We start from the raw sequence: 115,343 nt of genomic DNA, 5'->3' as shown, positions 1-115,343 counted from the left end.
ACTATTGCGCTTCAGCCAGTTTACGCTCCAAGTCAACTTTGATGATGTTGATGGCTTTAAGGGCGATTTCAGGTTCAATTTCATTGCTTTCTAATAAGTAAATCAAATCTACTGCAAGCTTAATTTCATCGGGAGCATGATCTAATCCAGAGTTTTCATTCTGCTGTGTCATATTATTGGTTCTTTTCTCTGTAAGTGATTTGATTTTCAATCTTCAGTTTAGCTTCTTTACAACGTTTAAGCCTTTGCTCTGTTGTCATTAAAGCTTGCTGAGCTTCTTGCCTGTTGAAAGACGAAGCATTTTCTAACGCGTATTGTTTATCCCGAACCATTTCCATGAGCCTGCGTTCCCAATCTTGGTGTTGAGCGAGCTCCTGATAAAGCACATTAATTGGCTTTCTGTAATGAGATGAGTGTTTGGGTTCTACTTTACGTATGTTTTGTGTAGCAAGCTCTCTTTGTATCGCTCCGATTTGCGATAAGAGCCTTTCAGAGAGAAATTCGGCACGCTGAGGCGTTAATAGAGATGCTTTTTCCTCTCGAATAAGAGAATCTAATGTTGACCTTGCTTCTGTCACACATGGCACTAGAAGGCGAGACTTACAGCGGAATAACCTTTCATCAAACAGTATCTGATGATGTTCACCCCTTTGACGATCGACCAATGCAGCTTGTGTTGAAAGCTCTTCTAAAGTGTTGATGAGCGACTCTAGTTTTTTCATAAGTTAAATAAACCAAGCCTCATAGGCTAACTTTACGGCAAGAACGCTCACTACGCAGACAAATACTGGGCGAATAAAACGAGCACCAAAACGGATTGCTGAGTGCGCACCCACGTAAGCACCGGCCATTAAACACAGTCCCATCGTTAAACCGAGTACCCAATCAATATGGCCCAGTACAGCAAACGTAATTAAGGAAGTAAAGTTACTGGTAAAATTCATGGCTTTCGCCAGCCCTGATGCCAATAAGATATTCAGGCGGTATAGAGCCATTGAGCTTACGGTCCAGAAAGCACCGGTACCAGGGCCAGCCACTCCGTCGTAAAAGCCTAAAATGAGCCCCTGAGCGTATTGTTTTTTGTTCAATGTAGGGCAAGGTTTAGGCATTACGTCTTGGTTTGCATTCGGGGTCTTATGCCATATGGTGTAAATCGCCGCGGCTAAGATGACCAGAGGCAAGATCTTTTCCAGCCACTGTGTGCTAATCGCATCGACAAACAAGGTGCCCAGAGTCGCGCCAATTAACGTACAAACAAATGCTCGTCCCCAGCAACGAGGTTTGAATAACCGTTTTTTATAGTAGGTGTAAGCGGCTGTTGAAGAAGCAAAGCTTGCCGCCACTTTATTTGTTCCCAGTGCGATATGGGGTGGCAGCCCAATAGAAAGGAGAGCAGGGACGGTCAGCATCCCGCCGCCACCCGCGACCGCATCAATAAAGCCTGCGATAAACGCAACAAGCGCCAACACTAACAACATGCTTGGCTCTAAAAGTTCCATATAGTCAGTTTCTTCTTTGTTTTTATGCTATCAAATCGATAGATAACTAATATTCAATTGTGCGTTTAAAAGGGGGTAATGAGTCTAAAAGTGACTTTCCATATCGTTTCGTTACGATACGACGGTCAAGGATGTAAACTGTACCAGAATCTCGTTCCTTACGCAGTAGTCTTCCTACCGATTGGATCAGCTTTTTGCTCGCTTCTGGTACAGTGATCTGCATAAAAGGGTTTCCGCCCTTATGTTCGATGTATTCTGCATGAGCTTGTTCGACGGGTGAGGTGGGTACCGCAAATGGAATTTTAGTGATAATCAAATTTTCTAACTGTTCGCCGGGTAAGTCTAACCCCTCTGAGAAGCTACCGGTTCCAAATAGGATGCTTGTCTTACCTTTATCGATCAGCATTTTATGTTTTTTTAGTATTTCATACCGAGACTCTTTCCCTTGGATTTGCAATGCCCAGCCTTTTTTAACGAATAATGTTGAAAGCGCATCAGATACTTGGTTCATTTGCCAATAAGATGCGAACAACACTAAATTGGCCTTATTAGCTTCAATGATTTCCGGAAGCTTCTCGATAAGACATTCAGTAAATTCAGACGCTTGTGGTTCCACTGACATTTTGGGGATGATTAACTCAGCTTGTGTTTGATAATCAAAAGGTGAAGAGAGTGCAAGAAAACGAACGCCGTCTTCTTCTCTCTCACTTATCCCGGCTTGACGACAGAAAAAACTAAATGAGTTGAGAGCTCTCATTGTCGCTGAGGTCAATACTGCGCCAACGCAGCGGCTCCAGATCTGTTGGTCCAACTGCCAGCCCACTTCGAGGGGGGATACATTGACAATAAAGTCGCCTTCTCGATCTGGATGAATCGATAACCAGCGCGCCAACGGTGCGCCTTTTTCTCGCTTAGGCTCTGCCATCAATGTCCACACTTGCGCTAAATTATCTAAGCGCTGGGTATAAAACCCTAATTCAGCTAAAGCGGGCTCGGCTATTCGGTTTGAAACTTCCCCATCTTTTATCCGTTCTGAAATTAGGTCGGCAATTTTAGCGACTGCTTGAGCCGCTTTTTGCGAGGGGGATTTAAGTGATTTAGATTCTTCTTCTAGCCAAGCCGGGAGTTCACCATGCTCAAACCGATATACCCCCTCTTCAAATAATGCAGCATCAAACCGACTCGCTAATTGGCTCAAAGAAGGGATCAAAAGCTGAATTGAATCTTGAAGCTCATTTCGAAAACGCGCCACTCTTTTTTCATCTGCTAAATTTGCAAATTTAGTGACTGATTGATTTAGACGTTCTAGCCAACTTGCTGCTCCCTTAAGGCTTGCTGAAGCGGATGAATGATCCCGCGCAACATGAGGTAAGTGGTGGGCCTCATCGAAGACATAAATCGTATTTTCTGGCTCTGGCAGAATCACGCCACCGCCGAGATCGGCATCGGCCATTACGAGACTATGATTGGCGATAATGACATCGTTTTTGTCCAGTTCTGAACGTGCCTTTTGAAACGGACATCCTCTGTGTGCAGGTAAACTGTTATTACAGCTATGTTTATCACTCACAATAAGTTGCCAAATTTCATCTTTAATTGGTTTTGGCCAAGAATCTCGGTCGCCATCCCATTTACCTTGTGAAAGGCTTCGGTACATCGTTTCTAAGAGTTCGATATCCGCTTTTTTCGGTTTACTTTCAAACATAGCAAGCTGACCACCATCAACTCCGGATGCAGAAGCGAGTTTTTCTGCACAACAATAACGTTGGCGGCCTTTAGCAAGAATGAAGGAGAAATTATGTTCAGTGATGCGGCGATAGAGTGGCAGATCTTTGTTAATTAGTTGCTCTTGTAACGCGACCGTTGCCGTTGAGATAACCACCTTACGATTATTCAATACAGCAACCGGAATGGTTGCCATTAAGTAAGAAAGGGACTTACCAATTCCTGTTCCGGCTTCTGCAACAATCATACGAGTCGATTTATGGTATGAGCCACATAAGGTTTTAGCGATCTCTGCAACTAAGTAATTTTGAGCTCTACGAGGAATAAAATTTTCTAGTTGATCTTGTAAGTTTTGATAGCTTTTTCGAATGGATTCTTGAATGTTTTTCGTCAGCATACAGCGCCCTTTTCATAAGGGGGCTGATACTAGCACAGATCTCTAAACAGTACTTAGTTCACGAAATGGAATCCTTTTACGATAAATCTAGATCTCGTTCACAAAAAAAAACTGAACCATCATAAACTTACAATTAATTCTAAATGTAAAAAATATAACTCTCTAAATAAAATGTCCGACTAGTTTATTGTGCTGTGCAAGGTGTGGTGAAAGCTATTTTGTGGTTTTTTATTCTGAAATGATATTTTGTTTTATTTATGAATATTGACTGTTGTGTGCTTAGAAGTTAGTCGAATAAAATTGATTTAACAATGTAACTCATTGATTTGTAATTGCTTTATGTTTTTTTAGTTTTGTTTTTTAGAATATTTGACAGACCGAATAATCTTTTGCAATCTTAATTCCGAATTTAGCGGCGATGACATCAAGCCATTAAAGAGCAAGAGTCATCACCGAAAATACTAAAAGGGAATCGGGCAAGGATTTCCCAATTTAAGAAAAGGCAGTGGATTATTATGAAAAAGACTCTAGTAGCTTTAGCTGTACTAGCAGCAGGTTCTGCGCAAGCAGCAGAGATTTACAACAAAGATGGTTCTTCTCTAGAACTTACTGGTCGTGCTTTTGCAGTAGTTGAGCATACTAAAACGGATGCGGACAGTGATACTGATGTACATGCATATGACTCTCGTCTAGGTTTCAAGGTTCGTCACCAAGTTTCTGACGCTGTGGCTGCAGTTGGTAAATTTGAGTTCCAATTAACTGAAGATGACGATTTTGGTCTTAAGAATCGTGATGTGTATGCAGGTTTCGACTTCACAGATGTTGGTACATTAACATTTGGCCGTCAAACTACAGCATTTGATGATCTATCGTTCCGCGGTGGTTTCGATGAGTACTATGGTTTTTCTCAAGATCTAGAAGACCGTGGTCGTGAGAATGGTATCATTAAATTTTCTACTGCCAGCATGAACGGTCTTGTAGTCGCTGGTTCATACCAGTTCAAAGAAGAAGTAGATGGCGCTGATATTACAGGTGCTACCCTAGCAGCTTCTTATGATGCAGATTTCGGTTTAGGTTTATCTGCTGGTTACTTTGATTACAAACAGTCAGGTAACAATGACCATGCCTCTGGTTTTAACGTTGGTTCAAGCTACAAGTTTGGTGATGCGAAAGTCGGTTTTGATTACTCTTCTGAGGAACACTTTGACAAATCGGAAGCAGATGCTTACCGTTTAGGCGGAGAGTATAACATCAAGGAATATCGTCTATATGCTGGTTATGGTTCAGTCGAAAATAAAGCATTCGGTGGTTCAAAAACTGATTCTGATGGTTTTTATGCAGGTGTAGCATATGCATTTGGTGCTAAGACTACATTGTTTGTTGAAGCAGCGAGCTATGATAAAGAAGGCTCAGCAGAGGATACAGATCAGCTAGCTCTAGGCCTAAACGTTAATTTTTAATTAGACGTATATATTAGCTCAAAGCCGCCTCTAATGGCGGCTTTTTTATATTGTGATGTAAGATAAGTCGAGGAACATCTATGCGTAACCTAGCACTAAGTTTTATTGCTTTTTTTCCTTTATTGGTATCAGCTAATCAGATCAATGCGACTCGTGGTGTTGAAATCCTAGTTGTCAATGGTGTTGAGGTTAACGGGAAAGATACGTACAACATTAATAATGGTTTTAACCAACTCGTTGTCCAGATGTCTCAACGCCTTAGTAATGGGAGTAAAAGAGAACAGTTTACTTCGAAGCCTTATGTTATTTCTTTCTCTACAAGTGACAATATAACTATTAAAGTCCCCAATGTAGTTAGCTATATAGACGCAGAAAATAAATTTAGGCAAGGTCCAGATTGGAGGGTGTCCTCCAATGGAATTAGTATTAATTATAAAACAGCCCTGCTACCTGGAGACGAAGGTTTTATGCCTTATAGCGATTTAGAGGCTTTAGTTTCTAAATATAATAATGAGCACAATATCGTACTAGCGGCAGACAATGATACTTTGGCTGGTGAGTTAGAAAAGGCCAAATTAGAAAAGTCTCAAGAGGTAGTTAAGCAACTTAAGCTTTGGTACAAAAAAGCTTCTAAAGATGAGAAGAAACAATTTGTTGAGTGGTTAGATACACAAAATGAATAACAAGAAAAGGGTTGGCCATGGCCAACCCTTTTTCCTTATCTAAAACAGTCTGGTGTTTCTAAAGCGTGTTCTATTGCTTTTACTAGTTTTAGGACCTGCTCTTGTGAACTAATAAAGGGTGGCATCATATAAATCAGTCGGCCGAAAGGTCTTATCCAAACACCTTGTTCAACAAATAATGCTTGGATTGTCTCCATGTTTACCGATTGATGGGTCTCAACAACACCGATTGCGCCTAACCACCTGACGTCTTTTACTAAAGCGTGTTTGCGAAGAAGAGGAAGTGCCTGAGCAAAGGTGGTTTCAATCGACTTAGTTTGTTTTTTCCAGTTTCCTTCTTGAAGAAGTGCCATACTGGCACTGGCAACCGCACATGCTAATGGGTTACCCATAAAGGTAGGTCCATGCATAAAGCAGCCTGCTTCTCCTCCACAAACTGTGTCTGCAATGTGTTTACTGGTAAGAGTGGCAGATAAGGTCATGTAGCCGCCAGTTAAGGCTTTCCCCACGCATAAGATATCAGGTTGAATATCCGCATGCTCACAAGCAAACATTTTTCCAGTGCGGCCAAAGCCAGTTGCAATTTCGTCCAGAATCAAAAGTAGCCCATATTCATCACAAAGTTTTCTTACACCCTTAAGAAACTCTGGGTGATAAATACGCATCCCTCCTGCGCCTTGGACGATAGGTTCCAATATTACCGCCGCAATCTCGTGATGGTGTGCTTCGACTTTAGATTTGAAGTCATCTAAATCAGCAGCATCCCACTCATCCCAGAAGCCAGTCTCTGGCGAACGAGCAAAAATATGTTCCGGTAAGAAGCCTTTATAGAGTGAGTGCATTGAGTTATCAGGATCTGTCACGGACATCGCTGCAAAAGTGTCGCCATGGTATCCATCTCGGAGGGTTAAAAACTTAGAACGAGCTTCTCTGCGAGAGTGCCAATATTGCAGGGCCATTTTTAAGCTCACTTCGACCGCGACAGAGCCAGAATCGGCAAGAAACACGTGTTCTAGATTATTAGGAGCGAGCGAGAGCAGGCTTTTACACAGTGTTATTGCAGGCTCATGTGTAATACCGCCAAACATCACATGCGACATCTTGTCTATTTGGTTATGGGCGGCTTGGTTTAACTGTGGATGGTTGTAGCCATGGATTGCAGACCACCAAGATGACATTCCATCGATAAGTTGTTCACCACTTTCCAGCTCAAGGTAGACACCATTCGCCGCAACAATGGGGTAACAAGGGAGAGGGTTAATGGTGGATGTGTAAGGATGCCAGATATGCTTTTGATCGAATTGTAAATCCATAAATCACCAGATTAAAAAATAATCACTTGTAAACTATTGTTTTTTTGTTGTGTTGACAGTTTAACTGGAGACGATAGACTAGCCAAGCAACTAAACTAATTAATAACAAAGGAAAGCAAGTGGAAGTACGTCATAACTGGACACTAGAGGAAGTCCGCTCTTTGATGGAAAAGCCTTTTATGGATTTACTTTTTGAGGCTCAAACCATCCATCGTCAATATCAGCAAACTAACCATGTTCAAGTCAGCACGCTGTTATCTATTAAGACTGGTGCGTGTCCAGAAGATTGTAAGTACTGTCCACAAAGTGCTCGTTATACTACCGATATAGAAAAAGAACGTTTGATGGAAGTCGAGCGTGTTCTTGATGCTGCGCAAAAAGCTAAAAATGCAGGTTCAACGCGTTTTTGTATGGGGGCTGCATGGAAGAATCCAAAAGAGCGCGATATGCCCCATTTAACGGAAATGATCAAAGGTGTGAAGGGCATGGGCTTAGAAACGTGCATGACCCTTGGTATGTTAACACCCGACCAAGCGACAAAGCTTGCAGACGCTGGTCTCGATTATTACAACCATAACCTTGATACTTCACCAGAGTTTTACGGAAATATCATCACCACCAGAACTTATCAGGATCGTTTAGATACCTTATCGCATGTTCGCGATGCGGGGATGAAAATCTGTTCTGGTGGCATCATTGGTATGGGTGAGAGTGCAAATGATCGAGCAGGTCTGCTGATGGAGCTTGCTAATTTACCAACTCACCCTGAAAGCGTACCGATTAATATGTTGGTGAAAGTGAAAGGGACACCATTAGAAGAAGTTGATGACGTAGAGCCTTTTGATTTTATCCGTTTAATTGCCATTGCTCGTATTATGATGCCTCAATCAGCCGTTCGTTTATCGGCTGGCCGTGAAAACATGAATGAGCAGATGCAAGCACTGTGCTTCATGGCTGGCGCAAACTCTGTTTTCTATGGATGTAAATTGTTAACAACACCGAACCCGTCTGAAGATAAAGATATGCTGCTTTTCGCCAAGCTTGGTATTAATAGTCAGGAAATCTCTCAAAAACCTGATGAAGTTGAAGAAAATGAATTGCTGGATCGTGTTGTAGAGCGTGTTGCGGCTAGACCAAGTAAAGGCGATTTGTTCTACGATGCCAGCGTTTGAACATCGAATAGCGCAAGCGTTAACTAAGCGACGTGACGAAGGGTTAACTAGGAAAGAGTGGTTACTTGAAGAGGGAAATGGGGTTGCTCTGACTTTATCAGGGCAGCGTTACACTAATTTCTCTAGTAACGATTATTTGGGGTTAGCAACTGACAGTGAATTGGCAAAGGCTTGGCAAGAAGGCATATCCAAACATGGCTGTGGCAGTGCAGCTTCCCCTATGGTTACTGGCTACTCACGTGCTCACGCTAATCTGAATGCAGCACTGTGTGATTGGCTTGGCTTTGAACATAGTACGCTTTTTAGTTCGGGGTTTTCAGCCAATCAAGCACTGCTTTTTTCCCTATTAGAGAAAGAGGATGTGCTGATACAGGACAAACTCAACCATGCCTCTTTGATGGAGGCGGGTCTGTTGTCTCCTGCCAAAATGAAGCGTTTTCGCCATAATGATGGTGAGCATCTTTCTCAGCTTCTTACATCTGAAATCAATCAGTTAGTTGTCACTGAAGGTGTGTTTAGCATGGATGGCGATCTCTCTCCTTTACAAGAGATCCAAAGGATCACCCAAAGCAACAATGCGTGGTTGGTTGTCGATGATGCGCATGGCATTGGAGTGCTTGGTGAAGAAGGCCGTGGCACTGCAAGTCACTGTAATATCAAACCAGATATTTTGGTGGTGACCTTCGGCAAAGCGTTTGGATTATCAGGAGCTGCAATATTGACGAGTAAAACCGTAGGGGAATACATCTCTCAGTTTGCTCGTCACTATGTGTATTCTACCGCGATGCCTCCGTCACAAGCTTATGCGCTAACCCATGCTATTGGTATGATCAGGCAGCAAGAATGGCGACGAGAAAAACTTGCTGAGCTGAAAGATGTATACAGAGCTTCAGCTTCTAGTTTGGACGGCTTTATCGACACAATTACACCAATCAATCCTTTTTTGATTGGCCAGTCAGAGAAGACATTAAATGTCGCTGAAAATGTCAAAAAAGCGGGTCACTGGTTAACCGCCATTCGGCCACCTACCGTTGCTACAGGCTCTGCACGGTTGCGCATTACATTAACGGCTAATCACAGTAACGAACAAGTTGCTTCTCTTGTTCAGGCTCTCACAGAGGTATTAGAGGTGTCCGGATGACAGAATTTGCATGTTTTGATTTAACTAATGCAGGCGATCAAAAGCGCGCGATTGCAGAGGCGTTTGGTAAGGCTTCGGTAACCTATGATCAGCACGCGGCTTTTCAGAGAGAGGTAGGGCATAAGTTACTCGATAAAATGCCAAAGGATCTATTGGGTAAACGAGTTCTCGATTTAGGTTGCGGTACAGGTTACTTTTCACAGCAACTTAAGTTGCGTGGGGCTGAAGTGATTTGTATGGATTTGTCTCAAGAAATGTTGCAGCAGAGCCGGCAACGTTGTGGCGATCATGGCATCCACTATCACGTTGGCGATGCAGAATCTATCCCGTTGCCAAGCAGCTGCGTAGATTATGTCTTCTCAAGCCTTGCGTTACAGTGGTGTGAGGACCTATCAGTACCACTAAAGGAAATGAAGCGTGTTCTACGCTCTGGAGGTGAGGCTTTCTTCACCACCTTACTAGATGGCTCGCTGCATGAGCTAAAAAAGGCGTGGGGTAAAATTGACTCATATCAACACGTGAATGATTTTATCTCGATCAATCAGGTAAAAATTGCGTTAGCGCAAGCTGATTGCCATGACCATCATCTAGACTTGCCGGAAATCACCGTTTGGTATGAGTCTTCATTTTCTCTTATGCGTGATCTCAAAGGCATTGGTGCGAATCACGTAAGTGGACGCTCTCATGGTTTAACAAGCCGACGAGCACTCATTCAAGTTGAAGAAGAATATCAGGTGTTTAAAAACCATCAGGGTCTTCTACCCGCAACTTATCAGGTTTGTTTAGGGGTTATACATCTATGATTGATGCATTTTTCATTGCAGGTACGGATACCGATGTTGGAAAAACGGTCGCTTCAAAAGCGATCCTTCACGCGATGGCAGCAAAAGGGCTGAAAACAATTGGCTATAAGCCAGTGGCTGCTGGAAGTGAAAAAACTGAATCTGGCTTTCGAAATTCCGATGCCCTTCATTTACAAAAAGCGGCAACGATCGAATGTGATTACGATGACATCAATCCATATGCTTTGGAGCTCCCTGCTTCTCCCCATATTGCCGCAAAGCATGAAAATATCGAAATTTGTTACGATGTCTTAAGCCGCAAACTGCAGCAACATAAAGAAAATGCTCAAGTTGTACTTGTAGAAGGTGCTGGTGGGTGGCGTGTTCCAGTTTCTGATCAAGATTGCTTGTCTACTTGGGTTAAACAAGAACAGTTGCCGGTTGTTTTAGTGGTTGGTATCAAATTAGGTTGTTTGAGCCACGCAATGTTAACGGTTGATGCGATCAAAGCGGATGGTTTGAATCTAGTTGGATGGGTGGCGAATCGTGTTAACCCAGGAACAGAGCATTACGCTGACATTATTGAGATGTTAGAACAAAAGATTGATGCACCTAAAATTGGTGAAATCCCATATGTGCCGAGCGTAAAGCGGAAAGAACTTTCTAAGTATATCGACCTAGAGCCACTTGCTCTGTAACCAATAACAAAAAGGCTGCCATATGGCAGCCTTTTTAATTGATGACCTGTTTATTTTTCAGCAGCCATACCCGCATAAGCCTGCTGAAAATCTGAAATCTGTTGTTGAACCGGGGAGTCAGACGATAAGCCGAGTTGCTTTTTTGCTTCCTCTTCTGTTATCCCAAGGTGACAGCACAGTAAATCAATAGCCATTTGATAGTTGTTAGTTTCAACCATGGTGATTTCCTTTCTCTACATGGTGGATTATGTTCTGATAATGAATTTAGCAGGTTTTAAACAGGCTACAATACGACCAAAGTCTAAGCCGCTTTCTCACTTTGTAGAACTGAACCAGTTTTAGTATCGCATTCTGATACAGACATCAAATGTTTCAATTTCATTCTTAACCTTGTTTTCAAAAGGATTAGACTATATCTATGTATAACAAATCGCTGTTGCTACTAGGTATCTATTAGCTCAACAGCTTATAAAAGAAGCTTGCTGTTTCGGAGAAAGTTAAATGAAGCGAGTAATGTTATTTATCGCAACGAACCTTGCGGTTATGTTGGTTCTGAGCGTTGTTTTAAATATCGTTTATGCCGTAACGGGTATGCAGCCGGGTAGTTTGTCTGGCTTGTTAGTGTTTGCTGCAGTGTTTGGTTTTGGTGGAGCAATTATTTCGTTGATGATGTCGAAGAGCATGGCGCTTCGCTCCGTTGGCGGTATGGTGATTGAAAGCCCACGCAATGAGACAGAGCACTGGTTATTGGAAACAGTGCGCGAGCAATCACAAAAGGCGGGCATTGGTATGCCAACGGTTGCAATCTATGATTCCGCAGACATTAATGCATTTGCAACCGGCGCAAAGCGTGATGACTCACTCGTCGCGGTGTCGACGGGCCTTTTACATAATATGACTCGAGATGAGGCTGAAGCCGTATTAGCGCATGAAGTCAGCCATATTTCTAATGGTGATATGGTAACGATGACCCTGATGCAAGGCGTTGTGAATACCTTTGTGATCTTCCTATCTCGCTTTATTGCTAATATTGTGGCCTCGCGAGATTCTGACGATGGCGAAGGTGGCAGCAATATGCTGGTTTACTTTGGTGTTTCCATGGTTCTGGAACTTGTTTTCGGCATTTTGGCGAGCTTTATTACCAAATGGTACAGTCGCCATCGTGAGTTTCATGCGGATGCAGGCGCGGCGCAACTTGTTGGTAAACATAAGATGATCGCGGCACTAGAGCGATTGAAGATGAGTCACGAATCTCAACTTGAAGGTTCGATGATGGCTTTTGGTATTAACGGTAAAGCTTCATTGTCTGAGTTAATGATGACTCACCCACCACTTGATAAGCGAATCGAAGCATTACGTAATTCGTAATCATGGTCAATTAATTAGTATCTGTGAATAGCCGCCATTGATTGGCGGCTATTTTTTTGCTCAAATCTTTCGATGACATTTTATTACTGACAGAGTATTTGTCCCCCTGCCAGTAATAACCGATTTACTTATAACTTAAAGCGCACAACCAACTGCTCAAGCTCTTCCACTTTCTGGTACAGCTGTTTCACTGCATGGGAGCCTTCTTGTGTTGTGCGGACAGAGGCGTCTGCTATCTGGCTTATCGAGTTTATGTCACGCGACATTTCCGTTGTAGCGGTTGCTTGCTGAGAGCCAGCGGTCGCAATCATATCAATCATAGTGTTAACATCTTGAGCTCGAGCGACAATCTGAACCAGTGCGTCGCCGGCAGAATTGGACAAACTGACTCCTTCTGCGACCAAGGTAGTTCCTTCACTCATGCGTTCAACGGCCTGTCGTGTTTCTTGCTGAATGGAGGTGATGAGTCCGCCTACTTCTTCTGTCGCTTTTGATGTTCTTTCCGCCAGTCCACGAACTTCGTCGGCAACGACTGCAAAACCACGTCCTAAATCACCAGCACGAGCCGCTTCAATGGCGGCATTGAGCGCCAATAAATTCGTTTGTTCAGCAATATCGTTGATCACTTTGATCACGTTGCCGATTTCTTCTCCGCGTCGGCCTAAACTGTCAACGGTTTCCGCTGTTTCATTGACGACAGCAGAGATGCGATTCATTCCATCGACGGTTTCCTGCATCAATGTGCCACCATTGGTCGCTTCTTCTCCGGCAATACGTGCATTTTGGGCAGCTTCTGTGCTTTGCTCGGCAACTTGATTAACGGTGACCTCCATTTCTTCCACGGCACTGGCAATCATGGTGGCTTTGTCAGCTTGTTCCTGAATACCAGTGGCGACTCGCTGGCTGGTTTCATCTACCTGACCAGTATTGTTGGCCACTTCAGAGGCGACTTGCGTAATGTTAGTGATGACGTTCTTCAACGACTCTTGCATTTTGTCGATGGCTCGAGCGAGATCGCCCAATTCATCTTTGTTGGTTTCATTAATCGGAGAGGCTGACAAGTCACCGTCAGCAATTGACTGCGCGCGTTCAGCAATGGTTTCAACCCGTTTTTTGATCATGGAAGACAGTTGCCATGCGACGATGCCGCCGACAAGCAATACTAGGACCACATTAGTGCTGAGCCAAAAGATAATGTTGTCCATATTCGCATTGACAGCACGTAGTGCATTGATCGAGTCGTCACGTTCCTCTTGAGCGGATTGATCAAGAATCTTTTCTAACGGAGTGATAATGGAATGTTCCAGTTCGTCGACAAGTTTGATAGCAGCACTTTTGGTTGAAGGATCATAGCCATCAAAGACTTCTTGCGCGGTTTTAATGATTTCAAAGTAATACTGTTCAATTCTTTCTATATCTTTGATTTCAGATGGCTTTTGCTCGAGTGGCTTGATTTTTTCCAGATATTCCCCAAATGAAGCCGCGTCATTGTTAAAGCCATTGCGGGCGTTAGGATCCCCCATAATGTATGTGTTTAATGATGAAATCATATCTCCCGCTTCATCCACCATTTCTAGGTAATAGCGAACACCGGGTAAATCATCATTGAGCGACTCATTGAGATCCGTGGTTTTGTAAGCGTCAGCAAATTCACCATCTTTCAATTCGTCTAACAGTTGCTCTAATGGTTGGCCAACATTTTTAGTGACTTGAGCAATCTTATTGATGGCCATTTGTTCTTGTTTAGGGTCGTATTTGGCAAAGACTTCTCGTTCGAGTTGCTCAATATATTGATTGGCAAGTGATTGGATTTTATCCATTTTCTGAATGTCAGCGGTCTTTGCAGATTCTAAAGGGCGTAAAATGGAGTAATAGTGTTTAAATTCTTTTGTGTTTTCTTTAAAACTGCTGTATTCGTCAGCTTCACCATTTAGATACTCTAGTGCGTTGGTTTGCAAGTCTCCAATTTCATCCATAACGTTTAAATAAGCCAGTACACCGGGTACATCATCAGATTCAACTTCTTGTGAAATAGCGGCGGAGTGGTTGACTAAAGACCATGCAATTAACGCTAGTGTTAAGGTTGTGATAATGATGATGGAGAAGCCCATATAGAGCATGTGAGACAATCTGATGTTCATACTTAAGTTCCATTTGATTTACCATTCATCTTAATGATTATTGTGTTGAATCAATTGAACTGCAAAATGTTTATCTACAACATTGTTACTAACGATTTCTAGAGGTAAAAAAAATCACAGCCTAAGCTGTGATTTTATTTTCAGGTTATATTAAGTTAACGGCGTTTGGGTTTTCGATAGCCATTCGGTTTCGAAGCTTGACTGCTTCCTATCGTATTTGGCTTTTTACCTTTATTCGCTTGGTTTGAATTCTGGTTATTGCTATGTGGCTTGCCAGCAGGCTTGCGATTTCCTTGTTGGTTAGATTTACCGCGCCCTGAACCATTCATTTTTTCAAATCCTGGCTGGCTCTTAGTATGTTTTGTTGCAAAGCGGTTTGCACCATGACGCCCAGACTTTCTACGTTGTGCAGGTGTCAAGGTGGTTAAATCTTCTGCTGGGACTAAACAGCCGGGTTTGTCGCCGATAAGGTGCTTTTTACCCATGTTAATCAACGCTTCTCGAATCAGTGGCCAGTTTGCTGGATCATGGTAGCGTAGCAGTGCTTTGTGTAGACGTCTTTGACGTTCACCTTTTGCAACTGGAACGACCTCGCGTTGTTTATATTTGACTCGTTTAAGCGGGTTGGTCTCTGAGTAATACATTGAGGTGGCATTACACATTGGTGATGGGTAGAAGTTTTGTACCTGATCGCACTCAAAATTGTTCTTTTTCAACCACAGCGCCAAATTAAGCATGTCTTCATCTTCCGCACCTGGATGAGCTGAAATGAAATACGGGATAAGGTATTGTTTTTTGCCCGCTTCAGCGCTGTATTTTTCAAACATTTCTTTGAAGCGATCATACGTGCCCATACCCGGCTTCATCATGAGATCCAAAGGCGCCTTCTCAGTATGTTCTGGGGCAATTTTTAAGTAGCCGCCGACATGGTGAGTGACCAGCTCTTTCACGTATTCTGGAGACTCGATTGCCAAGTCATAACGCACACCAGAGGCAATCATGACCTTTTTCACCCCTTTTACCTGACGAGCAGCGCGATAGAGATCGATGGTGTGTTTGTGGTCAGTATTTAGCTTGTTACAAATTCCCGGGAAAACACAAGAAGGGCGACGGCAGTTAGCTTCTGCCTTTGGATCGCTGCATCCAAGTCGGTACATGTTTGCGGTTGGGCCACCAAGATCAGAAATAGTGCCTGTGAATCCAGGGACTTTGTCACGGATCTCTTCTAACTCATTCAGAATTGAGTCCTGAGATCGGTTTTGAATGATCCGGCCTTCATGTTCTGTAATTGAACAGAAAGAGCAGCCACCAAAACAACCACGCATGATATTTACCGATGTTTTGATCATGTCATAAGCAGGGATCTTTGCTTTGCCGTACATTGGGTGAGGTACACGCGCATACGGCAAGCCAAACACATAATCCATCTCTTCGGTTGTCAATGGAATTGGGGCTTGGTTCACCCATAGCTCTCGATCACCGTGTTTCTGGATCAGTGCACGGCCGGAGTATGGGTTGGTTTCCAAATGCATGATACGGCTAGCATGTGCGTAGAGAATACGATCGTTATTGAGCTTCTCAAAATGAGGTAAACGGACGGCGGTTGTCGCTGCATCGTGGCGAGAGGGGCGAATCGTGATCGCTTGTGCTTGTGGTGCTTCCGTTTTAGCTTTGGTATCGCATTGTTCCTCTACCGCATAAGGATTTGGCGGAATAAAGGCTTCTTTGCGCGGCTTCTCGATACGGGAAGAGTCTATAATGGTGTAGTTTTCCGGCTCTGCTGGAAGATTAATCGCTGTCCCACGAATGTTCGTCAAGCTGCTGATTTCTTCTCCGTCAGCTAGACGGTGAGCCACTTCAACGAGCGCGCGCTCTGCATTACCAAAAAGCAAAATATCGGCTTTCGCGTCAAAAAGGACTGAACGACGCACTTTATCGGACCAGTAATCATAATGGGCTAAACGGCGCAGGCTGGCTTCAATACCACCGAGAACAATTGGAATACCTTTATAGGCTTCACGGCAGCGTTGAGAATAAACTAGAGTGGCGCGATCAGGGCGTTTACCCCCTTCATTATTTGGGGTATAGGCATCGTCATGGCGCAATTTTTTATCGGCGGTGTAGCGGTTGATCATGGAGTCCATGTTACCCGCTGTGATGCCAAAGAATAGGTTTGGCTTGCCCAATGCCATAAAGGCATCTTTATTATTCCATTTAGGTTGAGCGATGATACCAACGCGAAACCCTTGAGCTTCGAGTAAGCGACCGATGATCGCCATACCAAAACTAGGGTGATCCACATAAGCGTCACCCGTCACAATAATTATGTCACAGCTATCCCATCCTAGGGCATCCATTTCCTTGCGGCTGGTTGGAAGAAAAGGTGCGGTGCCAAAGCACTCTGCCCAATATTTCTTATGCTCATGAATGGGCGTAATTTCACTGTACATATTTTGCTCTCAGTTCCAGGGAGCGCGAATTATAGCGACTCAATGGCTGCTTATCTAGGGATATATGACCTTCATATAAATAAGGCTTAACTAAACTTAAGTAGTAAGTCACGATATTGAATTATCTAAGAAACTATAATCATATAAAGAAGTTAGGTCACGACGAATCGTGGGCAATATGAGTACAAAGAGGTCTTATATGGATGAATATAACGAAGGGAGTCAGTATCATCCGCTGTATCCATTGGTTGAATGGCAATGGGATCTACAACAAGGTGATTTTAGTCTTGATCAAACGGCCAACCAACTCTTGCATGAGGCCGGTATTGTTGTGGATTCTATCGATGACATTTTATCGTTAATGACTCGTGAGCAACGATTGGAAATAAAAGATGCCGTGAAAAAGGTGCTACGTAGTGGCGAAGCGCAATACACGGGTTGTTGTCTCATGCCAACCAAAGGGCATTTAGTGTATGTTGAGGTGTATCTTGAGAAAGCAGACGCCAATACGTTGCAAGGTTATTTTAGGCCACTACTAAACTTACCTGTACAAGATGATTTATCTAACCTCTTTCATGCTATTTTTGAAAATCAGCACCACGGTATTTTAGTAACCGACTCCCAAACCCGGATCTTAGCGTGTAACCGTTATTTTGAACGTCAATCTGGCTTCCGACGTAGTGAACTCATTGGTTTGAAATCCAACATATTCAATGCAAATAAGCACTCTAAAGAGTACTACAAAGAGATGTGGCAAAGTATTCATACGAAAGGACATTGGTCAGGTGCAATTCTCAGCCAGTATGCAAATGGGGAAGTGATTCCTCAAGAGCTTACCATTCAAAAAATGAAGTTACGTGGAGACAGAACTTATTACGTCGGTTTGACTGTAGACCTGTCTGAACACTTCTATCGGTTGGAAGATAAAGAGGATGGGGGAGTAGAGTTACTGACGCAGTTGCCAACGAAGAGTATGTTTCTCACTTTGTTGCATGAACTCAGTTTATCTGAGTCTCGTAAGGGATTAAAAGTCGTGATTGCGTTTCGCCCTGAGTTTGATGAACAGCGAATATATGAGCGAAAGCAAGTATTATCAAATGCTTTGTCGCGAGCTCAATCATTGTCTTTTGCTGGGTACTTGGCAAATGGTGTATTTGCTGTTTGTATTGAATGTAAGCAGAACAAAAACAACGACGTAAGAAGTTTACAGCAAGGTATTCGACAGTTTTTTTGTGAGTTGAAGCAGGATGCTGGAGCCAAGGTCCACAGTGATGTTCTTAACGGTCGAATCGGTATTTCAGTATTAGGGCAGGATGCAGATAATGCGACCAAGTGTGTTACTCACGCACTGCAAGCAATGCTAGAAAACCATTCAGGGCAAGATAGTCATATCAGCTTTTATCACAGTGAAATTCACCATCGGATTGTACGGCGCAAGAGGCTTGAAGAGCACGTAAGCCATGTAATTCAAGGGCGAGCGCTGAACGTGCACTATCAACCTATCATAGATACCAGCAGTTGGAGAATTGCCAAGCTGGAAGCCTTATGTCGCTTCCCCAATATTGATGGTGAACCTGCCAGTACTCAAGAGTTAATTGAAGTGGCAGAAGATCTGGAACTTATCGCAGAACTGGATCGTGCCGTTGCAGAAATAGCGATGAAAGATCTCCCTGCACTACAGCAAGTACTTGGCGATAACGTGAGTCTAACTATCAATCGCTCTCTCAATACGCATATGGAGCCACAAAGAGTCCTCCAAGATACGGTGGAACTCATCAGTGAGCATGCGGCAGATCCGACTCAAATTACTATTGAGATCACAGAAAGTGCCTATTTTGACAGTGAATCAAGTCAAAGTAATGCGTGGCAAGCTCTTAGGGAGCTTGGTGCGACAGTGGCAATCGATGACTTTGGAACGGGATATTCTTCTTTTACGTATCTCAGTGATTGCCATTTTGATTTTTTGAAAATTGACCGAGAGTTTGTTTCTAATATCAATGCTGGTGAAACTAAATACAACATTGTAAAAATGATCACTGCGCTTTCTCATCAGCTCAATGTAAAAGTTGTCGCGGAAGGTGTTGAAACGATGGCTGAGCTTAAAATACTGAAGTCGTTGGGCATTGACTATATGCAGGGCTATCTTTTTTCCAAGCCTCTGGCTCTGGAGGATATCGCGCAGGCTCGTGAATACCAACAACGTTTGGCGGAACAACTTCACCAATCAAGCTCACAAGGGAAAGAAGAGTCGATAGTTGCTTTGATTGCAGAAAACGTAAGCCATTTAGACCCCGGTGACCCTATCTCACTTGTCAATGAACAGATGCAAAATAATCCAGTTGGTTATTTACCTGTGATCATCGATAAGCAATGTGTCGGTGTAGTATCTCAAGCTCGGCTGAACTTACATCTAACCCCTTCAATGGGAACCGATCTAGAAACCCTTAAAGAGGCAAATATTTGGCATCGTCCAATCAATACGGTTATGGACACCCATTTCTCTCAATTGAATATGGATACCCCTCTAAACGAACTAAGCTTATTGGTGGATGCACACCCTTTCCCTTGGGTAGTGAGTAACGAAAGAGATGAGTTTGTTGGTTTAATTGAGCAAGCCGAAGTGATTCGTTACTTGATGCAACTAACGACAAAAAACGAATGTGATGATTGACCTAACCAGTAGTAAAAATCTGCTAGAACTGCCGGATCTGACCTAATGTTATAGAAGATAAGTCTTCTTCATTGAATTTGGATTCGTATTATGAAGCGTTTGATGGAACAACCGTTATCTGAGCAAGAGTTTCATGCATTGCCTCATGTAGATTGGCAATGGTGCTTAGACGAACATCGGTTGGAAATTGATCGAGAGCTATGCAGCAGGGTGTTGGCCTCTCCAATGCCATCGATGACCGAGAATTTTCTTTTATCTTGCCTTAATTTTGATGATAAATCGGAATTGATCAAACAGTTTGAATCGGCTCACGTGCGCCAAGAGCCAGGCGTGTTCAGCTGCCCTTTGTATCTCGATAAAGGGAAAATCAGTTATGTGGAGTTCTCATACACGCCTAGCGTTGATAAAAGAATAACGGGTAGCTTATATCCTCTTTTATCGTTTCCTTCCAATGGTCAGGTATTTGGTAGCCTCTTTGATCAGCTTTTCGATAACCCCCATCGCGGCATTCTACTCGCAGACAGTAACAAACGTATTATGCTCTCCAATCACTACTTTCAAACACACAGTGGATACCGCAATATTGATTTGGTTGGCAATAGTTTATCGATGCTCAACTCAGGGAAACACAGTAAGGAGTTTTATCAGAAAATCTGGCTCGACATTGATGAAAGTGGATTTTGGAGTGGTGTCATACTGATTAAGGCCGCTGATGGTCGGATTATTCCTCAGGAAATGACACTGCAGCGTCTTCATTTGCGAGATCGCGTGTTCTTTATTGGCTATTTTCTCGACTTATCCAACCATTTATATCGCGTTCAAGATGTGGAACATGGTGGTGTTGAATTGCTAACTCAGCTGCCAACGGAACAGCAATTTACTCAGTCTGTTGCTACTCGATGGATGGATGGACAGGAAGAAAATGTCTGTTTAGTTGTGGCATTTATCCCTAAGTTTTCTGGTGATGATGAATTTGAGATGAAATCTCTATTGTCTGAACACTTGGCGAGAAATCGGGTTGCGACTCAGGTTGGCTACATTGGCGGGAATCACTTTGTCGCTTTCTTGGAATGTGAAAAATGTCAGGGACCGTCACAAGTTAGGATCATCCATCAGACGATTCGGCGTTTTTTTAGTGGACTTAACCAAAGCGCTGGAAAAGCCATTCATCGCGCTATTTTAAATGGGAAAGTCGGCGTTTCCGTTCTCGGACATGATACGCATAGCCCGAAACTCTTAGTTTCACATGCAGTGCAGGCGATGCTGGAGCAAACTGCAGAGTCGAAAGGTTTGATCACGTTTTATCACGGAGCCATTCATAAAGAAGTCTTACGGCGTAAGGAGTTAGAAGAGTGGACGGTGAAGTGCATAAAAAGCGGGAATGTGGAGGTGTTCTATCAACCGATTGTCGACGTGCACAATTGGGATATCGTGAAGTTTGAAGCATTGAGCCGATTTAAAACGCCCAATGGGAATATGTTAAATACACAGGAAATCATTACCATCGCTGAGGATTTAGATCTCATTGCTGATCTTGATTGGTGTGTTGGTAAGAAAGCGCTGCAAGATTTAGAGGTGATTCAACAGCGTTTTGGAGCTGGTTTAGGGCTGACAATCAATCGTTCTCTCAATACGAAACTGGAACCGGGAGAAGTATTAAAGAGTGCAGAACTGATGATCCGGGAGCACGCAAAAACGCCGCATTTGGTCACCATTGAGCTGACTGAAAGTGCTTATTTCGATAGTGAATCGCGACAATCCTCTCTTATTAGCAATTTACGTGAACAAGGGGTGAGTGTTGCGATTGATGATTTTGGTACTGGTTATAGCTCATTTACCTACTTGAGTGATTGCAATTTCGATTTATTAAAAATTGATCGTGAATTTGTCATCGATCTAAAAGTGGGGTCACATAAATACTACATTGTGAAAATGATCATCGAACTTGCCCATACGCTTGAAGTAAAAGTGGTGGCGGAGGGAGTTGAAACACGTTACGAACTCGAAGTGCTGTGCAGTTTAGGGGTGGATTATATTCAGGGTTATTTTTTCTCGAAACCTTTAGCGCTAGATGAGCTGGAACATGCGTGGGAGTATTTTGACAAGCTGGAAGATTTTCTTGAGCGTCGGTCAAGTGTCAGAGGTGTGGGGATATTGAGCATTACACATACGCATATTCCATGCTTAGAGCCGCAAGACACATTAGAGAAAGCAAAAGGACTGTTTGACTCAAATAATTTTAACATCGAGTTACTCCCCATCTTAGACGGTAATACTTGTGTTGGATTAATTGATCGTGAAAGCTTAAATTTTCACCTTTCTCCAACGTTGGGGACTAAATTAGAAACCACGAAGGATCTGACTATTTGGCAAAAACGATTAAATCAGGTGATGAGAACGGACCTATACCGGATTTCCTTCCAAACCAAGGTAACGGAAATTGCTGATTTACTGAAAAGTGGCGTCAACCCACCTTGGGTTGTGGAAGATGAAGCGGGTAACTATTTAGGAACCGTCACGAAGCGCGATGTGTTCGAGTATTTTGCTAATGGCTAATTCACTAAGTTTTGTTATTATCCGCGTCCAGACTTTATCATTGAACGCGACAACTTATGATCCCACAACTGCTTACGCTTTTGCCACCGATGTTATTAGGGGCTCAACTACTTTTGACCTTAATTTTAGTGAAAGGAGAGATTTGCCCGGGGCAGAGAGGGCGAATTCACAAGGTGCTTCCTGCATTGGCGATTTTATGGTTAGCCGTCGCTTCCGTGAAAATTCAATCTTTTCTAATTGTGTTTGCGTTAGCGTACTTCTACTCGCAAGTTCAAACCAAGAAAACCAGAGAACAAGGGCCGTTGTGGGTGATGTATCTAGCAAATGGATTAGCATTAGCGTATGTCGGCATTTTGGTTGCTGAGCAGCTAAGCCTTGCTTCTTCTATCTATTTATTCCTTCTTGTTCCGCTTCTTGGAGCCTCATTTGCCCATTTGCTGCTGATCATCGCCAAAACAAGGCTTCAAGCATTCCATCGTATTTTGCCTGTTGTTGGAGTGGTGAGTTCGATGTTGGTTTGCGTGACGATTTTACTAAAAGCTTACGGCTTTGACGCTCAGCAACTGACACAAGTCACGCCTTTGCTCCTTATTGGTTTAGCCCTAATGATTTCAGCGGTTGTTGTGTGGTGCTGGCATATATTCACGCACAAAACCGCTCATAAACTGCAGTTATTTGTCGCGATGGCTATGATGTTATCTGCCTCGGTATTCAATTTTGGCTTGTTTGCGCTCTAAGTAGCATTTCTTTAGACAGGCATCACTACTTTTTTCTGCCACTAACGCTAAGCTCTAAAGTAGGTTCGTGGGCGTGCAGAGGAGCAGTGCTATGGATTTAAGTAATGTTGGTAATTTGGACAGCATCATTTTGCTGGGTATTGTGAATGAGAAGCTCAGATTAGAGTGCGATAGCTTCGAAGAGTTGGTTTCCATGTATGAAATGGATGTCGAAACGGTTGTGGGCAAACTGGATATACTTGGCTATCAATATGACCCGCTCACGAATCAATTTAAATCATACGAAAGATAGCCAAATTCAATTTACGCCATCTTGATCCCTTCAAGGTGGCTTTTACATTGCTGGCGAGCGGTATTAAAGAAAGCTTGAAGGTAACGTTTCTCTTTCTCAGAATGACGGGTTGCCGCAAATAATCGTCGCCAAAGCCCATCACCAAGCGGAATGCTGGTAATTAAACCTTGTCTTGAAAACTCACTGATTGCCCAATTGGGTAATGCTGCCACCCCCAACCCTGCTGACACCATTTGAACCAACATCAATGTGTTATCGGCTTGTTTCCACTTTGCGGGCTCCACACTCGCTGGAGATAAAAAGTGCTTAACAACATCAAGTCGCTGCTTTTGTACTGGGTAGCACAGCATGGTTTCATTGGCTAAATCGTCTGGAACGATGCGTTCTTTGTCTGCCAATGGGTGAGTGGTCGCTGTGATTAAACGCATTTCAAAATCGAAGAGTGGTTCGTAGTGCACTTCAGAGCGTGGTTGAATGTCAGAGGTGATCACAAGATCCAGTTCACCACTCACTAAAGCAGGTAAAGGTTCAAAGCCAAAACCTGATGAAAAATCCAACGTTACACTTGGCCAAGCGACTTGATATTCTTTCAGTGCAGGCATAAGCCATTGAAAGCAAGAATGGCACTCAATCGCCATGTGAAGGCGGCCATTAACGTCCTCTTTGAGGCTTGCTATTTCATTCTCTGCTTTGGCTAATCTAGGTAAGATCTCATCTGCCAGTCTGAGTAAGATCTCGCCTTCAGAAGTGAAGCGAACAGGCCGGGTTTTTCTTAAAAATAATGGGTTACCAATTCTAGCCTCAAGATCCTTTAGCTGATGAGACAGAGCTGACTGCGTTAAGTGCAATGCTGTGGCAGTTGCCGTGAGCGATCCTGTGTCACGCAGTGAAGTCAGGGTCCTTAAGTGTTTCAGCTCAATCATGAGTTCCTCTCATTATGAATTCACCTTTATGAATTCTGTTAACAATACTCGGATTAAATAGAGCTGTAAACATCTAGATGGCCAAATCTATGGTGCTTAATATGAACAGTTTTATAACGTTACTCATTATTATGAATTTTTCTAATAAACAAGTTGAATAATTGGAGATTGTTCAAGTGCGTGATTAGCGAGATATTTTAGCCATCCAGACATCTTAATTGTCTGACCAAACATGAAAGAATTAACGAATCAGAAGGAATAGGGACATGGCTATAACAACACACATTCTTGGTTATCCACGTGTTGGTGAAAAACGTGAATTGAAGTTTGCACTAGAAAAGTACTGGCGAGGAGAAATTGATCAAGCAGAGCTAAAAGCTGTTGGTTCAACATTACGTAATAAGAACTGGCAAACTCAAACTGACGCTGGACTGAGTTTTGTGACTGCAGGTGATTTTGCTTGGTATGATCATGTACTTACGACCACGTTGTTACTGGGCCATGTGCCAAAGCGCCATCGTAACGGATTCCCTGATCTAGATACTCTATTTAAAGTGGGACGTGGGCAATCTCAAGCAAACTGCGGTTGTAATGGTAGTGCTGCATCCGATATGACCAAGTGGTTTAACACTAACTACCACTACATTGTGCCTGAGTTTAGCAAAGACGATTCGTTTGAAGTGAGCTGGCCACAGCTTTTTGAAGAAGTGAATGAAGCCACCAAAGCGGGACATAAGGTTAAGCCTGTTCTTCTGGGACCAATCAGTTACCTATATCTTGGTAAAGAAGTAGAAGAAGGATTTGATCGTCTAACGCTACTGCCACGCCTGCTATCTGCTTACCAAGCGATTTTTGCCAAACTTGCCAAACAGGGCGTGGAATGGGTGCAGATTGACGAACCTATTCTATCACTGGAGTTAGAGAAGCCTTGGCAAGATTCATTTAAACTGGCGTATCAAGTACTGCGTAGCGATATAAAAGTACTGTTGACCACTTACTTCGACTCAGTATCAGACACGTTAGACAAAATCGTCGAACTGGATGTGGATGGTCTACATATCGACTTGTCCGCAGCTCCGTCTCAACTTGATGATGTTGTAGAGAAGCTACCTCAAGGCTGGGTATTGTCTGCAGGTGTGGTAAATGGGCGAAACGTATGGCGCGCAGATTTGAGTGCTCAACTTGAGCGTCTTCAACCGCTTAAAGATAAGTTAGGGGACAATTTATGGGTAGCAAGCTCTTGCTCATTACTGCATAGCCCGGTGGATCTTGACCTAGAGCCAGCACTTTCAGAAAACGTAAGAAGTTGGTTTGCATTTGCAAAACAAAAAGTCACTGAAGTTGCGTTGTTAGGCAAAGCTTTAGAAGGCGATCAAGACGCTGTTTTGGCCTGTGATACTTACAGTGCACCGATCCAAGCGCGTAAGACGTCAACAGATGTCAATAAACCACAAGTTCAACACCGATTGAGTCAACTGACTAAAGCCCTAACAGAGCGTACAGCACCTTACGCGGAACGTGCTGCTCATCAGAGTGAAGTGTTGGGGTTACCTTTGTTTCCGACGACCACAATTGGCTCTTTTCCTCAAACCAGTGAAATACGTGTACAGCGCAGCGCATACCGCACGGGACAGCTATCTGAGGCGGAATATGAAACAGCCCTAAAAGGGCACATTGCCGATGCGGTAAAGCGACAAGAAGCACTCGATCTTGACGTACTTGTTCATGGCGAAGCTGAGCGTAACGATATGGTGGAATATTTTGCTGAAAATCTGGCAGGATTCCAAACCACCAAATTTGGTTGGGTTCAGAGCTATGGCTCACGATGCGTGAAGCCTGCAATTGTCGTGGCTGACATTGAACGTGAAAAACCAATTACAGTGGGGTGGTCTACTTATGCTCAGTCTCTTACCTCAAAGCAAATGAAAGGTATGCTTACTGGTCCTGTTACGATTTTATGCTGGACGTTCCCACGTGAAGATATTAGCCGTAAGGAGATTGCAGACCAACTAGCGCTCGCATTGAGAGACGAGGTGTCTGATTTGCAAGATGCAGGGATCAACATCATTCAGATTGATGAACCTGCCATTCGAGAAGGATTGCCATTGAAAAAGCGTGATCACAAAGCATATCTAGAGTGGGCAGTTGATGCGTTTAAAGTATCAGCAGCGAGTGCGAAACCAGAAACGCAGATCCACACTCACATGTGTTACTCCGAGTTCAATGAGATCATCGATTCTGTTGCGGCGTTGGATGCGGATGTGATTACGATTGAAACATCTCGTTCAAATATGGAACTGCTAAAAGCGTTTGAAGAGTTTAACTATCCAAATGAAATTGGCCCGGGTGTGTACGATATTCACTCTCCAAATATTCCAAGTGAAGAGTGGATTGAAGGTTTGATCAATACAGCCGCAGAAAAAATTCCAGCTCAACGCTTGTGGGTAAACCCAGATTGTGGCTTAAAAACACGTAACTGGGCCGAAACTGAAGCATCACTCGCTAACATGGTTTCTGCTGCGAAGAAGCTACGTAAGGAATTTGCAGAGCAAGCGTAAATTCATTAAAGCGAAAAAGAAAATGCCGACGTTATGTCGGCATTTTTCGTTTTGTATGTAGAACGAGACCAAACGCTATTGCGATTTTAGCTGGCTACAAGTCTCTTCTGAGATAAATTCATCTGCCATCAACTGCCCTCGGTTATTACGCATTTTAATGCGGTAGCTCAGGCCAACATCAAGGTTCGTTTTAGTATCAGGCGAAGTGCAGTAGCTGTTGATGCTGTATCTCAATACTTGCTGTGCAGGTTTTGAGTTTGGGGCGTCATCGTTGTAAACCATCATAATTTCAATCGTTGTTCCCTTGGCGTTGGCGCGCATAATCGATAACGGGCCAGATTCCAAAGGGAGTTCCGCTGCGAGCAAGTTCGCACGGTTGCTTGCCAGTAGCTCAAGGTGACGTTGTCGCTCGGCGTTCGATGAACAACCAGCGAGAAGAAGAATACTGCTAATGATGCAGCAGGTAGAGAGCAGCGCTTTTTTCATAATTAGAGTACTTTTTTAAATGGTTTTACAATAACTTTCTCATAAACGCCAGCAGCGACATATGGGTCGGCATCAGCCCAAGCTTGAGCCTCTTCTAACGATGAAAAATCTGCAATAACAGTAGAGCCGGTAAATCCAGCTTCTCCTGGGTTTTCTGAATCAATTGCTGGCATTGGGCCTGCGGTGAGCAATCGACCTTCGTTTTGTAATTGTTGTAGACGCTCAAGATGTTGAGGACGAACGCTCATGCGCTTTTCTAGAGAGTTTTCGATGTCTTGCGAAAAGATGACGTACCACATGACAATATCCTTGTTCGTAATGTGCAACCTGATTGAAGTCGTATAGGTTACAAGTTGAAATTGAAACTAACTCTACCGAATGTAACCACTTTTAAAAGTCGAACTATCATCAAAATGTGAAATTAGTCGTGAATGACCCTTTATTTCACATATTTAACTCACTGTACTATGTGGTTAATTAATAGCGCGAGGCTTGCCGTCAGAGTCAATAGCGACGTAATTAAATGTGGCATCACAGACCATAAAACGATCTTCTATTCCGTGTTCTTTCACCGGTTTTACCCATACTTCTAAATCGATGCTCATTGATGTACGACCAATTTTAGTACACTCACCGTAACAACAAACCACATCGCCAACTTTCACGGGTTTCTTGAAAGTAATACTGGAGACAGAAACCGTAACAATGCGGCCAGAGGAAATCTCTTTGGCCAATATGCCACCAGCTAAATCAAGCTGTGACATGATCCATCCACCAAATATGTCGCCATTGGCGTTGGTGTCAGCGGGCATTGCAAGGGTTCTAAGTAATAATTGGCCTTTAGGTGAATTCATTTTCGGACTCGTTTCAACATCTACAACAAACAAAACAGCGACCAAAGTGGTCGCTGAAAAAGTGTCACAATTATACCCAAGTAACCTCGAGATGCTAGGCTCAGTGAGATTGACTTAGTTTACAAATGTGGTGGTGATTTAATTATTCCTCTTGGCTGTCTTTTGGCAGATGCTTGTAGATATAGATGCCGGTCAGCAAGGTAAATCCAAATGTCGCAGCAAGTAGGCCAAATACTTTGAAGTTGACCCACACATCGAGTGGAAGTTTAAAAGCAATATAAATGTTTAATACTGCACAGAGAGAGAAAAACGTCACCCAAGCCCAAGTGATCTTTGCCCACACAGTATCGGGAAGTGAGATCTCTTTGCCTAACATGCTTTTGATTGCTGATTTGCCAATGATATGACTTGTTGCCAGACCTATCGCAAACACAAGGTATACGATGGTGACTTTCCACTTAATGAAGTTGTCATCATGTAAGAAAATGGTCATTCCACCAAAGATTGCAACCAACACAAACGTGATTAATTGCATTTTTTCTACCTTTTTGTATAGCGCGTATGTAATGACCAGTTGTATCGCTGTTGCGGCGATTAGAGCGCCAGTAGCAACATAGATGTCATACAATTTAAAGAGTGCGAAAAATATAATTAGTGGAATAAAATCAATAAGCAGCTTCATTTTTAACATCATTAAGCATAAATGGAATGCCCGACAGTGTATCTAAATAACTGCCAGGACAAAACCATCAGGGATAAATAGGTTGGATTTAGCGTCTCAGCATATCCGCTTCGAGACGGGGGATAAGGCGCTTAATGTCTTCGAGATAACCTTCTTCTCTCAAGCTCTCTACAGTTATTTGCAGCTCGGTATCGCTCATAGAAAAGCAGCAAGATTTTCCGGTCATGAGATTAAGGTATTGGTGATATTCCGTTTCGGTAAAGTGGCCGATTCGATCAACAAGTAAGCTCTTAATACCATGATGAATGAGATGGTAGTAGGTGTGTCTGTGCAGCTCCATAACCAGTACTCCTATGGAGAAAGAAAGCGACAAGGTCAAGATTTTGCCGCCTCAAATTATCGTTGTACTGGTGAAGCATATTCAATGCCATTAGTGAGCGACGGCGATCTCATTGTTTGATATCGAGTTGGCTTCCTCAGGAAAGTATCGCTTCAATAACTCGCTTAATGCTTGTTTTGTCGTTGGTTTTGTCAACCTGTCGTCCATTAACAGATCGATAAGTTCTAATTCCCTTTCCCCAGACTCCCCAGATAGCGCAACAATTGGCAAATCAGGACGGAACTGCTTAATCGCACGACTGGCATCAAAGCCATTCAAAACAGGCATTTGGATATCCATTAAAACCAAATCAACGGAATTGGCTTTGACTTGTTCAATCGCTTTCAGACCGTTATTCGCTTGTATAACGTTCACGTTTAACTGATCAAGGTAGAAGATGACTAACGATCTTTGAACTTCTTTATCGTCAACGACGAGTACAGTAATGTCAGACGTAGATTCCTTGAGAGCGACAGGGTCATCCAAAAGTTGCTCGGAAAGTATCGGCTCTGGTGTGAAGAAAAATGATGAGGAGACTAACTCTTTGTTTAGAGGTAAATCTTGAGCGGGAAATATTAACTTAAACGTTGTTTTCTCTCCTTCAACAGATTCACACTCAATTTTCCCGCCAAAGGATTGCATAACACGGCGGCAATAGCCCAAACCTAAGCCACTGCCACCGCTTTTATTGTGAGAAAAGAAGTCGTCAAAGATACGATGTTGGAATTCACTTGGGATACCTGGTCCTGTGTCAGTAAACAAGACGTAGTTCTCAAACTTGCTTTTATGAGTACTGATTTCAATTTGACTGTCAGGATAGGAGTCAAAATAGTAGAGCGCATTGCGAAGTAAATTGAAAATGACAAAATTAAACAAAGTATCGTTTACTCTAGCAACGAAGTCTTGTTGAGTATTGAGGTGGACCCTTGCCCGAGAAGAGGAGTTCTCGAAGGCATAACGCTCAACGGCTTGCTCAATTGCTCGTTTCATCGACATTGGCGTTGATGGCTCACTTTCCAATGATGAGTCACTCACTTCACGCAAAATAATGTCGATTAACTGGCGTCCTCTGGAAATAGCAGCGTTGCCTTTTCTCACTTCACTCAGCAGCAACTCTGGAGAATCGCCTCGTTCAATACGATGGCTTAACATCTCAAATTGTAATTGAACTTGCGCTAAAGGATTGCGCATCTCGTGTGCAATAGAATTAGCTAAAGCTTGGGATTGCCTGACTTTACGATCGGCGTTGATATAGCCTTGAGCTTTCACAAACACACTTTGAAGCGCTTGAATTTCTTCACTAAAGAAAAGTTTTCCATCCCGTTTACGATTTGCTAGCAATAGGTGTGACAAGCGATCTGCGTGGTCAAAAATGGGCAAAACCAAAGCAACATTATTGTGGTGCATTTTCTTTAGATGTTCCGGCATTAACCCTTCACTACCAGTTTCTGAGCCAAGTAGGAGCTCTTCAAAAACTAAAATATTGCCTTTCTTTCTAAACTGGGACCGATAAAGCTGCTCTTCCTGATCGCTGGAAATCGTTTGAAGATCATAGTCACTAATATTGAGTATTGTTGCTAGCTTATGCATTGCCTGAGTTGTGGACTTCTGAAATGTATCAGTGAGCGCATAAATTTGCTCTTGTGGTGTTGATGTTGTGCCATACACAACTCTGCTTGCCATCGGCTTGACGCGTGAATACACCCATTTCCAAGTGATGGCAGTTGCAATACAGCTTATTGCAATTGTGCCAATCTGATCAGACTTCGAGAACAACTGGATGAGAGCAAACAATGGAATGATGATTAATCCGCACGTTATTACTGTTTTCAACGCAGTATAAAGAATATGCCTACTGCTATAAAAACGAGCCGTTATTAGAGCATATCCCATTAGCAACATTTCCGTTATCGATAGAGCGGGGGGTAACCAGGCTAATGAAAAGTCATTCCATAAAAAAGGAACGATGACATGTATTAGAAGTGTTGAAAACATAAACACACTAATACCAACTATCATATAGATAGAGCGAACCTGATGAATTGATATTGAACTCTTAGAATAAATAATAAGATTTCTGAATGTTAATATAATCAGGATTAATACGGTTAAGAAGAAACTAGAAGTGGCAGGGCCAAAGTCAAGTATGAAACTACCTTTGTCTATTATGGTGATACCGGAAATAGTAAGTCCCGGCATTAAATTGGAGTAAAGAACATAGCCAGTAAAGAGGATTAAAGTTACGTGGCTAAAAAGTTCATAAATACTTGAGTTTAAGTGCCGTGTTAGTTTTAGTGATACAAGAAAAGCAAACGCAAATGCTGAATATGAGCTTATATTAGCAATAATAGCTAGTGTTATTGCCATTTCCTCTCCAAAGTTAGTTAGTAAAGGAGAGTGAAAATAAGCATTGCTTGCAATCCATGTCATGATCGAAATGGAGTAAAGAATATACGGGATTGCAATACCTTGGTTAAATCTATTATTTTCTTTACGAATAGATTTAGCAAAATGACCAATCCAAAGTGCGACTACGAATACTGCAGCAAGCAATAAAGATAGTACAGGATTAGATATTACCTCTTGAGATAGGCTATTCATACGCTAGATTAGCCTCTTGTTTTTGCTGAATCACAAGTTTGCTGTAGCTTTTAAAATTGTGTTGTTCAAAACTTTTTGCAAGATTCTCTATCAACCACATTCCTCGATAAGTAAATAACTTATTTTCGTTAATAGAGTAGCGTGCGAGATCAACATAATTCCCTGGCGCGAGTGCACGATAAAAGCGTAATAACCATGAGTTATCTATGATTGTGTAAGCGATTTCAAACCCATTAAGGGATAATGATTTTGCCATTTCTTTTTGCGCCAGATACAGAATAAACAGTCGTTGTTTGGTTGAGCCAGAAGTTGATAGCCTGAGTATTTCACAAGCTTTATCGCCATTACAAATGAGACTGGAGCATTCTTTGTCAAAACTGCGAAGTGATGTGTGTTTTGGCGGCATATACTTAAAGACTTGTAGTTGACTAATGGATTCAAAATGGTTTTCCCTTGCAAGCATTTCCCATCCATCATGCTGGAAGAAAGGGGAGAAGCTTAACCATGAATGACGTTCACTCCAATCTTGAACCAGAGCACTAGAGGCTAGAATGGGATAGCTATCAGTTAAGCGTAGCAGAACAAAATGACGTCCTTCTGCTGACAGGGACAAGGTGTCTAAAAGCTCGAACCACTTTTGTTCCAGTACAAACAAATGAATGTTTGAAACTAAGATAGCGTCCTTTAGCGAGTACACGCCGGGTTCGTAAGGAGTTTTTACTTGGAGATCCGTCGTGCTGATATTTTCTACCAGCTGCCCAGTGTACTCATCTTCATTCAGGCTGATTGAACAACGCTCATCACAATGGCCTAAACATCTTGATTTGACTTTATGTAACTCATAGCTTGCCCACATCTTTAAAATTGAGTCGAAAAATTTCAAGGCAAATTTTTCTATTAAAAGATGCTCAGATTGTGGTGATAGATATGAGTCTTCAATAATTAGGCTTTGATATTCTTTGGAAGCGAATATTTTATTTAAATTGTCATTAATAAAATTTGGGTTATTTCTTAGAAGTGTTTTTTTTCTGCTTTCAACAATTATTGATAACAAAGAGTGAATAGATTCTGTTCTTTCTAGTTCAACGATAAAATTAAAAATGTCATTAATTTGCTCATTAGTTAATTGTTGATAATTTAGAAAGTAATTAGATAGAAAATTTGTGATTTTCATAGGCTAGCCAACGTTTTTATTGTGTTTTTTGTATATTCTTCCTGATAATAACAAAAACATGATTTATACGGCTAACTTTTTGAGAAATAGCGCAACCTTATGCATAAAAAAACCACCATACTTGAGAATGGTGGTTTTTAAAAATAATAAGATTATGCGTTTATTTATTAAACTTGCTGTTTTGCTAGTTCAGCTTCTTCTTTCGATTCTTCTACTAAAGCATCAACAATTACGGCACAAGCCGCATCACCAGTGATGTTCAGTGCGGTACGAATCATATCGAAGATACGATCGAGAGCAAATAGAAGTGGTAGACCTTCAATTGGGATACCCGCAGCTAGAAGTACTGCAACAACTAGGAATGATGGGCCAGGAACTCCGGCTTGACCTACTGCACCTAAAGTCGAAGTTACGATAATAGCGATATAAGCTCCAATACCTAAGTCAACGTTGAAGAGTTGTGCGAAGAAAATCGCAACCAAACCATAGTAGATGGCATTACCTGACATGTTGATTGTTGCACCAAGAGGTAGAACAAATGATGCCGTTGAGTTTTTCACTCCCAGCTCATGTTCACAGGTATCCATGGTGACTGGCAGCGTCGCCATTGATGATGCGGTAGATAAGGCAACTGCTTGAGGCTTCTTCATTGCCGTAAGAAACTTTTTAGCAGATGTCTTAGTGAATAGATGCACCATTAACGGGTAGGCGACAAAGCCAAAAATAAGGATTGCTGCGATATAAACAATGAATAGTTTAAATACGACCATGAGAGCGGCAAAACCAAAGGTACCCACAGCTTCAGCCATTAAGCCAAATACACCAATTGGTGCGATGATCATGACTTTATTGATCATCCAAACCATGGCATCAACAATGCAGTTTACGCCGTTTATGATTGGTTCACGTTTTTCTTTCGCTTGCTTTGAAATCGCAATACCGAAGAACATGCAGAATACAAGAATCTGGAGGATATTTGCTTCATTCAGTGACTGAAAAACGTTGGTTGGGATCATACCTGTAATGGTTGCCCAGAAAGAAGGTAATTCACCTTTAGAAGCGTACTCGGCAGAAAACATGCCTTCTACACCAGATAAGTCGATACCGATGCCCGGTTTAAACACTTCACCCATAAATAGAGCAAGTGCAACTGCCAGCGCGGAGGTAAGGCCAAAATACCCTAGGGTGATCACGCCCACTTTACCTGCTGATTGGCTGTTACCTAAGCCAGCAGCACCAGATATCAATGCAACGGCGACTAAAGGAATAACCAACATTTTTATTAGATTAATAAAGATTGCGCCCAAGGGAGCAAAAATGGTGGCGCTATGACCCATTAAGGCACCAACGGCAGTACCCGCGATCATTGCAATGACAACCTGTACGCCAATATTGTTTAGCAAACTCTTTTCTTTTAACACTTCCATAACCTCTGTGCTAATAAATTTTAAATTCCTGGATATTGACACCGCAAACAAAGATTAATTTGGGTGAATATCTTGCCTTGCTTTTTACATGTATCCTTTACATTTCGCAACATCATTACAATGAGGAATGCCGTTCTATTCGTATTTTTATTGATGATTGGCAAAAAAATGTACAAAAGAAAACGTTTGCTATTTGTATGTGTTATTTATCTCGTAAAAATACAGATGGTGCGAATGAAAGATGCGGGGAGAGATTAGGTGAGTTTTTGTTAAAAAAAAGATCGATTCCTTAGGTTGATTAAGAAATCGATCTCATAACATTTTATTTAACTTTTCAGTTGTTTTTGAGTGGCAGATTTCATCGAAGAAACAAAACCAGCAAGTTGCTTTAACATGACTTCAGGTTGTTCTATGTGTTTCTCGATGATTCTTACCACGGCAGAGCCTGAGATTGCACCAGCAGCTCCAGATTCCAACGCTTGTTTAACTTGAGCTGGCTCAGATATACCAAAACCTAGTAAAGATGGTGGTGCCTTGAATTTATTGAGCTTGTCCAGCATATCTCCTACAGGCATATTGGCTTTAGTTTCTGCCCCTGTCACACCTGCTCGAGAAAGTAGGTAAGTGTAGCCTCCTCCAAGCTCTGCAACCGATTTGAGTGTCTCATCGGATGCAGTTGGTGGAGCAATAAAGATAGGGTGGATGCCAAACTTTTGCGCCGCAGCAACGAATTCAGTACTTTCATTTGTCGGTACGTCAGCGATAAGCACGGAGTCGATACCTGCTTGTGCACAGCGCTCATAAAAGTGCTCAATACCGCGTGAGTAGACAAGGTTGGCATACATCAGTAAGCCGATCGGCAGGTCAGGGTACTTATGGCGGATCTTACCGATCAGCTCAAAACAAATATCAGGGGTTGTATTTGAATCGAGTGCACGAATATTTGCCCCTTGGATTGTTGGCCCATCAGCCAGCGGATCCGAGAAAGGAATGCCAAGCTCTAATGCATCGGCACCCGCTTCCACCAAAGTTTCCATAATTTGGAGAGACAGATCAGGGTTAGGATCTCCCACCGTTACGAACGGTACGAATGCACCTTGTTTTTTTTCATTTAGGCGCTCAAACATCTTTTCATAACGGCTCATTAGATCACTCCTTTTTCTTCTAAGATTGCGTGTACAGTGAAGATATCTTTATCACCGCGTCCAGAAAGGTTGACGACGAGTAGCTGTTCTTTTTCTGGGTTATTTCGTGCCATGCGCAGGGCATGTGCTAAAGCGTGGGAGGATTCAAGTGCTGGAATAATACCTTCGCTACGAGCGAGTTCTTGGAAAGCATCAAGCGCTTCATCGTCCGTGACATTGTCATACTCTGCTCGACCAATGGCATTTAAATGAGCGTGCTGTGGGCCAACCGATGGGAAATCCAAGCCCGCAGACACTGAATAAGATTCTTCAACTTGGCCGTTTTCATCTTGCATCAACGGTGCTTTCATACCAAAGAATATACCGGTTTTACCATGTTTCAGTGGCGCGCCGTGTTGGTCGGTATCAATGCCTTTACCAGCAGGCTCGACACCAATTAAGCGGACACTTTCTTCTTCTATAAAATCAGCAAACATACCGATTGCATTTGAACCACCGCCAACGCAAGCGATGATAGCATCAGGTAAACGTCCTTCGCGGGCAAGGATCTGATTTTTTGTTTCTTCACCTATCATTCGTTGGAATTCACGAACAATGGTTGGGAATGGGTGAGGACCTGCTGCTGTTCCTAGCAAATAGTGTGCATCTTCATAAGTTGCAGACCAGTCGCGTAGTGCTTCGTTACAGGCATCTTTTAAGGTCGCTGAACCTGAATGAACTGGTATAACTTCAGCTCCCATCAGCTTCATACGAAAGACATTTGGACTTTGGCGCTCGACATCTTTTGCTCCCATGTATACGCGGCATTTTAAGCCAAGTAGGGCACAAGCGAGTGCGGTTGCAACGCCATGTTGACCAGCGCCTGTCTCAGCGATGATCTCATTTTTGCCCATGCGCTTGGCAAGTAGAGCTTGACCAAGAACTTGGTTTGTTTTGTGGGCTCCACCATGAAGCAGGTCTTCACGCTTAAGGTACAGTTTGGTTTTTGTACCTTTAGTGAGGTTACGCGTTAATGTCAGTGCGGTTGGGCGGCCTGCATATTCTTGCAATAAACTCATGAATTCGCTGCGAAAATCTGGGTCTTCCTGAGCATCAATAAAGGCTTGTTCCAGTTGCTCTAGTGCTGGGACTAAAATTTGTGGTACGTATTGACCACCGTATTCGCCAAAGTAGGCATCCAATTTAGCCATTTTTAATTCCTTGTTTCAGTATGAGATGAATGTCATCTCAGAAAAATTTGTCTTAATCATTCGTAACTAGTAGTTGCGGATAGCGGCAAAAGTTTGCTCAAGCTTTTCTTTGTCTTTTTTCCCAGGCGAGTTCTCTACGCCAGAGTTTAGATCAAGTCCTAGGCAACCTTGTTGTGATGCTTTTTGTGCATTGAAAGGGTTGATGCCTCCGGCGAGCATAACTTTTGATGGGTCGGCTATCAGCGACCAATCAAATACCAAACCCGTACCGCCAGTTTGAGTGCCTACTTTGGTATCGAGTAGGTGGCGATCAATATCGACACCGATTAATTCAGGGACAGTATCCGTTACGCCGTAAGCTTTCCAAACTTCCACTCCGCTAGGCAATTGAGCGGCGAGGGTAGTTACAAAAGTTTGATCTTCCGTTCCGTGCAGTTGAACCGCTTTTAATCCCAACTCGTTCACTCTGGTTAAGATGAAATCTAAGTCGTGGTTTTGGAAAACACCAACAAAGTTCAATGGTGCTCCGCTCATCACCAAGCGGGCATGTTCAAGGTCGATGGCACGTTTTGATTGCTCGACAAAGATAAGTCCACCAAATACTGCACCAGCTTGATAAGCTTTAGCCGCATCATCAGGATGTGTCAGCCCACAGACTTTGTTTTCACCGAGTGTTACTTTCCTAACCGCGAGCTCTAAGTTGTCTTCTGCCATCAAAGAACTCCCAATCAAAAATCCATCCGCATAAGCGGCTAGATCTCGGACTTGCTGGTGTGTGTAGATACCAGACTCCGAAATGATCGTTGCGTTTGGTGCGAGTTCTCGGATGGTTGGTGCGAGCTCTTTGGTGCGATTCAGGTCGGTTGAGAGATCCCGTAAGTTACGGTTATTGATACCAATCACTTTTGCGTTCAATTTGACAGCGCGGTGCAGCTCTTCCTCATTGCTGACTTCAGTCAAAATGCCCATATTCAAGCTGTGAGCGACCTCTGCGAGTGCTTGGTACTCTTCATCATTGAGTACCGATAACATGAGTAAAATTGCATCAGCAGAGTAATGGCGCGCAAGGTAAACCTGATAGGTATCGACCATAAAGTCTTTGCATAGAACGGGCTGCTTTACTTGCTTGCGAACCTGAGGCAGAAAATCGAAACTACCTTGAAAGTACTTTTCGTCGGTTAGTACAGAAATTGCGTTCGCATGGTTATTGTAGACAGAGGCAATGTAATCCAAATCGAAGTCAGCACGAATGAGGCCTTTGGAAGGCGATGCTTTTTTACACTCAGTAATAAATGCGGTTTTTCCGGTATTGAGTGCAGCATAGAAATCGCGATCAGAAGGCTCGATGGTTTGTTGAAAACTGTCTAACGGTTGGCTTTTTTTTCGCTGCGCTACCCATTGGTATTTATCGCGAACAATTTTTGCCAATACTTCGGCCATCTGTGCTTCATTGACAGAAACATGGTCGGATAATTTATCTTGTGTCTGAGTCATTTTTCTACCTTGTTTGTAGAGCGTTGCTAACTACGCATGTTGGGCGAGTTGTTTCACCAGCTCATATGCCTTACCAGAGTTCATAGCATCAATCGCTAGCTTTGTATTGGCTTTCAAATCTTCGTGGCCAAATAGACGCATTAAAAGTGCGACATTGACTGCCACTGCGCCAAGTTGGGCTTCAGTCCCTTTACCGGTCAGGATATTCGTGATGATGGCTTTGTTTTCTTCCGGGTCGCCACCTTTAATTGCATCTAATGGATGCTCGTTAACACCAAAATCAGCAGGGGTTAGGGTATATTCGGTGATCTGGCCATCTTTTATTTCAGCGACGGTTGTTTTGCCGTGAATCGCCACTTCATCTAGCCCGCTACCATGAACAACGGCCGCTCTCTTCATGCCCATTTGAAGCATGGTTTCAGCAATTGGGCGTACCAGCTCTTCGCTGTAAACACCCATTAGCTCGATATTTGGGCGAGCAGGGTTAATCAATGGCCCCAAAATATTAAAGATGGTGCGAGTTTTCATTGTTTGACGAACTGGCATGGCATGGCGAACACCACCGTGATACTGAGGAGCAAACAGGAAAGCGACCCCAAGTTTATCTACCGCACTGCGGGTATCTTCTGCGCTCATTGCCAAGTTGATACCGAATGAGTCCAGTAAATCAGATGAGCCCGATTTACTGGATACACTACGGTTACCGTGTTTTGCGACTTTTAAGCCACAAGCGGCAGCCACGAAAGCGGCGGTTGTCGAAATGTTGATGGTGTTATGACCATCGCCTCCTGTTCCTACAATGTCAGCGAAGTCGTAGTCTGGACGAGGAAATGGATTTGCGTTAGCCAATAGTGCTTTCGCTGCACCAGCAATCTCATCTGGCGTTTCCCCTTTAATTTTTAGGGCCGTAAGTGCAGACGCCATTAAAATTGGGTCAAGCTCACCACGAATAATTACGTCAAATAGTTGTTGGCTTTCTTCTTGAGTCAGTGATTGTTGGTCATAAAGCTTATTAATAATCTGTTCCATGATATCGTTCCTTATTGTTGTCCTTTCTTGCCTAGTGCCCAATCAATCGCATTCGTGAGTAACGTCGCTCCGTATGTCGTCATGATAGATTCCGGATGGAATTGAAAACCACAGACTTTGTCTTCTTCTTGTACCACTGACATCACCAAGCCGTCTACTTCGGCAGTAATGGTCAAAGAACTCGGAACTTGAGTGGCAACAAGTGAATGGTATCTAGCGATAGCAAGAGGAGAAGGCAGCCCCTGATAAGTAGGATGGCTTTGATGCGCCATCATAGATACTTTTCCATGAATGATTTCACCTGCGCCAGCAACTTTACCTCCGTAAGCTTCCACAATGGCTTGGTGTCCAAGGCAAATACCAATCATAGGCACTTTGCCTTTTAGACGTCGGATGATTTCTGGCATAGAACCGGCGTCTGATGGAGCACCAGGTCCGGGAGAAAGGAGAACCACTGGGTTTTCAAGTTGTGAAACCGCCGTCTCAATGCTTTCTGCGGCAATACTATTGCGATAAATCGTGACATGGTGACCTAATGCACGGAACTGGTCGACCAAGTTATAGGTAAATGAGTCGAAGTTATCGATAAATACAATGTTCGCCATGTCGATTACTCCTTATGAGCGGCTTGAATAGCTGAGATAACCGCTTGTGCTTTGCCACGAGTTTCGTCTGCTTCAGCTTGCGGTTCAGAATCGAAGACAACACCTGCACCTGCTTGGACTTGAGCAATGCCATTTTCAACATAAGCAGAACGTATAACGATACACGTGTCGAGCGTCCCTTCTCCGGTTAAGTAACCGACTGCGCCACCATAGCTGCCACGACGCACACCTTCAACGTCTCGAATTAATTGCATTGCGCGAATTTTTGGTGCGCCAGTAAGCGTGCCCATATTCATGCATGCTTGGTAGGCGTGAAGCGCATCTAAATCGTCACGTAACTGACCGACAACTCGCGACACTAGGTGCATCACGTGGCTGTAGCGGTCGACTTTGAGTAGATCAGCCACATGGCGAGTACCCGCAGCTGAAATACGAGCCACATCATTACGGGCAAGATCGACCAGCATCATGTGCTCTGCATTTTCTTTTTTATCGGTTCTTAGCTCTAATTCAATGCGGCTATCGAGGTCAAAGTTAATTTCCCCATTAGGATGCTTCCCACGACGACGGGTTCCTGCAATCGGATAAATTTCAACTTGGTTCGTATCCGTTTCATATTTCAGTGCACTTTCCGGAGAGGCTCCGAACAAAGTAAATAACTCATCCTGCATATAGAACATATAAGGGCTTGGGTTACTTTGTTTAAGTGCTTTGTATGCGGACAATGGTGAAGGGCATGGCAGTGTAAAGCGTCTTGACGGTACAACCTGAAATACATCACCTTTGACAACAAACTGCTTTAAATCCTCAACGATATTGCAAAACTCAGGATCAGAGATGTTAGTTGTAAGTGGCACATCGCTCAGTTTCTTAGCGTCAGGTAGAGCTTTAGGGCTAGCGCATTGCTGAGCAATATCAGCAATGCGTGCTTCAAGCGTGCTTTTCTGAGACGTATCGGTAAATAGGGTTGCTTGAAGCTGACAAGATTGGGTTTGATGGTCGACAACCAACAAGGTTTCTGCAACGTAAAAGACGTAATCCGGACATTGGTTATCGGCTTGTGCATCACCAAGCGGTTCAAAATTTGCTACTAAATCGTATGCAAATAGACCACCTAGGAAAATCGCATGCTTGTGTAATCCAGTAAGATCAAAGCTATGTTGGATCAACCTTAACGCATCGAATGATGAAGCTTCGCGGAGGCGGGAGTCTTCGTCGAGCGTATCGCAAGGTGAAGCGAATTCTAGTGTGAGGGTGGAGCCATCAAACTGCAGTGGAATATCATCACGAATATTGTCGCTAAGATGGATGAGCAACTGCGTGCCATTTTCTGTTAGTGCCGTCATGGTAACGGTGTGACCATAACAAACAATACGCACTGCTGAATCGACGATCAGTAAGCTTTTTAAGTTTTGTTTAGAATCAATCTCCGCCGATTCAAGCAGCAAGCTGTCGGTTTTGTTTTCACATAATGAGTGAAAAAGCTGAGTAGGATCGGGGCTGTATGGCACCGACGTATTGATCAGTTCAATCTTTCCTAGCTTTTTGATTTCAATGGCCTTGTTCACAAGACCTCCTTTTAATCTTTTCAATCTTCCTACCGTACATACTCGCATAAAGAAAACGTTCACCCAATCTGGAACTGCGCTTAACTGATGATTGTTTAACCGGTTGAATGTGATATGTACGACAAAATAAAAAAGCCCGCTTTGGTAGCGGGCTTGGTGATGTCTTTTTTTGTTTAGTCAGCGATAAACTAAAAGTACACGTGAGCCCACCAGGAACTTGACCAAGTGCGCCACCAGCTCATCTCTGCACATTGTGCAGTGATTTTTGCTTTCTGCTGTTGGTTAAATTCTTGTAACATAGTGAGCCTTAACAAATTGCCTTGTAATTGCGTACTAGTTAACTAGTTCGGAGATTAAAAGTCAACTCTTTAGACTAAAAATATGAGAATAGATTTACATAGCCATACAACGGCATCCGATGGTCGTTTATCGCCTCAGGAATTAATCGAGCGCGCGATGAGCTTTAAACTGGATGTATTAGCGATCACCGATCACGATACAGTGGACGCGTTAGAGCCTGCTCGCCATTATATTTGCGAACAAGAACTGCCATTGGTTCTAATCAACGGGATCGAGATTTCAACCGTATGGCAAAATAAAGATATACACATTGTTGGGTTAAATATTGACCCGAACTCAGTAGAGCTGAATCGTCTCATTGATCAACAAAAGCAGCATCGCGAATCGCGGGCAGAGCTCATCGCACATCGATTGAGCAAAGCGACCCGTGACGGTGTCTTGGAAGAAGTGAAACTGATAGCTGGAGAAGCACCGATCACTCGTGCTCACTTTGCGAAATGGTTGGTGGATAATCAGTACGCTAAAACCATGCAACAAGTGTTCAAGAAATATTTAACTCGCAATAATCCGGGTTACGTACCACCTAACTGGTGCTCAATGTCCGATGCGGTTAGCGCCATTCACGCCGCTGGTGGTCAAGCTGTGCTGGCACATCCTGGGCGTTACGATTTAACCGCCAAATGGATAAAACGTTTAATTACGGCCTTTGTCGAGGCGGGTGGCGATGCAATGGAAGTCGCTCAACCACAACAAGGTCAACAAGAAAGACGCAACCTTGCTGATTATGCGATACAATACAAACTATTAGCTTCTCAAGGTAGCGACTTTCATTACCCATCCCCTTGGATGGAGTTGGGAAGAAACCTCTGGTTACCATCCGGTGTGGAACCAGTTTGGAAAGATTGGGGAATTGAACCTGAACCATGTTCAACGGAACCATCCCCACAAGTATAGAGTCGAGAGACTCGATAATGAGGAATTACAATGAGCCAGTTTTTTTACGTTCACCCAGAAAACCCGCAGGCTCGCTTGATCTCTCAAGCAGTAGCAATCATTCGTAACGGTGGCGTCGTCGTTTATCCAACTGATTCAGGGTATGCATTGGGCTGTCAGTTGGAGAATAAACAGGCACTTGAACGTATTTGCCAAATCCGCCGATTAGATGAGAAACACAACTTTACGCTGTTGTGTCGTGATTTATCAGAGCTGTCGCTTTATGCCCGTGTCGATAACGCCGCTTTTCGTTTGTTGAAAAACAATACGCCGGGTCCATATACCTTTATTTTTAAAGGCACTAAAGAAGTTCCACGTCGACTGATGAACTCGAAGCGAAAAACTATCGGTATTCGTGTTCCTGACAACCGTATTGCACTGGATCTACTTGAAGCCTTGGGTGAGCCAATGATGTCGACATCATTGATCCTGCCTGGTAATGACATTACTGAATCAGATCCTGAAGATATCCGCGATAAGCTAGAGCATGCGGTTGACTGTATTCTTAACGGTGGTTATCTCGGGGAGCAGCCGACAACAGTTGTCGATTTCAGTGATGGTGAGCCTGTTATTGCCCGTATTGGTGCCGGAGAGCCAGCGCCATTTGAGTAGTCAAAATTTGGTGATTTATCTAACAAGTTTTGCGATAATGTGCGACCGCGATTTTTGGGTCGCACTTTTTGTTTGTCCGCATGCCGGATAAATGCTCCATCGACGTCTGAGAAGACGACACATAGGTAATTAAATGAACGAAAAATTACAGAAAGTACTCGCTCGAGCTGGCCATGGCTCTCGTCGTGAATTGGAAGCTTTGATTAAAGCTGGCCGAGTCAGCGTCAATGGTATTGTTGCGAAGCTCGGAGAGAGACTGGAAGATGACAACGCCATCGTGCGTATTGACGGTCACACCGTCTCTGTGAAAGCACAAGAGGAAGTGATTTGTCGAGTTCTGGCTTACTACAAGCCGGAAGGTGAGCTTTGTACTCGCCATGATCCAGAAGGTCGTCGTACTGTATTTGATCGTTTGCCGAAAATCCGTGGTTCTCGTTGGATTTCTGTTGGTCGTCTGGACGCAAACACCTCGGGTTTACTTCTGTTTACCACTGACGGTGAGCTAGCTAACCGACTGATGCACCCAAGCCGCCAAGTTGAACGTGAATATCTAGTTCGCGTCTTTGGTGAAGTTAACGAACAGAAAGTGAAAAACGTGGTTCGTGGGGTTGAGCTCGAAGATGGCATGGCACGATTTGAAGATGTTGTGTATGCCGGTGGTGAGGGCATGAACCATACATTCTATGTTGTGATCAACGAAGGTCGTAACCGCGAGGTTCGTCGCCTTTGGGAATCTCAAGAATGTACGGTGAGCCGTTTGAAACGTGTTCGTTACGGTGATATTTATCTTGATAAAAAGCTACCTCGTGGCGGATGGATGGAGCTCGATCTGAAAGAAGTGAACTACCTTCGTGAGTTAGTAGAACTTCGTGCAGAGAAAGAAACCTTGGTTGATCAGAATAAGGCCAATACTTCTCGTCAGCGTGAACGTTCACGTAGTCAGAAGATTCGTCGTGCTGTTAAACGTCATGAAGAGCGTGTAAATAACCCTGGTAGAAGTAATAACCCAGCACGCCGTAAGCCGAAGAAAGGCGCTGGTGAACAAGGTCGCCGCAATAAGCAGCGATAAGATAAGCAGAATTAAAAAAAGCAGCCAATTGGCTGCTTTTTTGTTGATGATACCCCATCAATAAATGGTGGCATGAACTAAAGGGTTTGGTTTAATTGGTAGTATCGCCCTTGTTTATTCAGCAAATCTTCGTGCGAGCCATGCTCAACCACTTCACCTTGCTCCAGTAAGCAAATACTGTCCATCTTATCCAAATCAACCAATCGATGAGTAATAAAGACCACGGTTTTGTCTGTAAAATGCGCTTCAAACAATTGCATGATCTGTTGCTCAGTTTGTTTATCCAAACCTTCAGTCGGTTCATCAAGTAACAAAATCGGAGCATTATGGAGTAATGCTCGGGCAATTCCGACGCGGCGCTTTTCACCACCAGAAAGCTGTCGGCCACCATCACCCATCCAAGTGTCTAACCCCTGATCTTGAAGCAGCTTTTCAAGCCCAACTTGAACTAAAACAGCAGAGAGCTTTTCATCATCAGCATCCGGTTTAGCCATCAAAAGGTTGTCTCTTAATGTGCCATTCAAAATATCAACCCGTTGGCTGACCACACTGATGGCTTGGCGAAGCTGACTTTCACTCCATTGTTGGAGCGGTTGACCTGCTATCTCTATCGAGCCGTGCTGAACATCCCAATAACGCGTCAACAGTTGCAGTAGTGTGGATTTACCTGAGCCAGTTTGACCGACGATAGCAACTCGATGCTTCGCTGGAACTTCAAGCGAAAGGTTTTTGACCACTTGCTGTTCATTATCCGGATAATGGAAAGAAATATTGTTGTAGCGAATCGAGAAGTTCTGATCATGCGTTACATCTTGTTGAGGAAATACCACATCAGGTTCAGCGAGGATCACTTCGTTTAAGCGCCTTGCGGATGTTAGAGTTTGTCCTAAATGCTGAAATGCACCGGCAATTGGCATAAGGAGTTCGACGGTTGCCATTGTCGCGAAGGCAAATAGCGCAATAAGCGGATCAGGTTGGTTGCCACCGACACCATCAGCTGCTAGCCAAAGTATAAGGACTAAGGTCCACCCATTCGCCAACATCAATAATGCTTGTGCCAAGCCAGAAAAATGAGCGTTGATATGCTGATTTTTGAGTAGCTTGCCTTGAGCAGAAATGATTGCATTGCGATAGCGTTTTTCTGCGCCGAATAAGGTCAATTCACTATAACCTTGCAACCAATCGAGCGTACTGATGCGCATTTGTGCTTTGTGCTGTGTTAGTTCGGCTCCGTTTCGTTTGCCCAGCTTGTAAAACAGAATTGGCCACAAAATAAGCAGCACAAGCAAGATTGCACCAAGTGTTAAACCTAGCTGAGTATCAAACCAACATAAAATTGCGGTCACTATAGCAATTGTGAGTGTACCCACGACCATCGGATTAATAAGCCGCAAATAAACATGATCCATGGCATCGATATCAGCAACCAATCGATTGAGCAAGTCGGCATCACGTAAATTCGATACGCGACCCGGGATCAGTGGAGCGAGTTTAGAGAAGAAGAAAATACGTAAATCAGTCAACAACTTAAAGGTCGCATTGTGGCTGACAACACGTTCACCCCAGCGCCCGGCAGTACGGCCCATAGCGAAGCCCCGTACAAAGGCTCCGGGAAGCATATAATTAAAGGTTTCTCGCGCAATGGTGAGGCCTGCAACGGCTGCGGCAGATAAGAACCAGCCCGATAGAGTTAGCAGCCCAAAGGAAGCAAGCAATGTTAGTAGAGCTAATAGCATACCAAGCGATAAGCCAAACCAGTGTTTTTTATAAAGCTTTAGATAAGGGAGTAAATCACGCATCTAGGTTCCCCTTATTTGAATGGGTCAATGCATGGTTTGCTTTAAGCATTTGTTGGAACAATCCTTCTGTCGCTTCGAGTTGTGTGAATTGACCTGATTGCACCAGTTGCCCGTCTTGCATAACCAGTATTTGTTCAACATTTTGCAGCGGAGCGAGTTGGTGAGTCACCATTAATGCTGTTTTATTGGTTATCTGTTCATTAAGCCCTTGCATGACTAATTTTTCACTACGAGCATCAAGACTGGCCGTTGGCTCGTCCAGTAACCAGAATTGACCATTTTGTACCATGGCCCGAGCTAAGGCTAACCGCTGTGCTTGACCGACGGACAATCCGCCTGAGCGATCAGAAATCACATAATCTAAACCATGCTTTTCCACGAATTCGTTGGCGAAAGAATTGGCTAATACTTCTTGGATACGTGAATCGGAGACCTCAGTCTGACCGAGCGTAATATTGTCACGAATGGTTCCGTGCAACAGGAGTGGGTTTTGTCCAACCCAACTGATGTGCTGGCGCCAATCATCTAAATTCAAGTTGCTGCGTTCAATTCCATTGATCTTTAATGAGCCTTGATATGGTAAAAAACCAAGGATGGTATTGATTAAACTAGTCTTGCCTGCGCCACTTGGGCCGACAAGTGCTGTAGTTTGGTTTGCATGAATAGTAAAAGAAATAGGCCCAACCAACAGGGTTCCTTCTGGGCTAAACACCTCCAGATCAACAGCGGAAATTTCAATTTGAGCTGGGTTTGGAAGAGGGGTATCTCCACTGCGTACAGTACTGACGTCAGTTTCTAAAAACTCAACAATGCTTTCGGCAGCGCCAACAGCTTGCTGCTTAGCATGATAGAAAGTGCCAAGATCCCTTAGTGGTTGATAAAACTCCGGCGCTAATACCAAAATGAACAAACCGGAAAAGAGTGTTACACCGAGGCCATAATCACCAAAATTCAGTTCTCCGATGAAAGCAAAACCAAAATACACCGCCGTTAAAGCGATGGAGATGGAAGTAAAGAATTCTAATACAGCGGAGGACAGAAATGCGATTTTTAACACATCCATTGTTCGGCTTCGAAATACTTCAGAAGTGCCACGCATCACCTCAGTTTCTGCTTTTGTTCGGTCGAATAGTCGAATGGTGGTCATCGATTGTAAGCGATCGTAAAAATGACCCGATAGACGCTGTAGCGCTTTAAAGTTTTTTCGGTTGGCATCAGCGGCTTTCATTCCAACTAAAGCCATAAATAGGGGAACGAGGGGGGCTGTTAATAAGAAAATTAGGCCAGCTGCCCAGTTTATTGGAAACACGACAATCAAAATGACAAAAGGTACCAATACAGAGAGCGACATCTGAGGTAGGTAGCGTGCAAAGAAGTCATGCATGTCTTCTACTTGTTCTAAGAGCAGTGTTGCCCACGAGCCAGCTGGCTTACCTTTGATGTATGCAGGCCCTAGGTCACGCAGCTTATCTAGAATTAACTGCCGGATGTAGATCCGGATTTGCTCGCCACAACGGAACCCCGCGATCTCTCTGCCCCAAGAGCACAATGCCCGGAGGGCTATCGTGACAGCAAGGGCTGCAAAATAGGGTAGCAGTTCATACTTATCGACCTGTTCGATGATCAGTTGATGCAGAATGGTGGCGAGCAAAGCGGCTTGAGCCAGCAAGAATATGCTTGAAAGTACGCCAAGGCCAACAGCAACCATCAACCATTTTTTGGCTAACTTACTTTGCTGCTTGAGCCATTTATTCAAGCTGCGCTGTTTCTTTTTATCCATTATGAAGGCTTAAATGAGAATTATTTTTTTGATGTTGAGCGCGGCATTATACAAAAGAAAGCCCTGCGGGAATACCACAGGGCTTTAAAAGTCGACGAGTAAAATAACTTTTCTTTTTTAATCGTCTAATGCATCAAGAAAGCGCTCTGCATCTAATGCAGCCATACAACCTGTACCCGCAGAAGTGATTGCTTGGCGATAATTATGATCCATGACATCACCAGCTGCGAAAATGCCCGGAATACTGGTTTGCGTTGCATTACCTTCAAGCCCAGACTGGACTAAAATATAGCCGTTATTCATATCCAGTTGGCCTTCGAAGATCGCCGTGTTTGGCTGGTGGCCGATAGCAATAAATGCGCCCATCACATCTAGTTGTTCAATTGCGTCACTTTGAGTGTCTTTAATTCGAACTCCAGTTACGCCCATATCATCACCGACCACTTCCTCTAGGGTCCGATCCGTATGGAGAATAATGTTGCCGTTTTCCACTTTATCCATCAGGCGTTTCACCAAGATTTTTTCAGCGCGGAAAGAGTCACGACGGTGGACCAGATGAACTTCAGAAGCAATGTTTGATAAGTAAAGCGCTTCTTCTACTGCGGTATTACCACCACCCACAACTGCGACTTTTTGGTTGCGGTAGAAGAAACCATCACAGGTTGCACATGCTGACACACCACGACCCTTAAAGGCTTCTTCCGACGCTAAACCGAGGTATTTCGCCGAAGCACCCGTTGAGATGATTAAAGCATCACAAGTGTATTCACTGCTATCACCTTTAAGACGGAATGGACGTTGGCTGAAATCAACTTCGTTGATATGGTCGAAAATCATCTCGGTTTCAAAACGTTCAGCATGCTCTTTCATGCGGTCCATTAACCCCGGTCCAGTAAGTCCTTCAGGATCGCCTGGCCAGTTTTCCACTTCTGTCGTTGTTGTTAGCTGGCCACCTTGTTGCATCCCAGTAACCAAAACTGGTTGCAGGTTGGCACGTGCAGCATAGACAGCGGCGGTATAACCAGCAGGTCCAGATCCTAATATAAGTAACTTACAATGTTTAACGTCGCTCATTTGTGCTCCATTAGCGGTGACGCATTAAAAAATTCTAATTCGATTGTATGGAATATATGGGGTTAGTTAAAGAGGAGGCAAGTGGGAACAGTGTATTAATTGGTTATAGATTAGAACGTAAACGATTACGTCTTTATAGCTACTCATAATACAACTTTATGAAAAGTATCATCTTTTTTCTCTTGGTAGTGAAGTTGTCTGATTTTTAATACCATTCATTTTGCAAACTAAAATTATAAACTTGGAAAGCAACAATTCTTGGTATTACTTACTATATTTTCATTTTTGATGGATTTAAACACTAGATATCATTGTAAATGCCAAATAAATGCGCAAATAATGATTGTGAATGAATTGTTAAAAACAATCAATCGTGTGCATTTTTCAAGGAGATGGTGATGCTAAATAATCAGGAAACAACCTTGCAACTTATGAAGCTTAGTGAAAGTACGATAGCGGAACTTGCGCCTTCTTTTACCAAACTTCCCCATACCGAACATGCAGACGGAGCTTATCGTTTACGACGCTATTCGGTTGTCGCGCTTTATGAGGGGAAGGTTGTTGATTTGAATAAAAACGAGTTTATGCAGACGGGTGAGATCAATCGCTTTCAGGGAAATATAATTCGACAGTTTCAGCCTATCGAAGACTCCACATTGCTCAGTGAAGGTATGCAAGAAATTTGTACGATGTTTGCGGCGACAAACCATCTCCAAGATGGACAAGAAATTGAGATACATCAGATTCGAATTTCAGCCGTTTATGAACAGACTCAAGTCGCGCCTGAAGGGGTCCATCAAGATGGCTTTAAACACATCGCTTTGGTAGGCATGGGTCGACATAATATTGAAGGTGGCGACATCATGTTGTACAGCAGTTTCAATGAAGCGCCGTTTTTTCGCAAAGTGCTGCAAAATGGTGAAGTCGCCATGCTTGCTGATAATAAACTTTGGCACAACGCTCAACCCATTCGCTCAGTCATTCAAGGTGAAGAAGGCTATATGGACGTGTTTGTATTGACAGCAAAGGGAACCGAGAATGAACTTCACTCCTAATTCAGTTCGAGCACAATTTCCAGCGCTTAAGCAAACTCACAATCATTTACCCGTCATTTTTTTAGATGGGCCTGGTGGATCGCAGGTACCAGAGAGCGTACTGGAAGCGATGACATCGTACCTTGGTTATTACAACTCAAATTTAGGTGGTCATTTTTTTTCTAGTCGACTTACTACCGAGCTGATGCAGGATGCACGTCAATATGCGGCTACGTTTGTGAATGCAGAATCACCAGACAATATTGTTTTTGGTCCGAATATGACCTCTTTGACGTTTCAGTTAAGTCGTGCAATAAGTCGAGATTGGAACTCAGCTGATGAAATTGTTGTAACAGCATTGGATCATTACTCAAACGTTTCCAGTTGGCAGCAGGCCGCAAATGATAAATCAGCAAAGATTCGAGTTGCACAGGTCAAAGAAAGTGATTGCTCTTTGGATGTCGAACACCTGTTGAATCTTATTAATACCAACACCAAGTTAGTGGCGGTCACGTTGGCTTCGAACACCACAGGATCGATTGTAGATGTTGAGAGAATTATTGAAGCTGCACATGGTGTTGGGGCAATGGTTTATCTCGATGCAGTGCATTACGCTCCCCATCATCTGGTTGACGTGCAAAAATTAGGCTGTGACTTTCTTGTGTGTTCTGCGTACAAATTTTTTGGCCCACATGTTGGTATTGCCTATGTCGCACCAAAGTGGTTACAAACATTACGTCCTTATAAAGTTGAGCCGGCGACTGAACAAGGGCCAGGGCGGTTTGAGACAGGTACCCAGAGCTTTGAAGGGTTAGCTGGTGTGATTGCTGCGATCAAATATCTTGCCCAATGGGGAAAACAAGATGCTTCACTTCGTGAGAAGCTCGTGGCTTCTTATTTTGATTTTTCTCAACATGAAACAGCATTAACTGACTATTTTCTATCAAAGCTTAGTGAATTACAGGGAGTACATTTATGGGGGAGAGTTCAAGCGCATAGTGAGTTACGAACACCTACGTTTGCGCTGACCTTCGATGAGTATTCAACGGCAGAAATTGCTAAGAGGCTTGGAGAGCGCAATATTTGCACATGGAATGGCCACTTTTATGCGCTGGGTTTAGTGCGTCAACTTGGGTTAGAAGAAAGTGGTGGTGTGCTGCGAATTGGTTTCATGCATTATAACACGCTGGATGAAGTGGATACTTTGTTTGACGTGATGAAGGAAATTCTTAACCAAAAATAGAAGAAAAGCCCATCCGGTGACAGATGGGCTTCTGAATATTGGTTTATACCGTTACTCAGAAAATTCAACTTCATATGAGGTGAATTTTCTGACGTTAATGACACCATTATCGAAGATTAGGTATTGCCCTTTGATCCCTTGGACTATTCCCGAAACCTCGGGGTTTTTATCAAAATTGTGCGAAACGATTTTAGTTGGGTGCTGCTCTACTGGGTAGCGAATGGCAGTAATATTTTCATGTAAGACTTCAACAGCGTCATCACCAAATTGTTGTTTGATAGCCGCTACTTTGTCTTGAACTAACGGATACAGTTCGGCAAATCTTTGTTCTAATGCCATTGGCTCTCCGTCACCTTTCAATAACGTGCGCCAATTGGTTTTATCGGCAATGTGCTTCGCCAGTTCAACTTCAATAAGGCCTGATATGTAGCGGGTTTTTACTTTGAAAATTGGCAGGCCCTGCGTGGCTCCTTGATCTATCCAGCGAGTTGGGATCTGAGTGTGGCGGGTGATGCCAACCTTAAGACTGGAGGTATTAGACAGGTAGACATAGTGATCAACCATGCAGTTCTCTTCTCCCCATTGTGGCTCACGACATGTCCCTTGTTCGTAGTGGCAGGTTTCGGGTTTCATAATACACATGTCGCAGCTAGCAAGCTTTTTCATGCAAACAAAACAGTGCCCTTGCGAATAGCTTTTCTTGGTTTTTTTTCCACAAGAGCAACAAAAGATGTTGCCAGTATGAGTGAGAGTAAGGCGTTTTCCAATGTAGGGTTTAAGGTCGACAAGTTTATCGCCTACAGGAAGATGGTAGTGGACTTCGTCGTCCAATGATGCACGCATTTTACTAAGCGTGCCTTTCAAAATTAAAGACATGACAGTGCTCATTTTCGTTATTTTCAGCCATCAGGTGGCTATTTTTAGCTAGCAGTTTAGCAGACTTCAATTACTTAGAAAGCATAGCTTTGTCAGGTACTTGCTCTGCATTACATTTGTTTGGTGAATGGGTTTTGCATTGGTACTAAAGTTTATATGCAAGCTGCAAGAATCGATAATAAAAATATAGCGTTAGTACAACAACTTAACTGAGTTATCGTGTGATGAATTTATAAAACTTAGTGAGATTCTTGATAGAAAAAAGGCTGAAAGCTAGAGTTTACAAGGCTAAGAAGCGATTAGTTTTAAATTGCGCAATAAAGAGAGACGATTTTGCACGACTTTTAATCATCAGTTGATATAGGTCGAAAATTTCTATCATACAGAATGATATTTCAGTTAAAATTTGGCACTAAGGTTGTAAAATGACAATCTTAACCGTTTTCAGTAATCCGTAACTCATATGAGTTTTGAACAAGGTCTTCGCGTTTGAGAGTTATCCATAAAGCCGTATTTATTTTAGGTATATTCACCATTCTTATCGTTCAGCTCTACCGCGTTTATGGTGACCAACGTGTTTACAAAGTTATGCCTGAACATTTTGCGTTTCTACCCACCAATGATCAGGTACAGAACGGTCTGTCTACTTCATCCATAAGTATTGATGGGAAAACAGCAATATTAGAGTGCGAGCTTAAAGAGAGCGATTATCCTTGGCCATATTGTGGTGTCTCTATTGTTGTTGATCGGGAAGATCCAACCGTTGGTATTGATTTTTCAAACTACCATACAATTAAACTGGATATCGATTTTCACAACTTAGATAATGATTCTGAACCGAGAATGCGATTCTACCTTCGAAATTACAATGCCGCTTATTCGATTCCGGACAATGAATATACCCATAAATATAATGGGTTAGAATACCATCCAGGTGTTGATAAAAAAGGCACCTCAATACCCCTTAAAAACCTTCAGGTCATGACATGGTGGCTCGTGGATAACGATATTTCCATTGAGCATTCTGCACCAGAAATGGGTAACGTGAATCGTATTGAATTTGCAACAGGCTCATCTCTACCACTCGGCCACTATCGAATGACAATCAATAACATAGAGCTTGTTGGCTCATATGTAGAAGGTGAAGATCTCTTTATGGGGTTGCTTTTTGTTTGGGTTATTTTAGGTCTTTTGTACAGTGTGTTTGAGATCCGCCGTAGTCAGAAGCTCATTGTTGATGCACAGACACGCCAGTTAAAACTTAAAAAACTCAACCGAGCATTGAAAGCCCAAAATATTCAATTTGCAGAACTTGCACACCGAGATGCATTAACAGGTGCAATGAATCGTCACGCGATTGGCTAGCAAAAAATTATGAAAGTGGAGAGAATGCTCGAAAGCCGCTTTCTGTTATCTACATTGATATTGACCATTTTAAGACGATTAATGATCAGTATGGCCATAGCATGGGAGATGACATTCTGCGTGAATTTACCATGATGGTAATGAGTGTTCTGCATGAAAATCACTGGCTGGTCCGCTGGGGGGGAGAGGAGTTTATTGCTTTTTGTCCTTCGCTTGATCTATTAGATGCGGAACTACTGGCAGAAAAAATTCGTATGACGATTGAAGGGCATTTGTGGGTTCATGGTCAGCGAATGACATCGAGCCTTGGTGTCGCCCAACTAGGGAATGAACATTCTTCTGCGCTATTAGCTCGCGCAGATGAAGCGCTATACCGAGCGAAACGGAATGGTCGAAATTGCGTAGAAGTTAGTCGGTTAGATTAGCTTCTAAATCCTCAATTTCAGGGTTTTCTTCTAGCACTTTTATAATGGGTTCTTTAGGCCCAAGGAATTTGGGTTTGGCATCGAGAACATAAAGGTCTAAGAAAGCCTTAGTACGAGCAAATACTTCTCTGAGTCGGACTTTATATCCAGGATTGGTTGGGCCCGGCACAGCAAAGCAACTGGCGTTAATGTTGTGATGTTTTGCAATGAACAACGCGCGTTCGCAGTGAAACTTTTGAGAGATGATTAAAAAGTTATCAGTGTCGAAAATTTCTTTAGCTCGGACAATCGAATCTAATGTTCTAAATCCTGCATAATCTAAATAGATGCGATCTTCAGGCACTTCAGCACGGAGTAAATCACGCTTCATTGTCCATGGCTCATTGTAAGAGCGATGCGCATTGTCACCACTTAGTAAGAAGTTCGTGACTTTGTCTTGTTGAAATAACTCAATAGCTGCATCAATTCTGTGGCTATAGTACTCGTTTAGTGTACGTCCTAGATACTTACTTGTGCCTAGAACGACAGCAACATCAAACTGGTTAACCTGATCTTCACTGGTAAAGATCTCTGCATCCGTCTGATAAGAAACCCAACGGTCAATCCCTATCACAGTCAGTATGATTGTTAGAAGTGCGAGCGGCAGTGTTTTTGCTAACAATAACAATGAACGCTTTAAAGCACTTTGTCGCTGAAAAATATTTCTCACTAGATCTGCCGGTTTCTTTGTGCCCATGAGCCGATTATCACAAAACTAATCACAATCACAACCAACATCATGCCCGGCTCTAAGGTTTTTAATGTCCGAGTTACGTAAGGTGTTGCTTTTACGATGATTAATCCGTAACCAAACGCATTTATGAGAACGAAAACAATCGTTCGGATAAGAAAGTTTTGTCCTCTCAGTAAGCGCCGTAAAAGGGCATTTATTTCCCCCCCAAACATCACAAGTAAGCAGGCTATCAAGGCGATTGAGATTTCGCTGATGTATGGTGAAAGATGGCGTGCAATCGGAGTTAGGCTTTCAAACATGAGATTATTGATGTGAAGAATGACTACGATTCATTACTTTAGCATATTCGTGTAGCAATACTAAGAGCCACCAAGCTGGAAGTGTTAAATTCTGGGAAATACGTCATTTTGCCAGAATAAATAATGTTAAATTCTCCAATCATCGAATTAATAACATCACTAAGAGTAATGAGAAAAAATGGACGAAAATTCACGTTGTCTTGCTCTTAAAACAAAAGGTGAATTAGAAGATTTTTAGCTTAATTTTTATAGGTGTAAGGCAATTCCTATGTTACTTGTAGCGTGATCTTACAAGTTTGGGTGGTTTTGTTGGGGTTTCGATGGTTATCACTGGAAAAAGCACAAGAGTATTAATGTGTTTTACATTCGTGTCACTAGTTACGTATTGGGGATTGGAAGGAAGTAAAGTCGTCAGCTTATTTCCTGGTAAATTTCCAATTAAAATAGAAGATGATTCGTATTTTGGTGGAGATTCAAATTCCAGTATAGATATCAATGAAGGGATAGCTTCTGTTCATTGTAATATAGTTAAAGGGAGCTATCGTTGGCCCTATTGTGCTATCAATATTGATATTGCCACTGTGATTGAGTCGGGTATTGATATTAGCGAATTCGATGTTATTCGGTTTGATATTGACAAGCGACCAAGTCATAAGGGTAGAGCATGGGCGGCACGAATATATGTAGAAAATAAAACATCGAAATCGGAGGGACTTGATTGGCATTTTTCGCATAATAATAATGGGATAGAGTTTAACTCTCGACAACATATTATTGAAATACCCATCGATAAACTTGAAGTAATGAGCTGGTGGTTATTGAATAACAAACAGTTGATGAAGAAGAAAGATCCAGAATTTGATAATGTATCTTCTATTCAAATAGCGACTATTGCGAATATCCCACCTGGCAACTATCACTTTTACTTAAACACGATTGAATTAATAGGAAACCCAATCAGTAAGCCTATTTTTTATAGCACCATTTTCTCTATCTGGCTTGTTTATGGGATTTATTGTTTACTTCATGAGCTAACTAAAAATAAGAAGAAAGTAAGACATACTGAAACGCAATATAAATATATGGAAACGCAGAAGAATAAATATATGGATCTTGCGTTTACCGATGCGTTAACAGGAGCATTAAATCGACACGGTATTCGTCAGTGGTTAATGAAATATGAAGTGATGGCGACTCAGCCCTATATGGGAGTACTTTACTTAGACATTGACCATTTCAAAGCCATCAATGATCAATATGGGCATAAAGTTGGTGATGAAGTTTTAAAGCAATTTAGTTCGACGATCGAACAAGTGGTTAATCCGGTCTATCGGTTAACTCGGTGGGGAGGGGAAGAATTCATCGTGTTTTGTCCCGGAATTGGCTTTTCTGAACTTATCGAGCTAGCAGAATCGATTCGACAACGAGTTGAGCTAAATGCTTGGGTTCAAGATATCCCAGTTACTTGCAGTGTCGGTGTTGAGCTAGAGCGAGGTGACGGTGTATTTGCTGCTGTATCTCGCGCTGACCAAGCTTTATATCGAGCTAAACAATGTGGTCGAAATTGTGTGCAAATCTACCGAGACACGATACTCAATAACGTTTTGTGCTGTACGTCGCAAGGAAAAAGAGCCTCATGATGAGGCTCTTGAACCAAATTAGCTTAAATTTATTACGAATCGTTTGTTGTATTTCCGCTTTGTGATTCATGGGTTGGTGATATTGGAAAGAAAGCTAAAGTCTGGTCAGCTCCAAAATCGATATTTCCCCAACTGTATACATCGCCATTTAGCAATAATGCTGAAAATGCATGATCTGTTGGAGCGATAGTCACGACATTTTCAAGCATTTCAAAAGGTAAAGGGCTAGCTCCCCATGATATGACTTGTTGTGCTTCATTAATGGCAGCAAATGAGTCTTTCGTTGCATAGATACTGACAATGCCATCAAGCTTTTCTTGGATTGCGCCTAAGTTCCCTCCATAGGCTTCATTTCCCCAAGAAAAGACTTTTCCATCTTTGCGAAGAGCAGTAAATGCATGTTCCGTGGTGTAGATTTTAACAATATCGTATAGTTCAGTTTGTATTACTGATGGAATATTGCCCCCAGAACTACTTTGTCCCCAAGTTACAACGTTACCTTCGGCAGTAAGAGCCGCAAAAGCCTCTTCGTTACCAAAAACGGATTTGATGTTCACTAGTTTGCTAGCTACGAGACTACTGTCTCCACCAGAGCCACCCCAGGTGATTAAAGTACCATTACTTTTGAGTGCTGCAAAAGCTTCACCATTTGCATACACTTCAATAATATCAGTTAGTTGAGATTGAACTGAGGACGAATCTCCTCCAAAGTTTGTGTTTCCCCAAGTTACGATTGATCCGTCCTTTTTCAGGGCAGCAAAAGAGCCTTTAGATGCACTACTTCCGGTTCCAACGGCATAAATACGTTCAACGTTATTCAATTGGGTTTGTACAGAAGAAGAGTCACCTCCAGAGTATGGGTAGCCCCAAGTAACAACAGTTCCGTCGTGTTTTAATGCTGCGAATGTATTGTGTCCAGCCACGACTGTTTCGATATCAACAAGTTGATCTAGAATCGCGCTTATATCTCCGCCACCTAAAGGACTACCCCATACAATGACACTATGATCTTCTTTTAAAATGACAAAAGATTCATTGTTAGAATGGACTGACTTGATATCATCTTGAGTGATTGTTCTTAGTTTGTCTTTGACTGTGTCTGAATTCCCACCCCAAGCATCATCTCCCCAAGTGAATGCGCCATTGTTTTTAGTGATGGCTAAAAAAGATTTTTTGTTTTTATATATTGATATTACCTCCGAAAGTTGTTCAGAAATAACACTAATATCTCCACCATAGTAATCCTTTCCCCAAGTATTGATCTTACCTTCTGTATCAAGAAGAGCAAAAGCACCTCTAGTTGAGTAAATCGATTTGGTCACTATAGGAGGAGTAAAAACAGTAGATAATGTATTTACAGCTTGAGGGTGGGATACCGTAAGCATTATTTTTTTATTAAATGTGTGTTGATTTAATTCAAGATAATTTGTTTTGAAGCTCGGTTCTGATTTGGAAAATATACCGTCATTATTTACATCTACCACCCATTCAAATTCGTACTCGCCCTCGGAACATAAGCCACAACTAGCCCAAGCCGTCCCTTTTTCAAAAGAGCTACCATACCAATAGTAAGTCTTGCCAACGTCAGTAATCTCAATATTACTGACACTTTCTTTAACTGAGGTTGGCTTATATGAGAATGCACCTGAAGAGTCACATGCAGAAATAAAAAATAGTGATATGAAAAAGATTACGTTCTTATACATCATAAATCCACCATACTACAGAAAATTATATGACATGTTTATTAATAAAGAAGAGCTGTCATAAGACCCTGTCTTGGAATTGCCTATCTTATTTACATATTCGTAGCCAATTTTCATTTCGATTTGATCAATTATGTCTAATGTCAATCCAACGCTAACTATCGGAGATATACCACTTGCCGATAACTCTTCTATATTGGTGGTCTTGTCTATTTGCCAATATGACACTCCTCCCGATATATAGAAGCCTAAATCATCAGCCAATATATTTTGATAGCCAATATTTAGATTGATTAAATCTCCATCCAAGCTAATTTTGGTTAAATTTGCATAGAAGTCATTTAAATTCTGATACTCTAAAGATGAAAAAAAATTCTTGTTGTATGTATATGAAAGTATAGGGCCATAGGAAAAGGAAAGTGGATCTCTACCGTTATAAGTTTCATCATTGGCAGATTGAAAGTTAAATTTAAGTCCAAGGCTAATATAATTTGAAGGTTTCCTTTCTTGTTCTGCAGAAACACAGAGTCCAGAGAATAAAAATAATGTTATTAAAGCAATTCTTTTCATATTAAATTCCGTTTATTTTAATAGGTAACCTTTACATCGTATCGTGTATATGGAGTAATTTGAGTTTTGTTCTATTATTTTTCTTGTTTTGCATGTTAATACAGGAAGGCTATTGTTACCTATTTTGGAACCTGGCCATATGTATTCTTCAATTTCTTCTTTAGTAAGAATTTTTCTTTTGTTTTTAAAGAGTAAACAAATATACTTGACGCTATTCAAACAGCAAGCATAGTGATTAGTATTTGATTTGCTATGTAATATTACTTTTCCTGAAGGTTGAAATGTGAATCTACAATCAAGCTCGTCTTCTATCAATGAAAGCTCGTCACAGACGATACATGTGTTTTTACATTCTATATTCATATAAATACTCATATGTTTTTATTATTATAAGTAAGCAGTGGACTGCATTAGAATAATTACACTATTATCAGTATAAATAAATATCTCATTGTCACATTTAATGTGGTTTTATTTTGTTTAATGTCGATTAATGTTTCGGTAATGATATTTATCATATTAAATCATGAAAAAGAATAATAAATGAAATATTAATATTAAAATGGAATAAGAGAAGGTATAAGGAGAATAGAAAATCTTACAGGGTTAAATGATTGTAAGCATAGAATTTATAAAATTTTCTTACTTATAAATAAGGTATTGTTATGTACCAAACTGATGTGACTTTTTTTTCTCTCAAGAGAATCATTATAACTTTCATATTTCTGCTTTTCTTAGCCGCTTGTGGTGGCAGCAATGATGAGGAAAAAAATAAGAACAACCATGAACAGAATGAACAGGAGCAGAATAACCAAGAACAGATAGTTCCGAATCATTCTGAGTTAGATTTAGCGCTTAAAACAGGAGATGTCCGCTATATAACATCTGTAAAAACAATTACAGGTTCCTTGTTTGAGGATATAGAAACATTCAAGTTAGCAAATCACGCTATTCTCAATGAGCTTTTTTTAAACTCTGCTGAAAATCTCGTATGGAATCCAACACACGATGCAGCACTGTTCAGTGCTGTTGATGGGTATACAACACCAATTCTCAATGTTAACAAAACAAACACTCAAGGTTATCAAGACCAAATAAAGACAATTGGTATAGCGAGTACTTCGACTGATTCTCGTTATGTTCTGCTTGGTAGTAACCCATTTAGGAATTTTTTTCGTAATGAATCGTCTTTGAATAGCTCAATGCATCAATGGTTAGATAGAGTCCTGTCTTGGTTAGTTGGAACAGATAGCAATAATATTAATGTTGTTATTTCAAATTTAGATCAATCATCTTACTTTCCTGATAATACATCGACTAGAAAATGGTTAGATGAACGATTTTCGAAAGCTGTGAGCTATAACAAAGCGGGTGATTGCGATGGCGTTAAACTTCTTTCGTGCTTTGATGATAATGTGGATTTAATCATTACTTCATCTCACATAAGTGCTGATTCTTCTATCAATGAATCAGTTGAGGCTATCAAAGTAGCTAATGAGAAAGGTATTCCACTATTGTATTTGCATAGAGATGGTAATAATAATCCATTCTCAAAAAAGCTATTTGATTATTTTAATGTGTTGTATGCTGGCGATAATATAAATTATAGATTGTTAGTTGATGAGGTGAGCAGTGATAATATTCATAGCTTCCTTGAAGAACATTACTCAAAATACATCAATTTACTATCTCGACTGTCAAATGGTGGATTTGATATTGATCTTTCTATTTGTAAGGCAAAAGGTTGTCCTGAGTCTGTTACCTTTAATGAATTATTTATAAGCCCTGTAAGAGAAATAGCAAAATATTTGAATTTATTTGAATCTAGTAATCGTCAGCTTTTTAATAATTCTAATAATAATTATTATGAAAAATGGGTGTTTTTATCGGATTATTTTCGTCAAAGCATTAATTTTCCGATGGATATTATTAATACAGATGTAGATACATTCTTACGCTCTTATTTTTCTGATTTTATACAGTACAACCTAAGGCGTATAAACCCTAAGCAGTTAGACATGGGAGTTTTTAGTCGAAGTGATTTTTCTAATGTTGTTCCTATAAGCAAAACAATCGAAATCAAGACAGCAAAGCCATTTAAATCAGCGGGCCTTTATGCGTTACCAGGGGAAACATTTGTTGTCACGAGATTAGATGACAGTGATGTGAGTACAGAGTTGCAAATAAACAACATTAGATCAGAAGCCACGTTTGAATTTGAGCGTTATGATGATGAATCTCGTCAAGGTTATATCCGGCCTAAATTCCTATCAAGTAGAAAATACCCAATAAAATCGGGTGAGAGTTTAACGCTAACCAATCCATATGGCGGAATTCTTTATCTGTTCTTTGACAAAAGTAACCTCGATACTCGATTTAAATTCGAAAATGTGGGCCAACATCCAGTATGGAAAGGGCCGCAAGATAATGAGTCCTTTTTGGTTCAATTAAACAGTGAATTATATGACTGGGCAGAGATGATTACTCCGAATTTTGAAGTGCACTCTCAAGCTTATCGGATGAGAAAATCTTTGGAGATGAATGATTGGGCTTCGCCTGAAGAGATGGCTAATGCTACTGCGCGATATATGACGGATTTACCTCATGGTTTAGCTGGCTTCTCAGGACCTATGATCAGTGAAATTGACGATATTAAACGATTTATAGAACGAAAAGGATGGGAGCAAGAATCATATGAGGTCGTAAAGCATATGAATGCCGACCAGTCAAGTTGTGGATACGGATGTTCGGGAAATCCATACGATGCACGATGGGCCTTCGACCCAATTAGCCATGCAGATTTGCATGAATTGGGTCATGGCTTAGAGCAGATGCAATTTCGATTCGACAACATGGAATGGCATTCGGTGACTAACTTCTATTCATATTATTCTAAATCCCAATATTTTAAAGATACAGGTAAGGAATCGAAATGCCAAAACCTCAACTTTAAGCACGCATATGAATTACTTCAGCAAAGCAAAAATGAAATAAACCCAAAAGAATATATTGCCAATAACGTCGGAAAAAATGCGAGCGGCGAATTTTCTTGGGACTGGGGTGCCAGACTCTATATTCAAATTTTCATGTCGGCTCAACATCAAGGTGTTGTTGATAACGGTTGGCATATCTTAGGTAGGCTTCACGCGTATAAGCGCGTGTACGACAACGCTCGTTTGACAGATTCAAATTGGTTATCTCAACGAAGTAGCTTGGGTTTTAGTTTGTATGACAGAGATTCGTTGTCACAGAACAATTTAAGTGCAAATGATTGGTTGTTAATTGCTTTGTCAACGGTGATTGAGCGAGATATGAGTGCGTATCTTGAAACTTGGGGGATAGAGTTTTCAGATATGGCTAAGCAGCAAGTATCAACGTTTAGCCAGAAAATGCCACTACTTTTCTATGCTGTTAGAGAAAAGCAGGGATATTGTAAGTCGGAGTTCGCCAGTAACCCTATACCACTTGATGGTGTAGCGTCTTGGCCATTTTAGAAAGTAAAAGCCTGAGAGAAGAGTGTTCTCTCAGGCAAATTCTTAAAATGCAGTACGTTTATAACGACGATAAACTGGTTGCCAGAAGTGACCTTCGATGGCTTCTTCAAGCGCTTCGTCAGTGATTTCTTGCGCAACACCTTGTTCTATCGCTTTTTTAGCAACCGCAAAAGCAATCTTCTTCGATACTGAGTGGATTGCTTCTAGAGGCGGCAGTAGGGCTCCTTGGCCATTAATAGCAAGTGGTGAACATGTCGCGAGTGCTCGGCTTGACTCCATCAACATTTCATCGGTAACACGCTTAGCTGAAACGGCCAGTACACCAAGTCCAATACCCGGGAAAATGTAGCTGTTATTGCACTGAGCGATAGGGTAACTCTTACCATTTACAACGACAGGGTCAAACGGACTACCCGTTGCGACAAGTGCTTCGCCATTTGTCCAACGCAGGATGTCATTTGGCGTTGCCTCTACACGACTTGTTGGGTTGGATAGTGGGAAGACGATTGGTCGAGCACAATGCTTATGCATTTCTTTAATGACATCTTCACTAAATAGTCCCGGTGCACCAGATACACCGATCAGAACAGTCGGTTGTCCGTTACGCATGACATCGAGTAATGAATACCCCGTACCTTCAGATTCCCAATCGGCAGTGTTGCTGTGCTTCTGAACTAAACGTTGTTGGAAATCAAGCAAGTTCGGCATGCCTTCTTGCAGTAGTCCCCATCGGTCGACCATGTAAACCTGAGAACGAGCTTGCTCATCGGAAATACCTTCAGAAACCATTTGTGCAATGATGGCTTCTGCAATACCGCAACCCGCGGAGCCAGCACCTAGGAAGGTGACTCGTTGCTCAGAAAGTTTACTGCCAGCCGCTTTACAAGCAGCGAGTAAAGAGCCAACGGTTACAGCCGCAGTTCCTTGGATATCATCATTGAAGCAGCAAATACGGTCTTTATAGCGTTCAAGCAGCGGCATTGCGTTCTTTTGCGCAAAGTCTTCAAACTGAATAAGTGCTTCAGGCCAGCGGCGCTGCACTGCTTGGATAAAATCTTCTACAAAGGCATCGTATTCAGCACCAGTAATACGCGGATGACGCCAACCCATGTACATTGGGTCAGCCAAGCGTTGCGGGTTGTTGGTACCCACATCCAGAACGATTGGCAAGGTGTAAGCTGGAGAAATACCGCCACAGGCAGTGTAGAGAGAAAGCTTACCAATTGGGATGCCCATACCACCAATCCCTTGGTCGCCAAGACCAAGAATACGCTCACCGTCGGTTACCACAATAACTTTGACATTGTGGTTTGCTGCATTATTTAGCAAGTCATCGATACGATCGCGATTAGGGTAAGAGATAAATAGACCACGTCCGCGTCGGTAGATATTGGAGAAGTTCTCACAGGCTGCTCCAACCGTCGGTGTGTAGATGATAGGCATCATCTCAGAAATGTGGTTTTGTACCAGACGATAGAAGAGTGTTTCGTTGGTATCTTGGATATTGCGTAAGTAGATATGTTTGTCCATATCACTTTCGAAGTTACAGTACTGCTTGTATGCGCGATCAACTTGTTCTTGAATAGTTTCTGTAGCTTCTGGCAGTAGGCCTTCTAAATTGAAAGAAATTCGCTCCTGAGCACTAAATGCACTGCCTTTGTTTAACAGTGGTGTACTTAGAAGTGCAGGACCAGCGTAGGGGATATAGAGTGGGCGTTTATCGTTATTCATCATTTGCCTATATACAGGGTAGAGAAGTCATAAAAATGATAAGGACTGAATAGCCTATTGTAAACTGGAGTACCTCCTAAACCCAGACCCTGTAAACGATTATTTGAGATATACCCAGCATCTTATTGTCACTTAAGTATATACTACCCAGCCGCTTGAATGATGAAGTACTGCCCATGCAATCTCTGCCAATTGATATTCTGGAAAATACGTTTAAAACCGAACTCAAAAAGAACCATTTAATCGTTGAAGCTGAGACAGGCTCAGGTAAGTCAACTCGATTACCCGTATGGGCCGCAACACATGGCCGAGTGTTAGTTGTAGAACCAAGACGTATTGCTTGTACTTCGTTAGCTCAGTTTCTTGCAGCGCAATCTGGCGATAAATTGGGAGAGAGCATTGGTTATGCCATCAAGCTGGAAAACCAGTTCTGTCAGAGCAGTAAGGTCGTTTTTGTAACCCCTGGTGTTGCATTGCGTTGGTATTCTGAGGATCAACTGGCGCAATTTGACATCATCATTGTGGATGAATTTCACGAGCGTCGTTGGGATACGGATGTTTTGGTTGGGTTGCTGAAACAACACAACACTCATCGAATAGTTTTGACATCTGCGACAATTGAAGGCGCTAAGCTTGCTCACTATTTAGCTGCGGACCGGATGCAAGCTGAAGGGCGAGTTCATAAGGTGGCATTGCAGTACAGAGCCACAGACTCAAGGCAGTTGCCTGATCCTCGCAACTTAGAGACGAAGGTTCGAGACGAAGTCATATTGCTACTTACACAAACGGCCGGGGATATTCTGGTTTTTCTACCCGGACGAAAAGAAATCACCCAATGTGCTCAAATGTTAAGCCATCTTGATGATGTGTTGGTCACGCCTCTCCATGCTTCTGTTTCTGATCAGCAACGCGATACTGCTCTGACGATACAAGCTAAGCGAAAGGTTGTATTAGCGACAAATGTAGCGGAAACCTCTCTGACTATTCCTAATATATCGGCTGTGATTGACTCTGGTTTAGAGCGCAGAACTGAGCAGCGTAATGGTCGAACGACATTAAGTCTCAAGCATATATCTAAAGCTAGTGCTAAGCAGAGAGCAGGACGGGCTGGACGTGTAATGGATGGCATTTGTGTCCGTCTATATGGGGAACATGCTGCATTAATTGAAGTAACGCCACCAGAAATGCAGCGCGAAGCGTTAACAGAGCCAATGCTTGCAGCCGCTTGTTGCGGAGTACCTCTAAATCAATTGCCTCTAATGGACGAATTGCCAGAAAAATCATTTCAGTCAGCGCACGCTTTATTGTCCAACATGGCTGCCATTGATTCTCAAGGACAAGCAACAGCGCATGGACGTAAAATTTATCCATTACCGATCGATGCTTTATATGCTGATTTGGTTTCAAGAATGCCGCAAAAGTCGTTACAAGAGGCCATGATTGACCTTACCGCTGCGCTTGCAGTCCCAGCTCGCTTGTTTCAATTATCTGCTAATGAAGAAACGTTGGAAAAGCTCGCGCAACAAGAGCCGTTAGGTTGTGATGCTCAGTTAGTGATTGGTTTGGTTCGTGGCCAACAATTTAGTGGCGTCTCTATCGAGTCAGACGCATTGGCTGAAGCTCAAGGACTGTCTAAACAAATGAGGGCGTTGTTTGAGCTACCTGATCTGAGTGTGGCATCTCGGTATGATCACAACCAGCTGCGAGCTGCGATTGCTCAGTTACATCCAGAATTGGTTTTTGTTCGAAGAGAAAAGCGCAAAGAAGCGTTTGCCAATGGCTTATTAGAAGTGATGGAGGGGCGAAACTCCCGTCTTAAACAAGAAAGACAAGCTGCATTGGTGCTGGACATTCACAGCCTACCAGGTAGGGGCGTTAAGCAAACGTTGAACCTTGCTACATTCATGATGCCCGTTCCTATTTCGCTTATTCGCGAGCTTGAACTAGGAGAATGGCAAGAGGGAGATGTTGTTCTCGTTGACGATGTCGCTCATGTCGAAATGGAGATGATATACGCTGGTCGTAGTGTGTACAGAGAGCTTCGGCTGGCCCATGGTGAATTGACAACCAAACCTTTATTAGAAGCAGTCCAAACGGGAGCCATATTCCCGGGGTTTGCGAAACGAAGAGAAAATGAAATTCAGCATTGGAAATTATATGTTGATTTAGGCCTATCTGATATGTGCCATAGCCACAATGACGAAAGCTTTGAATCTTGGTTTACCGAGCAACTCAATGCGCTTGAACTAAGTAATATGGAAGAGTTGCAACTATTTTCTGAAGAAGATTTTCCATTCGATGGGATCCCATACTGGCAATATGAAGAGTTTGCGGAACTATATCCGTTTGAACTTAGTCTTGGTGATCTGAATTTGACTGTCGAATATTACGCGAAGAAAAAGCTGATTTACGTGGTCTATAAAGATGGGTTGCGTAAAGGAGATCCCAAACGTTGGGAGCTACCTCGTTGGCAAGGCTGGCGTATACAGTTTAAAAAGGCAAGCCGGATCATTGATGTAAGATAATTTTTGCTTTGCAAAATATTAAGCACATGGTCGCATATATTTACTAATTGTTCCTTGATTGTTACTTACTTGGTTTTTATATAGCGAATGATGTTTGATATGGGGGCATAAAAGATCATTGTTTTATATCCTATTGCTATATGGAGCATGTTGGCTGATAGTGGGGGAGTGCTCAGTGAAATGTTTACTCGGCTCTCAATCAAGGCAGCCATAAACAATGAGCAAATGATGCCATTATGTCGGGGGATGATATGGAACATCAAAATAAGACATGCGTTGTATTTGACTACACTTCGTTTTTAGGCGCTTCATGTAGTAAGAAATGGACTTTTCTTGAAGCAATGAGTACGTTTGCTCCCATTTTCAGTCTTGCATGGAAAAATTCCATTCAAGATCTGCATTCGCCTGAAGAGCGGCTTTGGGAACAGGCCATGAAATCACTGTCGGTGAGTCGAAGTGATGAATCCAATTTGGCAACGTTACTAAAGTTAGCCAAAACAGAAGGCATTGATGAACTCAGAGTGGTGCTTCCGTATGAATTAGATGGGGAACAACTGGAATCATTGCGGTTGAAAACAGAAGCAACAATACAAAGTCAACAACAAGATGAACTGTTGGTGACTTTGCAATAACAGTCAGTATTTTCCTACTCAAAAAGCCCATTCATGGGCTTTTTTTGTTTGCGTATCACACCTTTTTCATATCCTACCGAAAACTTGATTCTGCTTAGGTTATGATTCACCTTAATGAGGTAAGCGTGTGCTTTGATGATTGATTTTTGCTTGCCAAAATGTGAATAGATTTAGTAAAAATCACCACGATTACCATTTTCAAGGAATGAGACGGAGTATTCGAATGAGAATAAGTTCAGCTTGGGTGATGGCCACCGCTCTTTGTTTGCCCTCTAGTGTAGTGATGGCAGACTCTTCCACTACCAATAACATTGAATATGAGTATATTCATGCAGATCTGAGTTCAGGGTCTTTGAATGAAAACTTGGGCGAAAACAATAATGTTACGACGTTGACCATTGGTGGGAATTATTTGTTTACCGATCATTGGGTTGCATCATTGGACTACTCCGCTAGGTTTATACATCCTGCTAATACGACGACAGAAATATACAGCCTTATGCCTGGAATTGGTTATCGCTATGCTTTGGTTGAGGATTTAGACATGCTCGCTCAAGCGAGTGTCGGTTATATTCGTGCTCGTACTACGAATGATATTACGGATGAAACCCTAAAGAGTGATACTGAACTTCGCTACGGTACAAGTTTAACGCTAAGTTATGCTCTGAGTGAGAATTGGCAAGCTTCAGTGATTGGGGAGCTAACACGAAGCGATATTTTGGATGAAAACCTGCTGACATTAAGGGGGGACTACAAACTCTCCAAACGTTTTATGTTAGGCGGTTTTTATACCCATCGTGATACGGGGGAAAGTACCACGAATGAAGGTGGTATTTCGGTACGATTTGCTTATTAAGTTAATTTCCTATCAATAAAAAAAGCCAGCGATAAGCTGGCTTTTTTAGTGAACAATATGTTTATAGGACCGCGGCGATCCCTTTACATAATGGGCCCATATTGTTGCGTGTCATGCCGGCAACACTAATACGACCGGAGCCGACGATGTAAATCGCAAACTCTTCTTTAAGACGGTTTACCTGCTCTTTAGAAAGACCAGAGAAAGAGAACATGCCGTTTTGGCGTTCGATAAAGCTAAAGTCTGCTTCAACACCTTCTGATTTTAGCGTTGTGACAAACAGCTCTCGCATCTCTTGAATACGGTCACGCATTTCAGCAACTTCTGCTTCCCATTCTGCACGAAGTTCAGCGTTGTTTAGAATGTGAGTGACAACCGCACTGCCGTGAGCTGGTGGGTTGGAGTAGATAGAGCGGATGATCGCTTTCACCTGAGAAAATGCCGTTGTTGCAACTTCAGTTGATTCAGCTACAAGGGTAAAAGCACCAACACGCTCGTTGTATAGGCCAAAGTTCTTAGAGAAAGAGCTAGCAACTAGGATCTCTTTGTTGTATTTCGCGAAAGTACGAAGGCCTGCTGCATCTTCTTCTACACCTTTAGCAAAACCTTGATACGCAAAATCGAATAAAGGAAGCAGCTTTTTCTCAGCAACCAGCTTAGCCAGAGTTTCCCATTCTTCTGCTGTTGGATCGATACCTGTAGGGTTGTGACAGCAGCCATGTAGCAACACCACATCACCTTCACTTGCCTTTTCCAGATCAGAAAGCATCGCAGCGAAATCTTTATCTTTGCTTTCTGCGTTGTAGTAGCTGTATTGAGCCGTTTCGATACCAGCAGCGGTGAATACACCGTTATGGTTTGCCCAAGTTGGATTACTGATCCAGATTTTAGCATTGCCGAGCTGACGCTTAATAAACTCACCCGCCACACGTAATGCACCAGTACCACCTGGCGCTTGAGCTGTTTTAGCACGCTGCTCTGCTACGATCGCCGCGTCTTCTCCAAAAAGAAGTTTTTGTACAGCAAGACCATATTCAGCAGTACCTTCGATTGTTAGGTATGACTTAGTCTTTTCCGTTTCAATCAGAGCTGCTTCTGCTTTCTTTACTGTCGCTAAAACAGGGGTTTCACCTTGTTCATTTTTGTAAATTCCAACGCCTAGGTTGATTTTCTCTGCACGAGCGTCTTTTTTAAACTCTTCTGTTAGGCCGAGAATAGGGTCAGCGGGAGCCGCAACTACTTTTTCAAACATAATCGTCATCCATGTTAATCGAAGGGGAAAGTATCTCGTTCTTTTATACCTTTGTGTGAAGGGATAAACAACAATTTGTGAAAAGAAAATGGAAAAATAGTGCGATTCTGGTTGCTAGAATCGCCTACCTCAATTTTGTGTATGAAAAGTATCAAGATTTAATAGGTTTATTGGAACTAAATCGAAAAGGTGCTCAAATTGACACCAGTCTCGTTTCAAGGTTATTTACGTCTCGATATCTTGCTTAAATCGCCTTGATATCACGGCCAATAGCTACGAGTTATGCATTGGTTTCTGGTTCAATTGTCCAGTTCTCACTGTGAAGAACTATGCTTTTAGGCTTTTCGTAGCCAAACGTTGGTTTGTACATCTATTTTTGGCACTCAGGTGTCATGAACTATTATTAAAGCGATTCAACTCGCAAATAATGGGGCCAGTTTACTCTTAACGGATGGGGTAAGTTTATCTATTTAAGGTATTGGTTACGAGATTGATGAGAAGAGCAAGAATTAAAAGCACACGCTAAGTAAGAAAGAGTGTGCTTTTTTATTGGCTTATTTAAAGCAGTGGGCTTTATTGAAGTGACTTTCGATCATGCGTTGCGTGATCGGGTGTTCCGGGCTCGTAAGAACTTGCTGAGTATCTCCAAATTCAACGACTTCGCCCTCATGCATCACCATGACTTGGTCGGTAATATGTTTCACAACACCAATATGTTGAGATACGTAAATGAACGAAACCCCCATTTCTTCTTGCAGTTCGAGAAATAGGTTGATGATTTGCGAGCGCATTGCCATATCGAGACCATTCAAGGCTTCATCTGCCACAATAATTGATGGTTGAAGGATCAAGGCACGAGCCAGACAAACACGTTGTTTTTGGCCTGTTGCTAACATTTGAGGGTAGAAATACGCGTGCTCGGGAAGCAAACCAACACGTAAAAGGGTCTCTTTTACACGTCGTACCCGTGCCTCTGGTGGCATATTAGTATTTCGTTTTAGTGGTCCTTCGAGGATACGCCCAATTTGGATCCTTGGATTTAATGAGGTATTAGGATCCTGAAAAATCATCCGGATTAACTTACAGCGCGTTTCGTAATCTTTGTGCGCGAGCAGTTCACCATTGACGCGAATTTCACCTGATGTAGGCTCAACAACCCCAGCTAACATGCGAGCGAGTGTGGATTTACCAGAACCATTTTGACCAATAAATCCGATGGTTTGTCCGGCTTCTAGGCTAAAGCTAACCGGCTTAACAGCATGCTGCACTTTTTTATGTAATAAGCCGAAACGCGTTACAAAGTCTTTGGATAGATCGTTGACCTCTAACAGCGCACTCATGATTTCTTCTCCATATTCAGCGGGAAGTGACAGGCGAACTTATGGTTCTTGACGCGTTGCGTCATTGGTATTTCAACACATTGACGTTGTGCGTATGGGCAGCGTGGACCTAAGCGGCAGCCGATTGGCAAATGCTGCAAGGGTGGAATCGAACCCGGTAAAGACTGGAGTTTTTCTTTATGTGGTATCCAGTCGGCAAAATCTGGCATCGCTTTTAGCAGGGCATTTGTGTATGGGTGTTTTGGTGCCTTAAGGATTTTCTGAGTATCGGCAGATTCAACCGATTGTCCGCAATACATAACCGTAATACGAGTGGCCCATTGTGTAATCGTGGTTAAGTCATGGCCGATCAGCATAATGGTTGTGTTATGTACCTGATTCATGCGGCTGAGCAGACGTAATATTTGCGACTGGGTGATAGGATCCAAATCGTTCGTTGGTTCATCAGCAATAAGAAGCTTTGGTTTTGCTGCGATGGCCATTGCAATCATTACTTTTTGACACTCACCGTCAGTAAGCTCGTAAGGGTAACAGCTCATTAAGCCTTTATGATCCTTGATGCCTACTTTATGCAGCAACGCAATGGCTTGTTTTTTGCGCCACTTAAATCTCTCGAACCACTTACCTTCAAAAGAATGGGAAGGAATGGATTCAATCAACTGTTTGCCGACTTCCTCAGAAGGGTCGAGACAGGTGGAAGGTTCTTGAAAGATCATTGCAATATCGCGTGCAATCACTCGACGTCTTTCGCGAGGGGTGAGTTGCAGCAAATCGATGTTACCTAGCCTCATGCGATCGGCGGTGACTTTCCAATTATCTTTACACACGCCAACGATCGCTTTGGCGACCAAGCTCTTTCCTGAGCCAGATTCACCAACTAGGCCACGTATTTCACCTTCATTCATGGTGAGACTCATACGATCGACGGCTTTCATCATTCCTTGAGGAGTTTCGATCTCAATGGTCAAATGTCGAATATCTAACAGAGGCATTATTCGATCCCCGCATTGAGCGCTTGGCGAACACCTTCACCAACAAGGTTAATGACGATTACAGTAAACATGATTGCGAGCCCGGGCAGAGTTACTGTCCATGGCGCGAGATAAATCAGCTCAACAGAATCACCTAAAATAGCTCCCCATTCGGCGCTTGGAGCTTGCGCACCTAAGCCAAGAAATCCCAGTGCCGTGATATCCAAAATAGCAATAGAGAGAGCCAGTGTGACTTCTGCTGCGATCACCACAAGGATGTTCGGCAAAATAGAGTTCCAAAGTAGGTAAAAGTCATTGGCACCATCGAGTCTAGCAGCCATGATGTAGTCTTTTTCTACTTCGGTATGCACAGCGATATAGACTGAGCGAATAAAGCGTGGAATAAGTGCAAGGCATATCGCTAGTAAGATATTAAATTCACCGAAGCCAAGAAAAGCGACAAATATAATGGCTAATAATAGCGAAGGAATAGACATGACTGTATCGAGTAAGTGATTCAATGTACTTGAAATTAACCCCTTGGTCATGCCAGCTAAAATACCAATGAAGCAGCCTACAGTCGTTGCAATTAGTGTAATTAAAACGGCGGCACCAAATGTCAATTGCGTTCCTGCAATTAACCTTGAAAGAATATCTCGGCCTAAGTCATCGGTGCCTAGAAAGAATTCAACGGTGCCGGCTGGGTTCCAAGATGGTGGTACCAATAGCTCCCCAGTTTGTGCTTGAGGATCGTGCGGCGTAATCCATGGCGAGGCAAGGGTGATCAAGATGATCAGTGCAAGGCACCAGAGCCCAAACATAGCAAGGCTGTTTGAACGAAAGCTGCGAGAAAAACGCTCAAACTGCGTTGGGATGCTTTCTTCTTGATAAACGTTATTTGTTAGCATACCACTCTTTCCTTACTAACGGATTTATCATCGCACCGATAAGATCCGACAGAATATTCGCGGTTAACACGAATGTTGCCACTACGATGACGCCGGCTTGGATTGAGACATAATCTTGGTTAGATAGGGCGTCTAATAGCCACCGGCCAATACCGGGCCAGTTAAAAATAGATTCGGTAATAATTGTTAGGGTTAGCATACTTGATAGCTGAACCCCAATTTTTGGAATGATCGGTGGAATTGCATTGCGCAGTACGTGCTGGGTGACGATTTCGTGGGTCGTTAGACCTTTAATGCGAGCTGCGCGAATGTAGTTTTGTCCCATGACTTCAGACACTGAGGTTCGCATAAGCCCGATAACTTGCGTTGTCGGTGCTAGCGCCAAAACTAAACACGGTAAGATCAAGTGTTCTATAACACTTTGAAGCGCATGTGCACGATAGGCGCTTTCTGAAAAGAAAGCGTCGATAAGTGCAAAACCAGTGACATGGTCAATTTGATAAAGCAAATCGTAGCGCCCCGACACAGGAAAAACTTCATAGTGCAGCGAGAATGCCATGATCATGAGTAGTGCGACCCAAAAGAGTGGGGCAGAGTATCCCGACATCGAAGTGAACGAAATAATCGTGTCTGTCCATTTGCCTTGCTTCATACCCGCCAAAGTTCCTAGTGGGATCCCAATCAGCAATGAAAAAATAAAAGCAATTAAGCAAAGCTCTAATGTTGCTGGGAAAACCACTTTCAGCTCATCAATGATTGGCACGCCAGCTTTGTTCAAGCCGAAATTGAAATGAGTGAGTTCGCCCACATAGGTTGTCCATCCTGCCCAAAAGTTTTGGATTGCCCATGGTGATGAAGGATCAAGGCGCAGTAGGCTAAATCCGACGATGGTCAGGATAAGTAGTGTGATAATGAACAGATTAAGCCGTCGAATGGTATACAAAAACATTTATCGCAACCTCTCGACTTGATCAAATGGCTGGGTGTTAAACGGGCTCATTTGGAATCCAGTTAGTGAGTCGTCATAGGCTTGGAATTGCATCCCATGGTTTAATGGGATAACTGGAAACTCTTCGTTTAATACATTCTGTGCCTGACGATATAAATTCAATCTGTATCTAGGCTTCTCAACCTCTAATGCCAGATCCAACAAGAAGTCAAAGTCGGGATTACACCAGCTAGATACATTAAGGCCTGCTCGCTCCGAATCACATGACAGTAGCGGGCGGAAAAAGTTGTCGGGATCGGCGGTGTCAGCAATCCAACCAGTTAGAAACAGATCGATATTGGCATTGGCGTCTACCTGTGAGCGATCGAATCGGTCATCTGTAAACAGATTTAGGGTGATACCGATATCCGCTAAGTTAGATTGGATCAGTTCAGCCGTTTTCCGTGGGCTAGGGTTGTAGGCTCTTGGTTCAAGAGGAACCGACATATTGAGTTCTAGTCCTTTATCAAAGCCCGCTTCTTTTAGAAGTGCGATAGCATAGTTTCGATCGTAGCGAATTTGCACCGTATCTTTTTGGTAAGCCCAAGAACTTGGCGGGAGAACCGAATACGCCTGACTTCCGGTTCCGTAATACACGGAATCTAGGATGTTTTGGCGGTTGATAGCAAAGTTCAATGCTTTTCGTACCCTAGGATCATTGAGAGCTGGATGAGAAGTGTTGACGGCGATAAAAGAAATATTCATCGCGGGCTTTGCCACTAAGTTGATGTGTTCTTGGTCTTCAATAATAGGGATTTGGCTCGAAAGTGGTGAACTTAATACATCACACTCTTTACGAAGTAGTTTAGCCAGTGTGCCTGTTCCACGGTGGGAAATATCGAAAACAACTTGGCTCATTTTAGCTTCGCCTTTCCAATAGTTCTGATGGCGTTTTAGGCGAATAAAATCGTTAACTTGGTACTCAGACAAATAAAATGGCCCAGTGCCAATGGGGAAGCTATCGAGTTGTCCTTTTTCGTCTTTATGCTCTAGTTCGGTTGCATATTCTTTTGAGTGGATCACTGCGTAGCTGGTGGCAATATTAGCGAGAAACGTATTGTCTGGTCGAGCCAAGGTAAATTTCACCTGATGCTCGCCAATGGCTTGCACATCGACTAATAGATTTTGAAAATCAATCCCATCAAACCAAGGATACATGCCTCCACCAACATAATGGAATGGGTTTGAACTGTCGATGATTCGGCGAAAACTAAACACCACATCTTGAGCATTCAAAGGACGAGTGGGCGTAAACCAAGGTGTTGACTGAAACTGTACATTTTCCCTAAGTGTGAAAGTATATTCAGTCGCTTGCTTATTGACTGACCAGCTTTGTGCGAGATTACCTACCGGTTGGAAGGTGTCAGGATCGAGTGTGAGCAGAGTATCAAAAATCTGCGGGCTAAGAGCTTCAGATGTAATGCCGCTGTCAACCAGTTGTGGGTTGAGTGAGGTTGGCCCTCCTTGCCCACAATAAACAAAGCCACTTTGGCGAATTTTGCTGTGATCTATTTCTTCGCCGCAGCCTGTTAATAGGCTAAAGCTAAATAGTCCCAATGTCAGTTGTATCAAAGCTCTCATAGACAGAATACTTTTGAGAAACGAAGCATAATAAAACTCCCCATTATGCCTCAAGATCTCAATAATTTACCATTTTTTATTTACTCAAACCAACTAATCGATTCGACAACGATCAGTTCACTTTTATTGCTGTTAGGAGGTCGGTTAAACATCGTTCGTTAATCGGCTTTAGTGAGGTCGTATTTTCTCACCATTCCTCTTAACTGATGGTAGCTTAAGCCGAGGAGTTCAGCTGCTTTCCTCTGGTTAAACTTTGCTTCTTCAAGAGCGGCTTCGAGTAATTTAATGTCTTGTTGTTCTTGCCATTGTTTGTAATCCATTGGAAATTCCAACGGTACGTTGTCAGTTGCTTGCTTCTCAGCCGAATGAGAAGAAGTGTCCATCCATCCGGTCGCAAATGGATCAAAAATCAGTGCTTCGATAGGGCTATCTTGAATGCCGTGCTGGTAAACTGCACGTTCAATGACGTTTTTGAGCTCACGAACATTACCCGGCCATGAATAGGACAATAAGCTCTGCTTGGCATGCTCTGAAAAACCAACGAAGTACTCAAAGTTCAATTCACGGCACATTTTAATTGCGTAGTATTCAGCAAGTAACAGAATGTCTTCTTTTCTTTCTCTCAGTGGTGGCAGGTGGACGACATCAAATGCTAAGCGATCGAGTAGATCCGCTCTAAACGCGCCCGTTGCGGCCATGTCAGGTAAGTTAGCGTTCGTTGCACAAATTAAACGGACGTTAGCGTTCAGTAATTCATGCCCACCTACACGTTCGTACTGCCCATATTCGATGACACGCAGTAGCTTTTCCTGAACAAGCAAGGGAGCCGTTGCTAGTTCATCAAGGAACAATGTTCCGTTCTCAGCCCGTTCGAAGCGCCCTTTATGCCGTCCTTTTGAGCCAGTAAATGAACCAGATTCATGGCCAAACAGTTCCGAGTCAATTAAACCTTCACTTAACGTAGAGCAATTTAAGGAGACTAAGGGCTGATCCCAGCGCTTGGATAGATAATGTAGCCGCTGTGCTATCAACTCCTTCCCCGTTCCTCGTTCACCAATAATTAGAATAGGGCGATCGATGGCAGCGAGCTTCGAGACTTTATCAAGGACCGCAAGAAAAGCGGGAGATTCACCGATTAGATTCTGTTGCATGCTCTTCCTTACTTAGCTTGGTTAAATTTACCTATAATCGGTCAAATTCATCATACTCTGAGGTAGCTTTCAAGAGGCTATATTTTAACTTATTGAAAATAAACGATAAAAAACTTGGCATGCATCTTGGTATATCAATAGCAACGGTTGAGCAATTTAAGCTCAGTATCAAAGTAAACAAGGAGATCACCATGGGTATCTTTTCTCGATTCGCAGACATTGTTAATTCAAATATTTCCGCTCTTCTCGACAAAGCGGAAGACCCAGAAAAAATGATTCGCCTAATCATCCAAGAAATGGAAGACACTTTGGTCGAAGTTCGTACTAATTCAGCAAAAGCGATTGCTGACAAAAAAGAATTGGCACGAAAAGTTGAGGCGATTGACGCTCAAATTAGCGACTGGCAGGAAAAAGCCACGTTAGCACTAACAAAACAAAGAGAAGATTTAGCTCGTTCAGCGCTAATTGAAAAGCAAAAACTTCAAGATGTACTGAAAGGGTTGCACACAGAGCAAACATTGGTTGAAGAGACCATTGACAAGCTAACGGGTGAAATCAGCAAGCTTGAAAGCAAAATCACTGAAACACGAGCAAAACAGCAAGCTCTGGCAATTCGAGGTCAAGCTGCGTCAAATCGCCGTGATGTGCAAAAGCATCTGCACACAGCTCGCACCAATGAAGCGATGGCAAAGTTTGATCAATACTCACGCAAAATTGATGAGCTTGAAGCCGAAGCCGATCTTTACGCGAAAACGGGCAATGGTAAGTCATTGGATCAAGAGTTCGCAGAACTTCAAGCTCAAGATGAAATTGAGCAAGAACTCGCTAAGTTAAAGCAACAAATGGAAGAAAAGAAGTAAGCCATTTAAATCATAAATAAAATTGGGCGGGTATAAGGCTTCACTGTATTGACCTCATTGCACTGGTGTTATGTGGTAAAGTGACCAGACCTTTCCGCCCTTACTACAGGAGTTGCTTATGTCATTCTGGATTTCAGGTCCTTTGATTGTCTTTCTTATCTTTGTCGCGCCGCTTTGGCTTATCTTGCATTATCGCAGTAAACGCAAAACAAGCAGTGGACTATCGAGTGAAGATTATGAACGCCTACAATCATTATCGGATAAAGCTGAGTCTATGCAGCAAAGGGTCGATACGTTAGAGCGCATTCTGGACTCAGAGTCCCCAAACTGGAGGCAACGTTATGAGTAGTAAAGAGCTCTATCGTGATACCGTGAATGGGAAAATCACCGGAGTTTGTGCTGGGCTTGCCAATTATTTTGGTGCTGAAGTATGGTTAATCCGTATTTTGGTGATCTCTGCAGCGTTGTTAGGTGGTAGCTTTCTCGTATTACTGGCGTATGTGGCGATGACGTTGATGATCGAAAAGCAGCCTGCAAATTACGGTGAAACACTCAAGAGTAAGCAAGAATATAAGCTAAAAGCGAAGCCGTGGCAGCAAGGGCAATCACCAGAAGTGTTACTCAATACCTTGGAGAAAGACTTCAATGGTATTGAGAGTAAATTGCGTAATATCGAAGCTTATGTGACATCAGATGCATTTAAGGTCAATCGTGAATTTCGTAACCTATGATGCAGAATTGAGAGAAGGAGCTAAACCTTCTCTCATATCAACCGGTATAACAAAACTTTATAGCCTATCTACTAGTATCCCATACGTCATTCATCTATCTTAGTACTCATCTATAGCTAATGGATGAAAGACCATGCGAAAACACCTCTTGTTTCTTGCAGTGGCCGCCACATTAAGCGGTTGTGGTAAGGAACTTCCTCCGGTCCCTGAACCAGACTCCAGACCGGCTAAGTTATTTACGGTTTCTGTAGGCAATTCTCAATTTGAAAGACAATTTCCAGCCACCTCAGAAGCAGGGGATAAAGCCGTTTTAGCGTTTCGTGTACCAGGGCAATTACAATCGATAGATGTTGTCGCCGGACAGCTGGTTACAAAGGGTGATGTACTAGCACGCCTCAATCCGGATGAATACACACTGCTTGCCCAACAAGCTGAAGCTCAATTTAAATTGGCCGATGTGCAATACCAACGCTACAAAAAGTTGCGCAAAGATAAAGTGGTTTCAGAGCAAGACTTTGATCAAGCGAAAGCCAATCATAACTCTGCGAAAGCAACGTTAGATCAAGCCAATGCAAACTTGAGCTATACACGATTAGTAGCGCCTTATGATGGGACGATTTCACTGATCCCTGCCGAAAATCATGAATTTGTTGCCGCTAAAAAAGGGGTCATGAATATCCAAACCAATCAGTTGATGAAGGTTATTTTTCAGCTGCCAGATCATCTGCTGTCTAAATTCGCTTCTGGTGCAGAACCCGTAGCAACAATGGTTTTCGATGCATTCCCGAACAATCAATACGCCTTAACATTCCAAGAAATAGACACAGAGGCGGATCCTAAAACCGGCTCGTATAAAGTGACGATGATTATGGAGCGTCCCGCTGACGTGGGTATCCTGCCGGGTATGTCGGGACAAGTTAATGTTGTTTCTGCCTCTACAGGCGCAACGACCATTCCTCAGTCAGCTTTGTTTAAAGATGGCGAACAAACGAATGTTTGGCGTGTTAACGAGCAAGGCATTGTTGAAAAGGCGACGATTGAACTCAATGAACGCCGTCAGGTTGTTTCGGGTTTAGAAAATGGTGATCAGATCATCATTTCTGGTGTCAGTGGCATTGAACCGGGCATCAAAGTGCGCGAATGGATCAAAGAGCGGGGCCTGTAATTATGAAGAACTGGATAGTGTTAAGTGTTCTTTCATCTGCCGCGTTACTAACGGGTTGTGGTGGTGAGATCAAACATGCTGACTTTGGTCTACCCAAGGTGAAAGTTGAAAGCCTCGGGCAGCAAGAAGCAAAAAATAATTTGTATTTTCCTGCGGTAGCGAATGCCTCTGAAAGATCACACCTTAGTTTTCGTGTTGCTGGTGAAATCAGCAAAATTGATGTGAAAGAAGGCGATCGCGTAAAGAAAGGGGATATCTTAGCTGAGCTGGATCCAACCGATTATCAACTTGATGTTGATAACGCGGCGGCTCGTTATTCGGTTGTCGATAGCCAGTATAAACGTTCAGCACCTTTGGTTAAAAAAGGTCTGCTAGCCAAATCTCAATTTGATGAAATTGCTGCTCAGCGTCAGATTGCGTACGCAGAGTTACAGCTGGCTAAACTTCGTTTGTCATTTACTAAATTGACTGCCCCAGTGGATGGCATCATTTCACGTGTAAGCGCCGATCGGTTTGAGAACATTCAAGTTGGGCAGCAAATTGTCAATATCCACAGCATCGACAATGTCGAAGTCTTGATTCAACTTCCAGACCGAATTTACGTGAAACAACCTGAGAGGGATAAGTTGTCTCATGTGCAGGCGGTTGTGCGTGTACCAAGTGGTAATGAATATCAGGCTGTAATTAAAGAGTTTACCACCGAACCTGATCCTGCAACGGGGACATTTACTGTGACGTTGTCACTACCTATGCCTGAGGAGGAGTACATCCTTGATGGTATGGCGGTTGAAGTCACTTCTCGTGGAGAAGATGTTGGTCTTGAGCTGAATGCCGGAGTGCAAATCCCAATTGAAGCACTGTTCAATGCCGATGGTGATGATCTAGACAGAGGAAATAAATTTGTCTGGGTACTCAATGATGATCAAACGGTAAGTAAACAACAAGTGATGCTTGGTAAAGCGAGCCGCAACTCGGTTCAGGTTCTAAATGGCCTTAAAGCAGATCAACAAGTAGTTATTGCAGGCATTTCCAGACTCAGAGAGGGGATGAAGGTGGAAGTAATTCAGGAGGCTGGTCATGAGTGAAATCACGAATAACACACCTCAACGTGATGAAGATATAACAGGCATTGCGGCATATTTTATACGAAATCGTGTTATCAGTTGGATGATCTCGCTGATTTTCCTGATTGGTGGTGTTGCAGCATTTTTTGGTTTAGGACGTCTTGAAGATCCTGCCTTTACCATTAAAGACGCGATGGTCGTGACTGCATACCCGGGTGCAACCCCGCAGCAAGTCGAAGAAGAAGTGACTTATCCGTTGGAAAAAGCGATACAGCAACTGACGTACGTTGATGAGGTCAATTCTATTTCTAGCCGCGGTCTGTCTCAAATCACGGTTTCCATGAAGAACAATTATGGTCCTGATGATTTACCGCAGATCTGGGATGAATTGCGCCGAAAAGTTAATGATCTAAAAGGTCAACTGCCTCCCGGGGTGAATGACCCACAAGTCATTGATGATTTCGGTGATGTTTACGGTATTTTGTTGGCGGTAACAGGGGAAGGGTACAGTTATAAAGAGCTGCTGGACTATGTTGACTACTTAAGGCGTGAGCTCGAATTAGTTGATGGTGTCAGCAAGGTATCGGTAACTGGGCAACAGCAAGAGCAAGTGTTCATTGAGATATCGATGAAACGCCTCAGTAGCCTTGGGTTATCGCCGGATACCGTCTTCAATCTATTGTCGACACAGAATGTTGTCTCTGATGCTGGTGCTATCCGCATTGGTAGCGAATACATTCGTATTCAACCGACTGGCGAATTTGAAAATGTTGATCAATTAGGTGACCTGATCCTGACAGAAGCAGGTGCTCAGGGGCTTATTTATCTCAAAGACGTTGCTGAGATTAAACGCGGTTATGTCGAAGTTCCTAGCAATATCATTAACTTTAACGGTCAGGTTGCTTTGAATGTCGGGGTTTCTTTTGCACAGGGCGTCAATGTTGTTGAGGTCGGTAAAAGCTTTGAGCGTCGACTTGCAGAGCTAAAGTATCAACAACCAGTTGGTGTCGGTATTTCTGAAATTTACAGTCAACCAAAAGAAGTCGATAAATCGGTTAGTGGTTTTGTGGTGAGCCTTGGTCAAGCTGTTGCGATAGTGATCATTGTTCTACTGTTTTTCATGGGTTTACGCTCTGGCTTATTGATTGGCTTGATACTGCTGCTGACGGTTTTGGGAACATTCATTTTCATGAAATATTTCCAGATTGATCTGCAACGTATCTCTTTAGGTGCATTGGTTATTGCATTAGGGATGCTGGTGGATAACGCCATTGTGGTCGTCGAGGGGATACTGATAGGTACCCAGAAAGGGCGAACGCGACTGCAAGCTGCGACCGATATCGTGACCCAAACTAAATGGCCACTGCTGGGTGCAACGGTGATTGCTGTCACGGCATTTGCTCCGATTGGCCTGTCAGAAGATGCGACTGGTGAATATTGTGGCACTTTGTTTACCGTTCTTCTTATCTCACTCATGCTGAGTTGGTTTACGGCGATATCTCTGACGCCATTTTTTGCCGATATATTCTTTAAAGGGCAGAAGGTGAAACAAGATGGAGAAAACTCTGATCCATATAACGGCATGATTTTCGTCATTTACAAGAACTTCCTTGAGTTCTGTATGAAGCGAGCTTGGTTGACCGTTGCAGTGCTTATTGTCGGCCTTGTTGCGAGTATCTATGGTTTTGGTTTTGTTAAGCAGTCGTTTTTCCCATCGTCAACGACACCGATGTTCCAAGCAGACATTTGGTTACCTGAAGGGACAGATATTAGAGCGACAAATACAAAGCTGAAAGCATTGGAATCGTGGCTAGCAGAGCAGGACCACGTTGAGCATATAACAACGACGGCAGGCAAAGGGTTACAGCGTTTTATGCTGACGTATGCACCTGAGAAGAGCTACGCCGCATATGGTGAAATCACCACTCGAGTCGATAACTATGAAGCACTTCAACCGCTCATGGCGAAATTCCGAGCACATGTTGAAGCGACGTTCCCTGAAGTCAATTACAAGCTTAAACAGATTGAGCTTGGCCCAGGTGGTGGTGCCAAAATTGAAGCGCGTGTGATTGGCTCTGATCCTACGGTCTTACGCTCGCTTGCTGCACAGATCAGCGAGATTATGCATAACGATCCAGGTGCAACAAACGTGCGTCACGATTGGAGAGAGCGCACTAAGGTTTTAGAGCCTCAGTTTAATGAGAGTCAGGCGCGTCGTTATGGGATCACCAAGTCAGATGTCGATGATTTCTTGTCAATGTCATTCTCTGGTATGGCGATTGGTGTATACCGAGATGGTACAACCTTGATGCCAATTGTTGCCCGATTACCGGAAGATGAGCGTATTGATATCCGAAATATCGAAGGAATGAAGATCTGGAGCCCAGTACTGAGCGAATACATTCCGCTCCAGCAAGTGACTATGGGTTATGAGATGCGTTGGGAAGACCCAATTATTGTGCGCAAGAATCGTAAGCGTATGCTCACTGTAATGGCTGACCCAGATATTCTTGGCGAAGAAACGGCAGCGACATTGCAAAAACGTCTTCAACTGCAAATTGAAGCGATTGAATTGCCACCGGGTTATTCTTTGGAATGGGGTGGGGAGTATGAATCATCAAGTGATGCACAAGCCTCGCTGTTTACAACGATGCCAATGGGTTACTTGTTCATGTTCTTGATCACGGTGTTCTTATTCAACTCAGTGAAAGAGCCGCTGATTGTTTGGCTAACAGTGCCATTGGCTATTATTGGTGTGACAACAGGTCTGCTGGCGCTGAATACGCCATTTGGCTTTATGGCGTTGCTTGGCTTCTTAAGTTTGTCCGGTATGCTGCTGAAAAATGGTATCGTGCTCTTGGATCAGATTGAGATAGAAATGCAATCGGGCAAAGATCCCTATATTGCTGTGGTTGATGCGGCGCTAAGTCGTGTTCGTCCTGTTTGTATGGCCGCGATTACTACGATTTTAGGCATGATTCCTCTGCTACCGGATATTTTCTTTAAGCCGATGGCGGTAACGATTATGTTTGGTTTAGGTTTTGCTACGGTACTGACACTTATTGTCGTACCAGTCTTGTATCGTCTATTCCATAAGGTTAAGGTGCCAAACTAAGGTTTGGTTAACAAAACATGAAAAACGCCTCTGAACCTTCAGGGGCGTTTTTGTAAGGATACAAAAATGACTGATACAACTTGCGCTTGGGCCTTAAATCACCCGTTAGAAAAAAGCTATCATGATGAAGAGTGGGGCGTGCCTGTTTATGATGATACGAAACTGTTTGAGTTTATTACGCTCGAAGGCGCTCAAGCAGGACTTAGCTGGATTACGATTTTAAAAAAACGAGAAGGGTATCGAAAAGCCTTTGAGGGTTATGATATCAACAAACTCGCTCAATATGATGAACAACGCGTTCCATTGATTATTGAGCAATACGATGTTGTCAAAAACAAAGCGAAGATAGCGTCGGTTTATTCTAATGCCCGCGCGTCTATTGAACTTCAGAAAGAGTATGGTTCATTATCCAATGCGCTGTGGCAGTTTGTCGAAGGCAAGCCTATCGTGAATCACTGGACATCAATGTCTGAAGTGCCTGCGGTAACGGAGCAATCCAAGCAAATGAGTAAGTTCTTAAAGAAGAAAGGATTCAAGTTTGTTGGTGAAACCATCTGTTATGCTTTTATGCAGGCAGTAGGGATGGTGGATGATCATGTCGTTGGGTGTCCGCATAAGCCACGTTAATCGCGGTTTTATCCCTCTTTGAATGGTTGTTATGCAGGGTTGGATTTCTGAGCCCGCATTATGGAGAGGAAAGCTTCTCGGTTTGCTCGGATATAATCTATCTTGCTTGGTGATTTACGTTGCTTGAATAGCTAAGGGCAACGTTTACAGAGGAGCAAAGCGTTGAACAGGGAAGTGATTAAATAAAATAACGGTTATAGATATCCTGCCTATTTGAAGCCCTCAAGAGTTGAGGGCTGAAGTTATTTAGCTGGCATTGACAATATCAGATGCATCCGTTGAGCGTAAAACATAACCTCTATTTCGAATTGTTAACAATGTAAACTCTGTATAACCAAGTACTTTTCTTACTTCATGGAGTAAGACTGGTAAACTATTTATGCCTATGTGAGTACCATCCCAAACATGCTCTTCAAGCTCTTCTCGGCTTATTAATTGGTTCATGCTTTTTGTCATAAAGCACAAACATTTAATACAGTTTGTACTGCAATAAATAGGTTGTTCTGCATTATTACCAATGACAGATATTTTCCCGAGATTATTAAACGAAATTTTGATACCTAGGGAAACCTCAAGATCTTTTATGTTTTTACACATTAAGCAAGTTTTATTTTTACAGTCGTTTAGATTGTCTGCATTTCTCATATTTGTCTCCTGACCAGACGAACATCATTGTCCAGATGTTTATCTCCTTTATTATCCAGATGCTTATATCCATTTTAGCAACATCTATATAGTTAATGTTTTATAGTAATCTGTTTATAGTTTGATTTTTTTACTTAATTTTCTTTATTGTGGCACATAAATGATTGTGATTGCTTAATTGTGTTTTTAATTCATTTTATGGTTTTTTTTCTTTAGTGTTAGTTATTATTTGTTAAATACCATTAATTTGACTATTTTCCTTAAATATCAGTTAGTTATGTTTTGTGATTATCTTTATTAATTGATTATTAATCTTGTGTTTTTAAATTAATTAATCATCGTTAATGTTATTTATTGTTAAAACGGTTTATATCTTTTTATTTTGGTGGAATGTCTATTCTAGTGTCTTTTCGAATTCTGTACTATGCGCGTATTGAGGGGATGTTTCGTGAGGCTGCATATGAAACCCACTGGTATGAATAATATGTATAATAAAAATATAGTACTTTTCTTTGTATTGTTTTTAATGATGAGCACATTTGATGTTTATGCTGCAAATAAGCCTAAGTTAGAATCAATTTCAGGGGGGAATGATAGTGGAATGTATAATGAAGGCGACCAAATTGATATATACGCCGACTTTAGCTCATTTATATCACCATCAGATGATGCAACATCACCATCTAAAGTTACGCTTAAACTGGATACAGGCCCTGATGCTCATAAAACAACAATAAATTTAACTAGTTCAGCGAGTCTATTATTAGATGAAAGCTTTGGTGTGCCGAATACACCAAACCTAAATGGTGTCAATGACAATATTGGTGTTTGGGATATTCTAGAACTTTCAAATGGCGATATTTTGATTGGGGGTTATTTTACGTCATATGAAGGACAAGCTACCAATCATCTCGTATTGGTTAATCCTGATGGAACAGTAAAAAGAACTTTTGGTGGCTCTTTTTCTACTAAGAGTCCAGCATTTAATGGTGAAGTGACTAGCCTGACGGAAACAAGTGAAGGAAAAATAATTGTTGCCGGTGAATTCTATAACTATAACGGCAATGGTAATTATGACTACTTAGTTCAATTCAATAGTGACTTTTCTATTGATACTACCTTTATGGATAAGATCACTAAGAATGGATCTCGTCCGGCCTTTAATGCTGCTATTGGTGAGAAAAACTATGCAGTCTATTCACCAAACTCACCAGTGTTGGAGCATGACTCAAAGCTTTATGTGACAGGTAACTTCACACAAGTGTCTGGGGAAAACCACAATAAGATCGTGAGCCTTAATCTTGATGGCACGATCAATACGGGCTTTACCTCACCTGTTCTAACTTTCTCGAATGCTCAAGCAGTGAAAACCGTCAGAGTCGATGACAATGAAACGGCAACAACGGCCGATGACAAGCTCTATATAACGGGTTACAGCCCTTATGTTGTCTATAAAGGTAGCAATACCGTACGCCCAATGTGGCGTCTCAATATGGACGGAACGGTTGATGAGACTTTTCTCTCAGCGGTGACTTCGGCTTTTATAGCTGATGTTTTGGTTCTGCCAAAAAGTGCTCAGGAAGGTATTGTGGTTTCTGGGATCAACATGTCTATCCCAGGCGTGTCTGGTAGTGATGTTTACGCATTAAAAAAAGACGGCACACACAATAAAGACGGCTGGAAAACGACTTCTATAAATGCAGGTTATGCTGCGGAGGCATTTGCAATTGTAGAAGGTAAGTTATTTGTTGGTGCACATAACAGATGGCCTGCGGCACATGGTGGTGGCGGCTTAGTGGTATTCAATATGGAAGACGGAACGGTTAACCAGCCGTTCATGAAAACACTTGGTAGCGGAAAGTTTGTTGGTGGTGGTACAGATGTCCACGCACTGACGTTGATGAAAGACGGCAGTTTAATGGTTGGGGGAACATTTGCTGGTTACAACTCTCAAACCAACGACGAACGTGGCGTTATTCGTATGCGCTTTAACCGCCTCAAAGGGACGTATACCGTAAGGGAGGAAGCGAAAGACCTTACCGGTTTGATGACAGTCGATAGTATTGAAAGTTATCAAGTTGATAGTATTTTTGGAGGAGCAAAAGATACAACTGCGCCAGACTTGTCGACATTACCATCAGGAACATTAGAGAAAAATACTCGTTATTCACTAAACCGATATCCTACCGACCCGGTCAAAACCAAACTTACCGTCGACAAATCAAAAACACCGACTACAGGACAGATTGTTGCAACGGTAACGAGCATTACTGAAGACGATAAATATGTCGGGAAGAGTGGTGACGAGGTAACGTTTTCAGTTGATAATAATTTAGTCTCTGTCACCTCGGTTACGGACAATAAAGACGGCACTTACTCGGTCACGTTATCGACCAGTGAAACTCTAGAAACAAAAACAAAGATCAGTGCAACCGTTAATGGAGAAGCGATTCAAAACAATACGTCGTCTCCTTACCAGTTAGAGGTGACATTTGAAGACGTCACCAAACCGACGATTCAATTGTCTGCAGGTAAAACAACACTGAAGAAAGGTGAATCAACGACATTAACCATGGTTCTGAGTGAAAGTTCAACGAACTTTGCATTGGCTGATCTATCAGCTGTTGGTGGGGTGATCTCTGGTTTTTCTGGTTCCGATAAAAACTACAGTGCCATCTTTACTGCTACAGACAACTTCTCAGGAAATGGTAGTGTTGCAATCAAAGCAGATTCGTTCACTGACGCTGCCGGTAATAACAATGCTAATCAACCGTCGGTCGCATTTACGATTGATGCTCTCTCGCCAACCATTGCGATCACAGCAGGGAAAACGGCTCTCAAAGCTGGTGAAAAAACCACCGTTACTTTCACCTTAAGTGAAGCTGCGACAGATTTTGTTCAAAAAGACGATATTACGGTTACTGGTGGTACATTAGGTACACTTAGCGCTGACGCTGCAAACAAAGTCTATACCGCAGAATTTACGCCAAAAGTCAACAGCACAACAGATGCGGTCATTAGTGTTGCAGTCGATAGCTTCAATGACCCCGCAGGCAACCCAAATATTGTGGGTGCGAGCTTAACTTTAAGCATCGATACCGTAGTGCCAACCGTTGCTATCTCCGCAGGAAAAACTGCGCTAAAAGCGGGCGAGAAAACCACGGTCACCTTCACTTTAAGTGAAGCGGCAACGGACTTTACGCTCAATGATGACATTACGGTAACTGGCGGTAGCTTAGGGACATTAAGCGCTGATACGGCGAAAAAAGTGTACACCGCTGAATTCACACCAAAAGCGGGCAGTACAGCGGATGCCGTGATCACGGTTGCTTCTGACAGCTTTACCGATGCGGCGGGCAACCCGAACGCAGCGGGTGCGAGTCTTACGCTGACCATTGATACCGTGGTTCCAACGGTTGCGATCACAGCTGACAAAACAGCATTGAAAGCGGGTGAGAAAACCACAGTAACCTTCACCTTAAGTGAAGCAGCGACAGACTTTGTTCAAAAAGACGATATTACGGTAACGGGAGGAACCTTAGGTACCCTAAGTGCCGATACGGCGAAGAAAGTCTATACCGCTGAGTTTACTCCAACAGCCAACAGCACAAAGGATGCCGTTATCACTGTTGCGTCCGACAGTTTCAGCGATGCCGCTGGAAACCTGAATGCGGCTGGCGCCAGTTTAACCCTGACGATTGACACCGTGGTACCGACGATTGCTATCACGGCAGATGCATCAAGCTTGAAAGGTGGTGAAACCGCTGAAGTGACCTTTACATTAAGTGAAGCGTCGACAGATTTTACCTCCACAGACATTACAGTGACTGGTGGTACGCTTGGGACTTTAACAGGCTCTGGAACAACCTACACAGCAGAGTTTACACCAAAGACCAACAGTGATGCGGATGGTGTGATTAGTGTTGCGGCGAGCAAGTTTACGGATGCAGCCGGAAACCCGAATGCGACAGGGGCAAGCCTTACACTGACGATTGATACCGTGGTTCCGACCATTGAGATCACGTCAGATAAGTCAGCGCTAAAGCGTGGTGAAAAGGCAACGATTACCTTCACGTTAAGTAAGAGTGCATCTGACTTTATCGCCAGTGATATCACTGTAACTGGTGGCTCGCTGGGTACCCTTACAGGGACAGGGACGACATACACCGCCGAATTCACGCCGAAAGTCGATAGTGTCGCGAATGGTGTTATTACCGTTGCTGCAAATACCTTCACCGATGCATCAGGCAACCAAAACGCAACGGGTCATACATTGACCATCAGTGTCGATACGGTGGCACCTACCATTGCGATAACCTCAGATAAGTCAGCATTAAAAGCGGGTGAGTCTGCTCAAATCACCTTTACCTTAAGTGAAGCGGCAGATGATTTTAAAGCTGAAGATGTAACTACAACCGGAGGCACCTTGGGTGCGGTTACAGGAAGTGGTACCAGCTATAGCGCAACCTTTACCCCGACAGCATCAAGCACTAAGAACGGTGTTATTACCGTTGCTGCGGGCACATTTACCGATGCTGCAGGTAACTTAAATATTAAAGGTGACACACTGACACTCACGGTGGACAGTGTTGTGCCAACCATTGCCATTACGTCAGATAAATCTGCACTGAAAGCAGGAGAAACTGCACAAATTACCTTCACGTTAAGTGAGTCTGCAACCGACTTTGTGGCTAACGACATCACGGTCAGTGGTGGTACCTTGGGTGCCCTTACTGGCAGCGGTACAAGCTACAGTGCCGAGTTCACACCGAGTGATGACAGCACCACAGCTGGTGTTATCAGCGTTATTGCAAACAAATTCAGTGATGCAGCCGGTAATGCTAACAGCACTGGTGATAGTTTGACGTTGACGGTGGATACCGTGGTGCCAACCATCAGCATTACTTCCGATAAATCGACCTTGAAGAATGGTGAGACCGCGACGATTACCTTCACATTGAGTGAATCGTCGACAGATTTTGTTGCTAACGATATAACGGTGACAGGAGGTGCATTAAGCGGCTTTACTGGCACAGGAAAATCGTACACTGCCACCTTTACTCCAAAAGCGAACAGCACAGATGATGGTGTGGTGAGTGTTGTAGGAAGTAAATTCAGTGATGCGGCTGGTAACCTTAATACGGCAGGTGCAAGTGTGACGCTGACGATTGACAGTGTATTACCTGGCATCACTATTACTTCAGATAGCTTGTCACTGAAAAACAGTGAGACTGCTGAAATTACCTTTACGTTGACTAAGAGTGCTTCGGACTTTAAGGCAGAAGATATTGAAGTTGAAGGGGGGACTTTAGGTACGCTGACAGGCAGTGGTAAGAGCTATACCGCAACCTTTACCCCAACAGCAAGTAGCACTAAAGATGGCGTGATTAGTGTCGGCACAAGCAAGTTTACCGACAGTGCAGGCAACGCGAATGCGGTGGGTGCAAGCTTGACCTTAAGCATTGATACACTGCCTCCAACTATTAGTGTTTCCGCTGATAAATCAAGCGTTAAAAATGGTGAAACGGCACAGATTACCTTTACGTTAAGTGAGGCCTCAGCAGATTTCGAAGCTAATGACATCAGTGTGACTGGTGGTACATTGAGCACGCTAAGTGGTAGTGGTAAGAGCTACAGTATTACCTTTACCCCAGCGGCTGATAGCACAACCGATGGCGTGATCAGCGTCGGTACGAATAAGTTCTCTGATGCAGCGGGCAACCTCAATACGTCAGGAGCGAGTATTACTCTGACTGTCGATAGTGTGCTGCCAACGATCGATATTAGCTCTGACAAAACTGCGCTGAAAGCGGGAGAAAAGGCACAAATTACATTTACTCTCAGTGAAGCTGCGACAGATTTTGCGTCGGGAGACATTACGGTTACAGGTGGCTCGTTAGGTACGTTAACAGGCAGTGGCACAAATTACTCCGCTGAATTTACACCAACAGCGAACAGCACAACCGATGGTGTGATTAGTGTTGCCAAGAGTAAGTTTAGTGATGCGGCGGGCAACTTAAATGGTGCAGGTGACAGCCTAACTTTGAGCATTGATAGCGTTGTACCAACGATAGCGATTACTGCTGATGTTTCAGCGTTGAAGGGTGGTGAAACAGCTCAAGTTACCTTTACCTTAAGCGAGGCTTCAACTGACTTTGAATCTGCAGATATTACAGTTTCAGGCGGTACACTAGGGACGTTAACGGGGTCAGGTACAACCTATTCGGCGGAATTTACCCCAACGACGAACAGCAATAAATCTGGCGTGATCACCGTTGCGGCAAGCAAATTCACTGATGCAGCAGGAAACGCTAACGTAGCTGGTGCAAGCTTGACGCTAGCAGTGGATACGGTAGCTCCCACAATTTCGATTACGTCCAACAAGACGCAACTAAAAGCCAATGAAACAGCGGATATTACCTTTAAGCTTAGCGAAGCCTCTCAAGACTTCGTTGCAAATGATGTCACCGTAAGTGGCGGTACATTAACTGATTTCGATGGCTCCGGAGATGCATATACCGCTGTATTTACCCCGACGTCAGGCAGTATAGCAAATGGTGTGATCACCGTTGCAGCGAGCAAATTCTCAGATGCTGCAGGTAACACCAACGGCGCGGAAACCAAGCTAACGTTAACAATCGACACAGTAAAACCAACCATTGCTATCACTGCTGATAAGAGCAAGCTGAAAAAAGGCGATACGTCGACCATCACCATTGTGTTAAGTGAAGCGGCGACTGATTTCACCGTAGATGATTTGGTGATTACGGTGGGTAGCATTACCAGTTTCACGGGTTCAGGGAAAAATTATGAAGCAGTCGTTGTGCCAAAAGATGAGTTTGCTGGTTCAGTTTCTCTATCTGTAGCCGAAGGTAAATTCACTGATGCGGCTGGGAATAACAATGTGGTATCAAATACGGTGACTTTTGATGTCAACACGAAGAAACCTACGACGCCAACAGTTGATAAATCAACAACGAACATCAATACGCCGGTGCTGACGGGAACGTCGGATGCAGGAAACCAAGTATTTGTAACTATCAACAACGTGCAGTTTGTGACGACAGCAACTGCGACAACTGCGGGTAAATGGACAGTTGATACCGCTAATGGAACCGATAGTTCAGGCAGTCCGGTTGACTTTAGCGCCTTGGAAGACAACCGTTACGATGTGGAACTGTATGCAGTTGATTCATTTGGCAACGTATCTGATGAGGATGCAACGCTTGATGAAGTGACCATTGATACTCACAGACCTAATCCGCCGATCTTTTATCCGGTCACTGTACAACAAGTGATTAAAGGATTGGGTGAGCCACAAACCAAAGTATCTGTGAAATTGGCAAATGGTGCGGCAGTTTGTGCACAGCAAACGATCGACGAATTTGGTTTCTGGCAATGTAATCCAACGGTCATGTTGAGTGACTCACAAGTGGTGGAAGCAACAGTTACTGATAGTGCTGGAAACACATCTTTGGTGGCTGGAACGCAAGTCGTATCTGGTGCATATAGCATGACGACGACGCCTGCAATGTTGTTTAACACGCTTGGAAAAGAGATCAGTGGTACAGGTGCGTTTGCTGCCGATATCACCGTCTATGATGATGCTAATACGACACTCTGTAAGACGACCGTGAACCCATTAGGGACATGGCAATGTGTGTTGAGTGCCAACCTAGCACCTAACTCAAAAGTGAACGTTTTACAATTTGCCGATCAAGTTGCGATGAACGTGTTTACTCATGTGATTGACCCTGATAATGAGTGGGTTCCACCGACGATGTACGATGTACGTTCGAGTTTGTTTGAGGGTGAAAGTGATTACGAGAACGGCTCAGTCACTATCGTCAATGGCGAGAAAATCTGTGAAAGCACGATCAGTAAGGGATACAACAACTCTGAGTTAGTTAACCACTTCAGCTGTAATGCTAGTCAGTCAGTTGATAGCACTAAGCTTGCTTTTAGCTTCTACAGCATGGCGCAAAAACTTCAGTCTTCAGGTTTGAGTACGCCCGTTGTTGTAGGTGGAACAATTCGCGACAGTGACTTTGATGGCCGTACGGACCTTGAGGAGTGGGATTGCAACAACACAGGTATTCCTTGTATCGATACCGATGGTGATGGCATTCCGAATTACCTAGACCAAGATGATGATGGCGATGGTATTCCATCAGTGCTGGAGCAGGGAAGTAACTACATAAACACGGACTCTGACAATGACGGTATTCCAGACAGCGTTGAGAGCGCAGGTATCACCCCAGCTCCTGAAATGAAAGGTGTCGATCAAGACAGAGATGGAATCGATGACGCATTAGATGTTGACTTCACCGGAGGTGTCGATGCCAATGGTGACGGTATTGATGACCGTTATCAACCACGAGATACCGACGGCGATGGTACGCCTGATTATGTCGACCTCGATAGCGATGGCGATTTGATTCCAGATGAAGTTGAAGGTACGGCGGACTTCGATTTAGATGGACTGGCAAACTACATCGATACCGATTCGGATAATGATGGAATTAGCGACCAGATAGAGGCGCAAGGTAATAGCTTTACCTCGACAACCTCAAGAAGCTTCCTAGCATTTGCGAACTTCATTACAACACCGGTCAATTCTGACAACGATGCGCTACCTGATTATACCGATTTGGATAGTGACAATGATGGTATTCCAGACGTTATTGAATCTGGCGGCAAAGATGAGGACAACAATGCAATTGCAGACTTTGATAGCCCTGTAATCACACAGCCACTCGACACGGATGGTGATGGTGAATATGACTACCTAGATCTTGATAGTAATGACGATGGCATCTTTGACATCTATGAGTCCAAAGGCATGACCGAAGAAGTTGTTGATCAAGAGCTGGACCTAAATCGCGATGGCATGATCGATGATACACATGTCGATTCAGATAGCGATGGTTTACCAGATATCGTCGATGGTTTCCCTACCGGTTATGGCTCAGCACCGATTGACCGTGCCAATACAGACGACTTTGACAACGATGGTATCCCTGATTCATTCGACTTGGATATGGATAACGATGGTATTCCAAATGACATCGAAGGAAATATGGACACAGATGGTGATGGACTGATCGATGCGATGGATTTGGACTCAGACAATGATGGTATTCCTGATTTGCTAGAGCACTTCCCTTCATTTGATACCGCTAAAGCAGGTTACATCGTTGACATGATCGACTTGAACGGTGACGGAATGGACGACAGGTTGGTTGGAAAACCTCTTATGGATAGCGATAACGATGGAGTTATCGACAGTCAGGAGATAGACAGTGACAACGATGGTATTCCAGATCTGTTTGAAGCAGTAGGCATTAATGAAGTGACCTTGATTACGAACATCAATCGTCTGTTGAACGGACAACTGGATGAGAAAGCTGACTCAGATAACGATGGCATTGTTGACTCAATTGACCGTGATGGCTTTGGGTTGGGAAGTAATAACTACTTTGCGCATGCCTTGATTCTGGCTGATACCGACTCAGATGGGCTGAGAGATTTCCAAGATAAAGACAGCGATAACGATGGGTATAGCGATAAGGATGAATATCTGACGGATCCTAATTTAGGCAACAACCTTCCATATGAAGTGACATCGATGGAGACGGCAGTGTCCGGTCACGGCGCAGGAGGTGGCGGCAGCCTGAATTTACTTACGGGATTATTTGTATTAATGACTTTAATAGTGAGAAGTGTTTCTAGCATGAAAAATAAGGTTTATATCCTACTTGGAGCAGGCTTGGCTCTCTTAACACCAATGGTCCACGCGACAACTTGTGGATACCTGTATGAAGATGGTGAATTTGAAGGTTGTTGGAAACTAGAGAGTGGTATTGGTATTTCTCGATTAGCGCCTGAAGGGGAATCTCAAGGCTGGTATAACGAATCTGCGAGCTATAAGCCAAGCTGGCAGGTCGCTGTTGGGTATCAACTGTCACCACGTTGGTTTGCTGAGGCAAGATATGCAGGACTAGGCGATGCGAAACTTGTGAACAAATATAGTCAATCTGGAGTCGCGGCGTTTGAAGGAGAGGAATCTATCTCATATTACGTGCCATCAATTGCAGTGGGCTCCTATTTTTATCCGTATACAACAGACCGAAAATGGAATGTATACGGGAAAATTGGCGCTAGCTCGATGTTTAACTCGACTTCTGATGACCGTATTACTTTCGAACAAAAAAATAAAGTTCAGGTAAATTTTGGTGGTGGTGTTGAATATCGTCCAACGAATTCAGCTTGGTTCTTCAAGTTAGAGGGTATTTCGTATGACTCTGATGCACTTAATACCTCCTTACTGATAGGCCGATATTTTGGTGGTGATAAAGAGCAACCAAAATCTAAAGTTGAGCAACAGTTAGACACGATTGAAGAGCGCATCATAGACCTTGAAACAAAGGTTGATGTTATTCCAACTACTGAAGAAAAAACCATTGTCGTTGAAAACTTCAACAGCAACTCAGTCGTGGACTTTTTTAAGTCTGACAGCTCGGTTCTTGGTGAGAATGGTAAGCGCGAACTCCAAACTCTTGCAGAGAAGGTGTTATCTAAGTCGGACTATCACGTAAAAATCTACGGTCATACAGACGCAACGGGTTCAGATGAGTATAACCAACATCTATCACAACGTAGGGCTGATTCGGCCAAAGCGTATTTGACTTCATTAGGTTTGAATCCAGATTTGGTTGAAGCAATAGGACTTGGTGAATCTTCACCAATTGCATCAAATGATAATCAACAAGGTCGTAGCTTAAATAGACGCGTTAATATTGAAAGCTCATGGGTTGAGTAATATAACGCAATAAATATAGCGAAAGGCCATATAGAGCGTATTTATATGGTCTTTTCTTCGTCTCTCCACACGGTTTAAAAATTACATCATACATCCACTAACTATTTATACGTATTATTATAAGGATTTAAATATGACATGTGAGAAGGTTAATGAATTAAGGAACATCAGTTATAGTTTTGGTGATAACTTTTATTATCAAAATCTTTTTAATTCAAATAAAGAAAATTTTGCTTGTGAGATTCTCATAGATTTCAAAAGCTATAAAAGAGAGTATTGTGATTTTTATGAAGTAATCAGAAGTGGAAAAGTTATTTATTCAATTTTTGATATCTTAAAAAATTCACTTGAAAAATTCCCTAAGAAGATATTTATTAATGTTGAAAGACATAACCTCTGTGACTTTAATATTAGAAACTGTCTTTTTGATATGCATAAGTTTCTTGAAAACAATGGTCACATACTGGTTGTTGAAATTACAGAAAGAAATGAATGTATGGGATGTGGTGCCGTTGAAGCAGAAATGAGAAAGATGACGGAGTGGGGTATTATTTTTGCCATTGATGATGTAGTGGGAATTGATGATCCTAGATTAATCACCAAAGAAGTTGATTGTTATACGTATGCCAAGGTAGAGGCTCCATCATTAAGTTCAAGAATGTCACTTGATAAATTTATTAAGCAAGTGGAAATATGTAAACAAAAAGGACTAGAGATTATTGTAGAAAAAGTTGAGACTTATCAACAGCTAAACTTATTAAAGTCCTTAAATTTGACATACTTTCAAGGATATTATTTTCATCGTGGAAGTATCATTCCATCTTAAATAAGTCGGGTTTGTAAGAAAGTTCTCAAAAATTGTCATAAGCTTGTTAATGTGACTGGTGCATCTTGCGTTGTTCATTCTTCGGAATATATCCTCACGTCCGAACGTTTTTAGTACAATAAAGTTAAAGTAGTGATGTACCAGTTAATCTACAGTGAAAAAGTTATTGCTTTTCAAGGTGCTGAGGAATCGAGCTTTTCTAAAACAGCACCTTTGACAGACATAGAGTTTGCCGTTGTTGAGCAGCTAATGAAGTCTTATCCAGAACCATGCAGTCAAGACGAGTTACTTGATTGCTGGGCAGGACGAATTGTTTCGAACAACTCATTGAGGGTATTAATTAATGGCCTTCGTAGTCATTTGTCAAAAATTTGTGATATTGAATTGATAAAGACTAAACGTAGCGTAGGGTATTATCTAGATAAACCTATTTATCCGATTGAGGAAATAGAGATTGCTTCTGATTTACCAGTTGATAAAAAAAGTACAGAATTGTATTCAAATTATCTAAACACCATATACACATATATTGTAAAGTCAGACCTTTTTCATAATAAATTTTTCTATTACAATATTGTGTTTTTTTCATTTGAATTGCTCTTAGTGACATTATATGAGAGGTTGTTTTGTTAAGGAAAATATTTTTTATTAATGTCACCATATTTTCGATTCTTGTTATCTATTCTATGTTTATTACAATTGACAGTGAAAATATTGGAGCATACTACGATTCTGATTTAAAAAATGGTTATGAAGTAATTCATAATCATGGTTCATATATAACAATTCTAACAAAAGATGGTGTTACAGATAGGGCGGTTGAAGGATATTATTTTATGATCAATCGTTCATCCTATATCTACTTCCCTAGAGTTAGGTTTAATATAATTGATGGCAAGTTTGTTATTAAGAAAAAAAGAACAATTGATTTTAATCATCCCTTGGGTGGTTTTAAAACTGTCGACTATGTCAAATATGAAGAAAATCAATCGCACTTAAGAGGCGGAGGGTTATCCATCACATATGATCGAATTGAGAAGCCTATTTTTATTGATAGGGTTGCATCGTTAATAAATTAATATAATGAAAATTAATTAAGTTGGAGTTAGAAGTTACTATAAAATCGAAGATAAGTAGAATGAGAATACAATGACCATATAAATGCAGTCAGTAAAAAGTGCACTTTTTGCATCCATTGTTTTAGTTAGCTTTTCTACAGTGTCTTCAGAAATCCTGCTAACAGATATGGAACAATCATCCTTATTAGAGATTAATGACTCTAATGAATTAAAGCGTTTCTTAACTTATAAGCAGGAGCTTAATGAGAGCTCTGTTGCAATCGAAACCGATAAATGGATATTTTCGAACGAGATCGCTGGGCTAGACTCAGAGTTCTCACGTCTTACTAAAGATCTGATCAATTCCATTGATAACGAGCAGTTAATCGCACAGCTTCAAGAAATTTCAACGAATAGAAAACAAGCAGTGGTAAACCTTGAGAACGCTGAAGCTGAGCTTGTTGAGCTCACATCAAAAATCGAAAAGAATAACGATTTGTTAGCGAATCAGCGTCGTAGTTTGTTTGAGCAAAGAAAAGCGCTCTACAAAGAGGTAAGAGTTAGGCTTTTATCGGAGTCAGGGGAAGAGAAAACGACGACAAAACGTGGAAAGCTCGATTGTAGTGATATGAGTGCTCGTTCATGCTTTAAAAAATACGAACCTCAGATCGTTCAAAAGACATTAGGTGAGGGCGCTCGGCTAATCCAGTCTCACGTTGAAGATATGGTGGTTAATTATCACGGTGAAGCGAGTTACCAAGTCAACCTAACATATATTTCTCCTTATACAAGGGACACTGACGCTAAGTTAAAGCAACAACTAGGCTTGGACGAAGTTGAAGTTATACTGCGAAGTAATCTTTCATCCACGAATTTTTACATCGACAGTAGTTTTGTTGGAAAGGGAAGCAGGGTAACAACTCGGATCCCATATGGAAAATATGTGATTGAAGCCAGAAGTGGTGAGCAGCGAGAGTCGACGATTGAGCAACTTACCAAGGATGTAGAGCTGACTTACAACTTTTCCCATGTTCCAGAACCAGAAAACAGCCGCTCAATAAACCAAAAGAGTGCACATAGTGGTTACAACTTAACATCCGTTCGCGATATCAACGCGAATACAAACACTGATACCACAATGATTGTTATGCCGACCTTTAATGAAATTCAGGGAAGCATGTTCAGTGAAGCTGGAAACTATGTTTATAAACGTTGGTCATATCCCAAAGCATCTCAACTATGCCAATCAATTTCCCCAAAAAACTCCAAAGTATTGGATGAAGCAAATTATAAGAAAGTACTTGGAGAGCAGTTTTTCCACCGTCAATTTGGCCTAGATGTTCGCTATTGGTTAGATGATCAAACAACCATATTTTTTAATAAGGGAGGCATTCAAAAGGCCGATGCTGATGGAAACACAACAGCGAATGTGTTGTGTCTAGTGATATAAGGAGGCAGAGTATGAAGCAACCCCTTTCTTATTACATGTTTAAAGGGATAATGGCGCTGTTTGTCATTTTCTTTATCTTTTCAGTGTACTGGTACATCAACGAAAGAGGTGAGGAATATGCCTTTTTTTCAGTCGCAACGACATATTGCCTAATGTTCTTATTGTCTTTTTATAAAGTCATGACAGATGGAACCAAGCTCGTGTGGTTACTCACGTTTACTGTCCCTTTTACCGCACTCTTGTTTGTCGTCTATCTCATCTTTAGAAGAGATAAAATCGTTAGCCCATACATTTATCAGGTAGAGTCACTTGATGATGAAGAGTTAAAGTTTAAGACGATGTATAAAGTGGAATAAAAAATAGGAGCTGATGAAAGCTCCTATTTTTGTATTATTGCTCTTGAAGCATTGAGTTGTAACGCTTAAAGCCTGCTTCGAGATCTTGAATCAGGTCGTCAATATCTTCTAAACCGATGTGTAAGCGGATAAGCGTTCCGTCAAAGTTTGGGTTTGCTACGGTTCTTAAGCTGTTAAAGCTCTTTGGTTCATTGGCGAGAATAAGACTTTCAAAACCGCCCCACGAGTATCCCATACTGAAGTGTTTCATACCATCTAGTAAGGCTGTCGTCGCGCGAGGGTAGCTTGTTTTTAGTACGAATGAGAACAACCCGTTTCCGCCTGTAAAATCACGCTTGAAGAATTCATGACCAGGGCAAGTTTCTAATGCAGGATGTCGAACGTGATCGACTTCGGGGCGAGACTGCAGCCATTGTGCAACCTTTAGGCTATTTTCTGCATGTTGTCTGAGTCTTACATCCATCGTGCGAAGGCCGCGCAAACCTTGATAAGCATCGTCTGGAGAGACGCATTGCCCCATCAAATAGCTCTGCTCTCGCAGTTGATCCCAGCACTTATCATTTGCGACAGCGGTACCCAACATGACATCAGAATGACCAACAATATACTTGGTCGCAGCTTGGATAGAGATATCAACGCCGAACTCAAATGGAGAAAAATTAACACCCGCTCCCCACGTATTGTCCAATATGACTATCATGTCGTGCTCGTGAGCAATTCGTGAAAGTGTTGGCACATCTTGTACTTCCATGGTGATGGAGCCTGGTGATTCGAGAAACAACACTTTTGTATTGGGTTGGATTAAGTCGCGAATCTCTTCACCAAGAATAGGGTTGTAGTAAGTCGTCTCTACGCCCATTTTTTTCAAAATTTTGTCGCAAAAATCACGAGTAGGTTCGTAGCAAGTATCAACCATTAAAATGTGATCACCAGACTCTACAAACGAGAGAAGCGCGTTAGAAATGGCGGCAGTACCACATGGGTATAAGGCACAGCCTACGCCACCTTCGATTTCTACCATCGCATCTTGGAATGCAAAATGGGTATTGGTGCCACGGCGTCCATAAAACAGGGTTTTATTTGCACGATTGATTGTCGCATGATTTTTTTCTGCAACCGTTTCAAAAACCACAGTTGATGCGCGTTGCACGGGTGGATTAACCACCCCGTTCGTCCATTTTTTAGAGCGGCCAGCAGTAACTAACTTGGTTTTTTTGCCTTCCGACATAAGAAATCCTTGTCTGATAACATTTTGATCTATTTAAAACACGCTATAGGGAGAAATTCAAGGACAAAAAGCCTCAAATTCCTGATGATGCCTGAAGCCTTTAGAGCAGCGGGTTGAACAAGTAGAAAACTCGTTCAAGAAAGCGTGAATACAGTGAACGTTGCTGCCAGTTACTCAACTGGATCTCGATGGATTGCTCGATATAGCTCTGTTGGAGCCAGTACATTTCTTTAGTAAATGCTTCGTCGTCGACGGCGAGCGTAAGTTCAAAGTTGAGCCACAAACTCCGCATGTCCATATTCACAGTCCCGACTAAGCAGAATTGTTCATCAATCACGACAGATTTGGTATGTAGTAGGCCACCGTAAAATTCAAAGATCTTAACGCCAGCTTCCATAAGTTCGGTGTAAAATGCTCGTGATGCCCATTGCACCATCATCGAATCATTTTTCTGGGGGATGATAAGCTCTACTGTGATACCTCTTTGAGCAGTTAGCTTTAATGTTTCTAACAGATCTGAACTGGGTACGAAATAAGGGGTAGTGATCCTGACCGATTGATTCGCTTGGTTGATCGCCAACGTCAGCACTTGAGAAATCAAATGCTCAGGCATGCCCGGTCCGGATGGGACAACTTGGATAGGGTGTTGCGGTTCATTCGGGTCAATTTGACATTCAGGCAATTGAGGCATGGTACGAGAGCCTGTTTCGACCTCCCAGTCCCAGCAATGAATCGCAGAAAGCACGTTGACCGTTGGGCCGGTAACACGAACCATGATATCAATCCACTGACCAACTCCAGACTCTTGTTTGAAGAACGCAGGGTCGACCATGTTCATCGAACCCGTATAGGCGACTTTATCATCGATTACGATGATTTTTCGGTGCTGGCGAAGATCCAACCGGCGTAGAAAGATACGCCATGGACTTACCTCTAATGCTTGCAGTACTTCTATACCTGCGCTTTTCATCATTTGGTGCCAATGGCTGCGGAAAAAGCGTGGGCTGCCTGCTGAATCTAACAAGAGTTTTACATCTACACCGCGTTTAGAGGCACGGATAAGTGCGGATGCAACGGAATCGGCTAGGCCTCCGGGATGCCAGATATAAAACACCATCCGAATGCTTGATTGGGCGGCTTCGATATCTTCGATCACTGAATGGAGGATATCTTGTGGTGAACTTTGTAATGACAGCGTATTACCACTTAATGCTGGTAACCCTAAGCGGTTGTTACACAGCTCGTCGATGCGAGAAATGTGCTGGCCAAAAGTTTCCGGTGAGTGGGCATGGCAATCATTCAGTTGTGAAAACCATTTTTCAAAAGGCGTAAACATCTCTTTCGCCCGTTCTGCCCGCTTCCTACCTAAATTCAGCTCTCCAAACAGAAAATAGCAGGCTACGCCGACAATCGGGATGATATAGATGATCATCAACCAAGCGAGTGAAACGCTAACGGCTCGACGCTTTAGAACTACACGTAAAGTTACACCTGCAACCAGCAGCCAGTAGAGCACGATGCTTGCTAATGTAAGAAATTGGTAGAACTTTTCCATGCATAATCCTGTATGAACTTAATCGCTTAGATAGTACTGCCAATCCATGACGAGCGGAATACACAAATGAAATGAATGTGAAAAAAGTGGCGAATGAAACAGGTCTAAATGTTGCCTGAGTGTGAAGGGGTGGTGTAAAAGTTGTTTGTTTGGTTAAGGTTTGACCATTTAAACTGTGCGATAGCACCAATATTAGAAAAATACACTATTTGGGGTTCCAATTGTAATTTCAAACTGTTTTACTTGCTACCTGTGCGGTGTCACTTAAACTTTTTTATAGTGTACATAATTATGTACACCTAAGCCTTCTGACGCCTACCTAAAAACTCAACATCGGTAATAATAATTATGGCAAGTAATGCAAGAGGCCATTTCTCATCGAGAATCGGTTTTATTATGGCGGCAGCGGGATCTGCTGTCGGATTAGGAAACGTTTGGGGATTTCCAACGAAAGCCGCGAGCAATGGTGGTGCGGCATTTTTGGTTATCTACCTTGCAATGGTATTTTTATTAGCATTCCCAATGCTGGTTGCTGAACTGACTATCGGTCGTCATGGTCAATCAAACCCTATCGCATCTCTCAAATCCGTATGGACAAAAAATCGTGCTGCGGCTGGATTTTTTGGGGTAATCGCAATGGTTGCTGCGTCATTAATCCTAAGTTTCTACTCTATTTTAGCAGGCTGGTTAATGGGTTTTGCCGCAGCGCCAACATTAGAAGTGGTTGGCCTGCAAAGCGCGGCTGACTGGTTGGTAAATTTTAGTGGTGCACGAAATGTGCTACTAGCGACTCTGTTTTCTGTGCTCACTATCTACGTGGTTAAAAATGGCGTAGCTGATGGTATCGAGAAATGGTCAAGTCGCCTGATGCCAATGCTGTTTGTGCTATTTGGAGTGATGATCATTTATATCTTCACCCAAGATGGCGCAATGGAAGGCTTGAAAATGTACCTTGTCCCTGATTTTTCTCAGGTGACACCGTCGCTACTTGTGGACGCGATGGGGCAGGCCTTCTTCTCACTCTCTCTTGGTGTGGGCTCGATGATGGTTTATGGCTCTTACCTTAAAAAAGACGTCAATCTTCCAAAGACGGCAGGACAAGTTGCTGCGATTGATACCGGTGTTGCATTAGCGGCAGGTCTTCTTATTTTGCCTGCGATGTTTGTTGCGAAAAACAATGGTGTAGAAATCTTTAATGACGCAGGCCAGCTGATGAGCTCTGGTGATTTGGTATTTGCTGTTTTACCTTCCATGTTCCACACCATGGGTGGCGTTGGTGTCATCATTGGCACAGGTTTCTTTGTTCTGATGGTCATTGCGGCACTGACATCTTCCATTTCATTGTTAGAAGTTCCTGTTTCTTGCGCTCAAGATGAGCTAAAGATGGAGCGTACCAAAGCAACATGGGTGATTGGTGGGGTTATCTTAGTTCTGAGTATCGTAATCTCGCTCAATTTTGGCGCGCTATTCGGTTTGATTGCTGACATCTCAACCGTGTACATGCAGCCATTGCTAGGTGTGATTTGGGCGATTGTCGTTGGCTGGATCTGGAATCGCAATAAACTGCTTAATGAGCTTAAAGAAGGCAACCCTGAAATCGAACAAGGCCTATTCTGGAAAATTTGGCCATGGTATGTTCGAGTGATATGTCCGGTAGCTATTATGGCCGTCTTCATTTTCTCAATCATTTAGAAAGAATATGTAAAACAAAACCTCCCAAATGGGAGGTTTTTTTATGCAAGGCGTTAATTAATATTAAATTATATTAAATGTTTTTACAGTATGGCCGATACATGTTTTGTAACAACAATCTAAAAAAAGAAGCAGGTATTTGAATGAAGTTATCGGTACGTAAAAAGTTGTATGCCGGTTTTGGCGGTATTGTGTTGATCATGGGAGCAATGGTGACGATGATCTGGTTAGAAGTCATGGGCTCCTATCGAGTTGCAGAAGAGCTTCGTTCTGATGATGTTCCTGAGAGCATGTATTACCTATTTTTGATTGATGACACCGGTGATGTTTTCCGTGATGCGATGGGTATGGTGAATGGCGTGGCGGGGGCGGCTTCAGATTACCAATCGAGTAAAGCAGAATTTGCCAACACCTTGGAGAATGTGAAAAAGCTTGAAACTCCAGGAAAAGAAGATTATCGAAACCTGCTTGAAATTGAAAAGCTGATGGCGAACTTTGCGTCAGAGTTTGAGCGAGATATCGTGCCGAAGCTAAAAGGGGATTACGATATGTCGCTTAGCGTGCAAAATTTGCGCGACTTATATGAGGTTTACTTAGTTTCAATTGAAGACATGCTTGATAAAACCTCTGCATCTGAACGTCAAGATACAGATGAAGCATTTGATACCTTAATGACATCTTTTAATTCGATTGAAAACTCAATTTATGTGATGACTGCAATAGCAATTGCGCTGTCAGTCGGTATTGCGCTAGCGTTGTCAAAGTCAATTACCAACCGCTTAAGTCACTTAGATTCTGTTGCTCAACGTGTGGCTGAAGGGGATTTAACGGCAGAAGATATCGATGATAAGTCTGGTGATGAATTGGCAAACCTTGCTTCTTCAGTGAATCGCATGCAAAGCTCTCTGGTCAGTCTTATCAGTTCAATGTCCAATGTCACTTCTGAAGTGAAAGTGGTCACCAATGAATTATCAACTGTCAGCCAAGATATTGTTTCAGGTGCCTCTTCACAAGCGGATAAAGCCAGCCTCATTGCAACCGCAGCCGAAGAACTAAGCCTAACTATCTCAGAAGTTGCACAACAAGGTAACTCCACATTTGAAGAAGCGCGCCGTTCTGAAGAGTCAGCGACTCAAGGGCGTAGCGTCATCTCAGATATGGTTGGAAGTATTCAACAAGTTTCCATTCAAATGGGCGAAATGTCCGGGCAGATGAATGAACTTGGTGCTCATGGTGAGCAGATTGGCAGTGTCATCAAGGTCATTGAAGAGATTGCGGAGCAAACAAACTTGCTGGCCCTAAATGCTGCAATTGAAGCGGCTCGTGCAGGGGAAGCCGGTCGAGGTTTCGCTGTGGTTGCGGATGAAGTGCGCGCTCTTGCTGAGCGAACAACCAAAGCGACGCAAGAAGTCGGTGGCATTATCCAGTCTATCCAGTCTGGTACGCAGGAAGCGGTCACTTATACCGATGAAAACTGCCGCTTGGTAGAAGTTGGTGTTAGTCAAAGTACCGGTGCTGTTAATGCGTTGGATGAAATTGTGTCTGGTGCAGCAAATGTTCAGGCAATGGTGAATTCAATTGCGACAGCTGCGGAAGAACAAACCGCTGTAACCAAAGAGATCGCGTCGGATATTACCGCCATCAGTGACATCTCAGTTCGTTCACTGCAATTGGCAAACAGCAGCTCTGAGAGTGTTGATGGTCTAAATAATAAAGTAGCAGAGCTTGAACAGCTCATTGGTAAGTTCAAACTGAGCTAACCTTCTCCCTAAGCTGGCTTTCGCGTTTGGAACAGGTATACTTCTGCCTCCAAAGCGGAGCCAGCGATATGTTTGATATTCTTTTCACTCATGATGATTTTCTCATCATCAACAAACACCCTAATGTATCTGTCCATAAAGATGATGGCGACACCATGCTGCTACAAGAAGTCGCGTGTAAAACAGGGGACTCACAACTTTATCTGGTCCACCGCTTAGACAAAATGACTTCTGGGATCTTGCTGCTTGCACGTCACTCTACGGCTGCGAGTGCTCTGTCTCAGGCTTTTGCACAGCGAGATGTCTCGAAGTTTTATTTGGCATTGGGGAGTAAAAAGCCAAAGAAGAAGCAGGGTTTAGTGAGTGGAGATATGGAACGCTCGCGCAGATCATCATGGAAGTTAGTCAATAGCCAGAATAACCCTGCTATCACGCAATTTTTCTCAGCCGCAGCTGAGCCGGGCGAGCGGCTGTTTTTATGTAAACCTCATACAGGTAAAACACACCAAATTCGTGTTGCGTTAAAGTCGGTAGGTTCACCAATTGTTGGTGATGCAATTTATAACGCAGCAAGTAGCGCGGATCGCGGTTATCTTCATGCATTTGCTCTGGGTTTTACCTACTTAAATCAGTCTTATCAATTTGTTTGTGATCCACGTGAATTTGCCTCGTTGGGCGAAAAATGGCATCACGAAACCGTCAGTCAGGGGATTTCTGATTGGCTTAAACCATGGGAATTATCATGGCCGAACCTCAAAAAATAACTGAATCTCAAATGCAGGCAGAGAAGTTGCCTGTTTTTTTTCAACACTTGATCAATGAATTGGTCAATGCTCCAGATGAAGTGCGTCGCTTATTTCATGGGCGAGGTCGTCAATGGCCAGGTCTTGAGCAACTGACTTGTGACTGGTTGCAAGGGCAACTGATTGTTAACTTGTTTAAAGAAGTGGATGACACTTTTATCGCTGTACTTAAACAAGGGTTGGAATACCTTGCTCAGAGTGATGTTTGGGAGCAAAAGCAAGGCGTAAGCATTGTATTGCAGCATCGCTATGCCGATGGCTCCCCCTCCGAAGTGATTTGGGGTGAGCTCAATAGTCGACCTGTAGTGGTAGAAAGTGACTTAAAATATCAGCTCGATATTGGCCGAAACCAAAACTTTGGTTTGTTTTTGGACATGCGATTTGGCCGAGATTGGGTGAAGGCGAACGCGAAACACAAAAACGTACTCAACTTATTTTCATACACCTGTGGTTTCTCTGTGGCTGCTATTGCTGGCGGAGCCGACAACGTGGTGAACGTGGATATGGCAAAAGCCTCTTTGGCAAAAGGACGAGAGAATCATCGCCTTAATGAGCATAATCTCAATCAGGTTAGTTTTTTAGCACATGATATTTTTAAATCATGGGGCAAAATCAAAAAGGCTGGGCCTTACGACATGGTGATCATTGATCCTCCTTCATTCCAAAAAGGAAGCTTTGCGTTAACGAAAGATTATAAAAAGATTTTACGTCGCCTACCGGATCTATTGTCTTCAGAGGGACAAGTATTGGCATGCGTTAATTCGCCAGCGGTAAGCAGTGAGTTTTTGATTGAAGGCATGAAAGAGGAAGCGCCAGAGCTAACCTTCCGTGAGCGGCTAGAGAATCCGCCGGAGTTTACTGATGTTGATCCTGAAGCATCACTTAAGGCGTTGATATTTAGTTAATCAACCAACAAAAGGGGCTGCGTAAGCAGCCCCTTTTCGTTATGGACAGTGTATTTGGTAGAACTTAGTGGCCAACTTTTGTTTCAGCTAGCGCATCGAATTCAACAATGTAGTAGCGATTGCCGCTTTCGTCTTTGTTTTGGTTCAGTACTGGCGATTTATGCAGTTTGTTTACTGTTACAAAGATTTTGCCATTCGCTGTTGTTGCAAAACCATCGCTCCAGCTTAGTAATTCAGAGTTGTTGTGCAAGATTTTGTACTGGCGATCTTTACCGATATAACCAACCGCATTATTCTCAAGATCTGTCACGTAAACGTTGTCATTTTCATCGATAGTGATACCGTCACTCATCGGCTTATCCGCATAAACTTCAACACGTTTTTCTAGGTCTTTACTCGATAGTTTTGCGTTACGTAGATCATCCGTTTTCACGCGATATAGCTTAGTACCATTCATCGCACCAAAGTATAACCACTTGTTTTTGCTATCTAGTGTGATTGGGTTAACGCCAATGCGTGCAGGTGCGTCACCCATCATGACAGTTTTGCCGTTGATAACAATATCGGTGTCTTCAGGTTGAGTAAACTGAGTGCCTTCCAATACGCGTTTCGCCATACCAGTTTTTAGGTCAATCACAACCAGTGCAGAGTTGTAACCTGCGCCAGTATCTGTGATGTAAACCATTTCGTTATCACGATCGACTGCTAAATCGTTAAGGAAAGAGTCTGCTGGAATGACTGGTGCTGCTAGGTAAACGATTTGGTGCAGTTGGTTTTTCTTTGTATCCCAACCAATTAAACGGCCGTTGTGAGTCGTTTCATCAGCCGTTTCTAGCATCCAAAGTACACCTTCTTTGTCAACGATAACGCCTAATACCGGGTTTAGACTTTGGCTGAATGCTTCATTTGGGTACGCCACCACTTTGCCGTTATTTTTGATTTCTACGATTTTGTTGTCGGCACCATAAAAATGGTGGTTGCTCATAAAAAGACGACCAGACTCTGAAACGCCAATGTTACCTGGAGGGTTTTGTTTATCAAACTGATGAACAATGTTTAGGTCAGCAGCGAATACGTTGGTAGAGATAGCTAACGCAAGTGCGCCCAGAGTTGCTAGTGCATGTTTTTTCATGTTGTTTCCTTTTGAATTTGATTTTGAATGCCCATTCAAAATATGATCAATAAAAGTAACTGTCAAATACTTTTTGAATGATCGTTCAAAAATGTTATTATCGCTTTCAGAGTTGAATGAGGGATGAGTGATGGCAAAAAAGAAGTATTCAATTGATGAAGTAATTGCACAGGTTACTGATTTGTTTTGGAAAAATGGTTACTCGGCAACCAGTATCCAACACATCTCTAAGGCAACAGGGTTGAAGCCTGGTAGTTTGTACAATGAATTTGGCAGCAAGGAAGGTTTGTTTCGTTTAGCTCTAGAAAATTATGCCGCGCAATCAGTGGCGGATATTCATGAGGCAGTTGCGACGCAAGGTGGTATCCAATCCGCCATTACTTTCATTTTGAACGATTTGGTTCAACAGACTGAGCAGAGTCAATATTGCGGTTGTTTTTTAGTTAAAGCGCAATTAGAACTGTCAGCGTCAGACGATGACTTACAGTTTTTAGCGACAGAAAAACTACAAGAGATCGAGAAAACGTACGCGGAACACTTACAAAGTATCTTTAGTGATGAACAAGCAAAACACTATGCTTATCAACTGATGATGGTGATCTTTGGCATTCGTATATACGGGTATCAAAAAGGAGCAGGGGACGCACTGCAAGATACGATGGATGCGTTTTTGCCTTGGTTGAAAACGGATAGCTAATGTCAACCTAGTCAAACTTTATTGTCAGTAGTCGTAACAAAATGCAATATGTATGAGTTGGCTATTGTGATAGAACTGCTTATTAACTAATTTTGGATCTCCTATATTTCAGCTTTGTATTTATCTGTGAATGAAATTAATAATTACCTCCAGAATTATGGATATTAAGTAAACTAGAAAATATCCATGTTATAGTAGAAAAAGGATGTGAGTCCACTAATCAGCAAACATAGTTAATTGAATGCTACTATCTTAAACTTTTATAGTGTTCGTTATCTTTAATTAATATTAAAAGATTTTTTTAATATATTTTATTAGTAGCCCTCTATCAATATCATGATATTGAAACTAGATTAAGTATTAGCAATGGTTTTCTATTTGTATTATTGATGTTACTCAACCTTTCAATACATCGTACATCATAGATATATTTATTTTCCTTTAATTTTCATATTTCGAGCAATATTTTGCCCATTTCGAGCAATATTTTGCCCATTTCGAGCAACTTATTGCCCAGAGAGTGAGGGAGTGAAAAAATTTTTGAAGGTAAAAGGAATTTATGGTTTAAAGTAATTGCCAATACCTTGATATTCACTGATAAAATATACCAATAGTACTTTGGATGATTCTTGATAACTATTGAAGGTCCCTTACATTTATGGAAGATATATCTATTGTAATAAAAATATTAGTGACGGTTGGTATTGCTCTTTTCTTATTTTATTGGTACGTGTACGCAAATTGGGAACATAAGTTTAATTGGTATTTTGACCAAAAAGTATTAAATCTTGAATATCGTACAGAAAAAGGGATGCTTTTTAAAACGTTACTTCTATTTGGTTATGTTTCATTTTGGGATTTGATTATCTTTAATGACATTCCATTGCCCCTAAGTATCATAGCTCTTTCTACTTCAATTCTTTTACAGTTTGCCCGACTATTTAAAAAAATATTATTGTCAACTTGGAAACGAAGACTATTACGCTTACTTATCACAGGATACTCTTTTCTAGTTGTGAAAAGTTTCCATTAAGGTGCTTATCTAAGGTAGATTTTAGCCGAGAGCAGCGTTTTAGTGGTTCTCGACAGTCGCGTTTTACTGGTTTGCGTTGGGTCTTAGCTCTTATTTTGGAAGATGGGCCTGATAGACGAGAAGTAGAAATACTTTCCATATATGGGGAACAAGATGTTGCCAAAGCAATGAATATGCTGTTCTCATTACGTAATGATCCTAGAATTAAAAAGTTTCCGATTAATTATTCTCGAGATGATTACATTGCATACCAGCCTTTTGGTCCTGTTGATGAAGAGTACTGGAAAACAAAACTTGCTTATAACGTCGTCAAAAATCAAAGTGAACAGCAGGATTTTAACTTAAATGACCAACGCCCTCTCGCAGGGGAGGTACGAACTTACCCTCTGGGAGAAGCGCTATTCTTTTCACCTAAGCCATTGCCTTCAGCTAGAATTCTTTCTGGGGGCCTAGGTGAGTCGAATCAAATATTGGAAATCAACGAGACTTATATGGATATAGGTCAATCCAACCACGGAAAAGCCTTTCAAGTACAGTTCGTTTTGTTTTGCGTAATGATTGCTTTCATAACGATGGGGATAGCTTTGTGCATTTATGCGAATGCGATTCAAACACATTACGAGAGCTTTAGTCAGTCTATACTGCTCGCATTAAAAGGTGATGGATATGTTGTGTTTCTAATGATCTTTCTATTTGCTCTATTGGGCTGTTATACCATTATTAGCTCGTCATTTAAAAAAGCACGTCAGAAACCAATTCGTTTTAATCGACAACGCAGAGAGGTCTGTTACTTCGAGGAAGGAAGTAAAACACCAACTATTGTTCCTTGGGAAGAAACCGTCTCATGGGTGTCCATGTACAAAGGCTTCACTGGCAGTGCTATTGTCTCAAATATCACATTCGGAATCGCTTTACCTGACTTGGAAGGTAAAGATTACTGGATATTTAAAAGGCCAGTAAGGATTATGGAAGAAGGGCAACACTCGTGGGAGGTTATCCGCTGCTATATGGAAGAAGAACCCGAATTCTGGGCTCAAAAAGAAGAAGATGAAAACCGACAATCATTTGATGAAAATCGCCGCCAGATAAAGCAGAAGTTTAAAAATGGACCTAAACCTTTATTTGTGATGAGCATGTCAGATCCTACCGCCTCATACTTTAATATGCTTGGCTACTATGTGTTTAATATTTTATGCCTTTGGAAATTACCTTACTTGGTTTCAGAGTGGGACAGCAAAATATCCATGGCAAAGTTTCCTGAAGACGTCGATGAGTGGTCTAAACCATTACCCAAAGAAGAATGGGCTAAGCCAAGTGCCGAATTAAGTAAACAAAAAGCAATGGCTGAAGCACATTATGCTGCAGGTGGTAACTTAAAAACGTTCAGAAAACTCGTCGCATAACTTCAAAAAGCCGCCACTTAGTGACTAAGTGCGTTTTTCATCGCTATTTAAAGGGGCTTTTAGCTTCATCAGTTGTGGCTAGAAGTCGCTGCCTTTAATTAAGCTGTGAAGCTGATCTTTTGCGAAATCTGCATCAATATCGGTGAGCTTACCGTCATTGCCCATACCGCAACCGGGAAAAGCAACCACCCGCAGCTTCAGTCCGGTTACAAGTTTGACTTGCAAGAGCGCCACAGCATTAAACCAAGACTGGTTAGTGGTTCAGGTTCACCACCAAGGCAGTGGCTTTAACGAAATCAACTTTGAAGACCAAGCGGGTGTAGAGCAGGTTTACTTGTATGCTCAAAAGACTTTGATGCAGAAATCTAGCAAAATATTGAAGAAGGGGTTATTGACATTAATAAACCAGATTTTGGTGATAAGAAAATTGATTCTATAAAAGACCTATTTATCAGTACCCCTAACTATTATTGGGCGAATTCTGACGATATGATGAGCTCTTAGGAATAAATAATGAACCACGAATATTATCAAGACACTGCCTTTAACAGCAGAAAACGATATCATTTATCGCCAGAAAGTGGTGATAACAATCTACTTAAGAAATTTCTAAAGTCAGGCTCACGAAAATTGCCTTTCAGTAATCCTACTAATGAAATTAGTACCAGAGTGGATACGGAAAATAAACCAGGATTACTCGAGAGGTTACGTGAAACAAAGCCAGACCTTGAACCGTTTTGGAATCACAAAGAGTTAGTGGTGGAAAGACCAAGTCATTGGTTTCAATTTTATTACATTGTTTCAGCATTAGGTAAAGCTAGTATCTGGTTTGCTTTACCCATTTACTTACTGGTTTGTATTCTTGGTGGTTTAATACACGACAGTAGTTTTATAGAAGGTTTCAATGCGGGGTTTATACCTGCTTTAAAATGGGTATTCCTCCCTTCCAGTTTTCTTTGGCTGCAAGTAGAGCTAATGGATCGAGGGTATTGGACACCGACCTGGATTATGACCACAAAAAAGGTATTTACGCTTAATCGCAAAACAGGCATGGTTACCCTATATAAAGGTAACGGCAAAGTACGTTACTCTCACCCTATAGTTGAATTTGATTGCGTCTTAGTGAGCATGCCAAGCCAGCAAGGGTTGATGAACTACAGCCTAATGCTGGCACATCGATATAACGGCTCAATGCATGGTGTGCCACTGAGTTCACTCGCAACACCGAATGAATCGGTTTCAGAATATTATCGCATCTGGAATATGATCTTATGTTATATGGACATATCCCAACCTTTGCCAGATTGCCTTATTCTTGAAGAATCTCGACACCTCGATCCCGTAACGGCTGAGTACGATAAGAAAACTGGCCGAAACCCACGATACTGGCGCGATATGAGTGAAGAAGAGTATAAAGTGACACTCGAAGCAATCAGAAACAAACAACAAGGCAAGCCAGAAACAGGTCCTGAATTAGATATATTTGCAGAAGTTGTATAAATTTACATGACTGAAAAGCAGGCAAATCAAATGGCTTACAACTCAGAACAGTTTGAACTTCAGGCTCCAAAGCCTCCTCAAGGCTTTCTGCGCCAAGTATTGACTAAAGGTCAAAATTTCGGTTTTAGCAAAGCCAACACTAGTATTGCGACCTCGTTGGCGAAAGAAACTAAGCCGTCTTCGATGAAGGCATTCGAAGAAAACAACGATAAGCCGATGTTTTGGAATGAGAAAACATTAACTTGTGAAATACTTTCAAGTTGGTCTCAGCTTTATTTATTTATCGCGGGGATGGCTAAAATGGGACTGCTGTTTTTTTTACCCCTTGGGTATCTACTGCTTTTTGTTACAGCTATCTTTGGCAAAGGTGACTGGAGTTCTAGCGCACCTTTATTTTATGATCTAACACTCTATGGCTTGTTACCGTGCTCGTTTATCTACGGGCATTTTAGGTTGGTTGATTTAGGATATCTGTTTTTAGCACCTTTCTTAAAAAGTAAGATCCTTTTCGAGTTGAATCGACAAACTGGTATGGTCACTTTGTTTAAAAAGGGCAATAGAAAGCGTTTTGAGCATCCATTTATCGAGTTTGACTGTGTCCTTATCTCTGCTCCTTCTCCACAAGGGCATCTAAACTACAACTTGATGCTAATTCATCGCTATCATGAATACTCTGTTGGCGTTCCACTACATAATTTTATCGGTACCAATAAAATGGTGTCTGAATATCATAGACTATGGAATATGATCCAAAGGTATATGGACGTTAGCCAACCAATGCCAGATATTATGATTCTCGAACCAGCTCGAGAGAAAGACCCAACCACTGCTGCGTATGATAAATCCACTAATCGTGATCCTAGATATTGGCGTAATATGACAGATGAGCAGTTTGAGAAAAAGATAGAACAAATTGAAGAAAAACAACGTTCTCAACCAGCTACAGGACCAGCTATAAACATTTTCTCGGACGAAATCGAACCCGTTGCTTCTTAAGAAAAAATCAAATGGCTTACAATTCAGAACAATTTGAACTTCAGACCCCAAAGCCTCCTCAAGGCTTTCTGCGCCAAGTATTGACTAAAGGTCAAACTTTCGGATTTAGCAAAGCCAACACTAGTATTGCGACCTCGTTGGCGAAAGAAACTAAGCCGTCTTCGATGAAGGCATTCGAAGAAAACAACGATAAGCCGATGTTTTGGGATGAAGAGACATTAACTTGTGAAACACTATCAAACTGGTCGCAGTTTTATTTATTTATTGCAGGCTCGGCTAAAATGGGACTGCTGTTTTTCTTACCGTTTGCATATTTACTTATAATAATTTTTACGTTAGCTATTGATGAAGAAGGCTGGGAAGCTATGTCTCCGCTATTTTATGGCTTATCACTTTATGGTTTGTTGCCGTGCTTACTTATCTATGGGCATTTTAAACTGATTGATAGAGGGTATTTGTTCTTAGCCCCTTTCTTAAAAAGTAAAAAACTTTTCGAACTGAATAGACAAACTGGCATGGTCACTTTGTTTAAAAAGGGCAATAAAAAGCGTTTTGAGCATCCATTTATCGAGTTTGACTGTGTCCTTATCTCTGCTCCTTCTCCACAAGGGCATCTAAATTACAATTTAGTACTTATTCATCGCTATTATGAATACTCTGTTGGTGTCCCTCTACATAATTTCGTCGGTACCAACCAGACTGTGTCTGAATATCATCGGCTATGGAATATGATCCAAAGGTATATGGATGTTAGCCAACCAATGCCAGATATTATGATTCTCGAACCGGTTCGAGAGAAAGACCCAACCACGGCTGCGTATGATAAATCCACTAATCGTGATCCTAGATATTGGCGTAATATGACAGATGAGCAATTTGAGAAAAAGATAGAACAAATTGAAGAAAAACAACGTTCTCAACCAGCTACAGGACCATCTATAAACATTTTCTCGGACGAAATCGAACCCGTTGCTTCTTAAGAAAAAATCAAATGGCTTACAACTCAGAACAGTTTGAACCTCAGGCTCCAAAGCCTCCTCAAGGCTTTTTGCGCCAAGTATTGACTAAAGGTCAAGGCTTCGGTTTTACTAAAGCAAACACCAGTATTGCAACCTCGCTAGCGAAAGAAACAAAACCATCCTCGATGAAAACATTCGAAAAAAATCGCGACAAACCGATATTCTGGAACGAAGAAACGTTAACCTGCGAAACTTTATCAGCCTGGTCACAGGTATACTTCTTTATAGTTGCAATGATAAAAGGAATTCTGCTTTTTTTCTTACCACTCTTTTATCTATTGGAATTAGCTGCGCTTATTTTTGGCAAAGGAGGTTGGGAGTTAAGAGGTCCTTTTTTCTATGACCTAACACTTTATGGTTTATTACCGTGTCTACTTATCTATGGGCATTTTAAATTAATTGGTTTAGGACATCTTTTTTTAGCCCCTTTCCTAAAAAGTAAGATCCTTTTCGAGTTGAATCGACAAACTGGTATGGTCACTTTGTTTAAAAAGGGCAATAAAAAGCGTTTTGAACACCCATTTATCGAGTTTGACTGTGTCCTTATCTCTGCTCCTTCTCCGCAAGGGCATCTAAACTACAACTTGATGCTAATTCATCGCTATCATGAATACTCTGTTGGCGTTCCACTACATAATTTTATCGGTACCAATAAAATGGTGTCTGAATATCATAGACTATGGAATATGATCCAAAGGTATATGGACGTTAGCCAACCAATGCCAGATATTATGATTCTCGAACCAGCTCGAGA

General features: G+C 42.4%; 91 protein-coding genes, 2 pseudogenes and 1 other annotated feature. Of the genes and pseudogenes, 47 read left to right on the top strand and 46 right to left on the bottom strand.

Translation table 11 applies throughout. From position 1 onward, the window contains the following. Position 1: 1 nt before the first annotated feature. From rsmS to dinG, 4 genes are read right to left on the bottom strand one after another with little or no spacing between them, the layout of a single operon-like run. Complete coding sequence (gene rsmS, locus ACQEXS_RS11410) at positions 2-172, bottom strand: pleiotropic regulatory protein RsmS (protein WP_427013911.1); 171 nt, start codon at positions 170-172, stop codon at positions 2-4. 1 nt (position 173) lies between these two features. Next, complete coding sequence (locus tag ACQEXS_RS11405) at positions 174-722, bottom strand: primosomal replication protein (RefSeq protein ID WP_427013910.1); 549 nt, start codon at positions 720-722, stop codon at positions 174-176. Between the two features lie 3 nt (positions 723-725). After that, the gene (locus ACQEXS_RS11400; protein ID WP_367986757.1) at positions 726-1,499 is read right to left on the bottom strand and encodes a sulfite exporter TauE/SafE family protein; all 774 of its coding nucleotides are present in this window, start codon (positions 1,497-1,499) and stop codon (positions 726-728) included. A 46-nt stretch (positions 1,500-1,545) separates the two neighbouring features. Next, positions 1,546-3,621, bottom strand: a complete 2,076-nt coding sequence (gene dinG / locus ACQEXS_RS11395; protein ID WP_427013909.1) for an ATP-dependent DNA helicase DinG — start codon at positions 3,619-3,621, stop codon at positions 1,546-1,548. A 515-nt stretch (positions 3,622-4,136) separates the two neighbouring features. Between dinG and ACQEXS_RS11390 the strand changes: the two genes are divergently transcribed. After that, positions 4,137-5,081: a porin gene (locus ACQEXS_RS11390; protein ID WP_427013908.1), complete on the top strand. Its 945-nt coding sequence runs from the start codon at positions 4,137-4,139 to the stop codon at positions 5,079-5,081. Between the two features lie 80 nt (positions 5,082-5,161). Further along, entirely contained in the window at positions 5,162-5,764 is a 603-nt protein-coding gene (locus ACQEXS_RS11385; protein ID WP_427013907.1) for a YccT family protein, read from the top strand. Between the two features lie 35 nt (positions 5,765-5,799). On the opposite strand, the gene bioA is transcribed toward ACQEXS_RS11385, so the two are convergent. Continuing rightward, positions 5,800-7,077, bottom strand: a complete 1,278-nt coding sequence (gene bioA, locus ACQEXS_RS11380) for an adenosylmethionine--8-amino-7-oxononanoate transaminase (RefSeq protein ID WP_427013906.1) — start codon at positions 7,075-7,077, stop codon at positions 5,800-5,802. Between the two features lie 119 nt (positions 7,078-7,196). Here bioA and bioB point away from each other — a divergent pair, with 119 nt between their 5' ends. The 4 genes from bioB to bioD are packed head-to-tail and all read left to right on the top strand — an operon-like array spanning position 7,197 to position 10,870. Then, on the top strand, positions 7,197-8,249 hold the full coding sequence (gene bioB / locus ACQEXS_RS11375; protein ID WP_427009307.1) for a biotin synthase BioB: 1,053 nt from the start codon (positions 7,197-7,199) through the stop codon (positions 8,247-8,249). Then, a complete protein-coding gene (gene bioF / locus ACQEXS_RS11370; RefSeq protein WP_427013905.1) occupies positions 8,236-9,390 on the top strand; it encodes an 8-amino-7-oxononanoate synthase in 1,155 nt (384 codons plus the stop codon). The genes bioB and bioF overlap by 14 nt, the downstream gene beginning before the upstream one ends. Further along, the gene (gene bioC / locus ACQEXS_RS11365; RefSeq protein ID WP_427013904.1) at positions 9,387-10,193 is read left to right on the top strand and encodes a malonyl-ACP O-methyltransferase BioC; all 807 of its coding nucleotides are present in this window, start codon (positions 9,387-9,389) and stop codon (positions 10,191-10,193) included. The genes bioF and bioC overlap by 4 nt, the downstream gene beginning before the upstream one ends. Continuing rightward, positions 10,190-10,870: a dethiobiotin synthase gene (gene bioD, locus ACQEXS_RS11360; RefSeq protein WP_427009310.1), complete on the top strand. Its 681-nt coding sequence runs from the start codon at positions 10,190-10,192 to the stop codon at positions 10,868-10,870. Before bioC ends, bioD begins: the two co-directional genes overlap by 4 nt. Positions 10,871-10,920: 50 nt before the next feature. Here the strand turns inward: bioD and ACQEXS_RS11355 are convergent, their stop codons facing one another. Further along, positions 10,921-11,088 (bottom strand): hypothetical protein, encoded by a 168-nt coding sequence (locus ACQEXS_RS11355; RefSeq protein WP_367986748.1) that lies wholly within the window; start codon positions 11,086-11,088, stop codon positions 10,921-10,923. Between the two features lie 283 nt (positions 11,089-11,371). On the opposite strand from ACQEXS_RS11355, the gene htpX reads away from it, so the two are divergent. Further along, a complete protein-coding gene (htpX, locus tag ACQEXS_RS11350) occupies positions 11,372-12,238 on the top strand; it encodes a protease HtpX (RefSeq protein WP_367986747.1) in 867 nt (288 codons plus the stop codon). A 128-nt stretch (positions 12,239-12,366) separates the two neighbouring features. On the opposite strand, the gene ACQEXS_RS11345 is transcribed toward htpX, so the two are convergent. Both ACQEXS_RS11345 and ACQEXS_RS11340 read right to left on the bottom strand, forming a co-directional pair. Next, positions 12,367-14,379, bottom strand: a complete 2,013-nt coding sequence (locus tag ACQEXS_RS11345; protein ID WP_427013903.1) for a methyl-accepting chemotaxis protein — start codon at positions 14,377-14,379, stop codon at positions 12,367-12,369. 155 nt (positions 14,380-14,534) lie between these two features. Next, a complete protein-coding gene (locus ACQEXS_RS11340) occupies positions 14,535-16,829 on the bottom strand; it encodes a YgiQ family radical SAM protein (RefSeq protein WP_427013902.1) in 2,295 nt (764 codons plus the stop codon). Positions 16,830-17,028: 199 nt separating this feature from the next. Between ACQEXS_RS11340 and ACQEXS_RS11335 the strand changes: the two genes are divergently transcribed. From ACQEXS_RS11335 to ACQEXS_RS11320, 4 genes are all read left to right on the top strand, one after another. Continuing rightward, a complete protein-coding gene (locus ACQEXS_RS11335; protein ID WP_427013901.1) occupies positions 17,029-19,500 on the top strand; it encodes an EAL domain-containing protein in 2,472 nt (823 codons plus the stop codon). A gap of 90 nt (positions 19,501-19,590) precedes the next feature. After that, the gene (locus ACQEXS_RS11330; RefSeq protein WP_427013900.1) at positions 19,591-22,056 is read left to right on the top strand and encodes an EAL domain-containing protein; all 2,466 of its coding nucleotides are present in this window, start codon (positions 19,591-19,593) and stop codon (positions 22,054-22,056) included. Positions 22,057-22,112: 56 nt separating this feature from the next. Next, on the top strand, positions 22,113-22,793 hold the full coding sequence (locus ACQEXS_RS11325; protein ID WP_427013899.1) for a hypothetical protein: 681 nt from the start codon (positions 22,113-22,115) through the stop codon (positions 22,791-22,793). A gap of 91 nt (positions 22,794-22,884) precedes the next feature. Continuing rightward, on the top strand, positions 22,885-23,085 hold the full coding sequence (locus tag ACQEXS_RS11320; RefSeq protein ID WP_367986731.1) for a DUF4250 domain-containing protein: 201 nt from the start codon (positions 22,885-22,887) through the stop codon (positions 23,083-23,085). A gap of 11 nt (positions 23,086-23,096) precedes the next feature. Here ACQEXS_RS11320 and metR read toward each other — a convergent pair whose 3' ends face one another. Beyond that, complete coding sequence (gene metR / locus ACQEXS_RS11315) at positions 23,097-24,008, bottom strand: HTH-type transcriptional regulator MetR (protein WP_427013898.1); 912 nt, start codon at positions 24,006-24,008, stop codon at positions 23,097-23,099. Between the two features lie 266 nt (positions 24,009-24,274). Between metR and metE the strand changes: the two genes are divergently transcribed. Beyond that, a complete protein-coding gene (gene metE, locus ACQEXS_RS11310) occupies positions 24,275-26,566 on the top strand; it encodes a 5-methyltetrahydropteroyltriglutamate--homocysteine S-methyltransferase (RefSeq protein WP_427013897.1) in 2,292 nt (763 codons plus the stop codon). A 75-nt stretch (positions 26,567-26,641) separates the two neighbouring features. Here the strand turns inward: metE and ACQEXS_RS11305 are convergent, their stop codons facing one another. The 15 genes from ACQEXS_RS11305 to ACQEXS_RS11235 all read right to left on the bottom strand — a co-directional run bounded on the left by ACQEXS_RS11305 (position 26,642) and on the right by ACQEXS_RS11235 (position 41,499). Further along, positions 26,642-27,052 (bottom strand): GspS/AspS pilotin family protein, encoded by a 411-nt coding sequence (locus ACQEXS_RS11305; RefSeq protein ID WP_427009326.1) that lies wholly within the window; start codon positions 27,050-27,052, stop codon positions 26,642-26,644. 2 nt (positions 27,053-27,054) lie between these two features. Next, positions 27,055-27,351 (bottom strand): YciI family protein, encoded by a 297-nt coding sequence (locus ACQEXS_RS11300; protein WP_427009327.1) that lies wholly within the window; start codon positions 27,349-27,351, stop codon positions 27,055-27,057. Positions 27,352-27,525: 174 nt separating this feature from the next. Next, entirely contained in the window at positions 27,526-27,906 is a 381-nt protein-coding gene (gene yciA / locus ACQEXS_RS11295; protein ID WP_367986726.1) for an acyl-CoA thioester hydrolase YciA, read from the bottom strand. Between the two features lie 142 nt (positions 27,907-28,048). Then, positions 28,049-28,588 carry a septation protein A gene (locus tag ACQEXS_RS11290; protein WP_427013896.1) on the bottom strand — a complete coding sequence of 180 codons (540 nt, stop codon included), beginning with the start codon at positions 28,586-28,588 and terminating at the stop codon, positions 28,049-28,051. Between the two features lie 88 nt (positions 28,589-28,676). Beyond that, complete coding sequence (locus tag ACQEXS_RS11285) at positions 28,677-28,928, bottom strand: hypothetical protein (RefSeq protein ID WP_427009328.1); 252 nt, start codon at positions 28,926-28,928, stop codon at positions 28,677-28,679. A gap of 90 nt (positions 28,929-29,018) precedes the next feature. Then, positions 29,019-30,650 carry an ATP-binding response regulator gene (locus tag ACQEXS_RS11280; protein ID WP_427013895.1) on the bottom strand — a complete coding sequence of 544 codons (1,632 nt, stop codon included), beginning with the start codon at positions 30,648-30,650 and terminating at the stop codon, positions 29,019-29,021. Positions 30,651-31,560: 910 nt separating this feature from the next. Continuing rightward, positions 31,561-32,742, bottom strand: coding sequence for an acyl-homoserine-lactone synthase (locus tag ACQEXS_RS11275; RefSeq protein WP_427013894.1), 1,182 nt, complete (start codon positions 32,740-32,742; stop codon positions 31,561-31,563). A 167-nt stretch (positions 32,743-32,909) separates the two neighbouring features. Then, positions 32,910-34,169, bottom strand: a complete 1,260-nt coding sequence (locus ACQEXS_RS11270; protein ID WP_427013893.1) for a dicarboxylate/amino acid:cation symporter — start codon at positions 34,167-34,169, stop codon at positions 32,910-32,912. 326 nt (positions 34,170-34,495) lie between these two features. Next, positions 34,496-35,314, bottom strand: coding sequence for a tryptophan synthase subunit alpha (gene trpA / locus ACQEXS_RS11265; RefSeq protein ID WP_427013892.1), 819 nt, complete (start codon positions 35,312-35,314; stop codon positions 34,496-34,498). Continuing rightward, entirely contained in the window at positions 35,314-36,504 is a 1,191-nt protein-coding gene (gene trpB, locus ACQEXS_RS11260) for a tryptophan synthase subunit beta (RefSeq protein WP_427009333.1), read from the bottom strand. The genes trpA and trpB overlap by 1 nt, the downstream gene beginning before the upstream one ends. Before the next feature lie 66 nt (positions 36,505-36,570). After that, positions 36,571-37,998 carry a bifunctional indole-3-glycerol-phosphate synthase TrpC/phosphoribosylanthranilate isomerase TrpF gene (gene trpCF, locus ACQEXS_RS11255; protein ID WP_427013891.1) on the bottom strand — a complete coding sequence of 476 codons (1,428 nt, stop codon included), beginning with the start codon at positions 37,996-37,998 and terminating at the stop codon, positions 36,571-36,573. A gap of 30 nt (positions 37,999-38,028) precedes the next feature. Continuing rightward, complete coding sequence (trpD, locus tag ACQEXS_RS11250) at positions 38,029-39,027, bottom strand: anthranilate phosphoribosyltransferase (RefSeq protein WP_427013890.1); 999 nt, start codon at positions 39,025-39,027, stop codon at positions 38,029-38,031. A gap of 11 nt (positions 39,028-39,038) precedes the next feature. Then, positions 39,039-39,632 carry an aminodeoxychorismate/anthranilate synthase component II gene (locus tag ACQEXS_RS11245; protein ID WP_427013889.1) on the bottom strand — a complete coding sequence of 198 codons (594 nt, stop codon included), beginning with the start codon at positions 39,630-39,632 and terminating at the stop codon, positions 39,039-39,041. Positions 39,633-39,637: 5 nt separating this feature from the next. After that, positions 39,638-41,200 carry an anthranilate synthase component 1 gene (locus ACQEXS_RS11240; protein ID WP_427013888.1) on the bottom strand — a complete coding sequence of 521 codons (1,563 nt, stop codon included), beginning with the start codon at positions 41,198-41,200 and terminating at the stop codon, positions 39,638-39,640. Positions 41,201-41,326: 126 nt separating this feature from the next. After that, positions 41,327-41,442: a sequence feature (Trp leader region), on the bottom strand. Continuing rightward, a complete protein-coding gene (locus tag ACQEXS_RS11235) occupies positions 41,389-41,499 on the bottom strand; it encodes a Trp operon leader peptide (protein WP_367986714.1) in 111 nt (36 codons plus the stop codon). Its footprint overlaps the feature before it by 54 nt. 82 nt (positions 41,500-41,581) lie before the next feature. On the opposite strand from ACQEXS_RS11235, the gene rnm reads away from it, so the two are divergent. The 3 genes from rnm (at position 41,582) to rluB (ending at position 44,174) form a co-directional block, all read left to right on the top strand. Further along, the gene (gene rnm / locus ACQEXS_RS11230) at positions 41,582-42,454 is read left to right on the top strand and encodes an RNase RNM (RefSeq protein ID WP_427013887.1); all 873 of its coding nucleotides are present in this window, start codon (positions 41,582-41,584) and stop codon (positions 42,452-42,454) included. Positions 42,455-42,484: 30 nt separating this feature from the next. Next, on the top strand, positions 42,485-43,105 hold the full coding sequence (locus tag ACQEXS_RS11225; RefSeq protein ID WP_367986712.1) for an L-threonylcarbamoyladenylate synthase: 621 nt from the start codon (positions 42,485-42,487) through the stop codon (positions 43,103-43,105). A gap of 133 nt (positions 43,106-43,238) precedes the next feature. Then, positions 43,239-44,174: a 23S rRNA pseudouridine(2605) synthase RluB gene (gene rluB, locus ACQEXS_RS11220; RefSeq protein WP_367986711.1), complete on the top strand. Its 936-nt coding sequence runs from the start codon at positions 43,239-43,241 to the stop codon at positions 44,172-44,174. A gap of 77 nt (positions 44,175-44,251) precedes the next feature. Here the strand turns inward: rluB and cydC are convergent, their stop codons facing one another. The 3 genes from cydC to trxB all read right to left on the bottom strand — a co-directional run bounded on the left by cydC (position 44,252) and on the right by trxB (position 48,827). Next, entirely contained in the window at positions 44,252-45,973 is a 1,722-nt protein-coding gene (cydC, locus tag ACQEXS_RS11215) for a heme ABC transporter ATP-binding protein/permease CydC (protein ID WP_427013886.1), read from the bottom strand. Further along, positions 45,966-47,753, bottom strand: coding sequence for a heme ABC transporter permease/ATP-binding protein CydD (gene cydD, locus ACQEXS_RS11210; protein ID WP_427013885.1), 1,788 nt, complete (start codon positions 47,751-47,753; stop codon positions 45,966-45,968). The genes cydC and cydD overlap by 8 nt, the downstream gene beginning before the upstream one ends. Positions 47,754-47,870: 117 nt before the next feature. Then, positions 47,871-48,827, bottom strand: coding sequence for a thioredoxin-disulfide reductase (gene trxB, locus ACQEXS_RS11205; protein ID WP_427013884.1), 957 nt, complete (start codon positions 48,825-48,827; stop codon positions 47,871-47,873). Between the two features lie 395 nt (positions 48,828-49,222). On the opposite strand from trxB, the gene ACQEXS_RS11200 reads away from it, so the two are divergent. Together ACQEXS_RS11200 and ACQEXS_RS11195 are read left to right on the top strand one after the other, a co-directional pair. Continuing rightward, positions 49,223-49,882, top strand: a complete 660-nt coding sequence (locus tag ACQEXS_RS11200) for a 2OG-Fe dioxygenase family protein (protein WP_367986707.1) — start codon at positions 49,223-49,225, stop codon at positions 49,880-49,882. Continuing rightward, positions 49,866-51,104 (top strand): cysteine desulfurase-like protein, encoded by a 1,239-nt coding sequence (locus tag ACQEXS_RS11195; RefSeq protein ID WP_427013883.1) that lies wholly within the window; start codon positions 49,866-49,868, stop codon positions 51,102-51,104. Before ACQEXS_RS11200 ends, ACQEXS_RS11195 begins: the two co-directional genes overlap by 17 nt. A gap of 51 nt (positions 51,105-51,155) precedes the next feature. Here ACQEXS_RS11195 and ACQEXS_RS11190 read toward each other — a convergent pair whose 3' ends face one another. After that, positions 51,156-51,980 carry a DUF2797 domain-containing protein gene (locus ACQEXS_RS11190; protein WP_427013882.1) on the bottom strand — a complete coding sequence of 275 codons (825 nt, stop codon included), beginning with the start codon at positions 51,978-51,980 and terminating at the stop codon, positions 51,156-51,158. Positions 51,981-52,469: 489 nt separating this feature from the next. Here ACQEXS_RS11190 and ACQEXS_RS11185 point away from each other — a divergent pair. Further along, positions 52,470-53,770 (top strand): annotated as a pseudogene (locus ACQEXS_RS11185) (GGDEF domain-containing protein). On the opposite strand, the gene ACQEXS_RS11180 reads toward ACQEXS_RS11185, so the two are convergent. Then, entirely contained in the window at positions 53,754-54,506 is a 753-nt protein-coding gene (locus tag ACQEXS_RS11180) for a SanA/YdcF family protein (protein ID WP_427013881.1), read from the bottom strand. The pseudogene ACQEXS_RS11185 and the gene ACQEXS_RS11180 sit on opposite strands and share 17 nt — an antisense overlap. Next, positions 54,479-54,802, bottom strand: a complete 324-nt coding sequence (locus tag ACQEXS_RS11175; RefSeq protein ID WP_367986702.1) for a DUF3392 domain-containing protein — start codon at positions 54,800-54,802, stop codon at positions 54,479-54,481. The genes ACQEXS_RS11180 and ACQEXS_RS11175 overlap by 28 nt, the downstream gene beginning before the upstream one ends. Positions 54,803-55,155: 353 nt before the next feature. Between ACQEXS_RS11175 and ACQEXS_RS11170 the strand changes: the two genes are divergently transcribed. Beyond that, positions 55,156-56,442 carry a GGDEF domain-containing protein gene (locus ACQEXS_RS11170; protein WP_427013880.1) on the top strand — a complete coding sequence of 429 codons (1,287 nt, stop codon included), beginning with the start codon at positions 55,156-55,158 and terminating at the stop codon, positions 56,440-56,442. Positions 56,443-56,474: 32 nt separating this feature from the next. Here the strand turns inward: ACQEXS_RS11170 and ACQEXS_RS11165 are convergent, their stop codons facing one another. From ACQEXS_RS11165 to ACQEXS_RS11155, 3 genes are read right to left on the bottom strand one after another with little or no spacing between them, the layout of a single operon-like run. Next, positions 56,475-58,151 carry an RCC1 domain-containing protein gene (locus ACQEXS_RS11165; RefSeq protein WP_427013879.1) on the bottom strand — a complete coding sequence of 559 codons (1,677 nt, stop codon included), beginning with the start codon at positions 58,149-58,151 and terminating at the stop codon, positions 56,475-56,477. 12 nt (positions 58,152-58,163) lie between these two features. Continuing rightward, positions 58,164-58,718 carry an outer membrane beta-barrel protein gene (locus ACQEXS_RS11160; RefSeq protein WP_427013878.1) on the bottom strand — a complete coding sequence of 185 codons (555 nt, stop codon included), beginning with the start codon at positions 58,716-58,718 and terminating at the stop codon, positions 58,164-58,166. 12 nt (positions 58,719-58,730) lie between these two features. Next, the gene (locus ACQEXS_RS11155; RefSeq protein WP_427013877.1) at positions 58,731-59,081 is read right to left on the bottom strand and encodes a winged helix-turn-helix domain-containing protein; all 351 of its coding nucleotides are present in this window, start codon (positions 59,079-59,081) and stop codon (positions 58,731-58,733) included. A 302-nt stretch (positions 59,082-59,383) separates the two neighbouring features. Between ACQEXS_RS11155 and ACQEXS_RS11150 the strand changes: the two genes are divergently transcribed. After that, positions 59,384-62,212, top strand: coding sequence for an ImpA family metalloprotease (locus ACQEXS_RS11150; protein ID WP_427013876.1), 2,829 nt, complete (start codon positions 59,384-59,386; stop codon positions 62,210-62,212). Between the two features lie 42 nt (positions 62,213-62,254). Here ACQEXS_RS11150 and ACQEXS_RS11145 read toward each other — a convergent pair whose 3' ends face one another. Beyond that, positions 62,255-63,943 carry an NAD-dependent malic enzyme gene (locus ACQEXS_RS11145; RefSeq protein WP_427013875.1) on the bottom strand — a complete coding sequence of 563 codons (1,689 nt, stop codon included), beginning with the start codon at positions 63,941-63,943 and terminating at the stop codon, positions 62,255-62,257. A gap of 176 nt (positions 63,944-64,119) precedes the next feature. On the opposite strand from ACQEXS_RS11145, the gene ACQEXS_RS11140 reads away from it, so the two are divergent. The 3 genes from ACQEXS_RS11140 to ACQEXS_RS11130 all read left to right on the top strand — a co-directional run bounded on the left by ACQEXS_RS11140 (position 64,120) and on the right by ACQEXS_RS11130 (position 67,956). Beyond that, a complete protein-coding gene (locus ACQEXS_RS11140; RefSeq protein ID WP_427013874.1) occupies positions 64,120-66,468 on the top strand; it encodes a helicase-related protein in 2,349 nt (782 codons plus the stop codon). A gap of 251 nt (positions 66,469-66,719) precedes the next feature. After that, positions 66,720-67,100, top strand: coding sequence for a transporter (locus ACQEXS_RS11135; protein ID WP_367986698.1), 381 nt, complete (start codon positions 66,720-66,722; stop codon positions 67,098-67,100). A 223-nt stretch (positions 67,101-67,323) separates the two neighbouring features. Further along, the gene (locus ACQEXS_RS11130) at positions 67,324-67,956 is read left to right on the top strand and encodes an outer membrane beta-barrel protein (protein WP_427013873.1); all 633 of its coding nucleotides are present in this window, start codon (positions 67,324-67,326) and stop codon (positions 67,954-67,956) included. A 61-nt stretch (positions 67,957-68,017) separates the two neighbouring features. Here the strand turns inward: ACQEXS_RS11130 and ACQEXS_RS11125 are convergent, their stop codons facing one another. The 7 genes from ACQEXS_RS11125 to pspF all read right to left on the bottom strand — a co-directional run bounded on the left by ACQEXS_RS11125 (position 68,018) and on the right by pspF (position 76,147). Further along, on the bottom strand, positions 68,018-69,208 hold the full coding sequence (locus ACQEXS_RS11125; RefSeq protein WP_367986696.1) for an amino acid aminotransferase: 1,191 nt from the start codon (positions 69,206-69,208) through the stop codon (positions 68,018-68,020). 554 nt (positions 69,209-69,762) lie between these two features. Next, positions 69,763-70,548, bottom strand: coding sequence for an ATP-binding cassette domain-containing protein (locus tag ACQEXS_RS11120; RefSeq protein WP_427009350.1), 786 nt, complete (start codon positions 70,546-70,548; stop codon positions 69,763-69,765). Beyond that, positions 70,545-71,540: an oligopeptide/dipeptide ABC transporter ATP-binding protein gene (locus tag ACQEXS_RS11115; RefSeq protein ID WP_367986694.1), complete on the bottom strand. Its 996-nt coding sequence runs from the start codon at positions 71,538-71,540 to the stop codon at positions 70,545-70,547. The genes ACQEXS_RS11120 and ACQEXS_RS11115 overlap by 4 nt, the downstream gene beginning before the upstream one ends. After that, on the bottom strand, positions 71,540-72,427 hold the full coding sequence (locus ACQEXS_RS11110) for an ABC transporter permease subunit (protein ID WP_367986693.1): 888 nt from the start codon (positions 72,425-72,427) through the stop codon (positions 71,540-71,542). The genes ACQEXS_RS11115 and ACQEXS_RS11110 overlap by 1 nt, the downstream gene beginning before the upstream one ends. Then, entirely contained in the window at positions 72,414-73,376 is a 963-nt protein-coding gene (locus ACQEXS_RS11105) for an ABC transporter permease (RefSeq protein ID WP_367986692.1), read from the bottom strand. Before ACQEXS_RS11105 ends, ACQEXS_RS11110 begins: the two co-directional genes overlap by 14 nt. Then, entirely contained in the window at positions 73,377-74,996 is a 1,620-nt protein-coding gene (gene sapA / locus ACQEXS_RS11100; protein WP_427013872.1) for an ABC transporter substrate-binding protein SapA, read from the bottom strand. 158 nt (positions 74,997-75,154) lie between these two features. Continuing rightward, positions 75,155-76,147, bottom strand: a complete 993-nt coding sequence (pspF, locus tag ACQEXS_RS11095; RefSeq protein WP_427013871.1) for a phage shock protein operon transcriptional activator — start codon at positions 76,145-76,147, stop codon at positions 75,155-75,157. A gap of 191 nt (positions 76,148-76,338) precedes the next feature. Between pspF and pspA the strand changes: the two genes are divergently transcribed. The 7 genes from pspA to ACQEXS_RS11060 all read left to right on the top strand — a co-directional run bounded on the left by pspA (position 76,339) and on the right by ACQEXS_RS11060 (position 83,709). Beyond that, on the top strand, positions 76,339-77,007 hold the full coding sequence (pspA, locus tag ACQEXS_RS11090; RefSeq protein ID WP_367986689.1) for a phage shock protein PspA: 669 nt from the start codon (positions 76,339-76,341) through the stop codon (positions 77,005-77,007). Positions 77,008-77,125: 118 nt separating this feature from the next. After that, positions 77,126-77,356, top strand: coding sequence for an envelope stress response membrane protein PspB (gene pspB / locus ACQEXS_RS11085; RefSeq protein WP_367986688.1), 231 nt, complete (start codon positions 77,126-77,128; stop codon positions 77,354-77,356). Then, a complete protein-coding gene (gene pspC, locus ACQEXS_RS11080) occupies positions 77,349-77,738 on the top strand; it encodes an envelope stress response membrane protein PspC (RefSeq protein ID WP_427013870.1) in 390 nt (129 codons plus the stop codon). The genes pspB and pspC overlap by 8 nt, the downstream gene beginning before the upstream one ends. 133 nt (positions 77,739-77,871) lie before the next feature. Continuing rightward, positions 77,872-78,903: an efflux RND transporter periplasmic adaptor subunit gene (locus tag ACQEXS_RS11075; protein WP_367986686.1), complete on the top strand. Its 1,032-nt coding sequence runs from the start codon at positions 77,872-77,874 to the stop codon at positions 78,901-78,903. A gap of 2 nt (positions 78,904-78,905) precedes the next feature. After that, positions 78,906-79,988 (top strand): efflux RND transporter periplasmic adaptor subunit, encoded by a 1,083-nt coding sequence (locus ACQEXS_RS11070; RefSeq protein WP_427013869.1) that lies wholly within the window; start codon positions 78,906-78,908, stop codon positions 79,986-79,988. Beyond that, positions 79,981-83,082 (top strand): efflux RND transporter permease subunit VmeI, encoded by a 3,102-nt coding sequence (vmeI, locus tag ACQEXS_RS11065; protein WP_427013868.1) that lies wholly within the window; start codon positions 79,981-79,983, stop codon positions 83,080-83,082. Before ACQEXS_RS11070 ends, vmeI begins: the two co-directional genes overlap by 8 nt. A gap of 66 nt (positions 83,083-83,148) precedes the next feature. Then, positions 83,149-83,709: a DNA-3-methyladenine glycosylase I gene (locus tag ACQEXS_RS11060; RefSeq protein WP_427013867.1), complete on the top strand. Its 561-nt coding sequence runs from the start codon at positions 83,149-83,151 to the stop codon at positions 83,707-83,709. Positions 83,710-83,955: 246 nt separating this feature from the next. Here the strand turns inward: ACQEXS_RS11060 and ACQEXS_RS11055 are convergent, their stop codons facing one another. Further along, positions 83,956-84,354 (bottom strand): winged helix-turn-helix domain-containing protein, encoded by a 399-nt coding sequence (locus tag ACQEXS_RS11055; RefSeq protein ID WP_427013866.1) that lies wholly within the window; start codon positions 84,352-84,354, stop codon positions 83,956-83,958. Between the two features lie 484 nt (positions 84,355-84,838). On the opposite strand from ACQEXS_RS11055, the gene ACQEXS_RS11050 reads away from it, so the two are divergent. From ACQEXS_RS11050 to ACQEXS_RS11025, 6 genes are all read left to right on the top strand, one after another. Next, positions 84,839-95,176 carry an Ig-like domain-containing protein gene (locus ACQEXS_RS11050; protein ID WP_427013865.1) on the top strand — a complete coding sequence of 3,446 codons (10,338 nt, stop codon included), beginning with the start codon at positions 84,839-84,841 and terminating at the stop codon, positions 95,174-95,176. A gap of 133 nt (positions 95,177-95,309) precedes the next feature. Then, positions 95,310-96,002 (top strand): EAL domain-containing protein, encoded by a 693-nt coding sequence (locus tag ACQEXS_RS11045; RefSeq protein ID WP_427013864.1) that lies wholly within the window; start codon positions 95,310-95,312, stop codon positions 96,000-96,002. Between the two features lie 135 nt (positions 96,003-96,137). Further along, complete coding sequence (locus ACQEXS_RS11040; RefSeq protein WP_427014012.1) at positions 96,138-96,635, top strand: winged helix-turn-helix domain-containing protein; 498 nt, start codon at positions 96,138-96,140, stop codon at positions 96,633-96,635. A gap of 53 nt (positions 96,636-96,688) precedes the next feature. Further along, complete coding sequence (locus ACQEXS_RS11035) at positions 96,689-97,081, top strand: hypothetical protein (protein WP_367986679.1); 393 nt, start codon at positions 96,689-96,691, stop codon at positions 97,079-97,081. Between the two features lie 82 nt (positions 97,082-97,163). Next, positions 97,164-98,510, top strand: coding sequence for a hypothetical protein (locus ACQEXS_RS11030; protein ID WP_427013863.1), 1,347 nt, complete (start codon positions 97,164-97,166; stop codon positions 98,508-98,510). Positions 98,511-98,521: 11 nt separating this feature from the next. After that, entirely contained in the window at positions 98,522-98,866 is a 345-nt protein-coding gene (locus ACQEXS_RS11025) for a hypothetical protein (protein WP_367986677.1), read from the top strand. Between the two features lie 34 nt (positions 98,867-98,900). Here the strand turns inward: ACQEXS_RS11025 and ACQEXS_RS11020 are convergent, their stop codons facing one another. Beyond that, positions 98,901-100,094, bottom strand: a complete 1,194-nt coding sequence (locus tag ACQEXS_RS11020; protein ID WP_367986676.1) for a cystathionine beta-lyase — start codon at positions 100,092-100,094, stop codon at positions 98,901-98,903. A 100-nt stretch (positions 100,095-100,194) separates the two neighbouring features. Next, positions 100,195-101,649, bottom strand: a complete 1,455-nt coding sequence (cls, locus tag ACQEXS_RS11015; RefSeq protein ID WP_427013862.1) for a cardiolipin synthase — start codon at positions 101,647-101,649, stop codon at positions 100,195-100,197. A gap of 348 nt (positions 101,650-101,997) precedes the next feature. Between cls and ACQEXS_RS11010 the strand changes: the two genes are divergently transcribed. The 4 genes from ACQEXS_RS11010 (at position 101,998) to ACQEXS_RS10995 (ending at position 106,809) form a co-directional block, all read left to right on the top strand. Then, complete coding sequence (locus ACQEXS_RS11010; RefSeq protein WP_367986674.1) at positions 101,998-103,341, top strand: sodium-dependent transporter; 1,344 nt, start codon at positions 101,998-102,000, stop codon at positions 103,339-103,341. A gap of 143 nt (positions 103,342-103,484) precedes the next feature. Then, positions 103,485-105,101, top strand: a complete 1,617-nt coding sequence (locus ACQEXS_RS11005; protein WP_427013861.1) for a methyl-accepting chemotaxis protein — start codon at positions 103,485-103,487, stop codon at positions 105,099-105,101. A gap of 68 nt (positions 105,102-105,169) precedes the next feature. Further along, positions 105,170-105,865 (top strand): TIGR01621 family pseudouridine synthase, encoded by a 696-nt coding sequence (locus tag ACQEXS_RS11000; protein WP_427013860.1) that lies wholly within the window; start codon positions 105,170-105,172, stop codon positions 105,863-105,865. Positions 105,866-105,876: 11 nt separating this feature from the next. Further along, on the top strand, positions 105,877-106,809 hold the full coding sequence (locus ACQEXS_RS10995) for a class I SAM-dependent methyltransferase (RefSeq protein WP_427014011.1): 933 nt from the start codon (positions 105,877-105,879) through the stop codon (positions 106,807-106,809). Between the two features lie 64 nt (positions 106,810-106,873). Here ACQEXS_RS10995 and ACQEXS_RS10990 read toward each other — a convergent pair whose 3' ends face one another. Then, positions 106,874-107,941, bottom strand: coding sequence for an L-dopachrome tautomerase-related protein (locus ACQEXS_RS10990; RefSeq protein ID WP_427009360.1), 1,068 nt, complete (start codon positions 107,939-107,941; stop codon positions 106,874-106,876). 130 nt (positions 107,942-108,071) lie between these two features. Between ACQEXS_RS10990 and ACQEXS_RS10985 the strand changes: the two genes are divergently transcribed. Both ACQEXS_RS10985 and ACQEXS_RS10980 read left to right on the top strand, forming a co-directional pair. Continuing rightward, the gene (locus ACQEXS_RS10985; RefSeq protein ID WP_427013859.1) at positions 108,072-108,638 is read left to right on the top strand and encodes a TetR/AcrR family transcriptional regulator; all 567 of its coding nucleotides are present in this window, start codon (positions 108,072-108,074) and stop codon (positions 108,636-108,638) included. 1,104 nt (positions 108,639-109,742) lie between these two features. Next, the gene (locus tag ACQEXS_RS10980; RefSeq protein WP_427013858.1) at positions 109,743-111,074 is read left to right on the top strand and encodes a hypothetical protein; all 1,332 of its coding nucleotides are present in this window, start codon (positions 109,743-109,745) and stop codon (positions 111,072-111,074) included. A gap of 78 nt (positions 111,075-111,152) precedes the next feature. Here the strand turns inward: ACQEXS_RS10980 and ACQEXS_RS10975 are convergent, their stop codons facing one another. Beyond that, positions 111,153-111,299, bottom strand: coding sequence for a hypothetical protein (locus ACQEXS_RS10975; protein ID WP_427013857.1), 147 nt, complete (start codon positions 111,297-111,299; stop codon positions 111,153-111,155). A 46-nt stretch (positions 111,300-111,345) separates the two neighbouring features. On the opposite strand from ACQEXS_RS10975, the pseudogene ACQEXS_RS10970 reads away from it, so the two are divergent. The 5 genes and pseudogenes from ACQEXS_RS10970 to ACQEXS_RS10950 all read left to right on the top strand — a co-directional run. Further along, positions 111,346-111,423: pseudogene (locus ACQEXS_RS10970) on the top strand (bacteriophage T4 gp5 trimerisation domain-containing protein); the annotation flags it as partial. A 164-nt stretch (positions 111,424-111,587) separates the two neighbouring features. Continuing rightward, complete coding sequence (locus ACQEXS_RS10965) at positions 111,588-112,574, top strand: hypothetical protein (protein WP_427013856.1); 987 nt, start codon at positions 111,588-111,590, stop codon at positions 112,572-112,574. 30 nt (positions 112,575-112,604) lie between these two features. Further along, positions 112,605-113,570 (top strand): hypothetical protein, encoded by a 966-nt coding sequence (locus tag ACQEXS_RS10960; RefSeq protein ID WP_427013855.1) that lies wholly within the window; start codon positions 112,605-112,607, stop codon positions 113,568-113,570. Between the two features lie 11 nt (positions 113,571-113,581). Next, the gene (locus ACQEXS_RS10955) at positions 113,582-114,550 is read left to right on the top strand and encodes a hypothetical protein (protein ID WP_427013854.1); all 969 of its coding nucleotides are present in this window, start codon (positions 113,582-113,584) and stop codon (positions 114,548-114,550) included. An 11-nt stretch (positions 114,551-114,561) separates the two neighbouring features. Further along, a partial coding sequence (locus ACQEXS_RS10950; protein WP_427013853.1) for a hypothetical protein occupies positions 114,562-115,343 on the top strand: 782 nt, incomplete at its 3' end.

This window comes from Vibrio sp. TRT 17S01, from assembly GCF_050113695.1.
Classification (GTDB): Bacteria; Pseudomonadota; Gammaproteobacteria; order Enterobacterales; family Vibrionaceae; genus Vibrio.
Note: the sequence above shows the minus strand (reverse complement) of the source record. Positions and strands in the feature narration are given on the sequence as shown.

What these genes read in the sequence shown, in the direction of transcription:
- rsmS (WP_427013911.1), bottom strand. Translation starts at nt 172, where the DNA reads ATGACACAGCAGAATGAAAACTCTGGATTAGATCATGCTCCCGATGAA.
- ACQEXS_RS11405 (WP_427013910.1), bottom strand. Translation starts at nt 722, where the DNA reads ATGAAAAAACTAGAGTCGCTCATCAACACTTTAGAAGAGCTTTCAACA.
- ACQEXS_RS11400 (WP_367986757.1), bottom strand. Translation starts at nt 1,499, where the DNA reads ATGGAACTTTTAGAGCCAAGCATGTTGTTAGTGTTGGCGCTTGTTGCG.
- dinG (WP_427013909.1), bottom strand. Translation starts at nt 3,621, where the DNA reads ATGCTGACGAAAAACATTCAAGAATCCATTCGAAAAAGCTATCAAAAC.
- ACQEXS_RS11390 (WP_427013908.1), top strand. Translation starts at nt 4,137, where the DNA reads ATGAAAAAGACTCTAGTAGCTTTAGCTGTACTAGCAGCAGGTTCTGCG.
- ACQEXS_RS11385 (WP_427013907.1), top strand. Translation starts at nt 5,162, where the DNA reads ATGCGTAACCTAGCACTAAGTTTTATTGCTTTTTTTCCTTTATTGGTA.
- bioA (WP_427013906.1), bottom strand. Translation starts at nt 7,077, where the DNA reads ATGGATTTACAATTCGATCAAAAGCATATCTGGCATCCTTACACATCC.
- bioF (WP_427013905.1), top strand. Translation starts at nt 8,236, where the DNA reads ATGCCAGCGTTTGAACATCGAATAGCGCAAGCGTTAACTAAGCGACGT.
- bioC (WP_427013904.1), top strand. Translation starts at nt 9,387, where the DNA reads ATGACAGAATTTGCATGTTTTGATTTAACTAATGCAGGCGATCAAAAG.
- bioD (WP_427009310.1), top strand. Translation starts at nt 10,190, where the DNA reads ATGATTGATGCATTTTTCATTGCAGGTACGGATACCGATGTTGGAAAA.
- ACQEXS_RS11355 (WP_367986748.1), bottom strand. Translation starts at nt 11,088, where the DNA reads ATGGTTGAAACTAACAACTATCAAATGGCTATTGATTTACTGTGCTGT.
- htpX (WP_367986747.1), top strand. Translation starts at nt 11,372, where the DNA reads ATGAAGCGAGTAATGTTATTTATCGCAACGAACCTTGCGGTTATGTTG.
- ACQEXS_RS11345 (WP_427013903.1), bottom strand. Translation starts at nt 14,379, where the DNA reads ATGAACATCAGATTGTCTCACATGCTCTATATGGGCTTCTCCATCATC.
- ACQEXS_RS11340 (WP_427013902.1), bottom strand. Translation starts at nt 16,829, where the DNA reads ATGTACAGTGAAATTACGCCCATTCATGAGCATAAGAAATATTGGGCA.
- ACQEXS_RS11335 (WP_427013901.1), top strand. Translation starts at nt 17,029, where the DNA reads ATGGATGAATATAACGAAGGGAGTCAGTATCATCCGCTGTATCCATTG.
- ACQEXS_RS11330 (WP_427013900.1), top strand. Translation starts at nt 19,591, where the DNA reads ATGAAGCGTTTGATGGAACAACCGTTATCTGAGCAAGAGTTTCATGCA.
- ACQEXS_RS11325 (WP_427013899.1), top strand. Translation starts at nt 22,113, where the DNA reads ATGATCCCACAACTGCTTACGCTTTTGCCACCGATGTTATTAGGGGCT.
- ACQEXS_RS11320 (WP_367986731.1), top strand. Translation starts at nt 22,885, where the DNA reads ATGGATTTAAGTAATGTTGGTAATTTGGACAGCATCATTTTGCTGGGT.
- metR (WP_427013898.1), bottom strand. Translation starts at nt 24,008, where the DNA reads ATGATTGAGCTGAAACACTTAAGGACCCTGACTTCACTGCGTGACACA.
- metE (WP_427013897.1), top strand. Translation starts at nt 24,275, where the DNA reads ATGGCTATAACAACACACATTCTTGGTTATCCACGTGTTGGTGAAAAA.
- ACQEXS_RS11305 (WP_427009326.1), bottom strand. Translation starts at nt 27,052, where the DNA reads ATGAAAAAAGCGCTGCTCTCTACCTGCTGCATCATTAGCAGTATTCTT.
- ACQEXS_RS11300 (WP_427009327.1), bottom strand. Translation starts at nt 27,351, where the DNA reads ATGTGGTACGTCATCTTTTCGCAAGACATCGAAAACTCTCTAGAAAAG.
- yciA (WP_367986726.1), bottom strand. Translation starts at nt 27,906, where the DNA reads ATGAATTCACCTAAAGGCCAATTATTACTTAGAACCCTTGCAATGCCC.
- ACQEXS_RS11290 (WP_427013896.1), bottom strand. Translation starts at nt 28,588, where the DNA reads ATGAAGCTGCTTATTGATTTTATTCCACTAATTATATTTTTCGCACTC.
- ACQEXS_RS11285 (WP_427009328.1), bottom strand. Translation starts at nt 28,928, where the DNA reads ATGGAGCTGCACAGACACACCTACTACCATCTCATTCATCATGGTATT.
- ACQEXS_RS11280 (WP_427013895.1), bottom strand. Translation starts at nt 30,650, where the DNA reads ATGGCAAGCAGAGTTGTGTATGGCACAACATCAACACCACAAGAGCAA.
- ACQEXS_RS11275 (WP_427013894.1), bottom strand. Translation starts at nt 32,742, where the DNA reads ATGAAAATCACAAATTTTCTATCTAATTACTTTCTAAATTATCAACAA.
- ACQEXS_RS11270 (WP_427013893.1), bottom strand. Translation starts at nt 34,169, where the DNA reads ATGGAAGTGTTAAAAGAAAAGAGTTTGCTAAACAATATTGGCGTACAG.
- trpA (WP_427013892.1), bottom strand. Translation starts at nt 35,314, where the DNA reads ATGAGCCGTTATGAAAAGATGTTTGAGCGCCTAAATGAAAAAAAACAA.
- trpB (WP_427009333.1), bottom strand. Translation starts at nt 36,504, where the DNA reads ATGGCTAAATTGGATGCCTACTTTGGCGAATACGGTGGTCAATACGTA.
- trpCF (WP_427013891.1), bottom strand. Translation starts at nt 37,998, where the DNA reads ATGACTCAGACACAAGATAAATTATCCGACCATGTTTCTGTCAATGAA.
- trpD (WP_427013890.1), bottom strand. Translation starts at nt 39,027, where the DNA reads ATGGAACAGATTATTAATAAGCTTTATGACCAACAATCACTGACTCAA.
- ACQEXS_RS11245 (WP_427013889.1), bottom strand. Translation starts at nt 39,632, where the DNA reads ATGGCGAACATTGTATTTATCGATAACTTCGACTCATTTACCTATAAC.
- ACQEXS_RS11235 (WP_367986714.1), bottom strand. Translation starts at nt 41,499, where the DNA reads ATGTTACAAGAATTTAACCAACAGCAGAAAGCAAAAATCACTGCACAA.
- rnm (WP_427013887.1), top strand. Translation starts at nt 41,582, where the DNA reads ATGAGAATAGATTTACATAGCCATACAACGGCATCCGATGGTCGTTTA.
- ACQEXS_RS11225 (WP_367986712.1), top strand. Translation starts at nt 42,485, where the DNA reads ATGAGCCAGTTTTTTTACGTTCACCCAGAAAACCCGCAGGCTCGCTTG.
- rluB (WP_367986711.1), top strand. Translation starts at nt 43,239, where the DNA reads ATGAACGAAAAATTACAGAAAGTACTCGCTCGAGCTGGCCATGGCTCT.
- cydC (WP_427013886.1), bottom strand. Translation starts at nt 45,973, where the DNA reads ATGCGTGATTTACTCCCTTATCTAAAGCTTTATAAAAAACACTGGTTT.
- cydD (WP_427013885.1), bottom strand. Translation starts at nt 47,753, where the DNA reads ATGGATAAAAAGAAACAGCGCAGCTTGAATAAATGGCTCAAGCAGCAA.
- trxB (WP_427013884.1), bottom strand. Translation starts at nt 48,827, where the DNA reads ATGAGCGACGTTAAACATTGTAAGTTACTTATATTAGGATCTGGACCT.
- ACQEXS_RS11195 (WP_427013883.1), top strand. Translation starts at nt 49,866, where the DNA reads ATGAACTTCACTCCTAATTCAGTTCGAGCACAATTTCCAGCGCTTAAG.
- ACQEXS_RS11190 (WP_427013882.1), bottom strand. Translation starts at nt 51,980, where the DNA reads ATGTCTTTAATTTTGAAAGGCACGCTTAGTAAAATGCGTGCATCATTG.
- ACQEXS_RS11180 (WP_427013881.1), bottom strand. Translation starts at nt 54,506, where the DNA reads ATGGGCACAAAGAAACCGGCAGATCTAGTGAGAAATATTTTTCAGCGA.
- ACQEXS_RS11175 (WP_367986702.1), bottom strand. Translation starts at nt 54,802, where the DNA reads ATGTTTGAAAGCCTAACTCCGATTGCACGCCATCTTTCACCATACATC.
- ACQEXS_RS11170 (WP_427013880.1), top strand. Translation starts at nt 55,156, where the DNA reads ATGTGTTTTACATTCGTGTCACTAGTTACGTATTGGGGATTGGAAGGA.
- ACQEXS_RS11165 (WP_427013879.1), bottom strand. Translation starts at nt 58,151, where the DNA reads ATGATGTATAAGAACGTAATCTTTTTCATATCACTATTTTTTATTTCT.
- ACQEXS_RS11160 (WP_427013878.1), bottom strand. Translation starts at nt 58,718, where the DNA reads ATGAAAAGAATTGCTTTAATAACATTATTTTTATTCTCTGGACTCTGT.
- ACQEXS_RS11155 (WP_427013877.1), bottom strand. Translation starts at nt 59,081, where the DNA reads ATGAATATAGAATGTAAAAACACATGTATCGTCTGTGACGAGCTTTCA.
- ACQEXS_RS11150 (WP_427013876.1), top strand. Translation starts at nt 59,384, where the DNA reads ATGTACCAAACTGATGTGACTTTTTTTTCTCTCAAGAGAATCATTATA.
- ACQEXS_RS11145 (WP_427013875.1), bottom strand. Translation starts at nt 63,943, where the DNA reads ATGAATAACGATAAACGCCCACTCTATATCCCCTACGCTGGTCCTGCA.
- ACQEXS_RS11140 (WP_427013874.1), top strand. Translation starts at nt 64,120, where the DNA reads ATGCAATCTCTGCCAATTGATATTCTGGAAAATACGTTTAAAACCGAA.
- ACQEXS_RS11135 (WP_367986698.1), top strand. Translation starts at nt 66,720, where the DNA reads ATGGAACATCAAAATAAGACATGCGTTGTATTTGACTACACTTCGTTT.
- ACQEXS_RS11130 (WP_427013873.1), top strand. Translation starts at nt 67,324, where the DNA reads ATGAGAATAAGTTCAGCTTGGGTGATGGCCACCGCTCTTTGTTTGCCC.
- ACQEXS_RS11125 (WP_367986696.1), bottom strand. Translation starts at nt 69,208, where the DNA reads ATGTTTGAAAAAGTAGTTGCGGCTCCCGCTGACCCTATTCTCGGCCTA.
- ACQEXS_RS11120 (WP_427009350.1), bottom strand. Translation starts at nt 70,548, where the DNA reads ATGAGTGCGCTGTTAGAGGTCAACGATCTATCCAAAGACTTTGTAACG.
- ACQEXS_RS11115 (WP_367986694.1), bottom strand. Translation starts at nt 71,540, where the DNA reads ATGCCTCTGTTAGATATTCGACATTTGACCATTGAGATCGAAACTCCT.
- ACQEXS_RS11110 (WP_367986693.1), bottom strand. Translation starts at nt 72,427, where the DNA reads ATGCTAACAAATAACGTTTATCAAGAAGAAAGCATCCCAACGCAGTTT.
- ACQEXS_RS11105 (WP_367986692.1), bottom strand. Translation starts at nt 73,376, where the DNA reads ATGTTTTTGTATACCATTCGACGGCTTAATCTGTTCATTATCACACTA.
- sapA (WP_427013872.1), bottom strand. Translation starts at nt 74,996, where the DNA reads ATGAGAGCTTTGATACAACTGACATTGGGACTATTTAGCTTTAGCCTA.
- pspF (WP_427013871.1), bottom strand. Translation starts at nt 76,147, where the DNA reads ATGCAACAGAATCTAATCGGTGAATCTCCCGCTTTTCTTGCGGTCCTT.
- pspA (WP_367986689.1), top strand. Translation starts at nt 76,339, where the DNA reads ATGGGTATCTTTTCTCGATTCGCAGACATTGTTAATTCAAATATTTCC.
- pspB (WP_367986688.1), top strand. Translation starts at nt 77,126, where the DNA reads ATGTCATTCTGGATTTCAGGTCCTTTGATTGTCTTTCTTATCTTTGTC.
- pspC (WP_427013870.1), top strand. Translation starts at nt 77,349, where the DNA reads ATGAGTAGTAAAGAGCTCTATCGTGATACCGTGAATGGGAAAATCACC.
- ACQEXS_RS11075 (WP_367986686.1), top strand. Translation starts at nt 77,872, where the DNA reads ATGCGAAAACACCTCTTGTTTCTTGCAGTGGCCGCCACATTAAGCGGT.
- ACQEXS_RS11070 (WP_427013869.1), top strand. Translation starts at nt 78,906, where the DNA reads ATGAAGAACTGGATAGTGTTAAGTGTTCTTTCATCTGCCGCGTTACTA.
- vmeI (WP_427013868.1), top strand. Translation starts at nt 79,981, where the DNA reads ATGAGTGAAATCACGAATAACACACCTCAACGTGATGAAGATATAACA.
- ACQEXS_RS11060 (WP_427013867.1), top strand. Translation starts at nt 83,149, where the DNA reads ATGACTGATACAACTTGCGCTTGGGCCTTAAATCACCCGTTAGAAAAA.
- ACQEXS_RS11055 (WP_427013866.1), bottom strand. Translation starts at nt 84,354, where the DNA reads ATGAGAAATGCAGACAATCTAAACGACTGTAAAAATAAAACTTGCTTA.
- ACQEXS_RS11050 (WP_427013865.1), top strand. Translation starts at nt 84,839, where the DNA reads ATGTATAATAAAAATATAGTACTTTTCTTTGTATTGTTTTTAATGATG.
- ACQEXS_RS11045 (WP_427013864.1), top strand. Translation starts at nt 95,310, where the DNA reads ATGACATGTGAGAAGGTTAATGAATTAAGGAACATCAGTTATAGTTTT.
- ACQEXS_RS11040 (WP_427014012.1), top strand. Translation starts at nt 96,138, where the DNA reads ATGTACCAGTTAATCTACAGTGAAAAAGTTATTGCTTTTCAAGGTGCT.
- ACQEXS_RS11035 (WP_367986679.1), top strand. Translation starts at nt 96,689, where the DNA reads ATGTTTATTACAATTGACAGTGAAAATATTGGAGCATACTACGATTCT.
- ACQEXS_RS11030 (WP_427013863.1), top strand. Translation starts at nt 97,164, where the DNA reads ATGCAGTCAGTAAAAAGTGCACTTTTTGCATCCATTGTTTTAGTTAGC.
- ACQEXS_RS11025 (WP_367986677.1), top strand. Translation starts at nt 98,522, where the DNA reads ATGAAGCAACCCCTTTCTTATTACATGTTTAAAGGGATAATGGCGCTG.
- ACQEXS_RS11020 (WP_367986676.1), bottom strand. Translation starts at nt 100,094, where the DNA reads ATGTCGGAAGGCAAAAAAACCAAGTTAGTTACTGCTGGCCGCTCTAAA.
- cls (WP_427013862.1), bottom strand. Translation starts at nt 101,649, where the DNA reads ATGGAAAAGTTCTACCAATTTCTTACATTAGCAAGCATCGTGCTCTAC.
- ACQEXS_RS11010 (WP_367986674.1), top strand. Translation starts at nt 101,998, where the DNA reads ATGGCAAGTAATGCAAGAGGCCATTTCTCATCGAGAATCGGTTTTATT.
- ACQEXS_RS11005 (WP_427013861.1), top strand. Translation starts at nt 103,485, where the DNA reads ATGAAGTTATCGGTACGTAAAAAGTTGTATGCCGGTTTTGGCGGTATT.
- ACQEXS_RS11000 (WP_427013860.1), top strand. Translation starts at nt 105,170, where the DNA reads ATGTTTGATATTCTTTTCACTCATGATGATTTTCTCATCATCAACAAA.
- ACQEXS_RS10995 (WP_427014011.1), top strand. Translation starts at nt 105,877, where the DNA reads ATGCAGGCAGAGAAGTTGCCTGTTTTTTTTCAACACTTGATCAATGAA.
- ACQEXS_RS10990 (WP_427009360.1), bottom strand. Translation starts at nt 107,941, where the DNA reads ATGAAAAAACATGCACTAGCAACTCTGGGCGCACTTGCGTTAGCTATC.
- ACQEXS_RS10985 (WP_427013859.1), top strand. Translation starts at nt 108,072, where the DNA reads ATGGCAAAAAAGAAGTATTCAATTGATGAAGTAATTGCACAGGTTACT.
- ACQEXS_RS10965 (WP_427013856.1), top strand. Translation starts at nt 111,588, where the DNA reads ATGAACCACGAATATTATCAAGACACTGCCTTTAACAGCAGAAAACGA.
- ACQEXS_RS10960 (WP_427013855.1), top strand. Translation starts at nt 112,605, where the DNA reads ATGGCTTACAACTCAGAACAGTTTGAACTTCAGGCTCCAAAGCCTCCT.
- ACQEXS_RS10955 (WP_427013854.1), top strand. Translation starts at nt 113,582, where the DNA reads ATGGCTTACAATTCAGAACAATTTGAACTTCAGACCCCAAAGCCTCCT.